The organism is Variovorax sp. 54, assembly GCF_002754375.1.
Classification (GTDB): domain Bacteria; phylum Pseudomonadota; class Gammaproteobacteria; order Burkholderiales; family Burkholderiaceae_C; genus Variovorax.
Genome location: NZ_PEFF01000001.1, coordinates 5,754,092 through 5,868,403 on the forward strand (window position 1 = coordinate 5,754,092; position 114,312 = coordinate 5,868,403).

Annotated in this window: 100 protein-coding genes (2 of these 100 only partly in view); 69 read left to right on the top strand and 31 right to left on the bottom strand. The window is 68.4% G+C overall.

Annotation, left to right across the window (positions count from 1 at the left end):
- From CLU95_RS26395 to CLU95_RS26425, 7 genes are all read left to right on the top strand, one after another.
- Positions 1-585: the 3' portion of an acetate--CoA ligase family protein gene (locus tag CLU95_RS26395; protein WP_099796325.1), read on the top strand. It extends 1,503 nt beyond the left edge of the window; 585 of the gene's 2,088 nt are visible here — the last part of the coding sequence; the start codon falls outside the window, past its left edge; its stop codon occupies positions 583-585.
- A gap of 39 nt (positions 586-624) precedes the next feature.
- Entirely contained in the window at positions 625-1,593 is a 969-nt protein-coding gene (locus CLU95_RS26400) for a tripartite tricarboxylate transporter substrate binding protein (RefSeq protein WP_099796326.1), read from the top strand.
- Positions 1,594-1,633: 40 nt separating this feature from the next.
- Positions 1,634-2,824 (top strand): acyl-CoA dehydrogenase family protein, encoded by a 1,191-nt coding sequence (locus CLU95_RS26405; RefSeq protein WP_099796327.1) that lies wholly within the window; start codon positions 1,634-1,636, stop codon positions 2,822-2,824.
- 23 nt (positions 2,825-2,847) lie between these two features.
- Positions 2,848-3,879 carry an acyl-CoA dehydrogenase family protein gene (locus CLU95_RS26410; RefSeq protein WP_099796328.1) on the top strand — a complete coding sequence of 344 codons (1,032 nt, stop codon included), beginning with the start codon at positions 2,848-2,850 and terminating at the stop codon, positions 3,877-3,879.
- A 208-nt stretch (positions 3,880-4,087) separates the two neighbouring features.
- A complete protein-coding gene (locus tag CLU95_RS26415) occupies positions 4,088-4,909 on the top strand; it encodes a hypothetical protein (RefSeq protein WP_180288674.1) in 822 nt (273 codons plus the stop codon).
- Positions 4,906-5,910, top strand: coding sequence for a hypothetical protein (locus CLU95_RS26420; protein WP_099796329.1), 1,005 nt, complete (start codon positions 4,906-4,908; stop codon positions 5,908-5,910). The genes CLU95_RS26415 and CLU95_RS26420 overlap by 4 nt, the downstream gene beginning before the upstream one ends.
- A 166-nt stretch (positions 5,911-6,076) precedes the next feature.
- Positions 6,077-7,831: a carboxylesterase/lipase family protein gene (locus CLU95_RS26425; RefSeq protein WP_180288675.1), complete on the top strand. Its 1,755-nt coding sequence runs from the start codon at positions 6,077-6,079 to the stop codon at positions 7,829-7,831.
- A gap of 18 nt (positions 7,832-7,849) precedes the next feature.
- Here CLU95_RS26425 and CLU95_RS26430 read toward each other — a convergent pair whose 3' ends face one another.
- The gene (locus CLU95_RS26430) at positions 7,850-8,482 is read right to left on the bottom strand and encodes a response regulator (RefSeq protein ID WP_099796331.1); all 633 of its coding nucleotides are present in this window, start codon (positions 8,480-8,482) and stop codon (positions 7,850-7,852) included.
- Positions 8,479-9,540: a sensor histidine kinase gene (locus tag CLU95_RS26435; protein WP_180288676.1), complete on the bottom strand. Its 1,062-nt coding sequence runs from the start codon at positions 9,538-9,540 to the stop codon at positions 8,479-8,481. Before CLU95_RS26435 ends, CLU95_RS26430 begins: the two co-directional genes overlap by 4 nt.
- 167 nt (positions 9,541-9,707) lie before the next feature.
- Between CLU95_RS26435 and CLU95_RS26440 the strand changes: the two genes are divergently transcribed.
- Positions 9,708-10,859 carry an ABC transporter substrate-binding protein gene (locus CLU95_RS26440; protein WP_099796333.1) on the top strand — a complete coding sequence of 384 codons (1,152 nt, stop codon included), beginning with the start codon at positions 9,708-9,710 and terminating at the stop codon, positions 10,857-10,859.
- 144 nt (positions 10,860-11,003) lie between these two features.
- Here the strand turns inward: CLU95_RS26440 and CLU95_RS26445 are convergent, their stop codons facing one another.
- From CLU95_RS26445 to CLU95_RS26465, 5 genes are all read right to left on the bottom strand, one after another.
- Entirely contained in the window at positions 11,004-11,462 is a 459-nt protein-coding gene (locus CLU95_RS26445) for a RidA family protein (protein ID WP_062476784.1), read from the bottom strand.
- Positions 11,459-12,451 (bottom strand): transglutaminase family protein, encoded by a 993-nt coding sequence (locus CLU95_RS26450; protein WP_099796334.1) that lies wholly within the window; start codon positions 12,449-12,451, stop codon positions 11,459-11,461. The genes CLU95_RS26445 and CLU95_RS26450 overlap by 4 nt, the downstream gene beginning before the upstream one ends.
- A gap of 19 nt (positions 12,452-12,470) precedes the next feature.
- Positions 12,471-13,292: a basic amino acid ABC transporter substrate-binding protein gene (locus CLU95_RS26455; protein WP_099796335.1), complete on the bottom strand. Its 822-nt coding sequence runs from the start codon at positions 13,290-13,292 to the stop codon at positions 12,471-12,473.
- Positions 13,293-13,338: 46 nt separating this feature from the next.
- Positions 13,339-16,116, bottom strand: a complete 2,778-nt coding sequence (locus CLU95_RS26460; protein WP_099796336.1) for a circularly permuted type 2 ATP-grasp protein — start codon at positions 16,114-16,116, stop codon at positions 13,339-13,341.
- 304 nt (positions 16,117-16,420) lie between these two features.
- On the bottom strand, positions 16,421-19,942 hold the full coding sequence (locus CLU95_RS26465) for a transglutaminase family protein (RefSeq protein WP_099796337.1): 3,522 nt from the start codon (positions 19,940-19,942) through the stop codon (positions 16,421-16,423).
- Positions 19,943-20,063: 121 nt separating this feature from the next.
- On the opposite strand from CLU95_RS26465, the gene CLU95_RS26470 reads away from it, so the two are divergent.
- The 4 genes from CLU95_RS26470 to CLU95_RS26485 all read left to right on the top strand — a co-directional run bounded on the left by CLU95_RS26470 (position 20,064) and on the right by CLU95_RS26485 (position 25,817).
- Positions 20,064-22,532 (top strand): DNA internalization-related competence protein ComEC/Rec2, encoded by a 2,469-nt coding sequence (locus tag CLU95_RS26470; RefSeq protein ID WP_099796338.1) that lies wholly within the window; start codon positions 20,064-20,066, stop codon positions 22,530-22,532.
- 110 nt (positions 22,533-22,642) lie between these two features.
- Positions 22,643-24,139, top strand: a complete 1,497-nt coding sequence (locus tag CLU95_RS26475) for a circularly permuted type 2 ATP-grasp protein (RefSeq protein ID WP_099796339.1) — start codon at positions 22,643-22,645, stop codon at positions 24,137-24,139.
- A gap of 11 nt (positions 24,140-24,150) precedes the next feature.
- Entirely contained in the window at positions 24,151-25,107 is a 957-nt protein-coding gene (locus CLU95_RS26480; protein WP_099796340.1) for an alpha-E domain-containing protein, read from the top strand.
- Positions 25,108-25,211: 104 nt separating this feature from the next.
- Complete coding sequence (locus tag CLU95_RS26485) at positions 25,212-25,817, top strand: Lcl C-terminal domain-containing protein (protein WP_099796341.1); 606 nt, start codon at positions 25,212-25,214, stop codon at positions 25,815-25,817.
- 13 nt (positions 25,818-25,830) lie between these two features.
- Here CLU95_RS26485 and CLU95_RS26490 read toward each other — a convergent pair whose 3' ends face one another.
- Positions 25,831-27,492: a phosphoethanolamine transferase gene (locus CLU95_RS26490; protein WP_257214738.1), complete on the bottom strand. Its 1,662-nt coding sequence runs from the start codon at positions 27,490-27,492 to the stop codon at positions 25,831-25,833.
- Positions 27,493-27,692: 200 nt separating this feature from the next.
- Between CLU95_RS26490 and CLU95_RS26495 the strand changes: the two genes are divergently transcribed.
- Positions 27,693-28,157 (top strand): SH3 domain-containing protein, encoded by a 465-nt coding sequence (locus CLU95_RS26495; RefSeq protein WP_099796342.1) that lies wholly within the window; start codon positions 27,693-27,695, stop codon positions 28,155-28,157.
- Between the two features lie 12 nt (positions 28,158-28,169).
- Here the strand turns inward: CLU95_RS26495 and glpK are convergent, their stop codons facing one another.
- Together glpK and CLU95_RS26505 are read right to left on the bottom strand one after the other, a co-directional pair.
- Complete coding sequence (glpK, locus tag CLU95_RS26500) at positions 28,170-29,666, bottom strand: glycerol kinase GlpK (RefSeq protein WP_099796343.1); 1,497 nt, start codon at positions 29,664-29,666, stop codon at positions 28,170-28,172.
- A 19-nt stretch (positions 29,667-29,685) separates the two neighbouring features.
- On the bottom strand, positions 29,686-30,456 hold the full coding sequence (locus CLU95_RS26505; protein WP_099796344.1) for a DeoR/GlpR family DNA-binding transcription regulator: 771 nt from the start codon (positions 30,454-30,456) through the stop codon (positions 29,686-29,688).
- 122 nt (positions 30,457-30,578) lie between these two features.
- Between CLU95_RS26505 and glpD the strand changes: the two genes are divergently transcribed.
- The 16 genes from glpD to CLU95_RS26585 all read left to right on the top strand — a co-directional run bounded on the left by glpD (position 30,579) and on the right by CLU95_RS26585 (position 46,353).
- Positions 30,579-32,228 (top strand): glycerol-3-phosphate dehydrogenase, encoded by a 1,650-nt coding sequence (glpD, locus tag CLU95_RS26510; protein WP_099796345.1) that lies wholly within the window; start codon positions 30,579-30,581, stop codon positions 32,226-32,228.
- 46 nt (positions 32,229-32,274) lie between these two features.
- Positions 32,275-33,351: an ABC transporter ATP-binding protein gene (locus tag CLU95_RS26515; RefSeq protein ID WP_099796346.1), complete on the top strand. Its 1,077-nt coding sequence runs from the start codon at positions 32,275-32,277 to the stop codon at positions 33,349-33,351.
- A gap of 85 nt (positions 33,352-33,436) precedes the next feature.
- Entirely contained in the window at positions 33,437-34,507 is a 1,071-nt protein-coding gene (locus CLU95_RS26520; RefSeq protein ID WP_099796347.1) for an ABC transporter ATP-binding protein, read from the top strand.
- A 166-nt stretch (positions 34,508-34,673) separates the two neighbouring features.
- Positions 34,674-35,564 carry a carbohydrate ABC transporter permease gene (locus CLU95_RS26525; RefSeq protein WP_099796348.1) on the top strand — a complete coding sequence of 297 codons (891 nt, stop codon included), beginning with the start codon at positions 34,674-34,676 and terminating at the stop codon, positions 35,562-35,564.
- Positions 35,561-36,373 carry a carbohydrate ABC transporter permease gene (locus CLU95_RS26530; protein WP_099796349.1) on the top strand — a complete coding sequence of 271 codons (813 nt, stop codon included), beginning with the start codon at positions 35,561-35,563 and terminating at the stop codon, positions 36,371-36,373. Before CLU95_RS26525 ends, CLU95_RS26530 begins: the two co-directional genes overlap by 4 nt.
- Before the next feature lie 136 nt (positions 36,374-36,509).
- Positions 36,510-36,818, top strand: coding sequence for a DUF2160 domain-containing protein (locus tag CLU95_RS26535; protein ID WP_099796350.1), 309 nt, complete (start codon positions 36,510-36,512; stop codon positions 36,816-36,818).
- 180 nt (positions 36,819-36,998) lie between these two features.
- Positions 36,999-38,732 carry an ABC transporter substrate-binding protein gene (locus tag CLU95_RS26540; protein ID WP_099796351.1) on the top strand — a complete coding sequence of 578 codons (1,734 nt, stop codon included), beginning with the start codon at positions 36,999-37,001 and terminating at the stop codon, positions 38,730-38,732.
- Between the two features lie 168 nt (positions 38,733-38,900).
- The gene (locus CLU95_RS26545; protein WP_257214739.1) at positions 38,901-39,905 is read left to right on the top strand and encodes a dialkylrecorsinol condensing enzyme; all 1,005 of its coding nucleotides are present in this window, start codon (positions 38,901-38,903) and stop codon (positions 39,903-39,905) included.
- Complete coding sequence (locus tag CLU95_RS26550) at positions 39,895-41,031, top strand: beta-ketoacyl-ACP synthase III (RefSeq protein ID WP_099796352.1); 1,137 nt, start codon at positions 39,895-39,897, stop codon at positions 41,029-41,031. Before CLU95_RS26545 ends, CLU95_RS26550 begins: the two co-directional genes overlap by 11 nt.
- A gap of 2 nt (positions 41,032-41,033) precedes the next feature.
- The gene (locus CLU95_RS26555) at positions 41,034-41,429 is read left to right on the top strand and encodes a hypothetical protein (RefSeq protein ID WP_099796353.1); all 396 of its coding nucleotides are present in this window, start codon (positions 41,034-41,036) and stop codon (positions 41,427-41,429) included.
- Positions 41,426-42,406 (top strand): BtrH N-terminal domain-containing protein, encoded by a 981-nt coding sequence (locus tag CLU95_RS26560; protein ID WP_099796354.1) that lies wholly within the window; start codon positions 41,426-41,428, stop codon positions 42,404-42,406. Before CLU95_RS26555 ends, CLU95_RS26560 begins: the two co-directional genes overlap by 4 nt.
- Positions 42,406-43,314 (top strand): ABC transporter ATP-binding protein, encoded by a 909-nt coding sequence (locus tag CLU95_RS26565; protein WP_099796355.1) that lies wholly within the window; start codon positions 42,406-42,408, stop codon positions 43,312-43,314. The genes CLU95_RS26560 and CLU95_RS26565 overlap by 1 nt, the downstream gene beginning before the upstream one ends.
- Positions 43,315-43,323: 9 nt before the next feature.
- Positions 43,324-44,481 carry an ABC transporter permease gene (locus CLU95_RS26570; RefSeq protein ID WP_099796356.1) on the top strand — a complete coding sequence of 386 codons (1,158 nt, stop codon included), beginning with the start codon at positions 43,324-43,326 and terminating at the stop codon, positions 44,479-44,481.
- A complete protein-coding gene (locus CLU95_RS26575) occupies positions 44,478-44,756 on the top strand; it encodes an acyl carrier protein (RefSeq protein WP_099796357.1) in 279 nt (92 codons plus the stop codon). The genes CLU95_RS26570 and CLU95_RS26575 overlap by 4 nt, the downstream gene beginning before the upstream one ends.
- Positions 44,753-45,835: a beta-ketoacyl synthase N-terminal-like domain-containing protein gene (locus CLU95_RS26580; RefSeq protein WP_099796358.1), complete on the top strand. Its 1,083-nt coding sequence runs from the start codon at positions 44,753-44,755 to the stop codon at positions 45,833-45,835. Before CLU95_RS26575 ends, CLU95_RS26580 begins: the two co-directional genes overlap by 4 nt.
- Entirely contained in the window at positions 45,832-46,353 is a 522-nt protein-coding gene (locus CLU95_RS26585) for a hypothetical protein (protein WP_099796359.1), read from the top strand. Before CLU95_RS26580 ends, CLU95_RS26585 begins: the two co-directional genes overlap by 4 nt.
- Here CLU95_RS26585 and CLU95_RS26590 read toward each other — a convergent pair.
- The 5 genes from CLU95_RS26590 to CLU95_RS26610 all read right to left on the bottom strand — a co-directional run bounded on the left by CLU95_RS26590 (position 46,332) and on the right by CLU95_RS26610 (position 52,080).
- Positions 46,332-46,952, bottom strand: coding sequence for an HD domain-containing protein (locus tag CLU95_RS26590; protein WP_099796360.1), 621 nt, complete (start codon positions 46,950-46,952; stop codon positions 46,332-46,334). The genes CLU95_RS26585 and CLU95_RS26590 overlap by 22 nt on opposite strands.
- Before the next feature lie 5 nt (positions 46,953-46,957).
- Positions 46,958-48,064, bottom strand: coding sequence for a lytic murein transglycosylase B (mltB, locus tag CLU95_RS26595; RefSeq protein WP_099796361.1), 1,107 nt, complete (start codon positions 48,062-48,064; stop codon positions 46,958-46,960).
- Positions 48,065-48,138: 74 nt separating this feature from the next.
- On the bottom strand, positions 48,139-50,169 hold the full coding sequence (locus tag CLU95_RS26600; protein WP_099796362.1) for a transglutaminase family protein: 2,031 nt from the start codon (positions 50,167-50,169) through the stop codon (positions 48,139-48,141).
- A gap of 13 nt (positions 50,170-50,182) precedes the next feature.
- The gene (locus CLU95_RS26605; protein ID WP_099796363.1) at positions 50,183-51,163 is read right to left on the bottom strand and encodes a DUF58 domain-containing protein; all 981 of its coding nucleotides are present in this window, start codon (positions 51,161-51,163) and stop codon (positions 50,183-50,185) included.
- The gene (locus CLU95_RS26610; RefSeq protein WP_099796364.1) at positions 51,160-52,080 is read right to left on the bottom strand and encodes an AAA family ATPase; all 921 of its coding nucleotides are present in this window, start codon (positions 52,078-52,080) and stop codon (positions 51,160-51,162) included. The genes CLU95_RS26605 and CLU95_RS26610 overlap by 4 nt, the downstream gene beginning before the upstream one ends.
- An 89-nt stretch (positions 52,081-52,169) precedes the next feature.
- On the opposite strand from CLU95_RS26610, the gene CLU95_RS26615 reads away from it, so the two are divergent.
- The 12 genes from CLU95_RS26615 (at position 52,170) to cydX (ending at position 66,899) form a co-directional block, all read left to right on the top strand.
- Entirely contained in the window at positions 52,170-53,123 is a 954-nt protein-coding gene (locus tag CLU95_RS26615; protein WP_099796365.1) for a histone deacetylase family protein, read from the top strand.
- A 39-nt stretch (positions 53,124-53,162) separates the two neighbouring features.
- On the top strand, positions 53,163-54,452 hold the full coding sequence (locus CLU95_RS26620; protein ID WP_099796366.1) for a mechanosensitive ion channel family protein: 1,290 nt from the start codon (positions 53,163-53,165) through the stop codon (positions 54,450-54,452).
- Positions 54,453-54,588: 136 nt separating this feature from the next.
- On the top strand, positions 54,589-55,338 hold the full coding sequence (locus CLU95_RS26625; protein WP_099796367.1) for an electron transfer flavoprotein subunit beta/FixA family protein: 750 nt from the start codon (positions 54,589-54,591) through the stop codon (positions 55,336-55,338).
- Positions 55,339-55,340: 2 nt separating this feature from the next.
- On the top strand, positions 55,341-56,273 hold the full coding sequence (locus CLU95_RS26630; protein ID WP_099796368.1) for an electron transfer flavoprotein subunit alpha/FixB family protein: 933 nt from the start codon (positions 55,341-55,343) through the stop codon (positions 56,271-56,273).
- Between the two features lie 88 nt (positions 56,274-56,361).
- Positions 56,362-58,152, top strand: coding sequence for an acyl-CoA dehydrogenase (locus CLU95_RS26635; protein WP_099796369.1), 1,791 nt, complete (start codon positions 56,362-56,364; stop codon positions 58,150-58,152).
- An 80-nt stretch (positions 58,153-58,232) separates the two neighbouring features.
- The gene (locus tag CLU95_RS26640; protein WP_099796370.1) at positions 58,233-59,195 is read left to right on the top strand and encodes an NAD(P)H-dependent flavin oxidoreductase; all 963 of its coding nucleotides are present in this window, start codon (positions 58,233-58,235) and stop codon (positions 59,193-59,195) included.
- 74 nt (positions 59,196-59,269) lie between these two features.
- The gene (locus tag CLU95_RS26645) at positions 59,270-60,364 is read left to right on the top strand and encodes an acyltransferase family protein (RefSeq protein WP_099796371.1); all 1,095 of its coding nucleotides are present in this window, start codon (positions 59,270-59,272) and stop codon (positions 60,362-60,364) included.
- A gap of 156 nt (positions 60,365-60,520) precedes the next feature.
- Positions 60,521-62,218 (top strand): thiol reductant ABC exporter subunit CydD, encoded by a 1,698-nt coding sequence (gene cydD / locus CLU95_RS26650; protein ID WP_099796372.1) that lies wholly within the window; start codon positions 60,521-60,523, stop codon positions 62,216-62,218.
- Positions 62,215-63,918 carry a thiol reductant ABC exporter subunit CydC gene (gene cydC / locus CLU95_RS26655; RefSeq protein ID WP_099796373.1) on the top strand — a complete coding sequence of 568 codons (1,704 nt, stop codon included), beginning with the start codon at positions 62,215-62,217 and terminating at the stop codon, positions 63,916-63,918. Before cydD ends, cydC begins: the two co-directional genes overlap by 4 nt.
- Before the next feature lie 42 nt (positions 63,919-63,960).
- A complete protein-coding gene (locus CLU95_RS26660; RefSeq protein ID WP_099796374.1) occupies positions 63,961-65,580 on the top strand; it encodes a cytochrome ubiquinol oxidase subunit I in 1,620 nt (539 codons plus the stop codon).
- Positions 65,577-66,731: a cytochrome d ubiquinol oxidase subunit II gene (cydB, locus tag CLU95_RS26665; protein WP_099796375.1), complete on the top strand. Its 1,155-nt coding sequence runs from the start codon at positions 65,577-65,579 to the stop codon at positions 66,729-66,731. Before CLU95_RS26660 ends, cydB begins: the two co-directional genes overlap by 4 nt.
- 18 nt (positions 66,732-66,749) lie before the next feature.
- The gene (gene cydX, locus CLU95_RS26670; RefSeq protein ID WP_095744810.1) at positions 66,750-66,899 is read left to right on the top strand and encodes a cytochrome bd-I oxidase subunit CydX; all 150 of its coding nucleotides are present in this window, start codon (positions 66,750-66,752) and stop codon (positions 66,897-66,899) included.
- Between the two features lie 33 nt (positions 66,900-66,932).
- On the opposite strand, the gene CLU95_RS26675 is transcribed toward cydX, so the two are convergent.
- The gene (locus tag CLU95_RS26675; protein WP_099796376.1) at positions 66,933-67,523 is read right to left on the bottom strand and encodes a GbsR/MarR family transcriptional regulator; all 591 of its coding nucleotides are present in this window, start codon (positions 67,521-67,523) and stop codon (positions 66,933-66,935) included.
- A gap of 186 nt (positions 67,524-67,709) precedes the next feature.
- Between CLU95_RS26675 and CLU95_RS26680 the strand changes: the two genes are divergently transcribed.
- A complete protein-coding gene (locus CLU95_RS26680; RefSeq protein WP_099796377.1) occupies positions 67,710-74,090 on the top strand; it encodes an autotransporter-associated beta strand repeat-containing protein in 6,381 nt (2,126 codons plus the stop codon).
- A gap of 10 nt (positions 74,091-74,100) precedes the next feature.
- Here the strand turns inward: CLU95_RS26680 and CLU95_RS26685 are convergent, their stop codons facing one another.
- Entirely contained in the window at positions 74,101-75,135 is a 1,035-nt protein-coding gene (locus tag CLU95_RS26685; RefSeq protein ID WP_099796378.1) for an AraC family transcriptional regulator, read from the bottom strand.
- A 139-nt stretch (positions 75,136-75,274) separates the two neighbouring features.
- Between CLU95_RS26685 and CLU95_RS26690 the strand changes: the two genes are divergently transcribed.
- The 6 genes from CLU95_RS26690 to CLU95_RS26715 are packed head-to-tail and all read left to right on the top strand — an operon-like array spanning position 75,275 to position 80,633.
- Entirely contained in the window at positions 75,275-76,834 is a 1,560-nt protein-coding gene (locus tag CLU95_RS26690) for a long-chain-fatty-acid--CoA ligase (RefSeq protein ID WP_099796379.1), read from the top strand.
- Positions 76,835-76,887: 53 nt separating this feature from the next.
- Positions 76,888-78,072: a lipid-transfer protein gene (locus CLU95_RS26695; protein ID WP_099796380.1), complete on the top strand. Its 1,185-nt coding sequence runs from the start codon at positions 76,888-76,890 to the stop codon at positions 78,070-78,072.
- Positions 78,073-78,086: 14 nt separating this feature from the next.
- Positions 78,087-78,527, top strand: a complete 441-nt coding sequence (locus CLU95_RS26700; RefSeq protein ID WP_099796381.1) for a MaoC family dehydratase N-terminal domain-containing protein — start codon at positions 78,087-78,089, stop codon at positions 78,525-78,527.
- Positions 78,528-78,543: 16 nt separating this feature from the next.
- Positions 78,544-78,963, top strand: a complete 420-nt coding sequence (locus CLU95_RS26705; protein ID WP_099796382.1) for a MaoC family dehydratase — start codon at positions 78,544-78,546, stop codon at positions 78,961-78,963.
- A gap of 40 nt (positions 78,964-79,003) precedes the next feature.
- The gene (locus CLU95_RS26710; RefSeq protein ID WP_099796383.1) at positions 79,004-79,834 is read left to right on the top strand and encodes an SDR family NAD(P)-dependent oxidoreductase; all 831 of its coding nucleotides are present in this window, start codon (positions 79,004-79,006) and stop codon (positions 79,832-79,834) included.
- A gap of 10 nt (positions 79,835-79,844) precedes the next feature.
- A complete protein-coding gene (locus CLU95_RS26715) occupies positions 79,845-80,633 on the top strand; it encodes an enoyl-CoA hydratase/isomerase family protein (protein ID WP_099797490.1) in 789 nt (262 codons plus the stop codon).
- Between the two features lie 15 nt (positions 80,634-80,648).
- Here CLU95_RS26715 and CLU95_RS26720 read toward each other — a convergent pair whose 3' ends face one another.
- Positions 80,649-81,566: a DUF2167 domain-containing protein gene (locus CLU95_RS26720; protein ID WP_099796384.1), complete on the bottom strand. Its 918-nt coding sequence runs from the start codon at positions 81,564-81,566 to the stop codon at positions 80,649-80,651.
- Between the two features lie 80 nt (positions 81,567-81,646).
- The gene (locus CLU95_RS26725; RefSeq protein ID WP_099797491.1) at positions 81,647-82,069 is read right to left on the bottom strand and encodes a cupin domain-containing protein; all 423 of its coding nucleotides are present in this window, start codon (positions 82,067-82,069) and stop codon (positions 81,647-81,649) included.
- Between the two features lie 106 nt (positions 82,070-82,175).
- Between CLU95_RS26725 and CLU95_RS26730 the strand changes: the two genes are divergently transcribed.
- The 9 genes from CLU95_RS26730 to CLU95_RS26770 all read left to right on the top strand — a co-directional run bounded on the left by CLU95_RS26730 (position 82,176) and on the right by CLU95_RS26770 (position 89,253).
- Positions 82,176-82,631: an ArsR/SmtB family transcription factor gene (locus tag CLU95_RS26730; protein ID WP_143606061.1), complete on the top strand. Its 456-nt coding sequence runs from the start codon at positions 82,176-82,178 to the stop codon at positions 82,629-82,631.
- On the top strand, positions 82,541-82,987 hold the full coding sequence (locus CLU95_RS26735; RefSeq protein WP_143606077.1) for an SRPBCC family protein: 447 nt from the start codon (positions 82,541-82,543) through the stop codon (positions 82,985-82,987). Before CLU95_RS26730 ends, CLU95_RS26735 begins: the two co-directional genes overlap by 91 nt.
- Positions 82,984-84,267 carry an RNA polymerase sigma factor gene (locus tag CLU95_RS26740; RefSeq protein ID WP_099796386.1) on the top strand — a complete coding sequence of 428 codons (1,284 nt, stop codon included), beginning with the start codon at positions 82,984-82,986 and terminating at the stop codon, positions 84,265-84,267. Before CLU95_RS26735 ends, CLU95_RS26740 begins: the two co-directional genes overlap by 4 nt.
- 72 nt (positions 84,268-84,339) lie before the next feature.
- Positions 84,340-84,720, top strand: a complete 381-nt coding sequence (locus tag CLU95_RS26745; protein ID WP_099796387.1) for a YciI family protein — start codon at positions 84,340-84,342, stop codon at positions 84,718-84,720.
- On the top strand, positions 84,717-85,094 hold the full coding sequence (locus tag CLU95_RS26750) for a YciI family protein (RefSeq protein ID WP_099796388.1): 378 nt from the start codon (positions 84,717-84,719) through the stop codon (positions 85,092-85,094). The genes CLU95_RS26745 and CLU95_RS26750 overlap by 4 nt, the downstream gene beginning before the upstream one ends.
- Positions 85,091-86,674 carry an MFS transporter gene (locus CLU95_RS26755; protein WP_099796389.1) on the top strand — a complete coding sequence of 528 codons (1,584 nt, stop codon included), beginning with the start codon at positions 85,091-85,093 and terminating at the stop codon, positions 86,672-86,674. Before CLU95_RS26750 ends, CLU95_RS26755 begins: the two co-directional genes overlap by 4 nt.
- A gap of 54 nt (positions 86,675-86,728) precedes the next feature.
- Positions 86,729-86,914 carry a hypothetical protein gene (locus tag CLU95_RS26760; protein WP_056583411.1) on the top strand — a complete coding sequence of 62 codons (186 nt, stop codon included), beginning with the start codon at positions 86,729-86,731 and terminating at the stop codon, positions 86,912-86,914.
- Positions 86,915-86,947: 33 nt separating this feature from the next.
- Positions 86,948-88,060 (top strand): chorismate synthase, encoded by a 1,113-nt coding sequence (gene aroC / locus CLU95_RS26765; RefSeq protein WP_099796390.1) that lies wholly within the window; start codon positions 86,948-86,950, stop codon positions 88,058-88,060.
- Positions 88,060-89,253 (top strand): MFS transporter, encoded by a 1,194-nt coding sequence (locus CLU95_RS26770; RefSeq protein ID WP_099796391.1) that lies wholly within the window; start codon positions 88,060-88,062, stop codon positions 89,251-89,253. The genes aroC and CLU95_RS26770 overlap by 1 nt, the downstream gene beginning before the upstream one ends.
- A 9-nt stretch (positions 89,254-89,262) precedes the next feature.
- Here CLU95_RS26770 and CLU95_RS26775 read toward each other — a convergent pair whose 3' ends face one another.
- The 7 genes from CLU95_RS26775 to aspT (CLU95_RS26805) all read right to left on the bottom strand — a co-directional run bounded on the left by CLU95_RS26775 (position 89,263) and on the right by aspT (CLU95_RS26805) (position 99,314).
- Complete coding sequence (locus CLU95_RS26775) at positions 89,263-89,955, bottom strand: prepilin peptidase (RefSeq protein WP_180288677.1); 693 nt, start codon at positions 89,953-89,955, stop codon at positions 89,263-89,265.
- Positions 89,956-89,964: 9 nt separating this feature from the next.
- Entirely contained in the window at positions 89,965-90,651 is a 687-nt protein-coding gene (locus tag CLU95_RS26780) for a site-2 protease family protein (RefSeq protein ID WP_180288678.1), read from the bottom strand.
- Positions 90,648-92,333 carry a TonB family protein gene (locus CLU95_RS26785; RefSeq protein ID WP_099796394.1) on the bottom strand — a complete coding sequence of 562 codons (1,686 nt, stop codon included), beginning with the start codon at positions 92,331-92,333 and terminating at the stop codon, positions 90,648-90,650. Before CLU95_RS26785 ends, CLU95_RS26780 begins: the two co-directional genes overlap by 4 nt.
- 18 nt (positions 92,334-92,351) lie before the next feature.
- Positions 92,352-94,058, bottom strand: a complete 1,707-nt coding sequence (locus CLU95_RS26790) for a molecular chaperone HscC (protein ID WP_099796395.1) — start codon at positions 94,056-94,058, stop codon at positions 92,352-92,354.
- 86 nt (positions 94,059-94,144) lie between these two features.
- The gene (locus tag CLU95_RS26795) at positions 94,145-95,821 is read right to left on the bottom strand and encodes a bifunctional aspartate transaminase/aspartate 4-decarboxylase (RefSeq protein WP_099796396.1); all 1,677 of its coding nucleotides are present in this window, start codon (positions 95,819-95,821) and stop codon (positions 94,145-94,147) included.
- A gap of 57 nt (positions 95,822-95,878) precedes the next feature.
- The gene (gene aspT / locus CLU95_RS26800; protein ID WP_099796397.1) at positions 95,879-97,567 is read right to left on the bottom strand and encodes an aspartate-alanine antiporter; all 1,689 of its coding nucleotides are present in this window, start codon (positions 97,565-97,567) and stop codon (positions 95,879-95,881) included.
- Between the two features lie 73 nt (positions 97,568-97,640).
- Positions 97,641-99,314: an aspartate-alanine antiporter gene (gene aspT, locus CLU95_RS26805; protein WP_306513150.1), complete on the bottom strand. Its 1,674-nt coding sequence runs from the start codon at positions 99,312-99,314 to the stop codon at positions 97,641-97,643.
- Between the two features lie 468 nt (positions 99,315-99,782).
- On the opposite strand from aspT (CLU95_RS26805), the gene CLU95_RS26810 reads away from it, so the two are divergent.
- The 4 genes from CLU95_RS26810 to CLU95_RS26825 are packed head-to-tail and all read left to right on the top strand — an operon-like array spanning position 99,783 to position 103,809.
- Entirely contained in the window at positions 99,783-100,796 is a 1,014-nt protein-coding gene (locus CLU95_RS26810) for a sugar ABC transporter substrate-binding protein (protein WP_099796399.1), read from the top strand.
- Positions 100,797-100,830: 34 nt separating this feature from the next.
- On the top strand, positions 100,831-101,790 hold the full coding sequence (locus CLU95_RS26815) for an ABC transporter permease (RefSeq protein ID WP_099796400.1): 960 nt from the start codon (positions 100,831-100,833) through the stop codon (positions 101,788-101,790).
- Positions 101,790-102,587, top strand: coding sequence for an ATP-binding cassette domain-containing protein (locus CLU95_RS26820; protein WP_099796401.1), 798 nt, complete (start codon positions 101,790-101,792; stop codon positions 102,585-102,587). The genes CLU95_RS26815 and CLU95_RS26820 overlap by 1 nt, the downstream gene beginning before the upstream one ends.
- Entirely contained in the window at positions 102,580-103,809 is a 1,230-nt protein-coding gene (locus tag CLU95_RS26825; RefSeq protein WP_099796402.1) for an ROK family transcriptional regulator, read from the top strand. The genes CLU95_RS26820 and CLU95_RS26825 overlap by 8 nt, the downstream gene beginning before the upstream one ends.
- A 13-nt stretch (positions 103,810-103,822) precedes the next feature.
- Here CLU95_RS26825 and CLU95_RS26830 read toward each other — a convergent pair whose 3' ends face one another.
- Together CLU95_RS26830 and CLU95_RS26835 are read right to left on the bottom strand one after the other, a co-directional pair.
- The gene (locus tag CLU95_RS26830) at positions 103,823-104,257 is read right to left on the bottom strand and encodes a hypothetical protein (protein ID WP_099796403.1); all 435 of its coding nucleotides are present in this window, start codon (positions 104,255-104,257) and stop codon (positions 103,823-103,825) included.
- On the bottom strand, positions 104,242-104,499 hold the full coding sequence (locus CLU95_RS26835; protein ID WP_099796404.1) for a hypothetical protein: 258 nt from the start codon (positions 104,497-104,499) through the stop codon (positions 104,242-104,244). The genes CLU95_RS26830 and CLU95_RS26835 overlap by 16 nt, the downstream gene beginning before the upstream one ends.
- Before the next feature lie 200 nt (positions 104,500-104,699).
- Here CLU95_RS26835 and CLU95_RS26840 point away from each other — a divergent pair, with 200 nt between their 5' ends.
- On the top strand, positions 104,700-105,341 hold the full coding sequence (locus CLU95_RS26840; protein ID WP_099796405.1) for a hypothetical protein: 642 nt from the start codon (positions 104,700-104,702) through the stop codon (positions 105,339-105,341).
- Between the two features lie 48 nt (positions 105,342-105,389).
- On the opposite strand, the gene CLU95_RS26845 is transcribed toward CLU95_RS26840, so the two are convergent.
- The 3 genes from CLU95_RS26845 to CLU95_RS26855 are packed head-to-tail and all read right to left on the bottom strand — an operon-like array spanning position 105,390 to position 107,762.
- Positions 105,390-106,376, bottom strand: coding sequence for a tripartite tricarboxylate transporter substrate binding protein (locus CLU95_RS26845; protein WP_099796406.1), 987 nt, complete (start codon positions 106,374-106,376; stop codon positions 105,390-105,392).
- 31 nt (positions 106,377-106,407) lie between these two features.
- On the bottom strand, positions 106,408-107,214 hold the full coding sequence (locus CLU95_RS26850; protein ID WP_099796407.1) for an alpha/beta fold hydrolase: 807 nt from the start codon (positions 107,212-107,214) through the stop codon (positions 106,408-106,410).
- Positions 107,211-107,762 carry a hypothetical protein gene (locus CLU95_RS26855; protein WP_095747553.1) on the bottom strand — a complete coding sequence of 184 codons (552 nt, stop codon included), beginning with the start codon at positions 107,760-107,762 and terminating at the stop codon, positions 107,211-107,213. The genes CLU95_RS26850 and CLU95_RS26855 overlap by 4 nt, the downstream gene beginning before the upstream one ends.
- Positions 107,763-107,930: 168 nt before the next feature.
- Between CLU95_RS26855 and CLU95_RS26860 the strand changes: the two genes are divergently transcribed.
- From CLU95_RS26860 to CLU95_RS26885, 7 genes are all read left to right on the top strand, one after another.
- Entirely contained in the window at positions 107,931-108,839 is a 909-nt protein-coding gene (locus tag CLU95_RS26860; protein ID WP_180288679.1) for a LysR family transcriptional regulator, read from the top strand.
- Positions 108,840-108,968: 129 nt separating this feature from the next.
- The gene (locus tag CLU95_RS26865; protein ID WP_099796409.1) at positions 108,969-110,093 is read left to right on the top strand and encodes a 3-deoxy-7-phosphoheptulonate synthase; all 1,125 of its coding nucleotides are present in this window, start codon (positions 108,969-108,971) and stop codon (positions 110,091-110,093) included.
- A 56-nt stretch (positions 110,094-110,149) separates the two neighbouring features.
- Positions 110,150-110,524, top strand: coding sequence for a hypothetical protein (locus tag CLU95_RS30760; protein WP_143606062.1), 375 nt, complete (start codon positions 110,150-110,152; stop codon positions 110,522-110,524).
- Positions 110,525-110,574: 50 nt separating this feature from the next.
- Positions 110,575-111,099 carry a Csu type fimbrial protein gene (locus CLU95_RS26870; protein ID WP_099796410.1) on the top strand — a complete coding sequence of 175 codons (525 nt, stop codon included), beginning with the start codon at positions 110,575-110,577 and terminating at the stop codon, positions 111,097-111,099.
- A 33-nt stretch (positions 111,100-111,132) separates the two neighbouring features.
- Positions 111,133-111,882 carry a fimbrial biogenesis chaperone gene (locus CLU95_RS26875; RefSeq protein WP_218967447.1) on the top strand — a complete coding sequence of 250 codons (750 nt, stop codon included), beginning with the start codon at positions 111,133-111,135 and terminating at the stop codon, positions 111,880-111,882.
- Complete coding sequence (locus tag CLU95_RS26880; RefSeq protein ID WP_099796411.1) at positions 111,839-114,253, top strand: fimbria/pilus outer membrane usher protein; 2,415 nt, start codon at positions 111,839-111,841, stop codon at positions 114,251-114,253. The genes CLU95_RS26875 and CLU95_RS26880 overlap by 44 nt, the downstream gene beginning before the upstream one ends.
- On the top strand, positions 114,241-114,312 hold the beginning of the coding sequence (locus tag CLU95_RS26885; RefSeq protein ID WP_099796412.1) for a Csu type fimbrial protein. Its footprint extends 900 nt past the window's final position; 72 of the gene's 972 nt are visible here — the first part of the coding sequence; it begins with the start codon at positions 114,241-114,243; the stop codon falls past the right edge of the window. Before CLU95_RS26880 ends, CLU95_RS26885 begins: the two co-directional genes overlap by 13 nt.

Consider the following 114,312-nt stretch of genomic DNA (forward strand, 5'->3'; position numbering starts at 1 on the left):
GCGCGCACGGCGGACGAAGCCGCAGCCGTGGCCGAGCGGCTGGGCTTTCCGGTCGTGCTGAAGGTGCTCAGCGCCGACATCGCGCACAAGACCGAGGCCGGCGGCGTGCGCCTGCGGCTGGGCAATGCGCAAGAGGTGCGCAAGGCCTTCGACGAAGTGATGGCCTCGGCGCGCGCCTACGCGCCCACGGCGCAGATCGACGGCGCGCTGCTGCAGAAGATGGAAGCAGGGCAGGCCGAACTCATCCTCGGTGCCACGCGCGACCCGGTGTTCGGCATGACGCTCACCGTGGGCCTGGGCGGCGTGCTCACCGAGCTGTACAAGGACGTGAGCCACCGCGTGCTGCCCGTCGACGCGGCGATGGCGCGCGACATGCTCGGCGAGCTCAAGGCCTTTCCGTTGCTCACGGGCTACCGCGGCCGGCCGCTGGGCGACGTCGAGGCCGCGTGCCGCGCCATCGCTGGATTTTCACGCGCCGTGCTGGCGCTGCAGGAACAGGCAGACGAGGTCGAAGTCAACCCGCTGCTCGTGAAGGAACAGGGCCAGGGCGTGCGCGCGCTCGACGCCCTGGTCCTGGCTTCGTAAGACAGAACCACAACCATCGACAGAGACAGGAGACATCCCATGTTCAAGAAAGCACTGGCCTGCGTGGCCCTGGCCGCCGCCGCGCTCGCGGGCGGCACCGCCATGGCGCAGACCTACCCGACCAAGCCGGTCACGCTCGTCGTGCCGTTCTCGCCCGGCGGCGCGGCCGACATCATGTCGCGCCTGCTCGCCGAGCGGCTGCACAAGCGCCTGGGCCAACCTGTGCTGGTCGAGAACAAGCCCGGCGCCGGCACCATGATCGCGTCGGAGTACGTCGCCAAGGCCGCACCCGACGGCCACACGCTGCTGCTCGCGGCCTCGTCGCTCGGCATTGCGCCGAGCCTGTACAGCAAGGTCAACTACGACCCCGTGAAAGACTTCGCGCCGGTCTCGCAGGTGGCCTCGGTGGTGCACGTGCTGGTGGTGCATCCGAGCATCCCGGCCAAGAACGTGGGCGAGCTCGTGAGCTGGCTCAAGGCCAACCCCAACAAGGCCAACTATGGCTCGGTGGGCGCGGGCACGTCGACGCACCTGGAGGCCGAGCTCTTCAACAGCGTGGCCGGCGTGAAGATGCAGCACATCCCCTACAAGGGCAGCGCGCCTGCGCTCACCGACATGATCGGCGGCCAGCTGCAGGTGATGTTCGATGCGTACGCGTCCTCGGGCCCGTTCATCAAGGACGGCAAGGTGCGCCTGCTGGCCGTGACCACGGCGCAGCGCTCGCAGTCGCTGCCCGACACGCCCACCGTCGCCGAGTCGGGCCTGCCCGGCTACGAAGCCATGCCATGGCTCGGCGTGGTCGCCCCGGCCAAGACGCCCGCGGCGGTCGTGAACAAGCTGCACGACGAGCTGCAAGAGGTGCTCAAGGAACCCGAGGTGAAGGACAAGTTCCGCAGCCTGGGCCTGGACATCATCGGCAACAAGCCCGACGAGTTCGCGGCCTTCCTGCGCAAGGACATCGTGAAGTGGGCCAAGGTCATCAAGGATTCAGGCGCAAAGGCCGACTGACATCCGCGATCCATCAGCAAGAACGAGAAAGCAGACAAACATGCAAGTGGGTTACTCGGCGCAAGACGAAGCCTTCCGCCTCACGTTGCGCGACTGGTTCGAGACGCACTATCCGCGCTTCGTCGCGGCCTGGCCCGGGGGCGTGCCCGACGCCAACGAGCTGACCTGGCGCCGCGCCTGGGAAGACCACGTGTGCCAGGCCGGCTGGTCGGGCCTGGGCTGGCCCGAGGCCCACGGCGGCAAGGCCTGGCCACTCACGCGGCAGGCCATCTTTCACGAGGAGCAGGCCCGCATCGGCGCGCCGCTGGGCGTGAACATCATCGGCCACGGCATCCTGGCGCCGACGCTGATCCACTTCGCGAGCGAGGCGCAGAAGGCACGCTTTCTGCCCGGCATCTTGAGCAACCGCGAGATCTGGTGCCAGGGCTACTCGGAGCCCGGCGCGGGCTCCGACCTTGCGGCGCTGTCCACGCGCGCCGAGCGGCGCGGCGACCACTACGTGCTCAACGGCCACAAGGTGTGGACCTCGTTCGCGCACATTGCCGACTACTGCTTCGTGCTCGCACGCACCGACGCCGCAGCCGCGCGCCACAAGGGCATCAGCTTCCTGCTGGTCGACATGAAGAGCCCTGGCGTGCGCGTGGAATCCATCCGCCAGATCACGGGCGAGTCGGACTTCAACGAGGTCTTCTTCGAGGACGTGAAGGTGCCGCTCGATGCACTCGTGGGCGAAGAGAACGGCGGCTGGCGGCTGGCCATGGCCGCGGCGAGCTTCGAGCGCGGCACCTACTTCATTCCGCGCCAGGTGCGCTTCACGCAGGAGCTGGGCGCGCTCACGCGGCTGGCGGCCAGCGTGCAGAGGGGCGGACGCCCCGCGCTCGACTGCCCGCACCTGCGGCGCGACCTCGCGCGGCTGGCGGTCGACAGCCATGTGCTCAAGCTCAAGTCGTACCGCGCGCTCACGCACGCGATGCGCGGCGGGCCGCCGGGGCCCGAGGGCTCGTCGACCAAGCTGCACTGGAGCGAGTCGCACCAGAAGCTGCTCGCCACCGCCATGGAAGTGCTGGGTGAACGCGCGCTGGCCGGCCCCGAGCCCACGGGCGCTGACCCGCAAGCTGCGGCCTGGGTGCGCGACTACCTGTGGACGCGCGCCGAAACCATCCTGGCGGGCACTTCCGAAGTGCAGCGCAACATCCTGGCCGAGCAGATGCTGGGCCTGCCCAAGAACTGAAGACGACGACGACACGACCCGCCATGGATTTCGCATTGAACGACGAGCAGCAGATGCTGCACGCGTCGGCCCACCGCTTCTTCGCCGACCACCACCCGCTCACGCGCGCACGGCGTGCCTTGCCCTGGACCGATGCCACGCAGCAGTCGCTGTGGACCGACATGGCCGGCATGGGCTGGATGGCGCTGCTGGTGCCCGAGGCGCACGACGGCCTGGGGCTCGGCATGAGCGAGGCCTGCATCGTGGCCGAGGCCGCAGGCCAGCAGCTGCTGAACCTGCCGCTGGCTGGCAGTGCGGTGCTGTTGCCGCTGTGGCTGCAGGCGTGTGGTGAAGCGCCGCCCGATGCGTTGCGCGATTCGGTGCGCGCGGCGATGGCGGGCGAGCGCGCCTTCCATTGCATCGCGGAGGGTGATGCATGGATCGACCACGCGGGGCAGGCTTCGGACCTCGTGGTGGTGCAGGGCTGGCATGACGATGCGGTGCCTTTGCGCCTGGCGCTGCAGCCGATGCCCGCGGGCGTTGCATCCGATGCACTCGACCCTACGTTGCGGCAGGCGCCGGCGGCACCTGCGCCGGCACTCGCATGGGCGACGCTGCCCATCGCCCCCGAAGCACGTGCCCGCGTGCGTGCCGCGCACCGTGTCGCGCTGGCTGCCGAACTCGTCGGCATCGCACAAGCCGCGCTCGACCTGGCCTGCGCCTATGCCCGCGAGCGCGTGCAGTTCGGCAAAGCCATCGGCAGCTACCAGGCCATCAAGCACCAACTCGCCAACGCCTGGATGGGCGTCGACAACGCACGCCTGGCCGTGCGCTACGCCGCGGCCGCGCTCGACAGCGGCCTGCCCGATTGGCGTTTTGCCTGCGCCGCGGCCGAGTTCACGGCCATCGAGGGCGCGCAGCAGACCACGCGCACGGCCATCCAGGTGCATGGCGGCATGGGCTTCACCTGGGAGCACGACGCGCACCTGTACCTGAAGCGCGCGCAGCACCTGTCGACGCGCCTGGGCGGTGCGTCGCGCGCGCTGGACCAGGTCGAAGCGCTCGCTCTGGCCTGAGGCCGCGCGGCATTGCCATGCGGGGCGCCTGGGCGATGAGCGCCTTCTAGAATCAAACGACACACTTGTCCGCAAACGCCGGGCAAGCCGTTATGTTCGTCTTCTTTTTTGCATGTCTCATCTTCGACCGCGCTCCGCTTTCCTCGCTTTTCTTCTTCTCTCTTCCTTCGGTGCCGTCGCACAAACCGCGACACCCCAACTCGTCCTCGTGCCGCATCACGAGCGCACGCAGGAAGCATCCCAGGCCCCCGCACTCGACCTCGCCGTGACGCGCTTCGCGGGCATGGCGTCGGGCTCGTACTACTGGCCTGAGGGCCTGCTGGCCGAGCAGCTGATCTCGGGCCTGGCCTCGCGCCCCGACCGCAAGCAGCAGGCACTGCCTGACGGCCAACGACTGCTTTCGTCGTACCGCCGTCCCTACGACGGCGGTGAGCGCGCGGCCGTGCTGGTCGACGACCGCAGCGGCGACGTGCTGGCTGCGGCACTGGTGCATCGCAGCTGCGGCAAGGACTCGTCGTCGAGCGGTTGTCTCGACGATCAGCACGCCGTGCTCTCGATCTTCTTGCGTCCCGGCTTCGACCGCGCCAAGGCGCAACCGCTGGTCGCGTGGAGCCAGCAGGTTCCCGACCGCATGCAGGGTGGCGAGGGCGTGGGCGAGAAGATCGCCACGACCGAGTACGTCACGATGGACGCCGCGCGCACCACGGCGCGCCCGATCGTGCGTCCCAACAAGGCCTTCTCCGCGCAGGTGCCGCTGTACCCCAAGGCGCTGATCTACGGCACCGCGCAAGACGCGCTGAGCGACGCCAAGGCCAAGCGCGTGCTGCGCCTGCAGACCGTCGACACGCCGGAGCAGGTGCTGGCGTTCTACAAGCAGCTGTCGCCGCCGCTGAAAGACATCGAGTCCAACCTCGAGGGGCGCAACGGTTTCATCGCCGGCAGCCGCAACGGCCTGAGCTTCTCCGTCAACACGACGGTCCCGCGCGACATGCCCGCGATCACGAACATCGAAGTGGAAATTTCCGAATGAAGAAGACGTTGATTCAGTCGGCGCTGGCGTCGCTGCTGTTCGCCTGCGCGCTCACCGCCCACGCCCAAGACGCTGCAGCGCCCGTCACCACGAAGCTGCCACCGCCCGCGCTGCGCCTCAGCGAGCAGACGCGCATCCGCAGCGCCGTGATCGGCCTGGTCGGCTACGCGCGCGGCAGCTACACCGAGCCCGACACGCTGATCGCGCAGCAGCTGCTCGAAGGCATGCGCTCGAAGTTCGACGTCACGCGCACGGTGTGGCCCGACGGCCGGCAGGTCATTGCGTCCGTCAGCGGCGGCGGTCACGGCGAAGAGCGCGCCGCGATGCTGATCGACGCCGACGGCCGCGTGCAGGCGGTGGGGCTGGTCAACGGCCATTGCCGCGCGGGCGCAAAGAGCGACGATCCCAAGGTGTGCAACCCCTTGCCGCAGACCGTGCTGTCGGTCTTCCAGCACGCGGGTGCCAGCCAGGCCGATGCCGCGCCGCTGGTGGCGTGGAGCAAGCAGCTGCCGTCGTTCCTCGCGGCCATGGCCGAGAGCGACGACCCGGCGGACGTGGCCGCCGCGCAGAAGATCGCCAGCGTCGAATACATCACCGGCCAGCCCAACGTGCCGGGCTGGCGCGTCGCGCAATTGCCGCCGGGCTTCCCCGCGTCGCTGCATCCGATGCTCGTGCAGACGGGCGAGGTGAACAGTTCGGCCAGCGCCGGCAAGATCGTGCTGCCCAAGGGCCTGGCCGGCCTGCCGATGCGCACGGCCTACGAGCGCTCGCAGCGCCCCGAGGCGCAGCTGCCCGACGCCGAGGTCACGCTGCGCAGCTACGAGCCGATCGCCAAGCTGGTCGACACCTACCGCGAACTCGCCAAGGGCGCGACGCTGGACGAAGAGGGCCGCGAGGTCGTCTTCAACGGCACCGACGGCGCGGGCCGCTACAGCGTGCGCCTGCGCGACGCGAAGGAAACCGGCGTGTTCATCACCGTGGCGAGCTGGAAGCGCAAGTAGCCGCCAGCTGGCGTTGCATGGCCCTTTGCGGCCCGGATGTCAATCGGCGGATTCTTGCTGCGGCCCTCCGATGACACCGAGGCGCGCGGGGCAGGGTGCTCACGAGAATCGATGCATGACCCTGGCCGTCAGAGCCTGCCGCATCCACCTCGAGGAGACAACCGCCATGCATCGCTGCCCTTCTTTCGCAGGCCTCATCCGCCTGCTGCTTCGCACCACGGTCCTGTGGGCGCTCGCCGTGCTCGCGGCGCCCGCGCTGGCCGCCTACAACCAGAGCCTCACGCGCACGCTCGACGCCGGCCAGATCTACGGCAAGGTCGCGGCGAACAACACGCACGCCTTCCTGGGCATTCCCTTTGCGCAGCCGCCGGTCGGCAGCCTGCGCTGGCGCGCCCCGCAACCGCCGCAGCCGTGGAGCGGCGCGCGTGCCGCGACCACGCTGGCCGGCATGTGCGCGCAGGTCGGCAACCCCTTCGGCGAGCCCGACCCGGCCACCTTCGGCCAGCCCGTGGGCACGGAAGACTGCCTCTACCTGAACGTGTGGCGCCCGAACTCCAGCGCCGAGAACCTGCCGGTGTTCTTCTGGATTCACGGCGGCAGCAACACGAAGGGCTCGGCGCGCGAGCCGGCCTACGACGGGGCCTACCTGGCGCAGAAGGCCAACATGGTGGTGGTCACCGTGCAGTACCGCATGGGCATGCTGGGCTGGCTGAACCATCCGGCAATGAAGACCGGCAACGCGCTGGACGATTCGGGCAACTTCACCACGCTCGACCTGGTGCGCGCGCTCGACTGGGTGAAGGCCAACGCGCGGGCCTTCGGCGGCAACCCGGGGCAGGTGACGGTGGCGGGCCAGTCAGCAGGCTGCATCAACACCTGGGGCCTGCTGCAGTCGCCGCTGGCCGACGGCAAGTTCCACCGCGCGGTGTGCATGTCGGGCGTGCCCAACGCCTACCCGCCGGTGGTGGGCACGCTGGCGGCCGACTCGCTCATCGACAGCCTGCTGGTCGACACCGGCCGCGCCTCCACCGCGCTGCAGGCCGCGGCGCAGCGCCTGACCATGAGCCCCGCCGACATCGCCGCACTGCTGCGCGGTGCGAGCGCGGCGCAGATCATGAAGTTCACGCCCAGCCCCGTGGTGCCGGGCCACTTCACCGACGGCACGGTGATCCGCGCCAGCGGGCTGCCCGGCCTGCTCGCGGGCAATTACAACAAGATGCCACTGATGATCGGCTCGACGCACGACGAGGGCTCGTACTTCGCTTTCCTGTTCGGCATGGGCCAGCCCTCGCAGCAGGAGTTCTGGAACCTGACCAACTACGCGGCGCCCGGCACCGTCACCTTCAACCAGCTGATCAAGCCGGAGTTCCAGCCGATCTACACGCAGACCCATGAAGTGATCAGTTACGCGCTGGACAACGTGATCGACAACGTGATCCGCGTGCTGCGCCTGCAGAACGGCGACATCTACCGCTACAACTACAACTGGGACGACACGCCGCAGCCCTGGAAGGACACCTTCGGCGCGTTCCACGGCATCGACGTGGCGGCGCTGTTCGGCAACTTCGTGACCGACGAGCCGAACTTCATGCGCTTTGCCTGGAGCCCCGCGAACGCGAGCAGCCGCAAGGCGCTGTCGGACAAATTCATCGGCCACACGGCGAGCTTTGCCCGCTACGGTGCACCGAGCCGCATGTTCGACGGCCAGACGACCTGGAACAACTGGACCAACTTCGTGTGCCTGCTGTGCAGCAAGCGGATGGTCTTCGACAACCAGCCGCGCATGTCGGCCGACGACTATCTGTTCTTCTGGCCGCGTTACTCGCTGCTGTCGCCGCAGCAGCGCGAGTTTCTGTTCCAGCAGATCGACTTCAACGCGCTGCCCGACTCGGTCGATCCCTTGCGCAACGGCACACGCTGAACCAGGTCAACGGGTTGTCTACTGGATGATCCCGTGGCGCACGGCATAGAGCACCAGCTCCGCCGTGCTGGCCACGCCCAGCTTGTCGAGGATGTTGCTGCGGTGCGTGCTCACGGTCTTCACGCTGATGAGCATCTCGTCGCCGATGGCCGTGAGCGACAGGCCCTTGAGCATCATGAGCATGATCTGGTGCTCGCGCACGGTGAGCCGCTGGTGCGCGGGGCGGTCGTCGCGGCCTTCGAGCTGGCCGCTGACCTGCGAAGCGGCGCGCGCGCTGAGGTACTGGCCGCCGGCCGCCACGCAGCGGATCGCGCGCACCAGCTCGGCGGGCTCCGCATCTTTCGCGATGTAGCCGCGCGCGCCGGCCTGGATGGCGACCAGTGCGTACTGTTCCTCGGCGTACATCGACAGCATGAGCACCGGCAGCGCGGGCTGCGCGGCACGCATCGAGGCCAGCACCTCCAGGCCGTTGCGGCCTTCCATGTTGATGTCGAGCAGCACCACGTCGAAGCGGCGCTGGCGCACGAGCTCGAGCGCCTCGGCGCCGTTGGCGGCCTCGGCGGTGGTGCGCAGGTCGGTCTCGTCGAGCAGCAGGCGCTGAAGCCCCGAGCGGAAGATCGTGTGGTCGTCGACCATCAGGATGTCGATCATGCGGCGCCGCTTTCCTGGTGCAGCGGCACGCTCAGCGCGAGCCGCGTGCCCGCGCCGGGCGCCGAGCGGATGTGCAGCTCGCCGCCGATCTCGCGTGCGCGCTCGCGCATGCTCAACAGGCCCAGCGCGCTGCCCTCGGGCGCATCGGCGTCGAAGCCGCAGCCGTCGTCGTGCAGCACGAGTTGCAGGCGCTCGCCGTCCACGCGCAGCCGCACGTCGACGTGCTGTGCGTTCGAGTGGCGCGAGATGTTGGTCAGGCCTTCCTGGAAGATGCGGTAGACCGCCGTCGCATGCTTGGGCGCGAGGCGCAGCGCGGGCGCATCGGCGTCCAGCGAATGCGGCACGCCCGAGCGGCGGGTGAAGGCCTGCAGCTCGTTTGCAAGCGCCACCGACAGGTCGAGATGGTCGAGCGCGCTGGGGCGCAGCGCCTCGGAGATCTGCTTCACCGTGTCGATGGTCTGCTGCGTGAGCGCGATCAGGTCCTGCGTGAGCGCCTGCACCTCGGCGTTGTCGGCGCGGCGCTTGATGCGCGTGGCGTCCATCTTGATCGAGGTCAGCATGCCGCCGAGCACGTCGTGCACATCGCGCGACAGCGCCAGCCGTTGCTCTTCGAGCTTGTTGGCGGTGTAGGCGGCCAGGGCCTGCAGCTGCTCGCGCGAGCGCTGGCGTTCTTCCTCGTGGCGCACGCGGTCGGTCACGTCGACGCCCACGCCCATCACGGCGGGACGGCCACGGTACATGATGCGCGAGCCGTGCACTTCGACGAAGCGCACGCGGCCGTCGCGGTGCAGGCCGCGCGTGATGAAGTGCATGCTCGGCGGACGGCCCTCCAGGCGCGTGCGGATGCGCGAGCGCACGACCTCGAGAAAGTCGGGCGGCACGATCTGCGCGAGCGACATGCCGGTCGCTTCTTCGGCCGTGTAGCCCGCGATGCCGGCCCAGGTCGCGTTGCAGTACACGAAGCGGTCGTCCTGGATCACGTAGATGCCCGCGACCATCTGTTCCACGATGGTGTCGAAGGGAATGTCCGGCAGGCGCTCGGGTGCGGGATCGGTCATGGGGTGGGCGGTGGCGCGCTGCATGATAGGACGCGGGCCGCGCCACGCACCCCGCGCCCGAGGGTTTGCGAGCAGCACGGTTCCCCGTAGCGTCGCCCGGAAATGTCCGATGGCCGCCGCGCACGGTGCGCCGCCAAGATCGGGGCCCGCCTGCTTCAGGCTGCCCCATGGCCGGCGCTACCGGCAAGGACGACACCACGATGGTCTACCGCTGGCTTGCGCTTCTGGGTCTTCTCTTTCTCGGACTGCCGGGCCGCGCCGACGAGATCGTGGTGGGGCAGTCGCTGCCGCTGAGCGGGCCGCTCGGCGAGGCCGGGCGCAACGTGAAGGACGGCATCGACGCCTACCTGGCGCGCGTGCAGCGCGACGGCCTGCTCGGGCGACACAAGCTGGTGTGGCGCGCGCTGGACGACGGCTACTCGGTGGAGCGCCACACGCAGAACATCCGGCAACTGGTGGTGCAGGACAAGGTCGATGCGCTGGGCCTGTCGGCCGGCACTTCGCACATCGACGCGGCGTACCCGACGATGCGGGAGGCGGGCACGCCGCTGATCGGTGCGATGACCGGCGCCTCGGCGCTGCACGGCGCGCAGCGTGCGCTCATCTACCACCTGCGCGCGAGCTACGCCGACGAGGTGCGGCAACTGGTCGCGCAGGCGGTGTCGGTGCGGCAGCGGCGCGCGTTCGCGGTCTGGCAGGACGACGGGCTGGGGCGCGACGCGTTCGCGGCGCTGGAGGCCGCGCTGCGCGGCGCGGGCATCGAACTCGTGGGGCAGCAGGGCGTGGCGCTGGCGCAGATGGACGGCGCCGCAGTGGCCGCGAGCGTGCGTGCGGCGAAGCCCGATGCGCTGTTCGCGTTGTGCGTGACGCCGTGTGGGGTGAAGCTGTTGTCGGGGCTGGCGGCGGAGAGTGGCATCACACGGCCGACGCCGTACATGCTCTCGATCGTCAACGGCGAGGCGCTCGCGAAGAGCGTCGGGCCTGCGGCGCGTGGCACCGTGATCTCGCAGGTCATGCCCAACCCGCGCCTGGCAACGTCGCCGCTGGTGCAGCGCTACCAGCAGGACATGCGCAGCCACATGGGCCGCGACGAGTTCAGCTACTTTTCGCTGGAAGGGTACGTGGTGGCGATGGTGACGGTGGAGGCGGCGCGCACCGCGCTGGCCGCTTCACCACGCCGCTCGATGCAGGACGCCATGAAGCTGATGCTGCGGCGTGAGATCGAGGGGATTCCGGTGTCGGGCGGTGACGACCCTGGGGTGCGCCCGCATCCGGTGACGTTGTCGATGATTGGCAACGGCGGACGGCTCATCCACTGAAGGCGCGAATAAACCTACTGCGCGTCCCGATCTCGCATCTGCGGTCCTCACCGTACGGGTGTACGGTTCCGGTCCTCGATGCGACCTCGGGCCGCTCGCTACGGTTTCTTCACGCCTTCAGAGACCGAGCCGCCCGAAAGAAGATCAACCGATCTCTGCGATCAGCTCGATCTCGACGCAAGCACCCATCGGGATCTGTGCCACGCCGAAGGCGCTGCGTGCATGCGCGCCCTTTTCGGGGCCGAACACTTCGGCGAAGAACTCGCTGGCACCGTTGGTCACCAGGTGCTGTTCGGTGAAGGTGCCGACCGAGTTCACGAGGCTCATCACCTTGACGATGCGCTTGACCTTGTTGAGGTCGCCCACGGCCGCGTGCAGCGTGCCGAGCAGGTCGATGGCAATGGCGCGTGCGGCCTGCTTGCCTTCGTCGGTGCCGATGTTGGCGCCGAGCTGGCCGACCCAGACCTTGCCGTCCTTCTTGGCGATGTGGCCCGACAGGAACACGAGGTTGCCGGTCTGCACGAAGGGCACGTAGGCGGCGGCGGGTGCGGAAACCGGGGGCAGGGAAATGCCGAGGCTGGAAAGCTTGTCGTAAACGCTCATGGAGACTCCTGATCTGGGGATGATGATGACGATGACGGGGGTGATTGTGTCTGTGTTTGCGCCGGCGACTGCGGCAACGCGACCACTTCCCCCACGGGTTGCACGGTCACGCCGACATGCAGCGTGTGGCGCGCGCCGCCATGCAGTACGCCGCGCATCGGCGAGACGTCGGAGTAGTCGCGCCCGATGGCGAGCGTGACGTAGTCCTCGCCGGGCTGGCGGCCGTTGGTGGGGTCGAAGTCGGCCCATCCACCCACGCTCTCGGGGCCTTCGCCCTCGCCGGGCAAATACACCGACACCCACGCATGCGAGGCGTCGGCGCCCACCAGGCGCGGCTGGCCCGGCGGGGGCTGCGTGAGCAGGTAGCCGCTCACGTAGCGCGCCGGCAGGCCCATGGCGCGAAAGCACGCGATGAGGATGTGGGCGAAGTCCTGGCACACACCCTTGCGTTGCGCCAAGGCATCGACGGCGGGGGTGTTGATCTCGGTGCTGTCGGCGTCGTAGGCGAAGTCGCGGTACATGCGCTCGGTGAGGTCCATCGCCACGTCGAAGGTGGGACGCTCGGGCGCGAAGCTGGCGCGCGCGTAGGCAACGAAGTCGTCGTGGCGCGGCACATACGGCGAGGGAAACACGAACTCCGAAGCAGGGTCGAACGGCGCGTCCTTGCGAAAGCGGAAGCGCTCGCGCACGGTCTCCCAGGGCAGCTCGCGCGCCACGGCGGGCGAGAGCACGGGCGCCGAGGTTTTCACGACGCTCTCGGCCGTGACGATGAGGTGGTCGTGCGTGGCCTCGAGCGCGAAGAAGGCGCGCGTGTTGCCGTACAGGTCGGGCACCTCGCTGCGCTGCGCGGGCGCGGGGTCGATCGTGAGCTGGTGGCTCACGAGCTCCTGCGACGCGGTGGCCAGCGGACGCAGGTGCGCCAGGTGCTGCGCCGTCTCGACCGCCGGCGCGTACGCGTATCGCGTTTCGTGGGTGACGTGCAGCAGCATCGCGCGGCTCGCTGTTTACCTACTTGGACTCGGCGCCGAAGTGCGAGGCGTAGATCTTCGCGTAGGTGCCGTCGGCCTTGATGTCGGCCAGGCCCTTGTCGATCTTCGCCAGCAGTTCGGCGTTGCCCTTCTTCACGGCGATGCCGTACTGCTCGGCCGAGAAGCCGGCGTCGCTCACGGTCTTGAAGCCGCCGCCCGGGTTGTTGGCCAGGTAGTGCGCCACCACGCCGTTGTCGGCCACCACGGCCTGCACGCCGCCGGCTTCGAGTTCCTTGAGCGCCAGCGGCGTCGATTCGAAGCGCTTGATGTCGGTGCTCGACTTGCCGAGCAGCTTGCCCACCACCTCGTCGCCGGTGGTGCCGTTCTGCACGCCGACCTTGAGCTTCTTGATGTCGTCGAACTTCGCGACCGTCGAATCGCTCTTCACCGCAATGAGCTGGCGGGCCTCGAAGTAGGGCTGCGAGAAGTCCATCGTCTGGCGGCGCTCGGGCGTGATCGTGATGGCCGACACCAGCAGGTCGCGGTCGCCCAGGTCGAGCGTGTTGAAGATGCCTTCCCATGGCGTGTTGACGAACTTCACCTCGATGCCGGCCTTCTGCGCAACGGCCTTCACCACGTCGATGTCGAAGCCCACGACCTCGCCCTTTTCATTCTGCGATTCGAAGGGCGTGTAGGCCGCGTCGGTGCCGACGACCAGCACGCGCGGCGCGGCAGCGGGCGGCGGTGCCGAAGCGGCCGCGGGCGCGGCGGATTCCTGCTTGCCGCAACCGGCGAGCGCGAGGCCGACCAGGAGGCTGGCGGCGGTCAGTATGAGACGGCGGTTGAGGGCGATGCCTGACATGGAAATGCCTCCTTCGAAATATCGTTGTATGTGTGTGTCTGCGGAATCAGGCGCCGACGGAGCGCAGCGATTCCGAGGTGAGCGTGAAGTAGCGCGTGCCGATGGCGTCCGACACGTGGTACGCCGCCGTCTCGCAGGTGGCGAGCAGTTCGACCAGCGCGGGGTAGTCGCCGCCGGGGCCGGCCGCGCACAGGTGTTCGAGCGTCCAGGTGGCGGGGTCGGGCAGCTCGTACGACAGGGCCGTGAGCTTGCCCGGCGCGCTGCCCGCGAGCCGCGCGATGCGCCCGCGCAGCGTCTGCGTGACCCAGGCCAGCGAGCGCGGGTTCTCGGCATCGAGCACCAGCAGGTCGACCAGCGTGGCGACGTCGCGGCGCTGCTGGTAGCGCGCATGGAAGGTGATGGTGCTATCAAACAGCGCCACCATGGCCTCGAAGCCGCTCACCTCGTGCACGGCGCCGTTGGCAAAGCCGGCCTCGAGCGCGCTCGACAAGAAGGCCAGCCGCTCGATGTGGCGGCCGATCGACAGCAGCCGCCAGGCGTCGTCGCGCGTCATGCGGTCGGTCTGCGCGCCGGTCATGGCGGCCAGCGCGGTGCTGGCCGATTCGAGTGCGCGCAGGGCGGCGCCGGCCGCAAAGCTGCCTTCGCCGGCCTGCTCGGCCGCACGCCGCAGAAAGTCGCTTTCGGCGCGCACGATCTGGTTCCAGTTGTCCTGCGACAGCCGTTCGCGCACGGCCGCCGCGGCCTGCCGGATGCTGCGCAGGCTGTAGCCGACGCTGCCGCCGTTGTCGACATCGCCCAGCTCGGCGATGAGTGCGCGCTCGAACACGCGGCGCGAATGCGTCGCCCGCGTGGTGTCTTGTGATGGCGCGCTGCCCGGCGCCTCGGCCGGCACCAGCGAATTGCGCACCGCCATGCGGTGCAGCCATTCGAGCAGCGGGCGCGACGACTGGTCTTCGCTGCCCAGCAGGTTGAGCGTGAGCCGCGCCAGCCGCACCGCGTTCTCGGCGCGCTCGGTGTAGCGGCCGAGCCAGAACATGTTCTCGGCCGCGCGGCTGGTGACTGGCGCGCGGTGCCGTGCGAGCGAGGCCGGCGTGGCGTGCGGTTGCAGCAGCGTGGTGCGGTCGACCTCGCCGTGCGTCTGCACCCAGACGTCGGCACTGCTGCCGCCGCGCTGCATCGAAGCGATCTGTGCGTCGGGCCCTGCAAGGCGTGCCAGCCCGCCGGGCAGCACGCGCCACGACTGCGGACCGTCGCTCACCGCGAACACGCGCAGCATCAGCGCGCGCGGTGCGATGTGGCCGGGGCCGAGGTCGCTGGCCCAGGTCGGCATTTGCGACAGCGGCAGGTAGCCCTGCACCGTGTGGACGTCGCCTTCGCGCACGATGCGGCCAGCCCATTCGTCGAGTTCGCGGCGGCCGAGCTGGCTGCCGAGCACCGCGTCGAAGCTGGAGCGGCCGTCGAAGCCGGGGTAGGTCGGTTTGATGGCGCTCTCGCCGAGCTGCGGCAACACGGCTTCGAGCGAGGCGCGTTCGCCGCACCACCAGGTCGGCAGCGCCGGCAGCTTGAGCTTCTCGCCGATGAGCCGCAGCGCCAGCCCCGGCAAGAAGCCCAGCAGCGCGGGCGATTCGAGGAACGCCGAGCCCGGCATGTTGGCCACCAGCAGGTTGCCCGCGCGGATCGCCTGCAGCAGGCCGGGCACGCCGAGCGTGGAGTCGGGGCGCAGCTCCAGCGGGTCGAGGAACTGGTCGTCGAGCCGCTTGATGAGGCCGTGCACCGGGCGCAGGCCCTGCAGCGTTTTCAGGTACACGCGCTGGTCGCGCACCGTCAGGTCGCTGCCCTCGACCAGCGTCAGACCGAGGTAGCGCGCCAGGTAGGCGTGCTCGAAGTAGGTCTCGTTGTACGGGCCGGGCGTGAGCAGCGCGATGTGCGGCGGCGAGCCCGAGGGGCACATGCGCTGCAGGCCTTCCATCATGGCGCTGTAGGTGGCGGCCAGCCGCTGCACCTGCAGCGCCTCGAAGGCCTGCGGAAACTGCCGCGCGATCGCCAGGCGGTTTTCCAGCAGGTAGCCCAGGCCCGAAGGCGCCTGCGTGCGCTGCGAGACCACCCACCAGTTGCCGTCGGGGCCGCGCGCGAGGTCGAAGGCGGCGATGTGCAGCCAGGTGTCGCCCGCCGGCTTCACGCCGTGCAGCGCGCGCAGGTAGCCGGGGTGGCCGCGCACCAGCGCCGGCGGCAGCAGGCCTTCGGCCAGCAGCTGCTGCGGGCCGTAGGCGTCGGCCATCACGCGGTCGAGCACGCGCACGCGCTGCTGCACGCCGGCTTCGATCTGCGCCCAGCTCTCGGGCGAGACGATCAGCGGGAACAGGTCGAGTGACCACGGCCGCTGCGGCCCGTTGGCGTCGGCGTACACGTTGTAGGTGACGCCGTTGTCGCGGATCTGCCGCTCGAGGCTGACCGCACGCCGCGGCAGGTCGTTGAAGCCGCCGGGGCCGAGCTGTTCGAAGAAGGCGTTCCAGGCGGGGGTGAGGGGGGGCTGGTCGCTGGAAGGGGATTGCTCCTGTCCTTGCGACTGTGACTGAGAGGACGACTGTGACTGGGATTGCGATTGCGACGGAGCCGGTCGCTCCCCCGCGGTGTCGTACAGCAGCGGTGCCGCGGCGGGCGCCGGGGCCGCGCCCGGCAGGGGCCGCGAGGGCACCGCAGGCGTCGCCTCTCCCCGCAATTCGTCGAAATGCCCGGGCAGGGCCGCCGGCGCGAGCGAAGACGCCAGCGCCGCCGGATGCTCCGGGGCCTGGGCGTCGAACAGGGATTCGTTCAGGGGTTCCACAGGGGGGAGATTGTCACATCACCGTCACCGGGGCCATGCGAGCGGTCCGGCGAGGCGAAATGAAGGCGTTGAGGGCCCATGCGCTTCCCCGCCGACTTCATGTTTCAACTTTCGGCGAAGGAGTTGGGTGGCTTTGTGGTCACAAACTGTGACCACAAACATCGGCCGCGGCGGCCGAGGCAGGGCGCTCTATGTGTTCACCGAGCAAGGTGTGGCGACGTTGAACTCCGAAGAGAAGAAGACCCCGAACGCGCGCAGCAAGAAATGAGCGCTGCGTGCGACCAGAGTCCACTTCAATCTTCAATCAGCGCCGCAGGTCCAGCGTGAACGGAAACTCCCGGCTGCCCGGCAGATCAATGGTGGCCGGTGGCGTGCGCAGCAGGCCCGGCGTGTGGCCCATGCGTGTGAAGCGCGAATGGCGCCGGCTTTCGGCCTCGTAGGCGTTCACCGGGAAGGTGTCGTAGTTGAGCCCGCCCGGGTGGGCGACGAAGTACTGGCAGCCGCCCAGCGAGCGCTTCATCCAGGTATCGACGAGGTCGAAGGTCAGCGGCGCGTGGGCCGGGATGCTCGGGTGCAGCGCCGAGGGCGGGTTCCACGCCTTGTAGCGCACACCGGCCACGAACTCGCCGGTGACGCCCGTGGGCTGCAGCGGCAGCACCTTGCCGTTGACGGTGACGACGTGGCGGCTTTCGTTCAGGCCGGTCACGCGGACCTCGATGCGCTCCAGCGACGAATCGACATAGCGCACGGTGCCGCCGGCCGAGCCTTCCTCGCCCATCACATGCCACGGTTCGAGCGCGTTGCGCAGCGACAGCTCCACGCCCATCGACTGCATCTGGCCCACGAGCGGGAAGCGGAACTCAAAGTGCGGCGCGAACCAGTCGGCATCGAACGCAAAGCCGGCCTGGCGCATCTCGCTGATGACGTCGTCGAAGTCCATCTTGACGAAGGTCGGCAGCAGGAAGCGGTCGTGCAGCTCGGTGCCCCAGCGGGTGACGGGCGCCTGGTAGGGCGCGTCCCAGAAGCGCGCCACGAGGGCGCGAATGAGCAGCTGCTGCGCGATGCTCATGCGCGCATGCGGCGGCATTTCAAACGCGCGCAGTTCCAGCAGGCCGAGGCGGCCGGTGCTGGAGTCGGGCGAGTAGAGCTTGTCGATGCAGAACTCGCTGCGGTGCGTGTTGCCCGACACGTCGATCAGGATGTTGCGCAGCGTGCGGTCGACCAGCCATGCGGGCATGTGGGCGCCGTAGATCTCGCGGTTCCTGGCGATTTCTTTCAGCGCAATTTCGAGCTCGTAGACCTGGTCGTTGCGCGCTTCGTCCACGCGCGGCGCCTGGCTCGTCGGGCCGATGAACATGCCCGAGAACAGGTAGCTCAGCGACGGGTGGTTGTGCCAGTACAGCAGCAGGCTGGCCAGCAGTTCGGGCCGGCGCAGGAAGGGGCTGTCGGCGGGCGTGGCGCCGCCCATCACGAAGTGGTTGCCGCCACCGGTGCCGGTGTGGCGGCCGTCGGTCATGAACTTCTCGGCCGACAGGCGGGTTTCGAACGCGGCGTTGTAGAGGAACTCGGTGTGGTCGACGAGTTCCTTCCAGTTGTGGGCCGGGTGGATGTTGACTTCGATCACGCCCGGGTCGGGCGTCACGGCCAGCATCTTCAGGCGGGGGTCGCGCGGCGGCGGGTAGCCTTCCATCACGATGCGCACGCCGAGCTGCTGCGCGGTGGCTTCGATGGCGGCGACGAGGTCGAGGTAGTCCTCCAGGCGCGCGAGCGGCGGCATGAAGACGTAGAGCACGCCCGAGGCGCTGCCCTTCTTCTCGGCCGCGGGGCCGTTGGCGCGGCGCGGATCGCGCACCTCGACGCACAGCGCGGTGCGCGTGACCCAGTGGGCCGATTCGCCGCGCAGCGGTTGGCGCGTGGCGGGTGTGGCGGAGGCACTCGCGGCGTCAGCGGCCGTTGCTGCTGCGGCATCGCCCTTCGCCGCATCGCCGGGGCTCTGCATGCGCAGCGACGCGGCCATCACGGGCGGCGTGCCGAAGGTGTAGGGCACGTCGCCCAGGTCGGCACCGGCCGCCGTGGTGGTGGCGGCGGCATAGCGCGCGCGGTAGTCGGACGCGCTGGGCAAGGCGCCGCGCGGCGCGGTCGGGTCGCGCTCGATGAGGTAGGGGTAGTCGCCCTTGCTGGCCCACGGCTGCGAGTCGAGCGGCAGGCGGTAGCCCATGGGCGAATCGCCCGGGATCAGGAAGAGGCGGTCGTCGCGCAGGAACCACGGGCCGGTCTTCCAGCCGGGGCCGGCGAGCACGGGCGCATCGGCGTTCGCATTGCCGGGCTCGATCGGCAGCATGTAGCCGATGACGGCGTCGAGCTTCTGCGTGAAGACGCGGCGCAGGCGCACGCGTTCGAGTTCGTCGTCGAGCTTGGAGTCGAAGGGGTCGACGTTCACCGGCAGGCGGCGTTCGCGCCAGAGGTAGTAGTAGGTGTCTTCGTAGCCGGGCTGCATGTAGCGCTCGGTGAGGCCCAGCTTGTGCGCCAGCACGGTGGTGAAGCGGCGCGCGTCTTCGCTCGTGTAGTGCGTGGGCACGCGCTCGTCGGCGAACAGCTCGGGGTCGTGCCACAGCGTCTGGCCGTCGGCGCGCCAGAAGATCGACAGCGCCCAGCGCGGCAGCTGCTCGCCCGGGTACCACTTGCCCTGGCCGAAATGCAGGAAGCCGCCCTGGCCGTACTCGGCGCGCAGCTTGTGCACGAGCTCGGTGGCGTAGCCGCGCTTGGTGGGGCCGAGCGCGTCGGTGTTCCATTCGGGCGCGTCGCGGTCGCTGGTGGCCACGTAGGTGGGCTCGCCGCCCATCGTGAGGCGCACGTCGCCGGCGTTCAGGCGCGCATCGACCGCGTCGCCGAGCGCGAGCACCTCGGCCCACTGTTCTTCGGTGTAGGGCTTGGTGACGCGCGGCGATTCGTAGATGCGCGTGACCTTCATCTCGTGGCTGAACTCGACTTCGGACTCGTCGACGCCGCCCTCGATGGGCGCGGCGCTCGACGGCGAGGGCGTGCAGGCCAGCGGAATGTGGCCTTCACCGGCCATGAGTCCCGAGGTGGCGTCGAGGCCGATCCAGCCGGCGCCCGGCAGGAACACCTCGCACCAGGCGTGCAGGTCGGTGAAGTCGACCGTGGTGCCGCTGGGGCCGTCGAGGGCCTTCACGTCGGGCGTGAGCTGGATCAGGTAGCCCGAGACGAAGCGCGCGGCCAGGCCCATGTGGCGCAGCAGCTGCACCAGCAGCCAGCCCGAGTCGCGGCACGAGCCGCTGCCGTTGGTGAGCGTTTCTTCCGGCGTCTGCACGCCGGGCTCCATGCGAATGAGGTAGTTGACGTCCTGCTGCACCTGCTGGTTGATGCCGACCAGGAAGTCGATGGTGCGCTGTTCCTTGCGGTCGACCTTGTCGAGGTAGGCCTCCAGCAGCGGCGTGACCGGGTCGGCCACGAGGTAGGGCGCCAGCTCTTCGGCCTGCGAGGCCGTGTACTTGAACGGGAAGTTCTCGGCCTGCGGCTCGAGAAAGAAGTCGAAGGGGTTGTAGACCGCCATCTCGACGACGAGGTCGACCGTGACCTTGAACTCGCGCGTTTTCTCGGGGAACACGAGCCGCGCCTGGTAGTTGGCGAACGGGTCCTGCATCCAGTTGACGAAGTGCTCGGCCGGTTCGACCCGCAGCGAGTACGAGATCACATTGCTGCGGCAATGGGGCGCGGGGCGCAGTCGCACGACTTGCGGGCCCAACTGCACCAGGCGGTCGTATGTGTAGTGGGTGACGTGGTGGAGTGCGGCGTGAATGGACATGCGTAGGGGCGTGCAGTGCAGCGAGGTTGCATCGAAAAGATGTCTCTGGTGAGACGCATACTAGCCCAGTTGCCAAGCAATTAACGCGCCATCGAGCGTGGTTTGGGGGAGGGTTTGCATCATGGTTTCAGAGGTGTCTGGGGGGCGGTCGCGGCGTGCGTCCGGCGCGGTGGCGGGTGGGGCGGGGGCCTTCGTTGCGCTCGGCGGCACGCTGCTCGGTGCGGCCTTGCAGCTGCGTCAGCCGCTGCTGTGGGAGGCAGCCGTTTACGTTGCGTTGCTGGTGGCGGGGCTCGGCGGCGGATGGCTGTTGTGGCGGTGGCGTGGGCGTCGGCTGATCGTGCTGGTGCTGTCGCTGGCCTGCGGCGCGATGGCCGGCGCGGGGCTCGCCGGATGGCGCGCGACGGCCTATGCGAATGGGGCGCTGAGCCCGCAGCTCGAAGGGCGCGACCTGCGGCTCACGGGCGTGGTCTCGCAGATGCCGCAGCACAGCGAGATCGGAACACGCTTCCGTTTCGATGTGGAGGCCGCGCAATGGGCCGAGACCTCACACGGTGCTGCGCCGCCGACGGTGCCCTCACGCATCGCGCTGGCGTGGTACAGCGAAAACAGCGGCGTGGGGGCGCAGCCTGCCGAGCGGCGCGCGTCCACGCCGCGCACCGTGGGCGAGGTGCATGCCGGCCAGCGCTGGCAACTGACCGTGCGCCTGCGCGCGCCGCATGGCAACCTCAACCCGCATGGTTTCGACAGCGAGCTGTGGGCGTGGGAGCAGGGCGTGCATGCGCAGGGCCAGGTGCGTGCCGGGGCGCGCGACCTCGCGCCGCGCTTGCTGGGCGTCACCTGGCTGCATCCGATCGAGCGGGCGCGCGAGGCCGTGCGCGATGCGGTCTTCGCCCGCGTGGACGACCGACGGCAGGCCGGCGTGATCGCCGCGCTGGTCACGGGCGACCAGGGCGCCATCGACCGCGCCGACTGGGACGTGTTCCGCGCCACCGGCGTTGCGCACTTGATGTCCATTTCGGGCTTGCACATCACCTTGTTCGCGTGGTTCGCGGCGCATGTCGTGGGCGCGCTCTGGCGGCGCAGCAGCCGGCTCATGCTGTGGCTGCCCGCGCCGCAGGCCGCGCTCGCGGGCGGTGTGCTGCTGGCCGCGCTCTATGCGCTCTTCAGCGGATGGGGCGTGCCCTCGCAGCGCACGGTCTGGATGCTGGCGGCTGTAGCCCTGCTGCGCCTGACGGGCCGGCGCTGGCCGTGGCCGCACGTCTGGCTGCTGACGGCCGCGGTTGTGGTGGCCGCCGATCCGTGGGCGCTGCTGCAGGCCGGCTTCTGGCTGAGCTTTGTCGCGGTGGCTGTGCTGTTTGCTTCCGCGACAGCCGTGCCGGGCGACGACAAGGTGGGGGCACTCACGCGCCTGCGCCGCTTCTTCCGCGAGCAATGGACCATCACGCTGGCGCTCGCCCCGTTGAGCCTGCTGCTGTTCCAGCAGGTGTCGGCGGTCGGGCTCGTGGCCAACGCGATCGCGATCCCGTGGGTGACGCTGGTGATCACGCCGCTGGCGATGCTCGGCGTGGCGGTGCCGCCGCTGTGGGACGTGGCAGCCGGCGCCGTGAAGCTGTTCGTCTGGTTGCTGCAGGTGTTCGCCGGCTTGCCCTACGCCACGCTGTCGATGGCCGCCCCGCCGCCGTGGCTGGCCGCAGGCGGTGTGGCGGGTGGCGTGCTGCTGGCGATGCGCCTGCCGTGGTCGATGCGCGCCCTCGGCCTGCCGCTGCTGTTGCCGGTGCTGCTGTGGCAGCCGGTGCGGCCCGCCACGGGCGAGTTCGACCTGCTTGCCGCCGACATCGGGCAGGGCAACGCAGTGCTCGTGCGCACCGCGACGCACAGCCTGCTCTACGACGCCGGTCCGCGCTACGGGCTCGACAGCGACGCCGGCCACCGCGTGCTCGTGCCCCTGCTGCGCGCACGCGGCGAACGGCTCGACACGCTGCTGCTGAGCCACCGCGACATCGACCACACGGGGGGCGCGGCCGCCGTGCTCGCCATGCAGCCGCAGGCCGCGCTGCTGAGTTCCATCGAGGCCGGGCATCCGCTGCAGGCGCTGCGCCCGGCGCGCCGTTGCGAGGCCGGTCAGCGCTGGACCTGGGACGGCGTCGATTTCGAGGTGCTGTTTCCCTATGACAGCGACTACCGCAGCTTCACGCGGCCCAATGCCGTGTCGTGCGTGCTGCGCATCGGCAATGGCCGCGCCACGGCGTTGTTGGCCGGCGACATCGAACGGCTGCAGGAGGCCGCGCTGGTGGCGCGAACGCCCGGGTTGCAGGCCGACGTGCTGCTGGTGCCCCACCACGGCAGCAAGACCTCGTCGAGCGAGGCCCTGCTCGACGCCGTGCGCCCGCGCATCGCGCTCGTGCAGGCCGGCTACCGCAGCCGCTTCGGCCACCCCGCGCCCGAGGTGGTGGCGCGCTATGTGGCGCGCGGCGTGCAGGTGGTCGACAGCCCGCGCTGCGGCGCCGCGCACTGGGCGAGCCCGAGGCCTGCCGAGGTGAGGTGTGAACGTGCGCTCGACCTGCGCTACTGGCGCCACCGCATGCCCTGAAATCGTGAAGGTGGGCACTAAACACCAAAGGCCCTCGTATTGCGTTCAAACCTAGGGCTTCTACTGGCCTTGAACTTGCTAAGCTATGGCTCAAGGAGATTGGTCGTTCCATGCACAAATTCGACGAGATGTATGAGCAGCTCCCCTATGCGGGCGCTGCAATCCGACAGCACTACAAGCGCTACGACCAATGGCTTGCGAAGCAACCCGGTGAGGTGATGCGATCGCGGCGTGAAGAGGCGGAATTGATTTTCCGCCGGGTCGGCATCACCTTCGCGGTGTACGGCGCCAAGGACGAGGACGGCTCCGGCACCGAGCGGTTGATCCCGTTCGACCTGCTGCCCCGGATCATTCCCTCCCACGAGTGGGAGAGCATGGAAAAGGGGCTGGTGCAACGCGTCACGGCGCTCAACCGCTTCCTGTACGACGTCTACCACGACCAGGACATCATCAAGGCCGGCATCATCCCGGCCGAGCAGATCCTGAACAACGCCCAGTTCCGCCCCGAGATGATGGGCGTGAATGTGCCGCACAACGTCTACTCGAACATCTCGGGCATCGACATCGTGCGCGCCCCCGATGCCCAGGGCAACGGCGAGTACTACGTGCTCGAAGACAACCTGCGCGTGCCCAGCGGCGTGAGCTACATGCTCGAAAACCGCAAGATGATGATGCGGCTCTTCCCCGAGCTCTTCAACCAGAACCGCATCGCGCCCGTCGCCCACTACCCCGACCTGCTGCTCGAAACGCTGCGCGCCAGCGCGCCGCCGGCCACGGCCGAGCCCACGGTGGTGGTGCTCACGCCCGGCATGTACAACAGCGCCTACTTCGAGCACGCCTTCCTGGCCCAGCAGATGGGCGTGGAGCTGGTCGAAGGCCAAGACCTGTTCGTGAAGGACGACTTCGTCTACATGCGCACCACGCGCGGCCCGGTGCGGGTCGACGTGATCTACCGCCGCGTCGACGACGACTTTCTCGACCCCGACGTGTTCCGCCCGACCTCCACGCTCGGCACGGCCGGCCTCATGCGCGCCTACCGCGCGGGCAACGTCGTCATCTGCAATGCCGTGGGCACCGGCGTGGCCGACGACAAGTCGATCTACCCGTACGTGCCGAAGATGATCGAGTTCTACCTCGGCGAGAAGCCGATTTTGAAGAACGTGCCGACCTACATGTGCCGCAACAAGGACGAGCTGCAGTACACGCTCGACAACATGAAGGACCTGGTCGTCAAGGAGGTGCACGGCGCCGGCGGCTACGGCATGCTCATCGGCCCGGCCGCCACGCAGGCCGAGATCGAAGACTTCAAGAAGGCTGTCATCGCCAAGCCCGACGGCTACATCGCCCAGCCCACGCTGAGCCTGTCGACCTCGCCGACCTTTGTCGACGCCGGCATCGCGCCGCGCCACATCGACCTGCGCCCTTTCGTGCTCTCGGGCAGCGAGGTGCAGATGGTGCCCGGCGGCCTCACGCGCGTGGCGCTCAAGGAGGGGTCGCTGGTGGTCAACTCGTCGCAAGGCGGCGGCACCAAGGACACCTGGATTCTCGAAGCGGACCGCACGGCCAAGCCGAAGGCGGCCACGCAGTCGCAAAGCCAATCGCAGTAGGAGCACCCACGATGCTGTCCCGCACCGCAGACCACCTCTACTGGATGTCGCGCTACACCGAGCGTGCCGAGAACACGGCGCGCATGCTCGACGTCAACTACCAGACCTCGCTGCTGCCGCAGTCGGCCGAGGTCGCCAAGTACGGCTGGCAGGGCGTGCTTTCCATCAGCGAGCTGCTGCCGCTGTACAACGACAAGTACGACCACATTGCGCCCAATGAAGTCATGGAGTTCATGGTCAAGGACGAGAGCAATCCGTCGTCGATCGTCTCCTGCCTGAAGGCCGCCCGCGAGAACGCCCGCGCCGTGCGCGGCGCGCTCACCACCGAGGCCTGGGAAACGCAGAACACCACCTGGCTCGAAGTGAAGCGCATGCTGCGCGCCGGCGATTTCGAGCGCGACCCGGGGCAGTTCTTCGAATGGGTCAAGTTCCGCTCGCACCTGTCGCGTGGCGTCACGTTGGGCACCATGCTCCAAGATGAGGCGTTCTACTTCTCGCGCCTAGGCACCTTTTTGGAGCGTGCCGACAACACGGCGCGCCTGGTCGACGTGAAGTTCCACGCGCTCAACAGCGAGTTCTTCGGCGCCGCCACCGAGGAAGACCAGGAGTACGACTTCTATCACTGGAGCGCCATCTTGCGCAGCGTCTCGGCCTTCGAGGTGTACCGCAAGGTGTACCGCGACGTGATCAAGCCCGAGCGCGTGGCCGAGCTGCTGATTCTTCGCGCCGACATGCCGCGCTCGCTGCACGCGAGCCTGGCCGAGGTGGTCGCCAACCTCGCGAAGGTGCAGAACGAGCAGAGCGCCGAAACGCAACGCCGCGCCGGCAAGCTGCTGGCCGACCTGCAGTACGCGCGGGTCGACGAGATCCTGGCGACGGGCCTGCATGCCTACCTCACGCAGTTCCTCGACCGCGTGAACGAGCTGGGCGGGCGCATCAGCCAGGACTTCCTGGTGCCGGCGCACTGACAACGCACCGCGTCCTGTGGGCCCCTCAAGGCCCCGGGACCTCGCGTGGCGGGCGGTAGCATTCGAGTTCGATCTCGACAAGTTGCTGACCGCAGGGAGTTCCCATGAAGAAGAAATCAATGCTTGCCAACGATGGCAAGTGGATGGCCGTCGCCTTGGCGGCCGTCGTGCTGCTCGCCGGCTGCGACGAGGCCGCGTCACCGAAAGAACAAGCCTCGGCGCAGGCATCGACGGCCGTCGTCCTCGACGCTGCCACCGGATTGCGCTGGCTGCGCTGCGCCCTGGGGCAGACATGGCAGGGCGGTCGTTGCGTCGGTGAGGCCGAAGCCCTGAGCCTGATGGACGCACAGGAGCGCGTGCAGGCGCTCAACGTGAAGGGCCATGAAGGCATCTCGCAATGGCGGTTGCCGACCGTCGTGGAACTGGCGGCGCTGCGGCGTTGCGACCATGGCCTGGTCGACGAGCAGTTCACGCTCGAACTGAGCCCCGAAAAGGAGCCCGTCACCGTGCCGCGATGGTGCGCCCGCGAAACCTCCGTTCCCACCATCGACAGTGCACGCTTTCCCGACACGCCGCTGGTCAAGTTCTGGTCGGGCTCGGGCAGCGAGGCCGCGCAGCACTTCTACGCCGTGGACTTCAGCAATGCCTGGATCGGCCTGAACGAAGCGGCCGAGGCCGCCCACGCGGTGCGGCCGGTGGCCGATCGCTGACCTTCAGCTGCTTCTACTTCGAGAACGACTCGACTGCCACCGGAATCTCCGGCGCCCGCCACTGGTAGCTGTCGCCCAGCACATTGCGCTCGGCCTTCTGCCCACTCCAACGGATGCCCAGCAGGTCCATCAGGCTCCAGCCCGTCCAGTCCGCGCGGAAGGGCTGCTGCGTGGCGGCGCCGGTGGGCAGCGGCTCGTGGTTGCGCCAGACGATGGCCGGGATGCGATAGCCCGAGGCGGTGGCGGGGCTGTGGCCTGCGCGGTCGCTGCCGTGGCCGACCTCCTGGCCGTGGTCCGACAGGTACATCCAGGCGCGGTAGTCGTCCGGCTTGCCTGTGTTGCGGGTCTGCTGCAGCAGCTCCGACACCACGAAGTCGTGGTACAGCAGCGCGGCGTCGTACTGCTGGCGGAAGTGCCGCACCCAGGCCGAGCGGCCGTTCTTCACAAGGCCGGTTTCTATCGCATCGACGTTGTCGTCGAAGGGGTTGGCGTTCTCTGGAAAGCGCAGGCTGTAGTGCGGGTGCGCGCCCATCAGGTGGACCACGATGAGCTTTCGTTCGGTGCTCGTGTCGGCAAAGGCTTCCTGCACGCAGTCGAGGATCTCGCCGTCGAGCGAGGCGCTGGCGCGGCCCGGCGTGCGGTTCACCATGTCGACCACGTCGGCATAGCGTGCGTGCTCCTGCTCGATGGCCAGGTCGTCGTGGTTGCTGATCCACCAGACCTTGTAGCCGGCGGCGCGCGCCAGGGCGAGCAGGTGGGGCGGGTTCCCGGCGTTCCCGTTGTTCCCGCTGTTCCCATTGGCGGGCTGGCCGAAATGGAACATGTTGCGCAGCGCGGGCAGGGTGCTTGCGTCCACTGACCACGCGTTCTGCAGCACGGCCATGCGATCACCTTCCTGCGCCTTGTGCGCCTGCAGGCGCGGCGTGGTCGGGCGGCCGTAGCCGTACAGGCCCATGTTGTCGCGGTTGATGCTGTCGGTGATGACGAGCACGACCGTGGACGGCCCTTCGCGCGAGAACACCGGTGCGATCTGCCGGGCTTGCGCCAGCTGCGCATCGCGGGTTTCTTCCTGGCCAGCCCAGGCGGCGCGCTGGTCCTGCAGCGACTGCGACCACTGGGTCCAGAAGACGACCGGGTGCAGCCGGCGCCAGGGTTTGCTCACATAGGCCACGCAGGCCGCGAGCAGGATCAGGAGCAGCAGCGAGCGCACCCAGAACGGCCGCCGCGCACGCGGCGCCGTGGCACCGCGCCGCGCGAACAGGCCCGCCACCACGCCTGCCGCCACAAGCGCGGCCGACCAGACGACGGCGGAGCGCCAGTGCATGCGGAGGTACTCGGCGCTTTCGCGCGCGTTGGTGTTGGCCGCCGCGCCCAGCACCATGGCGCTGTCGGGTGCGGCCTGGTAGGTGTCGAGCAGATAGGCGCGGACCACGGCGTCGAGCCCGAAGCCCATGACCCAGAGCCACACCAGCGCCGTGCGCCAGCGCCGCAGGCGCGCGCTGTGCAGCGGCCACAGCAGCCAGAGCACCGGGGGCGCGGCGAGCACCGCGAGCTGGGCGATGCGGCGGCCGTCGTGGCCCAGGGCAATGAGTGCCAGCAGCGTGACGCCGACCACGCCAAAGGCCAGCAGGGCGCTGGAAGAGTGACGCGGGGCGTCGATGTGGGGATGTGTCAAACGCGGCGTGGGGAGGTCGAAGGCGGGCGAATTCTGCCCCGCACCCCGCCGCAACAGCGTCAGTGTCCCGACCTTGGCGGGGTCTTTGAGGCACGCCTCAGGGATATCCCGGCGGAACTTATTCGCGCTCAGCGTCCCAGAGGGGGCTTCGACCGGCGTTTGCCGAACCTCCGTGTCTTCTTGAAAGGAACCCTCGCCCCATGGCCCGATTCAGCCGCCGACTGCCCGCGCTCCTGCTCGCATTCTTCTTCTCGTGGATGGTGCTGCCATCCGCCTTTGCCGCGCAGCCGCAGATGGTCAGTGTCGCGGTCAAGACCCTGAACATGCGCACTGCCCCCAGCCAGCGCGCCGAGGCGCACTGGACGGTGAGCCGGGGTTATCCGCTGCGCGTGATCGGCCGCAAGGGCGACTGGCTGCGGGTCACTGATTTCGAGAACGACAAGGCCTGGGTCTTCCGTTCGATGACGAACAAGACGCCGCACCACGTCGTGAAGGCGAAGACCGCGCAGTTGCGCCGCGCACCCGGCGCGCGCAGCCCGGTCGTGAAGAAGGCCGTGTACGGCGACGTGCTGCGCACCCTCGAGCGCCGCGGTGATTGGGTGAAAGTGCGCCATGAAGGCGGCACCACCGGCTGGGTGCTGAAGCGCTCCCTCTGGGGCTGGTGAAGCGGAGGGCGCTCAGGTCGCGGTAGCCTGGCGCACCGCGCGCTCCCAGCGCGCCATCGATTCCTCGGCCTGCGCGCGGCCCATGGTCGGCATGAAGCGGCGTTCGATCTTCCACAGCTTCGAGAGCTGGCGCGCATCGGTGTAGACGCCGGTCGACAGCCCTGCGAGGTAGGCCGCGCCCAGCGCGGTGGTCTCGACCACCTCGGGCCGCACCACCGGAATGCCCAGCAGATCGGCCTGGAACTGCATCAGCAGGTCGTTCACGCTCGCGCCGCCGTCCACGCGCAGCTCGGCCACGGGCTTGCCGCCCGCGGCCACGGCGTCGCGGCTCATGGCTTGCAGCAGCGCGGCACTTTGATAAGCGATGCTTTCCAGCGCGGCGCGCGCGATGTGCGCGACCGTGGTGCCGCGCGTGAGGCCGGTGATCGTGCCGCGCGCGTCCGCGTCCCAGTACGGCGCGCCCAGGCCGGTGAAGGCCGGCACCATCATCACGCCGCCCGCGTCGGGCACGCTCTCGGCGAGCGACTGCACCTCGGCGCTGCCCTTGATGGCCTTGAGGCCATCGCGCAGCCACTGCACCACCGCGCCGCCGACGAACACGCTGCCTTCCATCGCGTACTGCGGGGTCGCGTCGGTCTGCGCGGCGCTGGTCACGAGCAGGCCGTTCTGCGAGGGCTGGAAGGCCGCGCCCGTGTGCATCAGCAAGAAGCAGCCGGTGCCGTAAGTGTTCTTGGCCATGCCGGCCTCGAAGCAGGCCTGGCCGAAGAGGGCGCTCTGCTGGTCGCCCGCCACGCCGCCGATGGGCAGCGTGTGGCCGAGCAGCGCGGCATCGGTGTCGGCAAAGTGCGAGCTCGACGGCTGCACCTTCGGCAGCAGCGCGGCGGGGATCTTCAGCGCGGCGAGCAGGTCGGCGTCCCATTCGTTCGTGTGCACGTTGAACAGCATGGTGCGCGAGGCGTTGCTCACGTCGGTCACGTGCGCCTTGCCGCCGGTGAGCTGCCACATGAGCCAGCTGTCGACCGTGCCGAAGGCCAGTTCGCCGCGTTCGGCCTGGGCACGCGCGCCGGGCACGTTGTCGAGCAGCCAGCGCAGCTTGGTGCCCGAGAAGTACGCGTCGATGACGAGGCCTGTCTTCTCGCGGATGGTGTCGGTCAGGCCCTGCTCGCGCAGCTGTGCGCACAGCGGTTCGGCGCGGCGGTCCTGCCAGACGATGGCGTGGTGCACGGGCTGGCCGGTGGCGCGGTTCCACAGCACGGTGGTCTCGCGCTGGTTGGTGATGCCGATGGCGTGGATGTCGGTGGGCTGCAGCTTGGCCTTGGCCAGCACCTCGCGCGCGGTGGCGAGCTGGCTGCGCCAGATTTCCATCGGGTCGTGCTCGACCCAGCCCGGCTGCGGGTAGATCTGCGTGAGTTCCTTCTGGGCGATGGCGACGATGCGGCCTTCGCGGTCGAACACGATGCTGCGCGAGCTGGAGGTGCCTTGGTCGAGGGCGAGCAGGTAGGTGGTCATTCGGTGGATGTTTCTGGAATCAGATGTCGCGCGCGATTTCCAGCCGCACCTGCGCGGCATGCAGCAGGTCGGGAAACGGCGGCGGCGGCGCGGCGTCGGTGAACAGGCGATCAATCTGCGAGAGCGTGCCCAGCTCGATCATCGCCGGCCGGTTGAACTTGCTCGCGTCGGCCGCCAGCCACACCTCGCGCGCCTGGGCAATGATGGTCTGCGCGACCTTCACCTCGCGCAGGTCGAAGTCGCGCAGCGAGCCGTCGACCTCGATGCTCGACACGCCGATGAGCGCGATGTCGACCTTGAACTGGCGGATGAAGTCGATGGTGGCCTCGCCCACCACGGCGCGGTCGCGCGGGCGCACCGAGCCGCCGGCCACGATCACCTCGCAGGCCGTGTTGCCGCTGAGGATGGTCGCCACGTTCAGGTTGTTGGTGATCACGCGCAGGCCCGTGTGGCGCATCAGCGCCTTGGCGATGGCCTCGGTGGTGGTGCCGATGTTCAGGATCAGCGAGCAGTCGTTGGGCACCAGCTCGGCCACGCGGCGCGCGATGCGCGCTTTGCCGTCGGCGTTGAGCGTTTCGCGCTGCTGGTAGCCGATGTTCTCGGTGGTCGAACTGGGCACGCGCACGCCGCCGTGGAAGCGCGTCAGCAAGCCCGCATCGGCCAGCCGCTGCACGTCGCGGCGCACGGTCTGCAGCGTCACGCCCAGCATGTCGGCGAGCTGTTCGACGGTGACGGAGCCGCGCGCGCGCACGGTGTCGAGGAGGTTGATCTGGCGCGGGTTGGAGTTCACAGGGGCGTCGTGGAGGGCGGAAAGACTGGGGTCGAGGGTACAGGCCGCGTCACTTTAAAACGAAAGAAAACGAATCCGAGTAAGGGAAAACTCGGAGGAAAATCGCGCCAAAAGGAATCCAAATGAAAAAACTCGAAAATACAATCTCGGCCTTTGCTGACAAAAGTCACCAACCAACGGACCCCCATCCTGTGAGCGATTTCTCCTCTCCAGCGGCCGCGCCGGCCACCGAATGCGATGTGCTGATCGTCGGCGGCGGCATCAACGGGTGCGGCATTGCGCGCGACCTGGCCGGCCGGGGCTGGCGCGTGATGCTGTGCGAGAAGGACGACCTGGCCTCGCACACCTCGTCGTCTTCGACCAAGCTGATCCACGGCGGGCTGCGCTACCTCGAGTACTACGAGTTCTCGCTGGTGCGCAAGGCGCTGCAGGAGCGCGAAGTGCTGCTCAAGAGCGCGCCGCACATCATGTGGCCGCTGCGCTTCGTGATGCCGCACGACCCCTCGATGCGCCCGGCCTGGATGATCCGCATCGGCCTGTTCATGTATGACCACCTCGCCAGGCGCGAGGTGCTGCCGCCGTCGCGCGGCATCGACCTGCGCCAGCACCCGGCCGGCGCGCCGCTCAAGGCGCAGTACAAGCGCGGCTTCGTGTACTCGGACGGCTGGGTCGACGACGCGCGGCTGGTGGTGCTCAACGCCATCGATGCGCGTTCGAAGGGCGCCGAAGTGCTCACGCGCACGCGCTGCATCCATGCGCAGCGCGGCGCCGACGGCTGGGTTGCCACGCTCGAAGGCCCCGACGGCGCGCACCGCACCGTGCGCGCACGCGCCGTGGTGAACGCGGCCGGCCCGTGGGCCGAATCTTTCCTGCGCGGCGTGGCCCAGTCGGCGCGCGGCGAGGCGCTGGCCACCAAGAGCCTGCGGCTCGTGAAGGGCAGCCACATCATCGTGCCGCGCCTGTTCGACCACGACCACGCCTACATCTTCCAGAACCCCGACAAGCGGATCATCTTCGCCATTCCTTACCAGGGCGCGTTCACGCTGATCGGCACCACCGACATCGAGATCAGCGGCGACGACCCCGGCGGCGCGCGCATCGCGCAGGAAGAAATCGACTACCTCTGCACCCAGGCCAGCCGTTATTTCGACAAGGCCATCGTGCCGGCCGACGTGGTCTGGACCTACTCGGGCGTGCGCCCGCTGCTGGACGACGCCTCGGGCGACCCCTCGGCCGTCACGCGCGACTACCTGCTCGAGTCGAACACCACTGCCGCGCCGCTGCTGTCGGTGTGGGGCGGCAAGATCACCACCTTCCGCAAGCTGGCCGAGGACGCGGCCGACGAGGTCGGCAAGATGCTCGGCCAGTCGGGCGCGCAGCGTCCGGCCTGGACCGACGGCGCCTTCCTGGCCGGCGGCGACCTGTCGGCCTGGATCGGCGCCCCCAAGCGCCCCGACGACGACTTCGGCCGCTTCGTGACGGCGGTGCAGGCGAAGTACCCCTGGCTCGATGCCAAGGTCGCGCTGCGGCTGGCGCGCGGTTATGGCGCGCGCGTGGCTGAACTGGTCGGCGAGGCGCAGTCGCTGGCCGAGATGGGCGCCGAGGTCGCGCCCGGCCTGTACGAGCGCGAGCTGCGCTTTTTGCAGGCGCGCGAATGGGCCGTGAGCTCGGACGACGTGCTCTGGCGGCGCACCAAGCTCGGCCTGCACTACACACCGGCCGAGCGCGAACAGGTCGCGATCTGGCTGCAGGCGAACGTTCGCCAGGGCTGAAGCCCTTCGCGCAAGCCATCGACAGAACAACAGGAAGAGAGGGCCCATGCAACTGACTCTGGAGCGCGTCACCAAGAAGGTCGGCGCGCAAACCTGGCTCTACGAGCAGAGCATCGCGCCGAAAAGCGGCGCGGTGACCGTGCTGCTCGGCGCCACGCAGGCCGGCAAGACCAGCCTGATGCGCCTCATGGCCGGGCTCGACACGCCGAGCACCGGGCGTGTGCTGGTGGACGGCAAGGACGTCACCGGCACGCCGGTGCGCGAGCGCAATGTCGCGATGGTCTACCAGCAGTTCATCAACTACCCCTCGCTCAAGGTGTTCGACAACATCGCCTCGCCGCTGAAGCTGCGCGGCGAATCGAACATCGAGGCGCGCGTGAGGGCGCTGGCCGACAAGCTGCACATCGGCATGTTCCTCGACCGCCTGCCGGCCGAGCTGTCGGGCGGCCAGCAGCAGCGCGTGGCGCTGGCGCGTGCGCTCGCCAAGAACGCACCGCTCATGCTGCTCGACGAGCCGCTGGTCAACCTGGACTACAAGCTGCGCGAAGGCCTGCGCGAAGAACTCACGCAGCTCTTTGCCACCGGCGACTCGACCGTCATCTACGCCACCACCGAGCCCGGCGAAGCGCTCCTGCTCGGCGGCTACACGGCCGTGATGGACGCCGGTGAACTGCTGCAGTACGGCCCGACCGCCGAGGTGTTCCACGCGCCGCAATCGCTGCGCGTGGCACGCGCCTTCAGCGATCCGCCGATGAACCTGCTGGCGGGCACGGCCACGGCCGGCCGCGTGCAGCTCGCAGGCGGGCCCGCACTGACGCTGGCCCTGCCCGAAAGCGTGTCGGGCGCGGTCACCGTCGGCCTGCGCGCGAGTGCCTTGAACGTGAACGCGGGGGAGGGCGACATCGCCTTGCCCGGCAAGGTGGAGCTGGCCGAGATTTCGGGTTCCGACACCTTCGTGCACGTCGATACCGCGGTGGGCGAACTGGTGGCGCAGCTCACCGGTGTGCACCGCTTCGAGCTGGGCGCCGCGATCACGCTGTACTTCAGCGCGTCGCAGGCCTATGTGTTCGATGCCAGCGAGAAGCTGGCGCTGGCGCCGGCATGGCGCAAAGGAAACGTATGAGCCCCCACGTTCATCACTGCGTGTATTCACTGCCCCCCGAGGGGGCGCAGACCGCCCTTGGGGCGGCCCGGCGGGAGGTCTAGTCATGGCACGCATCGATCTCGACCTGGCCCACGCCTACCGCGCGAACCCCACGCAGGACAGCGACTACGCGCTGCTCCCGCTGAAGATGAGCTTCCGCGATGGCGGCGCGTATGCCTTGCTCGGCCCCTCGGGCTGCGGCAAGACGACCATGCTCAACATCATCTCGGGCCTGCTCGTGCCCTCGCAGGGCAGCGTGAGCTTCGACGGCCGCGACATGACGCGCGCCACGCCGCAGGAACGCAACATCGCGCAGGTGTTCCAGTTCCCGGTGATCTACGACACCATGACCGTGGCCGAGAACCTCGCGTTCCCGCTGCGCAACCGCAAGGTGCCCGAAGACCAGATCAAGAAGCGCGTCGGCGAGATCGCCGAAATGCTCGACATGAGCGGCCAGCTCAACCAGCGCGCGGCGGGCCTTGCGGCCGATGCCAAGCAGAAGATATCGCTCGGCCGCGGGCTGGTGCGCAGCGACGTGTCGGCGGTGCTGTTCGACGAACCGCTCACCGTGATCGACCCGCATCTGAAGTGGCAGCTGCGCCGCAAGCTCAAGCAGATCCATCGCGAGCTCAAGCTCACGCTGATCTACGTGACGCACGACCAGGTCGAGGCGCTCACCTTCGCCGAAGAGGTGGTGGTCATGACGCGCGGCAAGGCCGTGCAGGTGGGCAGCGCCGAGGCACTGTTCGAGCGGCCGGCCCACACCTTCGTCGGGCATTTCATCGGCTCGCCGGGCATGAACTTCCTGTCGGCCCACAGCGCCAACGGTGCGCTCGAAGTGGCGGGCACGCCGCTGGTGCCGACGCGCGAGCTGCCGCAAGGCGCGCTCAAGATCGGCATCCGGCCCGAGTACCTGCGCCTGTCGAATGCCGGTGCCGCCGGTGCCGTGCCGGCGGTGGTGAAGCAGGTGCAGGACGTCGGCACGCACGCGATGCTGAGCGCGGAGGTCGACGGCGGCGTGGTCAAGGTGCGCATGCACTCGGACGAGCAGCCGCCGGCGGTGGGGGACACGGTGTGGCTGCGGGTGCTTGATACGCATACGTGCTACTACAAGGATGAGGAACTGGTGGCATGACGCATCAATCAGCCGTTGACCGGTCTTGTTCCCTCTCCCTTTGCGGGGAGAGGGCTAGGGTGAGGGCAGGGGCCTTGCCGCCGCTTGCAGCCTTTCGAACGCCGTCATCCCTCACCCCAACCCTCTCCCAGAGGGAGAGGGAGCAAACGCAGAGGGAGCAGACACCATGAACGCCACCAACAAACCCATCAACCAGAAAGCCTGGTGGCTTGTGCTGCCCGTGCTCATCTGCGTGGCCTTCTCCGCCATCGTCCCGCTGATGACGGTCGTCAACTACTCGGTGCAGGACATCATCTCTCCCGAGCGGCGCGTGTTCGTCGGCACCGAATGGTTCGCCGCTGTGATGCGCGACGACGAGCTGCACCAGGCGCTGTGGCGTCAACTGGGCTTCTCGCTCTCGGTGCTGCTGGTGGAGATTCCGCTGGGCATCGCGCTCGCGCTGTCGATGCCGGCCACGGGCTGGAAGTCGTCGGCGGTGCTGGTGGTGGTGGCGCTGTCGCTGCTCATTCCGTGGAACGTGGTGGGCACCATCTGGCAGATCTACGGGCGCGCCGACATCGGCCTCCTGGGCCACGCGCTGCAGGTCATGGGCATTGAGTACAACTACACCGGCAGCGCGACCGACGCGTGGCTCACGGTGCTGGTGATGGACGTGTGGCACTGGACGCCGCTGGTGGCCTTGCTCTGCTATGCGGGCCTGCGCTCGATTCCCGACGCCTACTACCAGGCGGCGCGCATCGACGGTGCCAGCAAGTTCGCGGTGTTCCGCTACATCCAGCTGCCCAAGATGCGCGGCGTGCTGATGATCGCGGTGCTGCTGCGCTTCATGGACAGCTTCATGATCTACACCGAGCCCTTCGTGCTGACGGGCGGCGGGCCGGGCAATGCGACCACCTTCCTGAGCCAGTACCTCACGCAGAAGGCCGTGGGGCAGTTCGACCTGGGTCCGGCTGCTGCCTTCTCGCTGATCTATTTCCTGATCATCCTGTTGTTCTGCTTCGTGCTCTACAACTGGATGCAACGGGTCGGTACACAGGAAGTGGAGAAAGAACAATGAACGAGAAACGCTTCCATAAGCGCAGCATCTTCCTGCTGCTGTACATCCTGTTCGCGCTGTTGCCCATCTACTGGATGATCAACATGAGCTTCAAGACGAACGAGGAGATTCTTTCGAGCTTCTCGTTCTTCCCGCAGCAGCTCACCTGGGCCAACTACGCGCGTATCTTCACCGACGAGTCGTGGTACTCGGGCTACATCAACAGCCTGATCTACGTGGCGATCAACACGGTGATCTCGCTCACCGTGGCGCTGCCGGCGGCGTATGCGTTCTCGCGCTATTCGTTCCTGGGCGACAAGCACGTGTTCTTCTGGCTGCTGACCAACCGCATGACGCCGCCCGCGGTGTTCCTGCTGCCGTTCTTTCAGCTGTACAGCACGGTCGGGCTGATGGACACGCACCTGGGCGTGGCGCTGGCGCATTTGCTCTTCAACGTGCCGCTGGCGGTGTGGATTCTGGAAGGCTTCATGAGCGGCATTCCGCGCGAGATCGACGAGACGGCGTACATCGACGGCTACTCGTTCCCGCGCTTCTTCCTCACCATTTTCCTGCCGCTCATCAAGGCCGGCGTGGGTGTGGCGGCGTTCTTCTGCTTCATGTTCAGTTGGGTCGAGCTGCTGCTGGCGCGCACGCTCACGAGCGTGAACGCCAAGCCGATCGTGGCGACGATGACGCGCACGGTGAGCGCCTCGGGCATGGACTGGGCCACGCTGGCGGCGGCCGGTGTGCTCACCATCGTGCCGGGCGCGATCGTGATCTGGTTTGTGCGGCACTACATCGCGAAGGGTTTCGCGATGGGGCGGGTTTGAGGTATTGCTCCCTCTCCCCTCGGGGAGAGGGCGGGGGTGAGGGCGTCGGCGCTTGAAAGCACCTGGCGATGGATACGCCCCCTCACCCTAACCCTCTCCCCGAGGGGAGAGGGAACAGGACAAGGAGATAGAAAAAATGTTCGACTGGATGGTCTGGACCACCCCCGTGGCCGTTTTCTTCACCTGCATCGCGCTCATGCTGATCGGCATGACCGTGTGGGAGATCAAGTCGCCCACCACCGTGCGGCGCGGCTGGCTGCCCATTGCCACCACGCGCGGCGACCGGCTCTTCATCGGCCTGCTGTCTGCTGCCTACGTGAACCTGATCTTCGTCGGCGTGGCCGGCAAGGTGCAGGAGTGGCTGAGCCTGGAGGCCGAGCCCTCGATCTGGATCGGCTTCGTGCTGTCGATGTTCGTTCTTGCCCTGGTCATGCGCAAAGGCTAGAAAAATGTGCCCCCCGGCTTGTCACTTCGTGTACTTCTCCACCCCCCAAGGGGGAGGCGCGGCTCGCCTTGGGGCGGCCCGGCGGCGACCGCAACCTTAATTTCGCCAACGTGTCCGGCTCTCCGCCTCCCCGGAGCCGCGATCGAAAAACCGGGGAAGCACAACCGAGGAGACACATTCATGAAGATGCGCTACACGGCTTTGGCACTGGCGGCGGCGATGTTCGCCGCGCACGGCGCCGCATCGGCCGGCGAGGCCGAGGCCAAGAAATGGATCGACAGCGAATTCCAGCCGTCGACCCTGTCCAAGGACAAGCAGATGGAGGAGATGAAGTGGTTCATCGACGCCGCCAAGAAGCTGCAGGCCAAGGGTGTGAAGGAGGTGTCGGTCGTCTCCGAAACGCTGACCACCCATGAGTACGAATCGAAGACGCTGGCCAAGGCCTTCGAGGAGATCACCGGCATCAAGGTCAAGCACGACCTGATCCAGGAAGGCGACGTGGTCGAGAAGCTGCAGACCTCGATGCAGTCGGGCAAGTCGATCTACGACGGCTGGGTGTCCGACTCCGACCTGATCGGCACGCACTACCGCTACGGCAAGATCATGTCGCTCACCGAGTACATGAAGGGCACGGGCAAGGAGTTCACCAACCCGGGCCTGGACCTGAAGGACTTCATCGGCACCAGCTTCACCACCGCGCCCGACGGCCAGCTCTACCAACTGCCCGACCAGCAGTTCGCCAACCTGTACTGGTTCCGCGCCGACCTGTTCGCGCGCAAGGACCTGCAGGACAAGTTCAAGGCCAAGTACGGCTACGACCTGGGCGTGCCGCTGAACTGGAGCGCCTACGAAGACATCGCCGAGTTCTTCAGCGTCGACGTGAAGACCATCGACGGCAAGCCGATCTACGGCCACATGGACTACGGCAAGAAAGACCCGTCGCTCGGCTGGCGCTTCACCGATGCGTGGCTGTCGATGGCCGGCGCTGCCGACAAGGGCATTCCGAACGGCATGCCGATCGACGAGTGGGGCATTCGCGTGGCGGCCGACAAGTGCACGCCCACGGGCGCCTCGGTGTCGCGCGGTGGCGCCACCAATTCGCCGGCCGCCGTGTATGCGCTCACCAAGTACATCGACTGGATGAAGAAGTACGCGCCCAAGGAAGCCATGGGCATGACTTTCGGCGAATCCGGTCCGGTGCCGGCGCAGGGCCAGATCGCCCAGCAGATCTTCTGGTACACGGCCTTCACCGCCGACATGACCAAGAAGGGCCTGCCGGTCGTGAACGAAGACGGCTCGCCGAAGTGGCGCATGGCCCCGGGCCCGAACGGTCCGTACTGGAAGCAGGGCATGCAGAACGGCTACCAGGACGTGGGTTCGTGGACCTTCTTCAAGGGCCATGACGCCAACAAGACGGCTGCCGCCTGGCTCTACGCGCAGTTCATCACCGCCAAGACCACGTCGCTGAAGAAGTCGATCACCGGTCTGACCTTCATCCGCGACAGCGACATCCGCTCGGACTACTTCACGCAGAACGCGAACAAGTACGGCGGCCTGATCGAGTTCTACCGCAGCCCGGCGCGCGTGGCGTGGACCCCGACCGGCACCAACGTGCCCGACTACCCGAAGCTCGCGCAGCTCTGGTGGAAGAACGTGGCCGAGGCCGTGACGGGTGAGAAGACCCCGCAGAAAGCCATGGACAACCTGGCCGACGAGATGGACAACGTGATGGCCCGCCTCGAGCGCGCCGGCATGGCCCATTGCGCGCCCAAGCTCAACCCGAAGGGCGACCCGGCCAAGTACCTGAGCGACGACCACGCCCCGTGGAAGAAGCTGGCCAACGAAAAGCCCAAGGGCGAGACCATCGACTACAACAAGCTGCTGAGCGCCTGGAAGGCCGGCAAGGTGCGCTGACCGGCGCACCGCGCATCACAAATGCAAACAAGGGCCGTGCCGCGAGGTGCGGCCCTTTTTCGCGTTCTGGCCGAATGGTTCGTCGGATTCGTGCGACGGCATGACCAATGGCAGATGCACCTTTGAAAAGCTTCGCTTACATTCGACGGCCCCCGCCACGCCCCGCCAGTGAATCCAAGTTCTTCCAGCCCCTCCGCCAGCCCTCCTGCCACCCCGAGCGCGCGTGTCAAACGCGTCCTGCTGATCCAGTACTCGCAGACCGGGCAGCTCGACCGCGTGGCCGGGCAGATCGCCGCGCCGCTGCGCGCCGACCCGGGCATCGAACTGCATGTGGAAACGCTGCGGCCGCTGCAGAGCTTTCCCTGGCCCTGGCCGTTCCTGACTTTTTTCGACGCGTTCCCCGAGTCGGCCCACATGAAGCCGGGCCCGCTGGCGCCGCTCGCGCTCACGGGCGACGAAGACTTCGACCTCGTCATCCTGCCGTACCAGGTCTGGTTCCTGGCGCCCGCGCAGCCGATTGCGGCCTTCCTGCAGCACCCCGTGGCGGCGCGGCTGCTCAAGGGAAAACCCGTGGTCACGGTCATTGCCTGCCGCAACATGTGGCTGCTGGCCCACGAAAAGCTCAAGGGCCTGCTCGCCGCCACCGGCGCGCGCCTGATCGACAACGTGGTGCTGACCGACCCGGGCCCCACGCTGGCCACTTTTTTCACCACGCCGGCCTGGCTCATCTGGGGCCGCAAGCGCGGCTTCTGGGGCATGCCCGACGCGGGCCTGAGCGAGGAGCAGATTCGCGGCTGCAGCCGCTTCGGTCGTGCCCTGCGCGACGCGCTGCACGCAGGTAAAGAGCAGGGCGATGCGCCCCTGCTGGCCGGGCTGGGCGCGGTGCGCGCCGACGCGCGTTTGCTGGTCAGCGAGAAGGCCGGCACGCGCAGCTTCTACCTCTGGGGCAAGCTGATCATGGCGGCCGGCGGGCCGGGCGCGGCGGTGCGCAAACCGCTGCTGCTGCTGTACGTGTTGTTTCTGCTGGCGCTGATCGTTACCGTCGTGCCGGTGAGCCTGACCTTGCAGGCGCTGCTGCGTCCTTTGTTCCGAGGGTGGCTGACTAAAATGACCGCCCAATTCGAGCGCCCGTCGGGCTCTGCCACGGACCGGCTCCCTCTTTATGACGACTGATGTTTTCCTGACCCGCACCGCTGCCTTCCTGCCTTTTTCTCCGGTCAGCAACGAAGACATCGAAGAAGTGCTGGGTCGCATCGGCGGCAAGGTGTCGCGTGCGCGACGCCTCATCCTGCGCAGCAACGGCATCCAGTCGCGCCACTACGCCATCGACCGCGCCACCGGCCAGCTGGCCATGACCAATGCACAGCTCACCGCCGCGGCCATCCGCGCGCTGGGCGACGACATCGGCCCGGTCGACTGCCTGGCCACCGGCACCTCGCTGCCCGACCAGCTCATGCCCAACCACGCGGTGATGGTGCACGGTGAACTGGGCTGGCCCCGGCTCGAGGTGGTGGCCTGCGCCGGCATCTGCCTGGCCGGCGCGGCGGCGCTCAAGCATGCGTGGCTCTCGGTGCGTGCGGGCGATGCGCGGCGCGCGGTCGCCACGGGCTCCGAGCTGGCCTCGGCCGTGATGCGCGGCATCAACTTCGAAGCCGAGCTCGAGCACAAGATCGAGGCGCTCGAAGCGCGCCCCGAGATCGCCTTCGAGAAAGACTTCCTGCGCTGGATGCTGTCCGACGGCGCCGGCGCGGTGCTGCTGGAGCGCGAGCCGCGCGGGCCGCTGTCGCTGCGCGTCGAATGGATCGAGCTGTCGTCGGCGGCGCACGAGCTGCCGGTGTGCATGTATGCCGGTGCCGACAAGAACGCGCAGGGCGGCCTCGACGGCTGGGCCCGCACCTCGCCCGCCGACTGGCAGCGCGACTCGACCTTCGCGGTCAAGCAGGACGTGCGCCTGCTCAACGACAACATCGTGCGCGCCACGCTGACCGAGCCGCTCGCGGCCCTCATCGAGCGCCGCGGGCTGAAGACCGACGACATCGACTGGTTCCTGCCGCACCTGTCGTCGCACTATTTCGTCGAGCCCGTCGCCGCGAGCCTGGCCTCGCTGGGCCTGCCGATTCCGCGCGAGCGCTGGTTCAGCAACCTCGCGACCAAAGGCAACACCGGCTCGGCCTCGCCGTACATCATGCTCGACGAGCTGTTCCGTTCCGGTCGCATCAAGCCCGGCCAGAAGCTCTTGATGTTCGTGCCGGAAAGCGGTCGCTTCTCGAGCGGCTTCATCTACCTGGAGGCGGTGTAGCCATGGACGTCGACGCAGTTCCGCAAGAGGGCAACGCGACCCTCGCAGGCCATTCCAAGCTGATGTACGCCCGCGACGCGCAAGGCCGCGTCGTCACCACCACGTCCAAGGGCTGGGAGGCGGAAGAGATCGTCACCAGCCACGCGGTCGACGTGCTGGTCGAGCAGGCGCAAGAGGCCAAGACGCGCGTGAAGGCCGGACTGGCCTCGCCGCTCGAATACTGGATGTACGAGCGCCGCATGGACGTGGCGCTGCTCTCGCAGACCAGCGGCTTCTGGCAGTGGCGCGTGCGCCGCCATTTGCAGCCGCGCCATTTCGCCGCGCTGTCGCCGACCCAGCTCGCCCGCTACGGCCAAGCGCTGGGCTTGCCCGTTTCCACCCTGCAAGGCCTGCCGTGAACTTCCAACACCAACAGGCGGCGCACTGCGAAAGCGGCGTCATCTCCAGCCTCATGCGGCACCACGGCGCGCCGATGAGCGAGGCGATGGCGCTGGGGTTGTCGTCGGCGCTGTCCTTCGCCTACCTGCCGTTCATCAAGCTGTCGGGCCTGCCGCTCATCTCGTACCGCATGCCGCCCAAGGCCATCATCAAGGGCCTCTTGGCGCCGATGGCCGCGCGCTTCCGCTTCGAGACCTTCCGCAGCCCGCAAGCAGGGCAGCAGCGGCTCGACGCGCTGCTGGCCGAGGGCCAGCTCGTGGGCCTGCAGACCTCGGTCTACTGGCTGCCGTACTTTCCGCCGAACATGCGCTTTCACTTCAACGCGCACAACCTGCTGGTCTACGGCAAGGACGGCAACGACTACCTGATCAGCGACCCCGTGTTCGAGGAACCCGTGCGCTGCGCCAGCGAAGACCTGTCGCGCGCGCGCTTCGCCAAGGGCGTGCTCGCGCCCAAGGGGCTCATGTACTACCCGCAGGCCATCGAGCGCAAGGCGGTCGATGCCGCCTCGGTGACCAAGGCCATCCGCAAGACCGTGCGCAACATGCTCGCGCCCGTGCCCATCGTGGGCGTGCGCGGCATGCGCACGCTGGCCAAGCGCATGCAGAAACTGTCGCCCAGCGATCCGCGCAGCGTCGACTTCATCGGCCACCTGGTGCGCATGCAGGAAGAAATCGGCACGGGCGGCGCAGGCTTCCGCTTCATCTACGCGGGCTTCCTGCAAGAGGCGGCGCAGCTGCTCGACAAGCCGCAGCTGACGCAGATGTCCGAACGGCTGATCGCCATCGGCGACGGCTGGCGCGCGTTCGCGCTCAAGGCGGCGCGCATGGTGAAGGGGCGCGAGCCGGTCGATCCGGTCGCGCTGGCCGGCAAGCTGCGCGAGCAGGCGCAACAGGAAGAAACCTTCTTCCGCGACCTCAAGGCCGCCGTCGCCTGATGCTGGAGCTTCGTCAGCTCGGCTACCGCTACCCGCACGCTGACAAGGCCGCGCTGGCCGACGTGTCGCTCGCCGTGCCGCGCGGTTGCGTGCTGGGCCTGCTGGGCCCGAACGGCGCCGGCAAGACCACGCTGATCTCGCACCTGTCGGGCGCGCTCGCGGTGCAGTCGGGCGACATCCGCATCGACGGCCAGCCGTTGCAGCAGGTGCGCGCCAAGGCGCCCACCCGCATCGCCGTGGCACCGCAGGACCAGGCCTTCTATCCGATGCTCACCGTGGCCGAGAACCTGGCCTGCTTCGCCGCGGCCGGCAAACTTTCGGGTGCACGCAAGAAGGCGCGCATCGACACCTGCACGCAGTTCGCGCAGCTGGAGCAGTTCTCGGGCGTGCGCGCCGAGCGTCTCTCGGGCGGCCTGAAGCGCCGCCTCAACCTCGCGATCGCCTTGCTGCCCGAACCCGAGCTGATGCTGTTCGACGAGCCGACCGTGGGCGTCGATCCGCAGTCGCGTGCCTTCATCCTCGATGCGATCAAGAGCCTGGCGCAGGCCGGCGCGGCGGTGATCTACGCCTCGCACTACATGGAAGAGATCGAAGCGATTGCCGACCGCGTGGCCATCCTCGACCAGGGCCGCGTGCTGCGCGAAGGCCCGCTCGACGCGCTGCTGTCGCAAAGCGCGATGCTGTTGACCCTGGCCGCCGACGGGCTCGACGCGCAGATGCTGTCGCGCTTCGGCACGGTGGAGCAGGGCGCGGCGCACTGGCGCATCCACCTGAACGCGGGCAGCGGCCCCGGCGCCGTGCTGGCCGCGCTCGAAGCCGAGGGCATCGAGGTGCGGCAGGCCGAGTTCGGCCGGCACGACCTCGAGCAGCTGTTCATGGCGCTCACGCACCGGTCGCTGCGGGACTGATCGAACGCCATGCTTTTCGCACTCATCAAGAAAGAACTGCTGGCCCTCGTGCGCGACATGCACGGGCTGGCCGTGCTGTTCGTGATGCCGATGGTCTTCATCGTGCTGATGTCGCTCACGCTGAAAGACATCTACCGCCCGCCGCTGGCCGAGTTGAGCTACGCGGTCGACGTGCGCGACAGCGGCACGCCCGCCAAGTGGCTGCTGCAGATCTGGCAGCGCAGCCACGGCGCGCCGCAACCGCTGGGCGCCGACTGGCAGGCGCGGCTGCGCAGCGGCACGCTCAAGTACGTGATCGTGATGGAGCCCGGGCTGTCGGAAGAACTGGAATCGGCCGCGCTTTCCACGCGTGCCCACATCCGCCTGCTGGCCGAGCCCGGCATCGACGCCAACCTGTTCAACGCGCTGCGCGCCGAACTCATCGGTGCGTCGGGTGAACTCAAGGCGCGGCTCGCGCTGGCGGTGCCCGGCACGGCCAGCCCCGCGCCCGACGCGTCCATCCAGGCGATGGTGCAGGCCGAGCGCTTTGCCACGGCCGGCCCGCGGCCCACGTCGGTGCAGCAGAACGTGCCGGCCTGGCTGGTGTTCGGCATGTTCTTCGTGGTGGCCTCGCTGTCCAGCCTGTTCGTGCAGGAGCGCGGCTCGGGCGCGCTCGGCCGGTTGCAGAGCCTGGGCGTGTCGCGCTCGATGCTGCTCGCTTCCAAGGCCTTGCCTTACCTCGGCGTGAACGCGCTGCAGGCGCTGCTGATGCTGGCGGCAGGCATCTGGCTCATGCCGATGATCGGCGGCGATGCGCTCTCGCTGTCGGGCATCCACTGGGGCGGCCTGCTGCTGTCGCTGGCGGCCGTGAGCCTGGCGGCGGTGAGCCTGTCGCTGGCGGTGGCCTGCCTCGTGAAGAGCCATGCGCAAGCTGCCACGCTCGGGCCGATGGTGAATGTGCTGATGGCGGCGGCGGGCGGCATCATGGTGCCCAAGTTCGTCATGCCGGGCTTCATGCAGCGCATGGTCGAAATCTCTCCCATGAACTGGGGGCTCGAAGCGCTGCTCACCGTGCTGCTGCGCGGCGGCGGCGCGGCCGAGGTGCTGCCGCAAGTCGGCCGGTTGGTGGCGTTCGCGGCCCTCATGTTTTTTGTGGCTGTCTTTCTGTTTCGCAGGCGCGCACCGTGACGAGCACCGCTTCTTCTCCTGAATTCATCGCCCGCCTCAAGGCCCTTGTGCTCGAGTCCGTCGAGAAGGACGCGCCGCCCGGCGGCCTCGGCGACGACGAACCGCTGTTCGGCCCCGAGGCGCGGCTCGACCTCGACTCGCTCGACGCGCTGCAGGTGTCGATGGCGATCCAGCAGCACTTCGGCCTGCGCATGCCCGACAGCAAGGACACGCGCCGCGCCATGACGTCGATCGCGCATCTGGCGGAACACCTGGTGCAAGCGGGCAAGGCATGAGCCCGAGGAGTCCGGTGTACCTGGCCGGCATGGGCCTGGCCTGCGTGCTCGGCGACGATGTGCCGTCCGCGCTCGCGGCATTGCGGCGCGGCGGCGTTCCACCCACACCGGTGACGGTGGCCGATGGCCTGCAGTGGCCGGTCTACACGCTGGCGGTGCCACCCGGTGACTGGACGCAGCGCGTGCAGCACACGGTGCGACGCGTGGTCGCGCAGACCGGCGACGGGCTGGACCGGCACGGGCCGCTGTTCGTGGCCTCGTCGTCGCTCGACATCGGTGCCATGGAACACGCACAGCACGACGCGCGGCTGAGCGGCGACCTGCAGGACTTTGCCGACATCGCCGCTGCCGCACTCGACTGGCAAGGCCCCGTCTTCACCGTCTCGACCGCCTGCACCTCGGCGCTCAATGCAATGCTGGCGGCGGCCGACATGGTGCGCGCGGGCGAGGCCCGCGAGGCGCTGGTGATCGGCGCCGAACTCGACAACCGCTTCACCGTGGCCGGCTTTGGCGCGATGCAGCTGCTGGCGCACGACAGCGCGCGGCCCTTCGGCGCGGGGCGCCAGGGGCTGGTGCTCGGCGAGGCCGTGGCGGCGCTGCGGCTCGGGTCGCAACCCGCGCGCTGGGCGCTGGGCGGCGGCGCCAACGTGGTCGACGGGCGCAATCCCTCGGGCACCGAGGCGAGCGCGGTGCGGGCAATGTGCCGCGAGACGCTGGCGCGCAGCGGCCTGCAGCCTGCGGACATCGACCTCATCAAGGTGCAGGCCGCCGGCAGCCCGGTCAACGACGCGATCGAGGTCGAGGCGCTGCGGCAGGTGTTCGACCCGCTGCCGCCGCTGGTGTCGCTCAAGTCGGCGATCGGCCACACGCTCGGCGCGGCCGGGGCGGCGGAGCTGGCCTTGCTGGTCGGCTGCATCGAAGGCGGCGCCTGGCCGTCGGTCGGCTACGCGCTCGACGAGACGCTCGGCATCGCACTGAGCGACGGGCCGCCGGCGCGGTTGCGCCACATCCTGCTCAACGTGGTGGGCTTCGGCGGCGGGCATGCGTCGCTGGTGCTCACGGATTGCGGCGTCGCATGAGCACTGTCACCCCTGCTTGGCGCACGGCCGCGCATGTCGTGGCGCGTCCGCCGCCGGACGATTGGCGCGACGCGCTCGCGACCCGGCTGGGCCGCCGGCCGCGCCGTGTCGGCCTGTGGACCGAGCTGGCGATGTACGGCGCGCGCGCCTGTCTCGACGCGGCCGGTGAAGCCGCGTTGCCTCCCGGCGCGCGCCTGCGCGTGACCAGCCAGCGCGGCGCATGGGAAGCCACGCGCGCGGGGCTGGCGCAGCTCGATGCAGGCTTGCCGATGCCGTTCACCTTCATGCAGAGCCAGCCCGCATTGATGCTGGCGGAAGTCGGCCGCTGCCTCGACTGGCAGGGCGATGCGAGCTTCATGCTGTGCCGCGACCTCGCGCGTCCGCTGGCGCTGTCGCAGCTCGGTGCCGGGCGCGATGGCCTGTTGTTCGGCGTGGTGGAAGAAGCGTACGGCGATGTGCCGCCGCGCACCGAGTGGTGGCGGCTGGTGCCGAACGATCAGCCGGAAATCGAGCGCTGAAGGTTCTCGCGCGCTCGCGCTTCGAGCAGCGCATGCAGGCGCGGCGTGGCGTAGATCGCCGGACGGTCGAGAAAGCGCTGAAGGATCGCGCGCCGACGCGGCAGGCGAATCTCCTCCGGAACGAAACCGTATTCCGCGTGCACCTGGCGCTCGTACTCATCGAAGCGCGCGCGCTCGGCGCCGAGGATCGACAGGTCGATGTCGATCAGCAGCTCGGCGTCGCGGCCCTCGGGCACGGCGTCGTGGCGCGTCGCCATGACGAGCGCGTGGACGCGATCGGTCGCTGCTGCGTCCACGCCGGCGGCTTGCAATGCCTGACGCGCCCAGTCGGCGCTGCGCGCTTCGTTGTCGCGCGCATGCACGTCGTAGATCGCGTCGTGGAACCACAGCGCCAGCGCGACCTCGCCGGGGCGTTCGGCCAGCGCCTGCTCCTGGTCGAACCACGCGAGGCATTCGCCGAGGTGCTGCATCGTGTGGTACTGCCGCTGCGGTTCGCTGTAGCGGCGCTGCAGTTCCAGCTGCAGCGCGCCGTCGGGCGCGGCCACGCCGAGCTCCTGCCAGGCCTCTGTCCAGTTCGCGTGCAGCGCCTGCGGTGTCATCGTGGTTATTGCTCCATCGCGGCCTTGACCTCCTGGCCGAGGTCGAGCACCGACATCGCGTAGTAGCTGCTCCAGTTGTAGCGCGTGATCACGTAGAAGTTGCGCGTGCCCGCGACGTAGGTCGGCGGTGCGTCGAGGCCGTTCTGCAGCTCGATGAGCGCGAGCAGGCCCTTGTGCTTCAGGCCTTCGCCCTCGGGCACGGCGCCTGCGGCAACGAAGCTGTCGGCGCTGAAGGTCGGCAGGATGTCGGGCGCCAGCAGCAGCGCCTTCTTCAGGCGCGACTCCTCGAAGTGCACCGGGTAGATCGACGGCATGCCCGGTGTCCAGCCGAAGCCCTTGAAGTAGCTCGCGACCGAACCGATCACGTCGACCGGGTTGTTCACGAGGTCGATGCGGCCGTCGCCGTCGAAGTCGACCGCGTACTTGGCGATGCTGCTGGGCATGAACTGCGGCATGCCCATGGCGCCGGCATAGCTGCCCAGCGGCGTGAGCGGGTCGTCGGCGGTGCGGCTTTCGGTGCTCAGAAAGCTTTCGAGCTCGCCGCGGAAGAAGGCGACGCGCTCGGCGGCGCGTGGGTGGCCCTGCGGGAAGTCGAAGGACAGCGTGGCCAGCGCATCGATCACGCGGAAGTTGCCCATGTTGCGGCCGTAGATGGTCTCGACGCCGACGATGCCGACGATGATTTCCGGCGGCACGCCATAAGTGGCCTCGGCGCGCGCGAGCGTGTCGGCGTTGGCGCGCCAGAAGCGCACGCCGGCCGCGATGCGCACCGGGTCGATGAAACGGCTGCGGTAGGCCTGCCAGTTCTTCACCGTGCCGACCGGGCCCGGCAGCATCAGGCGTGGCACGTTGGGCAGGAAGCGCGCAGCCCCGATGGTGGCGCGCACCCAGTCGCGGTCGAGGTTGCGGCGCTTGGCGACGTCGTCGGCGAACGCCATAGCGTCGTCGCGCGTGGCGTAGGGCGTGCTGCCGCGCACCGGCGTGACGGCGGCCGGGCGGCCGTTGGCCTGAGGCTTCTGGGCCAGGGCTCCCGTGGGCCAGGCGGTGCAGCCGGCGAGGAGGGCGGTGGCGGCCACTGCGGCGCGCAAGGGCGTGGGGAAGACGAATGACATGGGCACGATTGTGCCGCCCTGCAGCGGGCGTACTTTCGGGCGACACATGTGGTTGCAGCCGCGTGGCCTGCGTGTCAGGCGCGCGGCGGTGTGGGAGGCCAGGGCAGCCGGCGGAATTCGGCGCGCAGCGCGGCGAGCGAGGCTGGCGTGCGGGACGCGGCGGGTGCGTAGCGCTGGGCTTCGAGCTTCAGCAGCCAGTCGCGCACGGCCTGCGCGGCGGGCCCGAAGCGGGCGTCGGCCGCCTGGGCCATCTGCCGCGGCGGCGCGGTTTCGGGCAGCGGCAGGCCGGCTTTCGCCAGTCGTGCACGGGCCCGACCCAGCAGGCGCAGCCACGGGTCGTGCTGGCTGCGCTCCCACAGCGTCCAGCCGGCGCCCGCCAGGCTTGCGGCCACCAGCAGGTACAGCAGCACGTAGGCCAGGTCTTCCAGGCTCGGGGCGTTGAAGCCGAGGGTCTTGAGCAGGTCGAGCTGGCGGCTCTGCGTGTAGTTGAGCACCCACTGGTTCCAGCCGTTGTTCACGGCCTCCCAGGCGGCGCGCAGGTTCTGCACCAGCGTCGGGCTCATGACGCCGATGGCGCCTGCGAACAGGCCGGGCTGCGGCACAAGGCGTTGGAACTGCCCGATGCGGCCCGGCGCGACCGAGCCGGTCGGGTCGACGCGCACCCAGCCCGCGCCCTCTTGCCAGACCTCGGCCCAGGCGTGCGCGTCGCTCTGGCGCACCACCCAGTAGTTGTCGACCTTGTTGAGTTCGCCGCCCTGGTAGCCGGTGACGATGCGCGCCGGAATCTGCAGGTGGCGCATCAGCACCACGAAGGCCGAGGCGATGTGCTCGCAGAAGCCTTCCTTGCGGTCGAACCAGAACTCGTCGGCGGTCTCGTTGCCGTACACGCCGGGCTCCAGCGTGTAGGTGTAGCCGCCGGTGCGCAGGCGTTGCAGCGCGGCCTGCACGAACGCTTGTGCATCGGCGCCGGCCAGCGCGGGGTCGGCGCGCATCTGGGCGGCGAGCGCGGCGGTGCGTGGGTTGCTGCCGGTCGGCAGCGCCAGGTAGGGCTGGAGCCGGCCGCCCGTGCGCACGATCGGGCCGCTCTGGAACTGCGGATGGCTCTCGGCGCGGTAGCGCACGAGGTCGGTGATCGGTCGGTTCACGAACCACTGCAGGTCGGGCGTGCCCGTGACCTTGTAGCCGGGCACCTCGGGCGCGCGCGGTGCGGCGTCGAGCGTGAGCAGCCAGGGGCGCTGGCTGGCCTCGAGCGTGACCTCGTAGCGCACCGGTTCGCCGCGCGTGCGCAGGTTCGACACCGACGGGCCACTGCGCGCCCAGGTCGGCAGCGCCGTCCACTCGCGGCCGTCGAACTGCGTCAGCACCGGACCGCGAAAGTACAGCTGGCTTTGCGGCGGCGCGCGGTTGCCGTCGAACTTGATGCGCGCGGCGATGCTTCCGTCGAGCGCCAGCTCGGCGATGGTGCCGACCCGCATCGTGTTCGACAGCCCGCTGCGCCCGGCCATGGCGTCGCTGGGCGTGCCCCACAGCGGCGCGAAGCGCGGGAACAGCAGGAACAGCGCGAGCATCACCGGTGCGCCCGCCAGCGCCATCCAGCCGGCCGTGCGCGCGGCCTGCACCAGCGGCGGCCGGCCCACCGGCATGTGGGCGTTGACCAGCGCCGTCAGCAGGCCCAGCAGCGCCAGCAGCATGGTGAAGGCGGTGAGCAGCGACTGCGAATAGAAGAAGTTCGTGAGCATCGCGAAGAAGCCCAGGAAGAAGACCACGAAGGCGTCGCGCCGCGCGCGCAGCTCCAGCGTCTTGAGCGCCAGCAGGCAGACGACGAGCGTGACGCCCGCGTCGCGGCCCAGCAGCGTGCGGTGGGTGGCGTAGGTGCCGGCCAATGCCAGCGCCAGCAGCGCGATGCGCCACCACTTGCTGGGCAGCGGGCGTGCCTGCACCGCCAGCGAGGCGCGCCACAGCAGCACCATGGCGGTGATGGCCGAGCACCACCACGGCAGTTCGTTCACCTGCGGCAGCAGGATGAGGCCGATGACGCCGAGCAGGAACAGCGTGTCCCGTGCGTCCCTCGGCAGCGCGGTGAGTTCGCGTATGACCCGGTTCATGCGGCGACCTCGTTCATGCGCACAGCGCCAGCGCCTCGAGGCAGGCACGCCGGTGCGCTTCGCCCTGTGACGGGTTCACCGTGCGCCCGGCCACGCGCACGCCGTAGTCCACGCCGAGCCGGTCGGCCATCAGCACCCAGGCGCACAGGCGCGAGAGGCGGGCCTCGTTGTCGGGCAGTGCGGCGGCCTGCGCGTCGAGCCAGAGTTCTTCGCGCTGCGTGTGCTGCGTGTCGCGGCTCACGAGGTCTTCGGAGCCGTTGGCCTGCGCGCGCGCGGCCTTCTTCCAGACCACGAGCTTGAGCGGGTCGCCGCGGCGGTAGGCGCGCACGCCGTCGTACTCGCCGGCGTTCTGCGCCCGCATCGCGGCCGACGCGGCGGCGGGCCCCGAGAGCGGTTCGCCCGGCGGCAACGGCGGCGGATGCGCTTCGGGCGTCGGGTACACGAGCATCTGCGCGGCCGGCCGCCAAACCGACCACACGCGGAAGGTGCCGAGCGGAAAGCGGGTCTCGGCCGTCAGCGGCGGCACCGGATGCAGGCCGCGCCGCTCGGGCTGGAAGGCGATCTCCACGGTGGACGTGCCTTCGGCCGGCACGTCGGTCCAGGCCCACTGGCCGCTGCCGCGCACCGCCATGCCGATGCCGTAGCGCACGCTGCGCCGCGTGTTGTGCAGCACCACGCGGAACACCGCCGCGGCGCCTGCGAACTGCGCCTCGGGCGGCACCATGCGCAGCGCCAGCCCGCGCAAGGTGGCGTGGCACACATGCATGCCCACCGCGACACTGCCGGCCAGCAGGAAGGTCAGCAGGTAGCCCAGGTTGAGCTGGTAGTTGATCGACGCCACCAGCAGCACCAGCAGCGTGGCCGCCAGCGTCCAGCCGGCGCGTGTCGGCAGGATGAAGACGTTGCGCTGGGTGAGTTCGAGCGTGTCCGACGGCAGCCGGCGCGAAAGAAGCCAGCCGTCGATGCGCGAGCGCAGGACGCCGACAGGGTTCACGGCAGCGGCACCGCGGCGATCATGGCCCGCACTTGTTCGACAGCGCCGCGGCCCGCGTCGCCGACGGGCGTGAGGCGGTGCGCGATCGTCTGCGGCAGCACGGCCTGGATGTCGTCGGGCGCCACGTAGCTGCGGTTGGCCAGCAGCGCCTGCGCCTTGGCGGCGCGCAGCACGGCGATGCCCGCGCGCGGCGACAGGCCCTGCAAAAACCAGCGGCCCGAGCGGGTCGCGGCGATCAGGTCCTGCAGGTAGTTCAGCAGCGGCTCGGCCGCATGCACCTGCTGCACGCGCTGCTGCAGGGCGGTGAGTTCGCCGGCGGTCAGCAGGGCGGGCAGGCCGGCGAGCATCTCGCGGCGGTCGGCGCCCGCGAGCAGCTGGCGCTCGGCGGCGCGGTCGGGGTAGCCCAGCGAGATGCGCATCAGGAAGCGGTCGAGCTGCGACTCGGGCAGCGCGAAGGTGCCGAGCTGGTCCTGCGGGTTCTGCGTGGCGATCACGAAGAAGGGCGTGGGCAGGGGGCGGGTCTCGCCCTCGACCGTGACCTGCTTTTCTTCCATCGCCTCGAGCAGCGCGCTCTGGGTCTTGGGGCTGGCGCGGTTGATTTCGTCCGCCAGCAGCACCTGCGCAAAGATTGGCCCGGGGTGGAACACGAAGGCCTGCTGGCCCCGGTCGTAGATCGCCACGCCCGACAGGTCGCCCGGCATCAGGTCGGCCGTGAACTGCACGCGCGAGAACTGCAGGCCGAATGTGTGCGAGAGCGCATGGGCCAGGGTGGTCTTGCCGACCCCCGGCACGTCCTCGATCAGCAGGTGCCCGCCGGCCAGCAAGCAGGCCACGCAGTCGCGCACTTGGGCATCTTTGCCAACAATCACCGTGTTAAGCTGACTCAGCAAAGAGGCTAGCTTCGCGGCTACGTCCATATTTGTATCCATATGCAAACGATACCGTAAGACCTTGCGGCCCCATGCCGTGTGAGGTCTAGACGCGACGACACGAGACACGGCGAGAGATGGGCAAGACAGGCTACTTCACGCATCGCGACTTCTGGAAGCACGACATGGGCAACGGGCATCCCGAATGCCCCGAGCGGCTGGATGCCATCGAAGACCGGTTGTTATTGACCGGCGTCGGCGACGCGCTGGCGCGGGGCGAAGTGCCCCTGGCCACGCTGGAACAGATCACCCGGGCCCACAGCCACGCGCATGTCGAGCACCTCGAGGAACTGCAGCAGCGCCTCGTGGCCGACGCGCCCGCCGGCGGCCCCGACCACGCGCAGGTCGACCCCGACACCGTGCTGACCCGCTTCACCCTGCTGGCCGCGCGCCGCGCCGCCGGCGCCGCCGTTGCGGCGACCGATGCCGTGATGGCCGGCGAGATCGAGAACGCTTTCTGCCCCGTGCGCCCGCCGGGCCACCATGCCTGCCGCGAGCAGGCCATGGGCTTCTGCTTCTTCAACAACGTGGCCATTGCCGCACGGCATGCGCTCGAAGTGCACGGCCTGGACCGCGTGGCCATCGTCGATTTCGACGTGCACCACGGCAACGGCACCGAGAACATCCTGTCGAACGACCCGCGCGTGCTGATGGTCGGGTTCTTCCAGCATCCGTTCTATCCGTACAGCGGCACCGAGCACCCGGCCTCGAACATGCTGAACCTGCCGATCCCGGCCTACACCAAGGGCATGGACGTGCGCGAGCTGGTCGAGGCGATCTGGATGCCGCGGCTTGATGCCTTCAAGCCGCAGATGGTCTTCATCAGCGCCGGTTTCGACGCCCACCGCGAAGACGAACTCGGCCAGCTCGGCCTCAACGAAAACGACTTCGCCTGGATCACCGGCCGTGTGCGCGATGTCGCCAAGCGCCATGCGCGCGGGCGCATCGTCTCGCTGCTCGAGGGCGGCTATCACCTCGACGCCCTGGCGCGCAGCGTGGAAGCGCACATCCGCGTGCTGGCAGACCTCTAACGCAGACGGCGCCCACGGGGCGCCATGTTTTCTTCATCGATGAATTTCAATTTCGACGACTTCCTTCTGCGCCTGAAACAGGTCGACGCGCACGGCCTGGGCATCGAACTGGCCGTGCTCGTGACCTGCGTGGCCGTGGCATGGGCCGTGTGCAAATGGTTCGGCCGCGACCAACCGAAAGACTCGATCTGGTTCGGCGAGCGCACCTTCGACGGCCTGTTGTTCCCGCTGCTCGCACTGGTGCTCACCGGCATTGCGCGCCGCGTGGCGCTCGACCTGCTGCCCGTGGTGCTGGTGCTGCGTATCGCCGTGCCGGTGTTCCTGTCGCTGGCGGTCATCCGGCTGTTCGCGCGGGTGCTGCGCGCCGTGTTCCCGACCTCCAGCCTGGTGCGGCTGATCGAACGCACCATCTCGTGGCTGGCCTGGATCGCCGCCGTGCTGTGGATCGTCGGTCTGCTGCCGCCGGTGCTGGCCGAGCTCGACGACATCACGCTGGCCTTCGGCAAGACGCGCGTGAGCCTGCAGACCATCATCCAGGGCGCGCTGTCCGCCGGGCTGGTGCTGATGATTGCGCTGTGGATTGCCAGCACTATCGAGAAGCGCATCCTGCGCGAGGCCGTGAGCGACCTGTCGATGCGCAAGGTGGCGTCGAACGCGGTGCGCGCCTTCCTGCTGCTGATCGGCCTCTTGTTCGCGCTGTCGGCCGTGGGGGTCGACCTCACGGCGCTGTCGGTGCTGGGCGGCGCGCTCGGCGTGGGCCTGGGCTTCGGCCTGCAGAAGCTGGCGGCCAACTATGTGAGCGGTTTCGTGATCCTGTTGGAGCGCTCGATCCGCATCGGCGACAACGTGAAGGTCGACACCTTCGAAGGCCGCATCACCGACATCAAGACGCGCTACACGCTCATTCGCGCGGGCAACGGGCGCGAGGCTATCGTGCCGAACGAATCGCTCATCACCGGCCGGGTCGAAAACCTGTCGCTGGCCGACCGCAAGTTCAACATCACGACCAACATTGTCGTCGGCTACGAGAGCGACGTGGCGCAGGTGCAGGGCATCCTGTGCGACGCCGCCAAGGCCCAGCCGCGCGTCATGACCGACCCGGCGCCCGTCGCCTACCTGGTCACCTTCGCGCCCGACGGCCTGGAGTTCAGCCTGAACTTCTGGGTGGCCGACCCTGACAAGGGCAAGGACAACGTGCGCTCGGCCATCAACATCGCCATCCTCGAAGGACTGCGGGCCGCCCGCATTGACATTCCCTATCCGCAGCGCGTGCTGCGAGTGGAATCTTTGCCGGCGGGTGTGGCCGCAGCGCCTCCTGCTGTTTTATAATCACGGAAAAGCACGATCGTTCTTTTTTCGACCTTCGAGGCCGACAAGAAGAATGGAGAGGCAGCCAAGGCCGGCGTCCTAAAATGGCAGGCTGCTCTCGAAGCCCCCCTTTTTGCAATCCAATGGAGTCAAGTCAATGAAGGTTCTTGTGCCTGTCAAACGGGTCGTCGATTACAACGTGAAGGTGCGCGTCAAGAGCGACGGCACCGGGGTGGACATTGCCAACGTCAAGATGAGCATGAACCCCTTCGACGAGATCGCTGTCGAAGAAGCGGTTCGGCTGAAGGAAAAGGGCATCGTGACCGAAGTCATCGCCGTGTCCTGCGGTGATGCCAAGTGCCAGGAAACCCTGCGCACCGCGATGGCCATCGGCGCCGATCGCGGCATCCTGGTCGAGACCACTGAAGAGCTGCAGCCGCTGGCGGTTGCCAAGCTGCTCAAGGCGCTGGTCGACAAGGAACAGCCACAGCTCATCATCCTCGGCAAGCAAGCCATCGATGACGACGCGAATCAAACGGGCCAGATGCTGGCTGCACTCGCCGACCTGCCGCAAGCCACCTTCGCCTCGAAGGTCGACCTCGCCGCTGACAAAGTCACCGTGGCACGCGAAGTGGACGGCGGCATGGAAACGCTGACGCTCACGCTGCCCGCGGTCATCACGACCGACCTGCGCCTGAACGAGCCGCGTTATGTGACGCTGCCCAACATCATGAAGGCCAAGAAGAAGACGCTCGACGTCTTCAAGCCTGAAGACCTGGGCGTGGATGTGAAGCCCCGCCTGAAGACCCTGAAGGTCAGCGAGCCGCCGAAGCGTGGTGCCGGCATCAAGGTGCCTGACGTTGCAACGCTGGTGGACAAACTGAAGAACGAAGCGAAGGTGATCTGAACATGACCGCACTTGTTATTGCCGAACACGACCACGCGACCGTCAAGCCCGCGACCCTCAACACCGTGACTGCAGCACTGGCCTGCGGTGGCGACGTCCACGTGCTCGTGGCCGGTGCCAATGCCGCCGAAGCCGGCAAGGCCGCCGCACAGATCGCCGGCGTGTCCAAGGTCATCGTGGCCGACAGCCCGAGCCTGGCCGAGAACCTCGCTGAAAACGTCGCTGCTCAAGTCCTGGCCATCGCCGGCAACTACAGCCACATCCTGTTCCCCTCGACCGCCAACGGCAAGAACGTGGCTCCCCGCGTGGCTGCCAAGCTGGACGTGGCGCAGATCTCCGACATCACCAAGGTCGACAGCCCGGATACTTTCGAGCGCCCGATCTACGCCGGCAACGCGATCGCCACCGTGCAAAGCACCGACGCCACCAAGGTGATCACCGTGCGCACGACCGGCTTCGACGCCGCAGCCGCCACCGGTGGCAGCGCCACCGTTGAAACCGCTGAAGGCGTCGCAGACAGTGGCAAGAGCAGCTTCGTCGGCCGTGAAGTCACGAAGAGCGAGCGCCCCGAACTGACCGCCGCCAAGATCATCGTCTCCGGTGGCCGTGCCTTGGGCAGCGCCGAGAAGTTCACCGAAGTGATGGCCCCGCTGGCCGACAAGCTGAACGCAGGCCTCGGTGCCAGCCGCGCAGCCGTCGACGCAGGCTACGCGCCGAACGACTGGCAAGTGGGCCAGACCGGCAAGATCGTCGCGCCGCAGCTGTACATCGCCGCAGGCATCTCGGGCGCCATCCAGCACTTGGCCGGCATGAAGGACTCGAAGGTCATCGTCGCGATCAACAAGGACGAAGAAGCCCCGATCTTCAGCGTGGCCGACTACGGCCTCGTGGCCGACCTGTTCACGGCCGTGCCGGAACTCGTGAAGGCGCTCTGATCGCTTCAGCGCATTGAGCCAGAAGGCATCGTTCGCGATGCCTTTTTTACATCTGCCGCATCCGCTGCGGCCTCTGGAGAGAAGAGACATGAGCTACACCGCCCCCCTCAAGGACATGCTGTTCGACATCGAGCATCTGGCCAACATCGGCGAGATCGCCAAGCTGCCCGGCTTTGAAGACGCCGGCCTCGAAACCGCGCAGGCCGTGCTCGAAGAGTGCGCGCGCTTCAACCAGGACGTGGTGGCGCCGCTCAACGTCGAAGGCGACCGCAACCCCTCGTCCTTCAAGGACGGCGAAGTCACCACCAGCAAGGGCTTCAAGGACGCCTTCGCGCAGTACGTGTCGGGCGGCTGGCAAGGCTTGCAGCATCCGGCGGACTTCGGCGGCCAGGGCCTGCCCAAGACCATCGGCGCGGCCTGCGGCGAGATGCTCAACTCGGCCAGCATGAGCTTCGCGCTGTGCCCGCTGCTGAGCGACGGCGCCATCGAGGCGCTGCTCACCGCCGGCTCCGACGAGCTCAAGGCCATCTACCTCGAGAAGCTCGTGAGCGGCCAGTGGACCGGCACGATGAACCTCACCGAGCCGCAGGCCGGCAGCGACCTGGCCATGGTGCGCAGCCGCGCCGAGCCGCAGCCCGACGGCACCTACAAGGTGTTCGGTACCAAGATCTTCATCACCTACGGTGAGCACGACATGGCCGAGAACATCGTGCACCTCGTGCTGGCCCGCGTGAGCGGCGCACCCGAAGGCGTGAAGGGCATCAGCCTGTTCGTGGTGCCGAAGTTCATGGTCAACGCCGACGGTTCGCTCGGTGCGCGCAACGACGTGCACTGCGTGAGCATCGAGCACAAGATGGGCATCAAGGCCTCGCCGACCGCCGTGCTGCAGTACGGCGACCACGGCGGCGCCGTCGGTTACCTCGTGGGCCAGGAAAACCGCGGCCTCGAGTACATGTTCATCATGATGAACTCGGCCCGCTACGCCGTGGGCATGCAGGGCATCGCTATTGCCGAGCGGGCGTATCAACACGCCGTGGCCTACGCGAAAGATCGCGTGCAGAGCCGCCCGGTCGATGGCTCCATCAACGCCAGCGCACCCATCATTCATCACCCGGATGTGAAGCGCATGCTGATGACGATGCGCGCCTACACCGAAGGCTGCCGCGCGATGGCCTCGGTGGCCGCCGCCGCCTACGACGCCGCGCACCACCATCCCGATGCCGACGCGCGCAAGCAGAACCAGGCCTTCTACGAATTCATGGTGCCGCTCGTGAAGGGCTACAGCACCGAGATGAGCCTCGAAGTGACTTCGCTGGGCGTGCAGGTGCACGGCGGCATGGGCTTCATCGAAGAGACGGGTGCGGCGCAGTACTACCGCGACGCGAAGATCCTGACGATCTACGAAGGCACCACCGCGATCCAGGCCAACGACCTCGTGGGCCGCAAGACCGCGCGCGACGGCGGCCAGACGGCCAAGGCAATTGCCGCGCAGATCGAGAAGACCGAGGCCGAGCTCGCCAGGAGCGACAGCGCTGCAGCCGCCGCCGTGCTCAAGCGCCTGACCGCTGCGCGCCTTGCGTTCATTGACGTGGTCGACTTCGTCGCTGGCCAGACCAAGGCTTCGCCGAACGCCGTGTTCTCGGGCAGCGTGCCGTACCTCATGCTCGCGGGGAACCTCGTGGCTGGCTGGCAGCTCGCGCGTTCGCTGATCGTGGCGCAGGACCAGGCTTCGCACAACGTCGACGTCGCCTTCATGCAAGCCAAGATCGTCACTGCGCGCTTCTACGCCGAGCACATCCTCAACAAGGTGCCGGGCATCCGCGACAGCATCGTCGAAGGCGCCGACAGCGTCACGGCGCTGGCGCTCGAAGCGTTCTGACGCGTCTGCCGCTGTCGCCCATCTGACGCGCGGCAGCGGCCCCTTGCTCTTATAAAACCGAACCCCTTTCCGGAGACGACATGTCCAAGCTGCCTTCTGTCCTGGCGAACCTGCCGCTGCCGATCATCGGCTCGCCGCTGTTCATCATCAGCAACCCCAAGCTCGTGATCGCGCAATGCAAGGCCGGTGTGGTCGGCTCGATGCCGGCGCTCAACGCCCGCCCGGCCGCGCAACTCGAAGAGTGGCTGATCGAGATCACCGAAGAGCTCGCGGCCTACAACAAGGCCAACCCCGACAAGCCGGCCGCGCCCTTCGCCATCAACCAGATCGTGCACAAGAGCAACGACCGCCTCGAGCACGACATGGAGATGGTCGTGAAGTACAAGGTGCCGATCGTGATCACCTCGCTGGGCGCGCGCACCGACGTGAACGACGCGGTGCACAGCTACGGCGGCGTGACCTTGCACGACATCATCAACAACAAGTTCGCGCAGAAGGCGATCGAGAAGGGCGCCGACGGCATCATCGCCGTGGCGGCCGGTGCCGGTGGCCACGCGGGCGTGAAGAGCCCGTTCGCGCTGGTGCAGGAAATCCGTCAGTGGTTCGACGGCCCGATCGCGCTGTCGGGCTCCATCGCCTCGGGCGGCGCGGTGCTCGCGGCGCAGGCCATGGGCGCCGACTTCGCCTACATCGGCACCGCCTTCATCGCGACCGAAGAGGCGCGTGCGAGCGACGACTACAAGCAGGCCATCGTGGACGGCAACTCGGACGACATCGTCTACTCGAGCCTGTTCACCGGCGTGCACGGCAACTACCTGGCGCCCAGCATCGTCAAGGCCGGCATGGACCCGGCCAACCTGCCCGAAGGCGACGTGACGACCATGAACTTCGGCGGCGGCGAAGGCAGCAAGGCCAAGGCCTGGAAAGACATCTGGGGCTCGGGCCAGGGCATCGGCGCCATCACCGAAGTGGCGAGCGCGGGCGCCTTCATCGAGAAGCTCAAGCGCGAATACCAGGAAGCACGACAGCGATTGGCACTTTGAACCGTACGCACGCACCGGCCTCGACCTTCGCTGCGAGCGGTGGCGGCGGGGCCGTGCCTGCGCGGCAGGGGCGCATGCCGCTGCTGGACGTGGTCAAGGGCCTGGCCTGTGCGCTGATCGTCGGGCACCACCTCGCGCGCTACGGCCCGATGCCGGCCGGCGCACAGGTGCTTGCGCCCGATTTCTTCGGCTGGCTGGCGGACGACGGCCGGCTCGCGGTGCAGGTGTTCCTCGTGATCGCCGGCTTTCTGGCCACGGCGAGCCTCGCACCCGACGGCGTGCTGCGCGTCGACCGGCCCGTGTCGCGCATCCTGCAGCGCTACGCCCGGCTGGTCATGCCGTACCTTGCGGCGCTCACGGTGTGCGTGCTGGTGGCCGACGTGGTGCGGCCGTGGCTCGGTGAAGACGTGGTGCCGGCCACGCCGAGCCTTGGCCAACTGCTGGCCCACGGCCTGCTGCTGCAGGACCTGTTGAACTACGAGTCGCTGTCGACCGGCGTCTGGTACGTGGCCATCGACTTCCAGCTGTTTGCGCTCGCGCTCGCGCTGGTCGGGCTGCCCGCCGTGCTGCGGCAGCCGGTGTCGGCCGCGCGTTGGGCGCCGGTGGCGCTGGTGTTCATCGTGGCCGTGGCCTCGCTCGCGCTGTTCAACCGGCAGGCGCGGCTGGACGACACCGCGTTCTATTTCTTCGGCGCCTACGGGCTCGGCATGCTGGCGTTCTGGGTCGGCCGCGTCACGCGCGCCAGCACCTGGCACGGCGCCGTCGCGCTGTTGGCGCTGGTGGGCGTGGGCGCGCTCATGATCGACTGGCGCAGCCGCATCGCCATCGCGCTGGTCACTGCGCTGCTCATTGCGGTGGCGCAACGCCGGCAATGGCTGTCGCCCGCGCACTGGCCGGCAGCCGCCGTGCCGCTGCAGCAGCTGGGGCGCATTTCGTATTCGCTGTTCCTGATCCACTTCCCGGTGCTGCTCGCCGTGAATGCGCTGGTGGCGGGCCTGGGGCCGCACGGGCCGTGGGTCGATCTGCTTGGCATGGTCGCGACCTTCGGCCTGTCGGTGGGCGCCGCGGTGCTGTTGTACCGAGGGGTCGAAGCCCGGCCGGCCTCGCTGCGCAGCGTATGCACACTTTTTGCCGCATTGCTGGTCAGCGGCCTCATCGTGTCGTACTGAAGCGCGCCGCGCCCGCTCGGGCGTGGACCTTTTTCTCCCCATTCCTTTGCAAATCTGTTGCCTTCGGGCTTCAGAGCGGGCAGTCTGCGCGAACTGCCCCTGTTGTGTATGATTGTGAATCTTTCAGTAAATACTGAAAATACACAAACTCAAGGAATGACAGAACATTCGCCGCCACGGTCGCCGTTGAAGGCCCTCACATCGCCCGACATCGGCAGCGTGGTGCAGGGAGCCGCCGCGCTTGCGTGGTTGCCGCAGGCGGCGTTGCTGGCGATGGCGGTCCAGGGCCTGGCAAGCGGCGAGGGCATGGCCGCTGTGTTGTGGCCGGCGGTGGGCATCCTGTTGCTGGGCCTGCTGCGCGCGGGTTGCGAAGCCTGGGGCGTGCGCCGCACCTTCGGGCGTGCACGGGCGCAGTTGACCGCTTTCCGCGCACAAACCGCAACCGCGTTGGCAGGCGGCTCGCCGCTCGACCGCGAACGCGCGCCCTCCGGCCTTGCGGCCAGCGTGCTCGCCGAACAGGCGGAGGCGCTGGTGCCGTACCTCGTGCGCTATCAGCCCGCGCGCTGGCGTGCGACGGTGGTGCCGCTCTTCCTGCTCGCTGCGGTGGCCTGGTTCTCGTGGGCCGCGGCGTTGGTGCTGCTGGTGGCGGCGCCGCTGATTCCGATCTTCATGGCCATCGTCGGCTGGCGCGCCAAGGCGGCCAGCGAGGCGCAGATGGTCGAGATGGGCGGCATGAACGCCTTCCTGCTCGACCGCCTGCGCGGCCTCGCCACATTGCGTGCGCTCGACGCAGTCGATGCCACGGCCGACCGGCTCGGCGCGTCCGCGCAGTCGCTGCGCCAACGCACGATGGCGGTGTTGCGCATCGCGTTCCTGTCGTCCGCGGTGCTGGAGCTGTTCTCGGCGCTGGGCGTGGCGCTGGTCGCGGTCTACATCGGCTTCCATCTGCTGGGCTCGCTTGGGTTCGGCGCGTGGGGCCAGCAGCTCAGCCTGGGCGAAGGCCTGTTCGTGCTGTTGCTGGCGCCGGCGTTCTTCGAGCCGCTGCGCGAGCTGTCGGCGGTGTGGCATGACCGCGCGGCGGGCGAGGCGGCGTTGAAGGCGCTCGACGATCTGCAACGCGGCGCGCTGCCGTTGCCCGGCGCGGGCGTCGCGGTCACACGCGCGGCCACCGGTGCCGCCGGTGCGGGCGCCGCACCCGCCGTGATGGTCCACGGGCTGCATTTCACCTGGCCCGGCGAGGCGGCAGCACTCTTCGACGGGTACGAGCTGCGCATCGGCGCCGGCGAGCATGTCGCGCTGACCGGCCCCAGCGGATCGGGCAAGACCGCGCTGCTGTCGCTGCTCGCGGGGCTGATGCCGGTCACGCATGGCGAGATCGCCATCGGCGGCGTGCCGCTCACCGAGCACACGGCTGCCGCACTGCGCCAGCGCACGGCGTGGATGGGGCAGAAGCCCCACGTGTTCGCCGGCTCGGTCGAAGCCAACGTCGCGCTGGGCCGTGTCGACATCGGCGCGCCCGAAGTGGCCGATGCGATGCGTTTCGCGGCGCTCGACGACGTGGCGCAAGCCCACCCGGGCACCGCGCTGGGCGAGGGCGGCAGCGGCCTGTCGGGCGGCGAGGCCGTGCGGCTGGCGCTGGCGCGCGTCGCGGTGCATCCGCATGCCGACCTGATCCTGGCCGACGAACCCACGGCCCACCTCGATACCGCCACTGCCGCGCGTGTGGCCGATGCGCTGGTGACGCTCGCACGCGGCCGGACATTGATCGTCTCGACCCACGACCCGGTGCTGGCCGCGCGCATGGACCGCACCGTGAGCCTCGGGCCCGACCCGCTGGTGGAGAAGGCCGCATGAGCAGCCACGCTCCCCGCTGGCGCGACCTGCGCCTCGTGCTGCGTCCCTTCCTCGCGACGCAGCCGCGCGCCTTGCTGCTGGGCTGCCTGCTGGCTGCGGTCACCGTGCTCGCGGGCATGGCGCTGCTGGGCCTGTCGGGCTGGTTCATCACCGCGACTGCGCTCGCCGGTTTGCACGCGGCCACGGCTTTCACTTTCGATGTCTTCATGCCGTCGGCTGGCATCCGGCTGCTCGCCCTCGGGCGCACGGGGTCGCGCTACGGCGAGCGGCTTGTCACGCACGACGCCACCTTCGCCGTGCTCGCCGAGCTGCGCGTGCGGCTGTTCCGCGGCTGGGCCCGCCCCGAGGCCGCGCGCGACTTGCTGATGCGGCCGGCGCGGCTGCTGTTCCGCCTCACGTCCGACATCGATGCGCTCGAGTCGCTCTACCTGCGCCTGTTCGTGCCTGCTGCTGCGGCGCTGGGCGCGGCGTTGCTGGCCGGCATCGTGCTCGGCTTCATGCATGTGGGGATGGGCGTGGCGATCGCGCTCTGGCTCTGTGCCATCGGCTGGGGGCTGGCGTACTTCATCGCACGGCGTGCGCGACAACCGGCGCGGCAACGCGCGCATGCCGTGGAAGCGCTGCGCGCACGCGCCGTCGATCTGGTCGCAGGCCAGGCCGACCTCGCGATGGCCGGCCGGCTCGACGCCCAGCGCGCCGCGCTGATGAATGCCGACGCGCATCTCGCGCAGGCCGACCTTGCGCTGAACAAGCTCGAAGCCGCTGCTGGTTTCGCCTACGGCAGCGCCGGCACCCTGACGTTGGTCGGCGTGCTGCTGGCCGTGGGCGCGCTGGTGAGCGAAGGCGTGATCGGCGCACCCGGCGCAGCGCTTGCCTTGTTGATCGCACTGACCGCCACCGAACCGTTCGCGGCGCTGCGGCGTGGCGCGCTCGATGCAGGTCGCACGTGGCTGGCGGTGCGTCGGCTGGCACCGCGGCTGGACCCGTCGGTGGAAGAGGGTGCGCGTCCCTCCCACATCGAGCGGACGGCAGCGGTGCAGGTCGACCAGCTCACCGTCATGCACCCCGGCAGCCTGGTGGAAGTGCTCAGCGGCGTGTCTCTGCATCTGAATGTCGGCGAGCGCGTCGCGCTGGTCGGCGCCAGCGGCGCAGGCAAGTCCACGCTGCTCTCCGTGATCGCCGGCGACCTCACGCCGCGCGCCGGCCACGTGCAGGCGCAACCGGCCTGCCTGCTGACCCAACGCACCGAACTTTTCCAGGACAGCCTGCGCGACAACCTGCGCCTTGCCGATCCGCAAGCCAGCGACGAGCGCCTCTGGACCGTGCTGCACGCCGCCGGTCTCGACGCCGACGTGCGCGCGCTGGCCACCGGACTCGACACGCGCCTGGGCGAAGGCGGCCTCGGCCTCTCGGGCGGCCAGTCGCGCCGGCTCGCGCTCGCGCGGCTGCTGCTGCGGCCCGTGCCGCTGTGGCTGCTCGACGAGCCGACCGAGGCACTCGACGCCGCCACCGCGCACGACGTGCTGCAGCGCCTGGCGCAGCAGGCCGGTTCGCGCACCCTGCTGATCGCCACGCACCTGCGCCGCGAAGCCGCGCTGGCCGACCGCCTCGTGTGCATGGCGCAGGGCCGCATCGTGGCCGACCTGCGCCGCGGCACCGATGCCTTCGAGGCTGCACTGCGCGGCCTGCGCCCCGATTGATCGACCGAGCAACGAACGAACAGAACACATAAAGGAAGCCCCATGGACCTTGACATCGTCGCGCTCTCGCGCCTGCAGTTCGCCGTCACGGCGCTGTACCACTTCCTGTTCGTGCCATTGACGCTCGGACTGTCGATCATCCTGGCCATCATGGAGACGGTCTACGTGATGACCGGGCGCGTCATCTGGCGCGACATGACCAAGTTCTGGGGCGTGCTGTTCGGCATCAACTTTGCGATGGGCGTGGCCACGGGCATCGTGATGGAGTTCCAGTTCGGCATGAACTGGAGCTACTACAGCCATTACGTCGGCGACATCTTCGGCGCGCCGCTGGCCATCGAAGGGCTCATGGCCTTCTTCATGGAAGCGACCTTCGTCGGCCTGTTCTTCTTCGGCTGGGACAAGCTCTCCAAGGTGGGCCACCTCACGGCAACGTGGGCCGTGGCCATCGGCTCCAACTTCTCGGCGCTGTGGATTCTCATTGCCAACGGCTGGATGCAGAACCCCGTGGGCGCGGCCTTCAACCCCGCGACCATGCGCATGGAAGTGACCGACTTCGCGGCGGTGCTGACCAACCCCGTGGCGCAGGCCAAGTTCGTGCACACCGTGTCGGCCGGTTATGTGTGCGCCGCGGTGTTCGTGCTCGGCGTGTCGGCGTGGTACCTGCTCAAGGGCCGCCACATCGAACTGGCGAAGCGCTCGATGACCGTGGCTGCGTCGTTCGGCCTGGCCGCCGCGCTGTCGGTGGCGGTGCTCGGCGACGAGAGCGGCTATCTGTCGGGCGAACACCAGAAGATGAAGCTCGCGGCCATCGAAGGCATGTGGGAAACGCAACCCGCGCCCGCCGCCTTCACCGTGATCGGCTTTCCCGACCAGAAGGCGCGCGAAACGCACTACGCCATTCACATCCCGGCCGTGATGGGCCTCATCGGCACGCGCTCGCTCAACACCGTGATGCCCGGCATCGACGAGCTCGTGAAGCGCGCGGAGGCCCGCATCCGCGAGGGCCTGAAGGCCTACGACGCGCTGCAGAAGATCCGCGAGGCCGGCGGCACCGACAAGGTCACGCAGGGCGTGCGCGGCGACTTCGAAGAGAACGGCATCAACATGGGCTACGCGCTGCTGCTCAAGCGCTACGTGGACGACCCGCGCCAGGCCACCGACGAGCAGATCGCCAAGGCCGCATGGGACACCGTGCCGCAGGTGGCGCCGCTGTTCTGGCTGTTCCGTGTGATGGTGGGCATCGGCATGCTGCTGATTCTGTTGACCGGCACCTTCTTCGTGCTGTCGGCGCGCCGCGCGCTCGACCGCCACCGCTGGCTGCTCAAGGTCGCGGTGTGGGCGATTCCGCTGCCTTGGATCGCCATTGAATCCGGCTGGCTGGTGGCCGAGTACGGCCGGCAACCCTGGGTGATCGAAGGCGTGCTGCCCACCGCGGTGGCCGTGTCGAACCTGGGCGTGACGACGCTGTTGATCACGCTCGCGGGCTTCATCGCGATCTACACGACGCTGCTCATCATCGAAGTGAAGCTGATGCTCAAGGCCATCCAGAAGGGCCCCGAGGTCGAGCATGCGCCCACTGAAGGCGACACCCGCTCGCACATTCCGCCGGCGCGCGCCGCCGTGTCTTCCTCCTCTGCCTCGACCGGGAGCGCCGCATGATCCTCCACACACTCCTCGACTACGACACCCTGCGCTTCATCTGGTGGCTGCTCATCGGCGTGCTGCTCGTCGGCTTCGCCGTGACCGACGGCTTCGACCTGGGCGCCGGCATGCTGCTGCCGTTTGCGGCGCGCAACGACATCGAGCGTCGCGTGGTCATCAACAGCGTGGGCCCGGTGTGGGAAGGCAACCAGGTCTGGCTGATCCTGGGCGGCGGCGCCGTCTTTGCGGCGTGGCCGCAGCTGTATGCCGTGTCGTTCTCGGGCTTCTACCTGGCGATGTTCGTGATTCTGTCGGCGCTCATCTTGCGGCCGGTGGCCTTCAAGTTCCGCAGCAAGCGCGAGTCGCCGCAGTGGCGCGCACGCTGGGACGGCGTGCTGTTCTTCAGCGGCTTTGTGCCCGCGCTGATCTGCGGCGTGGCCGTGGGCAACGTGCTGCAGGGCGTGCCGTTCCGCTTCGGCACCGACATGCACATCTTCTACGACGGCAGCTTCTTCGGCCTGCTGAACCCCTTCGCCATCCTCTGCGGACTGGTGTCGGTGGTGATGCTGGTGATGCACGGCGCGGCGTGGCTGCTGCTCAAGACGGAAGGCCCGGTGGCCGAGCGCGCGCGCAGCTACGGCATGGTCGCGGCCGTGCTCACGCTCGTGTTCTACGCGCTGGCCGGCGTGTGGCTGGCGATGGGCATCGGGGGCTTTCGCATCAGCAGCGTGGTCGACACCGTGGGCCCGTCGAACCCGATGCTCAAGACCGTCGAGCTGCATGCGGGCGCCTGGATGGGCAACTACGCGGCGCACCCCTGGACCCTCACCGCACCGGCAGCAGGCTTCGTCGGCACGCTGGGCGCACTGCTCGGACTGGTGCTGCGCCGGCCGGTGCTGGCGCTGCTCACGGCGGCGCTGGGCATCGCCGGCATCATCCTGAGCGTGGGCGCGTCGATGTTCCCGTTCATCCTGCCCTCGTCGATCGACCCGCGCGCCAGCCTCACGGTGTGGGATTCGTCGTCGAGCCACCTGACGCTGTTCATCATGCTGGTGGTCACGGTCTTCTTCATTCCGATCATCATTGCCTACACCACCTGGGTCTACCACGTGCTGTGGGGCAAGGTCGACGAACAAGCCATCCGCGACGACAGCGGACACGCCTACTGAAACGGGAAGGAAAAAGAGATGTGGTACTTCGCCTGGATCCTCGGCCTGCCCCTGGCAGCCGCCTTCGCCGTGCTCAACGCCATGTGGTACGAACTCATGGACGACGAGGCCATCCGCAAGGAAAAGCTCGGCACGCCGGAAGCCCCGCAGGGGCAGGAACGGCTGTGAGGGCGTAGCGTCCTCTTTGCCTCGCGGTGCGGCTCAGTCTTCGCCCGCGGGGCCCTTGCTCTTCTTCGACGCACCGCCCGTGAGGCGGTCTTTCAGCGTCAGCACCTTCGTCACCGTCGCGCCCATGCCCATGAGCTGCATCGCAGTCTCAGGCGCCAGGCGCTGCACGTCGTCGAACCACTTCATCAGCCGGTCGATCAGGTCGTGCATCTCGCGCATGCGGGCCTGCGCGTGGCGCTCGGCGTCGCTCGTGGGCGACTCGAGCAGCGCGTTGCGCAGCATCGAGAGCGTGGGCTCGATCTCGCGGCGGCGACGCTCCTCGGCCAGCACGCGGAAGATTTCCCACACGTCCTTCGGCGCCTCGAAGTACTCGCGGCGGTCGCCCGCGTGGTGGCGCAGGTGCACGAGGCGCCAGGCCTGCAACTCCTTCAGACCCATGCTCACGTTGGAGCGCGAGAACTCCAGCAGCTCGGCGATCTCGTCGGCGTTGAGCGCGCGCTCCGACAGGAAGATCAGCGCGTAGATCTGCCCGACGGTGCGGTTGATGCCCCACTTGCTGCCCATCTCGCCGAAGTGGGCGACGAACTGGCGGTTGAGGGGAGGGAGTTCGGGTGCGGAAGCCATGCGGCGGATTGTCGCGCTGGATTGCTGGACGTTCGGAAGTTTCCGAAAACCCAGCAAGGCGGCGGGGGTGCATGAATAACTAGTTCTGGTGATAGGTTGGAAACAATTTATTTACAAAAATAAACGTTTCCTGACGGTTTGCCCATTTCTGGTGCGTCCGGCCTCTCATTTCAAGGTTTTCTCCCCATGAACAAAGCACATCGCAGCCTCTGGAACTCGTCGCTGGGGGCCTGGGTGGCCGCACCTGAAACCGCGCGTGCCTCGGGCAAGTCGGGCGCGGGCTCGACGGTGCGTGCGGCTGTCCTGGCCGCGGGCCTGACCGTGGCCGGCGCTGCCGCACTGGCTGCCGGAGGCGCAGGCGGGGCAGGGGATTTTGAGAGTGGTGGCGCGGGCGGCGATGTGGGGCAGGCTGGTGCTTCGACGTTCTTTGGCGCTGGTGGTGCGGCCGGTGCGTTGCCGGGCGCCAACGGAGCCGATGGTGTACTCAACCCTACGCCGACGGCGGCCGGCGGAGGTGGCGGTGGCGCGTCCGGTACCTCGCAGTCGCCGATCGGTGGCAATGGCGGCAATGGCGGCGAAACAACAGCCGGCGGAATCGAGAGCTACGGCGGCGGCGGTGGCGGTGCGGGTGGCCATGGCTACGTGGCATCTACCGATGTCGTCAACGCGCTGGCAGCCCAAGGCGGGAATGGCGGCAACGGCAGCGTCGGACTCACTGGTGGTACCGCGGGCGGTGGCGGCGGCGGTGGTGGGGGGGGCGACGGGGGGCACGGGCTTGCGGTCAGCGGGACCGTGGCGACGGTCACGAATGCCCAGGGCGGCAGCGTGTCCGGCGGCAAGGGCGGCAATGGCGGAGCGGGCGAGGGCGTTGCCCGCGCCGGGGGGGCGATCGGCAATGGCGGCAGCGGTGGTCGCGGCGGGGCGGGCCTCTCGCTCTCAGGCGCCGGGCTTTCCCTTGTCAACGCCGGCAGCATCACCGGTGGCCATGGCGGCGCGGGGGGCGGCAGCACGGACGCAGCCGCAGGCGCGGCGGGCGCGGGTGGAGAAGGCGTCGTCGCCAGCGGTGCCACGCACATCGTCAACAGCGGCACCATCTCGGGGGGACTCTCCGGCGATGGCGTCACCCGCGCGAACGCCATCACCTTCAACGCAGGCAACGCGTCGCTCACGCTGCAGACGGGGTCGGCGCTGAACGGCCAGGTGGTTGCCCTCGGCAGCGGCAACACCCTGAATCTCCAGGGCACCGGCAGCGAAGACGATGCGATGTCGGGCTTCTCGCGCGTCAAGGCCCACAGCGGCAGCCGGTGGACGCTGACCGGCGCGTTCCTGCCCTCGGGGGACCTTACGGTCACCGTCGACGGCACCGGCCCCACGCCCGCGCATCTGGCCATGAACGGCGTCATCTCCGGCGCCGGCAGTCTCACGGCCGACGGCGGCGGCACGCTGGCGCTGGGCGCTGCCAACACCTACATCGGCGGAACGACGATCAAGACAGGCACCACGGTGCAGATCGGCACGGCCGGCGCGCTCGGCGCCGGCACAGTCACGCTCGAAGGCGGCAAGCTGACCGCCACCGCGAGCCTCAACCTGACCAACTCCTTGCTCTTCGCCAACGGACAGCGCAGTACGGTGGCCGCCGCCAGTGGCACGACCATCGGCATCGATGGTGGACTCTGGCTCCGCGATGGGGCGACCGCCGTTTTCGGCAATGCCGTTGAAAACGGCACCATCCGCTTCGGCAGCAACGGCGCCGCCGGCCTCTATCCGGCTGCCGCGGTCGTCGTGGCCGGCGGCACGCTGCAGGCGGCGGGAGCCACTGTCCCCGATTTCATCTTCTCCCGCGTTGCCTCCACCACAGTGGACAAGGGCGCCACGCTTGACCTGAACGGATACAACGCCACCATCCGCAACCTGCAGGGCGCCGGAACGCTGAACACCCGGACCGGCAATGGCCCGGTCCAGACCACGAGGGTGGAGTCCGGCGCGTTCTCGGGCGCGATCACCGGCACGGGCCAGCTGGTGAAGACGACGGCGGGCACCCTGACCCTGACTGGCGCCAACACCTACAGCGGCGGTACCGTCCTCAACGACGGCACGCTGCAATTCGGCGCCGCATCGGCCCTGTCGCAGAACACGGCGTACACCGTGAATGGCGGCGTGCTGGACCTGAACAGCTTCAACCTGCGTGCATCGAGCCTGTCGGGCACCGGCGGCGCAGTTCAGTTGGGGAGCGCGACCCTGACGGTCGGGTCGGCCAACGCGAGCACCACGTTCGCGGGCAGCATCGACGGCACGGGCTCGCTGGTCAAGGAGGGCTCGGGCACCCTGACGCTCTCGGGCTCGAACACCTACACCGGTGGCACGACGGTCAGCGCCGGCACCTTGCAGATCGGCAGCGGCGGCTCCACCGGCAGCATCGTCGGCAACGTCACCAACCATGCGGCGCTGGTCTTCAACCGATCGAACGATGCGGTCTTCGCAGGCCCCATCACTGGCACCGGCAGCGTGACGAAGACCGGCGCGGGCACGCTGGTCTACACCGGCAACGGCACCTACACCGGCGGCACGACCCTCAACGGTGGCACCCTGGAGATCCGCGACAGCGGCAGCATCGTCGGCAACATCGCCAACAACGCCGCGCTGGTGTTCAACCGCAGCGCCGACACCACCTTCGCCGGCGACATCAGCGGCACCGGCAGCCTCCTGCAGAAGGGCGCGCGCAAGCTGACTCTGACCGGCGACAACAGCTTCACGGGCACCACCACCGTCGTGGCCGGCAACATCCTGCAGATCGGCGCGGGCGGCACCACCGGCAGCATCACGGGGAACATCAGCAACGACGGCGACCTGGTCTTCGACCGCACGGGCGAGCTGAGCTACGCGGGCGTCATCAGCGGCACCGGCACCCTGTCCAAGAGCGGCACGGGCGTGCTGGAGCTGACGGGCGCCAGCACCTACAGCAGCGCGACCGAGGTCAACGCCGGCACGCTGCGCGTGAACAACGCCACGGGCAGCGCCACGGGCACGGGCACGGTGCAAGTCAAGAACGGCGCCACGCTGAGCGGCGGCGGAACGATCGCAGGCCAGGTCACCATCGCCAACGGCGCGACGCTGGCACCGGGCAGCAACCTGGGCACGCTGACCACCGGCATGCTGCGCTTCGACCCGGGCGCTTTCCTGAGCTACGAACTGGGCCAGGCCGGCACGATCGGCGGTCCGCTCAACGACCTCGTGGAAGTCAACGGCGGCCTCGTGCTCGACGGCACGCTCAACGTCGCGGAGGCGCCCGGCGGTACCTTCGGGCCCGGGCTGTACCGCTTGATCAGCTACACCGGCTCGCTGATCGACAACGGCTTGAACATCGGCACGGCGCCCGCGGGCACGACAGCCGGCGACCTGCACGTGCAGTCGTCGGTGCGCGGCGAGATCAACCTGATCAACAGCAAGGGCGTCGATCTTGGCTTCTGGGACGGCTCGGGCGGCGACGCTGCCAGCTACAACGACGGCACGATCGGCGGCGGCTCCGGCATCTGGCGCATCGGCAACTCCAAGCTCAACGACCCGTCCGACAGCTGGACCGGCGCCAACGGCAAGACCAACGCCGGCTGGAAGCAGAACCAGTTCGCGCTGTTCGGCGGCACGGCCGGCACGGTCACCGTGGACAACACCGGCGGCGCGATCAGCATCGACGGCGCGCAGTTTTCCACCAGCGGCTATGTCGTCACCGGCGACGCGCTGACGCTGGGCAACGCCAACACGGTCATCAAGGTCGGCGACGGCACGGCCTCGGGGGCGCAGATGCAGGCCACCATCGCGTCGGTGTTGACCGGCGCGGGCGGCCTCACCAAGGACGACCTGGGCACGCTGATCCTCAAAGGCGCCAACACCTACACCGGCGGGACGCTCGTGCGCGCGGGCACGCTGCAGGGCGATACCACCAGCCTGCGGGGCGCCATCGTCAACAACGCCCAGGTGGCCTTCGACCAGGTGGCCAGCGGCAGCTTCGCGGGCACGATGAGCGGCACGGGCAGCCTGCGCAAGATCGGCAGCGGCGAACTGCTGCTCACGGCGGCCAACACCTACAAGGGCGGCACGCAGGTCGACGGCGGCACCTTGAACGTGGGCGTGACAGGCGCGGTGGGAACCGGCCCGGTGGGCGTGAACAGTGGCGCGGCCTTGATCTTCAGCGGCAGTGCGGACGCGGAAAGCCTGAAGATCACGGCAGGCGCCACCCAGCCGGGCAATGGCGGCTTCGTCCAGTTCCAGGACAACGCCTCGGCCGGCCACGCGACCCTGGTTGCGCAGGCCGGCGGCTCGATCGACTTCCGTGGCAACGCGACGGCCGGCAACGCCACCATCGAGAACCGCGGTGGCGAGGTCATGGTCTGGTTCAACGCCAACGCGGGCAAGGCCCACATCACCAACTTCGCCGGCGGCGCGACCAACATCTGGGGCGATGCTTCCGCCGGGCAGGCGACGATCGTCAATGAGCGCGACGGCGTGCTGGACATTCGCGACAACGCAACGGCCGCGCAGGCGAGCGTGGTGAACAAGGCGGGTGGCACGGTCTTCCTGTCCAAGCTCGGCACACCCGGCATCACCATCGGTTCGCTCGAAGGCGCCGGCCGCGTGCTGCTCGGCGCGAAGGCGCTGACGACGGGCGCCCTCAACACCGACACCGAAATCTCGGGCGTGATCTCCGGTGTCGGCGGCTCGCTGGTGAAGGTCGGCACGGGCGCGCTCACCTTGTCAGGCGAGAACACGCACACCGGCGGCACGGCGCTGCGCCAGGGCCGGCTGAACGTGGGCCATAGCCAGGCGCTGGGCACAGGCACGCTGTCGATGGACGACGACACCACGCTGGGCTTCAGCGCGAACGGCCTGACTATCGCCAACACCATCAAGCTCACCGGCAACAACGACCCGGTCATCGACACGGGCGCGTTCAGCGGCACGCTGAGCGGTGCGATCAGCGGCGGCGGTTTCATCACCAAGCAGGGCACAGGCACGCTGACGCTGTCGGGCGCCAACACCTACACCGGCGCGACGAACGTGGCAGAGGGCACGTTGAAGGCCGGTGCGGTGAACACGCTGAGCGCAGCCTCGGCACACAGCGTGGCCACCGGTGCCACACTCGACCTGGCGGGCTTCAACCAGACCGTCGCGTCATTGGCCAACGGCGGCACCGTGTCGCTGGCCGGCGCGACCGCAGGCACGACGCTCACGGTCAAGGGCGCCTACGTCGGCACCAACGGTGTGCTCAAGCTGAGCACGACGCTCAACGGCACCGGCCCCTCCGACCGCCTCGTGCTCGACGGCCCCACAGCCATCGCCAGCGGCAAGACCCAGGTGCAGATCAGCAACCTCGGCGGCCTGGGCGCTCTCACGAGTGGCAACGGCATCGAGGTCATCACCGCGCAGAACGGCGCGACCAGCACTGCGCAGACGAGCAAGGACGCCTTCTCGCTGGCCGGCGGCCACGTCGACGCAGGCGCCTACGAGTACCGCCTGCACGCCGCCGATGCAAGCGGCGCAGGCGAGAACTGGTACCTGCGCTCCACCACCGACGCGGTGGCACCGGGCCAGCCGGTGGGCCTGCCCGTGGTCACGTACCGCCCGGAAGCGGCGCTCTACGCCGCGCTGCCGAGCCAGCTGCGCCAGGGCAACCTCGCGATGCTGGGCGATGTGCGCAAGCGCGTGGGCGACGACGATGTGAAGGGCACACCGACCGGCTCGGACCGCCGTGCCTGGGCCCGCGTGCTATCCACCGACATCGACATCCAGCAGGGCGGCACCGTCTCGCCCAGCAGCAAGGGCCGCCTGACCGGCTTCCAGGCCGGCACGGACCTGCTCGCCACGCCGAACTGGCGCGCCGGCCTGTACGTGGGCCAGCTCGACGGCGACGCGCGCGTGAGCGGCTTTGCCAGCGGCATCCGCAATCTGGGCGTGGGCCGCAACGACCTGCGCAGCCAGTACGTCGGCGTGTACGGCACTTACAACGCCGACAGCGGCCTGTATGCAGATGTCGTGGTGCAGTCGGGCCGTCACCGCTACACGGTCGAGCCGATGCTGGGTGCGGGCGTGGGTGGCAAGGGGAACAGCCTGCTGGGCTCGATCGAAGTGGGGCAAGCCTTCGCGATCGGCAACAGTGGTTGGAGCGTCGAGCCTCAGCTGCAGCTGATCCATCACCACATGGACCTGGGCAATTCGGCCATCGTCGGCGCCATCGCACAGCCCCAAGCCGACAGCGGCTGGCTCGCCCGCGCAGGCGTGCGGGTCAAGGGCCAGATCGACACCGGCCTGGGCGTGTTGCAGCCGTACGGACGCGTCAACGTCTACAAGACGTCGAGCGGCACCGACATCGCACGCTTCGTGAACGGCGCGACCACGACCGACATCGCAGCACCGACCGGCGGCACCAGCACCGAACTGGCGGGCGGCTTCACGCTGGCCCTGAGCCAGACGACCAGCCTGTACGGCGAAGTCGGCAAGCTGTGGTCGTCGGGCGGCGATGCCAAGGTGAAGAGCTCGGTCAACGGCTCGCTCGGCGTGCGGGTCAAGTGGTAGGCGGGTAGCTTCAAGCCTCGGGGTCGGGCCCCGGCCGCCGCCGGTACGACCCCGGCGCCCCGCCGGTCCAGGTCTTGAATGCACGCTGGAACGCCGCGCTGTCCGAGAAGCCCAGCTCCTCGGCGAGCGTCGCCAGCGGCACGGTGCTGGTGTTCAGGCGCACGATGGCCACGTCGCGCCGCAGCTGGTCCTTGAGCGACTGGAACGAAGTGCCCTCGGTTCCCAGGTGGCGCTGCAGCGTGCTCACCGACATGTGCAGGCTGCGCGCGGTCGTGGCCAAGTCGGTCCAGGCCGGGCGGTGCTGCTGCAGCACGGTGCGCACGCGCGCGCTCACGGCCAGCTCGCCCAGCGGCGGCAGGATCACGTGGGCCGGCGCGGCGGCCAGGAAGTCGCGCATGGCGCGTGCGTCGCGGTGGATCGGCGTGGCCAGTGCGCTCGCGTCGAACCACACGGCCGACAGCGGCTGGCCGAACTGCAGCGGCGCGGGAAACACCTTGCTGTAGCCGGCCGCGTAGGGCGGCTGCTCGAAGCCGAAGTCGAAGCGGCGCGCCGTCAGACGGCCGCCGTGCAGCCAGGCGAAGAGCCGCCAGTACACGCGCAGCATCAGCTCGTGCAAGAAGTTCAGCGGCGTGCTCGGCATGCCCTGCACCCGCAGGCCGAAGCCCGCGAGCGGCCCCTCGCGCAGCACCACCATCTCGAGGTCGTCCTGCAGCAGGCTGAAGGCGCGGGCCACGCGCCGCAGCGCCACCTCGAGCGTGGGCGCGCCCATCGTGGCGCGCGTCATGAGCGCGAAGCTGCCGCAGCGCAGGCGGCGCGACAGGAAGCACAGGGCCTCGTCGTCCAGCCGCTCCATCAGCAGCGCGAACAGCGCCACGTACTGCTCGGCCGTGACGCGCGCGCCCGGCGCGTCGAGCAGGGCGGGGGCGATGCCCGCGTCCTGCAGCGCGGTGTCGATGCAGATGGGCGCGTTGTCGCCGCGCGCACGCACGCCCGAGAGCATGCCCTGGACGAACACGATCGGGATGGTGACGGGCGGTTGCAGCATGCGTGAGCGGATCAGACCCGACGGCGGCGCGGGTGTCGATTGAGGTTTTCTGCCATGCGGGCGATGCGAAGCGCAATCGCCGCGGCACGGCGCGGTTTCTACCATGCGTTCACACAAGAACCGAACGGAGACAACCGCCATGTACCAGACCCAGTCGCTGCACCGCAGCGTGCAGCAGCACCCCGACCGGATCGCCGTGCGCGCCGCCGGCCGCACCCTGAGCTTTCGCGCGTATGCCGAGCGCGTCGCGCGCCTCGCAGGCGCCCTGCAGGGGCTCGGCATGCAGGCGGGCGACCGCGTGGCGATGCTGGCGCTCAACTCGGCGCGCTACCTCGAGTACCAGATGGCCGTGCCCTGGGGCGGCGGCGTGCTCAACCCCTGCAACATCCGCTGGTCGGCCGCTGAAATTTTGTATTCGCTCGAAGACTCGGGCTCCTCGCTGCTGCTGGTGGACGACACCTTCCGCGCGGTGGTCGAGCAGATGCGCGGGCAGGCGACCAGCCTGCGCGAGGTGATCTACTGCGGCGACGGCCCCACGCCGCCCGGCATGCACGGCTACGAGGCGCTGCTGGAGGCCGCCTCGCCCGTGCCCGATGTGGGCCGCCGTGGCGAAGACCTGGCCGGCATCTTCTACACCGGCGGCACCACGGGTTTTCCCAAGGGCGTGATGCTGAGCCACACCAACATGGGCAGTTCGGGGCTGGCGCTGCATGCCGAAGGCCTGGCGTCGCCCGACGGCTGCTACCTGCATGCCGCGCCGATGTTCCACCTGGCCGACATGGGCCTGGCCGCACCGCACTGGCTGGAGGGCAACACGCACGCGATCATTCCGGCCTTCAGCCCTGAAGCGGTGCTGAACGCCATCGAAAAAGACCGCGTCACGCATGCGCTGCTGGTGCCGACCATGATCCAGATGCTGGTCGACCATCCGGCGATGCGCGAGCCGCGCGACCTCAGCAGCCTGAAGTGCATCACCTACGGCGCCTCGCCGATCTCGGAGGCGGTGCTGACCCGTGCGATGGCGGCCTTCCCGGGCGTGGACTTCGTGCAGGCCTACGGCATGACCGAGCTGTCGCCGCTGGCCACCATCAATCCGGCGCGCAACCACACGGCCGAAGGCCAGCGCCGGGGCAAGCTGCGCTCGGCCGGCCGCGCGAGCTACTGCACCGAGGTGCGCATCGTCGACGGCGAAGGCGTCGAGGTGCCGCGCGGCACCGTGGGCGAGGTCGCGGTGCGCGGCCCCAACGTGATGCAGGGTTACTGGAACCAGCCCGCGCAAACGGCCGCGGCTGTGCGCGGCGGCTGGATGCACACAGGCGACGGCGCGTACATGGACGACGACGGCTACATCTTCGTGGTCGACCGCTTGAAGGACATGATCATCAGCGGCGGCGAGAACATCTATTCGGCCGAGGTCGAGAACGCCATCAACCAGCACCCAGCCGTCGCGGCCTGCGCCGTCATCGGCATTCCAAGCGAGGCGTGGGGCGAGGCCGTGCACGCGGTGCTCGTGCTCAAGCCGGGGCAGCAGTTGGCGGCCGACGGGCTCATTACGCATTGCAAGGCGCTGATTGCGGCCTACAAGTGCCCGCGCAGCGTGGCGGTGGTCGAGGCGTTGCCGCTCTCGGGCGCGGGCAAGGTGCTCAAGACCCGGTTGCGCGAACCCTTTTGGCAAGACCGCCAACGAAGCGTAGCCTGAGCACTGCCCACCATTTTTTTTTCTTCTTTACTCATTCATTTCAGGAGCCTCTCATGAGCCAGGATGTCTACGTCGTCGGTGTCGGCATGATCCCCTTCACCAAGCCGGGCGCGAACCAGCCCTACCCGCAGATGGCTGCGCACGCCACCAACGCCGCATTGAAAGACGCCGGCATCGGCTACGAGCTGATCCAGCAGGCCTACGTCGGCTACGTGTACGGCGACTCGACCGCCGGCCAGCGCGCGCTCTATGAAGTGGGCATGACCGGCATTCCGGTCGTCAACGTCAACAACAACTGCTCCACCGGCTCGACCGCGCTGTTCCTCGCGCGCCAGGCCGTGGCCAGCGGCGCGGCCGATTGCGTGCTGGCGCTCGGCTTCGAGCACATGAGCCCCGGCGCGCTGGGCGCGGTGTTCAACGACCGCCCGAGCCCGTTCGATCACTTCGAGTCGATCACCGACGAGCTGGTCGGCAACGAGCAGGTGCCGCTCGCGCTGCGCTACTTCGGCGGCGCGGGGCTGGCGCACATGCAGCAGTACGGCACGCAGATGTCGACCTTCGCGAAGATCCGCGCCAAGGCCAGCCGCCATGCGTCGAACAACCCGGTCGCGCTGTTCCGCACCGTCGTCACCGAAGACGAAGTGATGGCCGCGCCCGTCATGTGGCCCGGCGTGATGACGCGGCTCATGGCCTGCCCGCCGACCTGCGGTGCGGCTGCGGCCATCGTCTGTTCGCCGCGCTTCGCCGAGCGCCATGGCCTGGACCGCAGCGTGCGCATCAAGGCGCAGGCCATGACCACCGACCGCGCCATCACCTTCGAGAGCCGCGACATGCGCGAGGTGGTCGGCTTCAGCATGGCGCAGGAGGCCGCGCAGAAGGTGTACGACGCGGCCGGTGTCGGCCCGCAGGACATCGACGTGGTCGAGCTGCACGACTGCTTTGCGCACAACGAACTCATCAGCTACGAGGCGCTGGGCCTGTGCCCTGTCGGCGGCGCAGAGAAGTTCGTGGTCGATGGCGACAACACCTATGGCGGCAAGGTGGTGACCAACCCGTCGGGCGGCCTGCTGTCGAAGGGTCACCCGCTCGGCGCCACGGGTCTTGCGCAATGCACGGAGCTGGTCCAGCAGCTGCGGGGCACGGCAGATAAACGGCAGGTCGAAGGCGCGCGGATGGCGCTGCAGCACAACCTCGGCTTGGGCGGCGCCTGCGTGGTCACGCTGTACGAACGCGTCTGAGGAAAAGGCAGAACATGATCGACAAGAAATGGATCGGCCACGAGCTGCCCGCTTCGGTGCTGCCCATCGAGCGCACCCGGCTGCAGTTCTTCGCCAAGGCCATTGGCGAGACCGACCCGGTCTACACCGATGCCGCCGCCGCGCGCGATGCCGGCTACCCCGACCTGCCCGCGCCGCCGACCTTCCTGTTCGCGGCCGAGCTGGACTCGGGCGCATCGGGCCAGATGCTCGACGACTTGCAGATTCCGCTGTCGAAGCTGCTGCACGGTGAGCAGAGCTTCGCGTACCACCGGCCCGCCTGCGTCGGCGACACGGTGACGGTGCGCTCCACCATCAGCGACATCTACGACAAGAAGAACGGTGCGCTCGAATTCGTGGTGAAGACCTCGCGCGCCACCAACCAGCGCGACGAACTCGTGGCCGAGCTGCGCACGGTGATCGTCTGCCGTCACTGAAGAGAAACGAGCATCCATGACCTCCATCACCTACGACACCGTGCAGATCGGCGACGAGCTTCCCGCGTTGCAGCTTGCACCGGTGAACCGCACCACGCTCGCGCTCTTCGCAGGCGCCTCGGGCGACCACAACCCGATCCACATCGACACCGACTTCGCGCGCAAGGCCGGCATGCCCGACGTGTTCGCGCAGGGCATGCTGGGCATGGCCTGGCTCGGCCGCCTGCTCACACAGTGGGCGCCGCAGTCGCAGCTGCGCCGCTTCGACGTGCGCTTCCAGGGCATCACGCACCTGGGCCATGCCGTGCGCTGCACCGGCCGCGTGGTCGAGAAGCTGGAACACAACGGCGAGCGCTGCGTGCGCGTGGAAGTGCTCAGCGCCAACCAGTACGGCCAGGCCCGCATCGCAGGCGAGGCACTCGTGGCGCTGCGCTGATCCTTTGAACGAACGAATCAAGAGAAGAGAGAAAAGAGAAATGACACCCAAACTCGAAGGCAAGGTCGCCCTCATCACCGGCTCGGGCCGCGGCATCGGCCGCGCGATCGCACTCAAGCTCGCGTCGGAAGGCGCACGCATCGTCGTCAACGACCTCGATGCCGAACCGGCCGAAGAAACCGTGCAGGCCATTCGCGCCGCGGGCGGCCAGGCCGTGGCCTGCGTCGGCAGCGTGTCGGCGCCGGACTTTGCCGAGCGCTTCGTCGGCACCGCGGTGAGCGAATTCAAGGGCCTGGACATCATCGTCAACAACGCCGGCTACACCTGGGACAGCGTGGTGCAGAAGATGACTGACGAGCAGTGGTACGCCATGATCGACGTGCACCTGACGGCGCCGTTTCGCATCCTGCGCGCCGCGCAGCCGGTGATCCGCGCGCTCGGCAAGGCAGAGACCGAAGCCGGCCGGCGCGTGGTGCGCAAGGTGGTCAACATCTCGTCGGTGGCCGGGCTCTTCGGCAACGCGGGCCAGGCCAACTATTCGACCGCCAAGGCCGGCATCGTCGGCATGACGCAGACGCTGGCCAAGGAGTGGGGTCGCATGAACGTCACGGTGAACTGCGTGGCGTTCGGCTTCATCCAGACCCGGCTCACGGCCAGCACGGCCGAGGCCACCACGGCGAACATCGAGGGGCGCGAGATCAAGGTCGGCGTCAACCCCGGGCTGCTGGCGATGATGGAACAGTCGATCCCGCTGGGCCGCGGCGGCACACCCGAAGAAGCGGCCGGCGCGGTGTACCTGCTGTGCGCGCCCGAGTCGGACTACGTGAGCGGCCAGACGCTCATGTGCACCGGCGGGCTCACGGGCATCTGAGATGACCACGATGCAGTTCGAAGAAGGCATCGCCTGGGGCGTGCAGGACGGCATCGGCCGCATCGTGCTGAAGCGGCCCGAGCGCGCCAACTCGGTGTCGCTGGCGAGCAGCCATGCGCTGTCGCGCGCCATCGACGAGGTGATCGACGCCGCACCGCGCGCCATCCTGCTGACCGGCGAAGGGCGCGTGTTCTGCGCAGGCGGCGACATCGATTCGTTCGTGGCCGCGGGCGACAAGTTGCCCGAGCTGGTCGACGCCATCCTCGACCGCCTGCATCCCGCGCTGCTGCGGCTGGCGCAGAACCCGGCGCCCTTGGTGGTGGCCGTGAACGGCACGGTCGGCGGTGCCGGCGTGGGGCTGGCGCTGTGCGGCGACTTCGTGCTCGCGGCCGAGTCGATGAAGCTGCGCACGGGCTATGCGGCCATCGGGCTGTCGCCGGACGCGGGCAGTTCGTATTTCCTGTCGCGGCGCATCGGGCCGGTGCGCGCGCAGCAGTGGCTGATGCTCAGCGACCCGATCGACAGTGCACGCTGCCTGGCAGCGGGCGCGGTCGATGCGTTGTACCCGGACGCCGAACTTGCCGCCGCCGCCGAAGCACTGGTGACTCGATTGGCAAGCGGCGCGACCGCATCGTTCGCGGGCATCAAGGCGCTGTGCAGCGGTGCGACGGCGCGCCCGATCGAAGAACACTTCGAGATGGAGCACCGCCTGCTGCGTGAACGATCGGGCAGCGCGGATGCGCGCGAGGGCGTGGCGGCCTTCACTGCGAAGCGCGCACCGCGCTTCGCAGGGCGCTGAGCCCGGGGCTGCAGCTCAGCTCTTCTTCTTGAACAGCTTCGTCAGGCCCCAGAGCGCGGCACCGCCCGCCACCACGGCGACCTTCGCGAACTTGGCCAGGAAGGCGAGGGCGATTGCGAACAGGCCCAGCTTCTTCGCCGCGGCGCCGGCCACCAGCGCGGCCAGGCCGTAGGCGGCGACCTTGTCGGTCGATGCATTGAAGTCCGCGTACTTCTTGCCGTCGTCGTACTGCAGCGCGCCGAGCAGCTTGGTGGCGTCGGGCTTGTACTTCTCGAGGTCGTTCGCGTTGGTGATGAGGTTCAGGCTGACGTAGCCCTCGCGGCCCAGCGCATAGGTGTTGTAGTTGACGCCGGGGTTGCCGCCGTCGCTGCCCTTTTTCTTCGAGAGAGCCGACCACACCAGCCGGTGCGTCGAGGCTTCGTACTGCGGCTTCTGCGCCCAGCCCGTGACTTCGATCGCCGGGATGCCGCGCTTGGCGCGTTCCTCGTTCGCAGCCTCGGTGCCTTCCTTCAGGCTCGTGAGCAGCTCGTCGGCGTTCCAGTCCTTGGCGTCGTCGTCCTTGATGTAGCCCTCTTTCACGAACTTCACGACCGCCATCCAGTCGCCGTCGTCGGCGGGGAAGATCGCGCCGATGAAGGTGTCGTCGGTGCGGTTGCCCATGCTGCGCATGAGCTGTGCGGCGGCGGGTGTCGGCACCCAGACGTAGCCGGCGGGCAGTTGCAGGTGGGCCTGGTCGCGCAGGGCGATGTCGGCGGGGCCGGCTTTCTGCACGGCCTTGGCGGCCTTGAAGGCGGCTTCCTGCTCGGCTTCGAGCGAGCTCGCCGCAGAGGTGGTGGAAGCGGTGGTGGGGGATGCGGCGTTGCTGATGTGGGTGGCCGTCAAGGCGCACGCGAACAGCAAGCCGGCCGTCAGGCGGGCCGTATGAATACGCAAGTTCTCTCTCCTCGGTTGTTGTCGTTTCTGGTGAGACGCGAGGAGTTTATCGGCGCGCGAAGCCGCGCTGGCAGCGGGTTTCAGGGCCAGGGCGTGGGCGGCGGAATCTCGCAGACCGGCTCGACGTCAATGCTCTTGAAGTCGGCCGGCGAGACGATTTCCAGGTACTCCATGTCGGGCGAATAGTCGAAGAGAAAGTGGCGGATGCCGGGGCGCTGGTGCACCACGTCGCCGGCCTCGACGCGCGTTTCCTTGTCCTCGTACATGAAGCGCGCCCAGCCCTTGAGCATGATGACGATCTGGAAGTCCGCCTCGTGGCGGTGCCAGCCGGTGCCCGTTTCGGGTGCCATGTTGGCCTTGACGAGGTGCGCGATCACCTTGCCGTGGGTGGCGGCCGCAATGCCGAGGTCGCGGTACAGGAAGAAGTCTCGCAACCCGCCCGAGACGTACTCGGTGTCACCGGGTTTGACGTGGGAGAACTGGGTGGCGGTTCGGTCCAGCATGGGCGCTCCTTCGCGGGGGATGATGCTGCGATGCAGCATGCATAAACCGTTCCTGCGCGGGGCCCATGGCTTGACGGCCCACGGGCCGCTCCAGATACTCAACCGCATGGTTCACTCAGATGCCCTGGACGCCGTGTTTGCGGCGCTGTCCGACCCGACGCGTCGCAGCGTGCTCGAAGCGCTGGGCGAGGGCAGCCTCAGCGTGACCGAACTCGCCGAACCGCACGGCATGTCGCTGACCGGCTTCATGAAGCACTTGCGCGTGCTCGAAGGCGCCGGCCTCATCTCGCGCACGAAGGCGGGCCGCGTCGTGCGCTGCGAGCTGTCGGCAGGCCCGATGCAGGAGGCTGCCGTGTGGCTCTCGCGCTATGAGAAGTTCTGGACCGGCCGCCTCGATGCGCTGGCGCGCTTTCTCTATCACCAGGAGGACACCGAATGGCGAAACCTTCCCCCGGCCCCACCACCCACCCCATCACCGAGCGCCCCTCGCTCACGCTCCGCCGGCACTTCCGCGTCAGCCCCGCCAAAGTCTGGCGCGCGTGGACCGACCCGCAAGCGCTGAAGCACTGGTTCGGCCCCGAGGAAATCGTCGACGTGCCGTTGGCCGAGGTCGACCTGCGCGTGGGCGGGCGCTTTCGCGTGACCATGTTGGCGGCCGACGGCGAGACGCACGACGTGAGCGGCACTTACCTGGAGGTCGTGTCCGAGCGCCGGCTGGTCTTCAGCTGGGCCTGGCGCAGCACGCCCGAGCGCGAGTCGCGCGTCACGGTGCAGCTCGAGCCCGATGCAGGCGGCTGCGAGCTCGTGCTCATGCACCAGCAGTTCTTCGACGAAGCGGCGCGCGAGGGCCACACCCACGGCTGGACCGGCTCGCTCGTCAAGCTCGAGAGTTGGCTGCTCGGCGGCGACACCGGGTGACCGAACAGCCGACGGCCACTGCCGGCGTACTCGACGCGCTGGACGCGATCTATCGAACCGAGTCGCGCCGCATCTTCGCCACGCTGGTGCGCCTGCTCGGCGATTTCGATCGGGCCGAAGAAGCCCTGCACGACGCCTTTCGCGCTGCGCTCGAACAATGGCCGTGCGAAGGCGTGCCGGCCAATCCGCGCGCCTGGCTGGTGTCGGCGGGGCGCTTCAAGTCGATCGACGGCATCCGCCGGCAGGCGCGCTTCACGGCGTGGGACGAGGCCACCGCGCATACCGACACCCTGGCCGACCCGGCACCCGCCTGGCACGAGGCCGACCCCGATGCCGACGCGCTCGAGGACGACCGCCTGCGCCTGGTCTTCACCTGCTGCCATCCCGCGCTCGCGCCCGACGCCCAGGTGGCGCTCACGCTGCGCGAGGTCTGCGGGCTGGCGACCGAGGAGATCGCACGCGCCTTTCTCGTGCCGGCGCCCACCATCGCGCAGCGCATCGTGCGGGCCAAGGCGCGCATCCGCGACGCCGGCATTCCGTACCAGGTGCCCGGCCTGGTCGAGTTGCCCGAACGGCTCGATGCCGTGCTGCGCGTGGTGTACCTGGTGTTCAACGAAGGCTACGCGGCCTCGTCGGGCGAGAGCGTGACGCGCGCCGACCTTTCGGCCGAGGCGATCCGGCTCGGGCGGCTGGTGGCCGAGTTGCTGCCCGACCCCGAAGCGCTGGGCCTGCTCGCGCTGATGCTGCTGCACGACGCGCGCCGCACCGCGCGCACCTCGGCGCAGGGCGAACTCGTGCTGCTCGACGCACAGGACCGCAGCCTGTGGCACCGCGGGCAGATCGGAGAGGGCGCGGCGCTGGTCGAGCGCGCGCTGCTGTCGCGCCGCTTCGGCCCGTACACCTTGCAGGCCGCCATTGCCGCGGTGCATGCCGAAGCACCCGAGGCCGCAGACACCGACTGGCCGCAGATCGTCGGCCTGTACGACGTGCTGCTGCGGCTCGACCCCTCGCCCGTGGCCGAGCTCAACCGCGCGGCGGCCGTGGCCATGCGCGACGGGCCGGCGGCCGGGCTGGCGCTGATCGATGCGTTGCTCGCGCGCGGCGAGCTGGCCCAGTACCACCTGGCGCATGGCGCGCGCGCCGAGCTGTGCCGGCGTCTGGGCCGCACCGAGGATGCGCGCGCCGCTTATCTGCGAGCGCTGTCGCTGGTCCGCCAGCAGCCCGAGCGGCAGTTCCTGGAGCGGCAGCTGGCTGCGCTGCCGGGCGCGAAAAATTTTTGACGCCTCGTGTCGATTTCGGCCGTCGCCGTTCGACCAGTGATGTCCTCACTTAAATCTGCAAGGAGATTCCGCATGAAATACCTCTGCCTCGTTCATTGCGACGAAGCGGTCCTTCGCGCGCTGCCGCCCGACGAGCGCCGCGCGCTCGACGCCGATTCGATGGCCTACGACCGCGTGTTGGAAGCCGCCGGCCACTTCATCGCCGCCGAGGCGCTGAGCCCGGTGCGCGCCGCCAAGGTCGTGCAGGTGCGCCAAGGCCAACGCTCGCACGTCGACGGCCCCTACGCAGAAGCGCGCGAGCAGCTGTGCGGCTTCATCCTGGTCGAGGCGCGCGACCTGAACGCCGCGATCCAGCTGGCGGGCCGCATTCCGATGGCGCGCTACGGCGCCATCGAAGTGCGTCCCATCGACGCCATGGAAATGATCGAAAACCCGAAGGGGAATGTCGCATGAGATACCTTTGCCTGATCTACGGAACCGACGCGCAGACGAGCCACTTCTCGGCGCAGGACATGGACCACTACATCAACGAACACATCGACTACGACGCCCATCTGCAGGCGCTCGGCAAGCTCGTCGTGGCCGAGGCCTTGCAGCCGGCCGGCACGGCGGTCACGGTGCGCATGCGCAACGACAAACTCTCGGTCACCGACGGGCCGTTCGCCGAAACCAGCGAGCAGCTGGGCGGCTTCTACCTGGTCGAGGCCGACAGCGAAGAAGAAGCGCTGCAGCTCGCGGCCGGCATTCCGTCGGCGCGCTTCAGCAGCATCGAGGTGCGCAAGGCGTACTCGAGCAGCGACAGCGGCAACCGGGGAGCCGGCCCATGAGCAGCACGACGAACCGGGCGACGCCCGCCCGCGCCACGGCGCGCGAATGGACCGGCCTCGCGGTCATCGCGCTGCCGTGCATGCTCTATTCGATGGACCTCACGGTGCTGAACCTGGCGATCCCGTCGATCAGCGAAGACCTCAAGCCCACGGCCTCGCAGCTGCTGTGGATCGTCGACATCTATGGCTTCTTCGTGGCCGGCCTGCTGGTCACCATGGGCACGCTGGGCGACCGCATCGGGCGGCGCCGGCTGCTGCTGATCGGCGCGGTGGCGTTCGGCGTGGCTTCGGTGCTCGCGGCCTTCTCGACCACCGCCAACATGCTGATCGCCACGCGCGCGCTGCTGGGCGTGGCGGGGGCGACATTGGCGCCGTCGACGCTCTCGCTGATCCGCAACATGTTCCTCGACCCGGCGCAGCGCACCGTGGCCATCGGCGTGTGGATCTCGAGCTACTCGGCCGGCGCGGTCATCGGCCCGGTGCTGGGCGGCGTGCTGCTGCAGTTCTTTCCGTGGGGCTCGGTGTTCCTCATCGGCGTGCCGGTGATGGTGCTGCTGCTGGCGCTCGGCCCGTGGCTGTTGCCCGAGTACCGCGACCCCGACGCGGGCGCGCTCGACCTGGCCAGCGTGGCGCTCTCGCTGGGCGCGGTGCTGGCCGCCATCTACGGCATCAAGCAGGTGGCCGAGCACGGGCCCGACGCGGTGTCGCTGCTGGCCATCGCGGTCGGTGCGCTGCTCGGCTGGCTGTTCGCGCGCCGGCAGGGGCGGCTGGCGAATCCGATGATCGACCTGCGCCTGTTCAGGCTGCCGGCCTTCAGCGTCTCGCTCGGGGCCTACATGCTGGCCTGCTTCGTGATGTTCGGCCTCTTTCTGTACAACGCCCAGTACCTGCAGCTGGTGCTCGGCCTGTCGCCGCTGGAGGCCGGCCTGTGGAGCATGCCGAGCGCCGGCGCCTTCATCGTCGGCTCGATGATCGTGCCCGCGCTCACGCGGCGCCTGTGCCCGGCCTATGTCATGGGCGGTGGGCTGGGCGTGGCGGCACTGGGCTTCGGCATGCTGGTGCTGCTGCCCGCGCAGGGCGGGCTGGCCTGGATGGTGACGAGCGCGATCATCTCTTCGCTCGGCCTGGCGCCGGTGTTCACGCTGGCCACCGACCTGGTCGTGGGCAGCGCGCCGCCCGAGCGCGCGGGCGTGGCCTCGGCGATCTCGGAAACGAGTTCCGAGTTCGGCGGCGCGTTGGGCATCGCCATCCTCGGCAGCGTCGGCGCAGCGATCTACCGCGCGGCCATGGCCGATGCGGTGCCCACCGGCCTGGCCGGTGCGGCGGCGGTCGAAGCCGCCCGCAGCACGCTGGGCGGTGCGGTCGCGCTGGCCGCGGAACTGCCCGGTACCACGGGCGCCGCGCTGCTCGACACCGGGCGCGAGGCGTTGCTGCGCGCCCTGCGGCTGGTGGCCGGCCTGTGCGCGGTGGTTCTGCTGTTCGTCGGCGTGCTGGTGGCGGTGCGGCTGCGTGGCGTGGGCGCGTCGCATGCGGAAGAGGGCGCCGTACCCCCGGGCGGCGCCGCATTGCCGGAGCGTTGACCAGACCCCATACTGGGGCTTCCACGACGCACCCCACGACCGAACGGAGGCCCCATGAGCAACGAACTGCGCAAGAAGCTGCATGACCTGGCGGAACTGTCCGACAGCACCTCCGACCCGCAGACCAAGGCCATCGTCGAGGCGATCCGGCTGCAGACGGCGGTGCTGAACGAGCGGCTGTTCAGCATCGAGCTGCAGCTCGGGGTGCTCGCGAAGCGCATGGAAAACACCACCGACTGAGTCGGGCGCTGCTTTGTGGGGATAATCCCCGGCATGAGCGGCAACACCTTCGGAACTCTCTTCGCGGTCACCAATTTCGGCGAGTCGCACGGCCCGGCCATCGGCTGCGTGATCGACGGCTGCCCCCCGGGCATGGCCCTGAGCGAGGCCGACATCCAGGGCGACCTCGACCGTCGTCGCCCCGGCACCAGCCGCCACGTCACCCAGCGCAACGAGCCCGACGCGGTGCAAATCCTGTCCGGCGTCTACGAAGGCAAGACCACCGGCACGCCGATCGCGCTGCTGATCCAGAACACCGACCAGCGCAGCAAGGACTACGGGCAGATCGCCCAGCAGTTCCGCCCCGGCCACGCCGACTTCACCTACTGGAAGAAATACGGCATCCGCGATCCGCGCGGCGGCGGGCGCTCTTCGGCGCGCCTCACCGCGCCCATGGTCGCGGCCGGCGCGGTCGCCAAGAAGTGGCTGGCCGAAAAATACGGGATGGTGTTCCGCGGCTGCATGACGCAGATCGGCGAAATCGCCATTCCCTTCGAGAACTGGGACCACGTCCCGAACAACCCCTTCTTCGCCCCCATCGCCGACGTGAGCGCGCTGGAGGACTACATGGACCGCCTGCGCAAGGCCGGCGACTCGTGCGGCGCGCGCATCGGCGTCACGGCCACGAACGTGCCCGTGGGCCTGGGCGAGCCGCTGTTCGACAAGCTCGACGCCGAGATCGCCTACGCCATGATGGGCATCAACGCGGTGAAGGCCGTGGAAATCGGCGCCGGCTTCGACAGCATCACGCAGCGTGGCACCACGCACGGCGACTCGATCACGCCGACCGGTTTTCTCAGCAACAACGCGGGCGGCATTCTGGGCGGCATCAGCTCGGGGCAAGACCTCGAGGTGAGCATCGCGATCAAGCCCACCAGCTCGATCATCAGCCCGCGTCAGTCGATCGACGTGAACAACAACCCCGTCGAAGTCATCACCAAGGGCCGCCATGACCCCTGCGTGGGCATCCGCGCCACGCCCATCGCCGAAGCCATGCTCGCGCTGGTGGTGATGGAACACGTGCTGCGCAACCGCGCGCAGTGCGGCGACGTGAACCCGCCCGCCGAGAAGACCGAAGCTGCGTCGCCGCAGTCGTCCTTCCTGTAGTGTCGACGCCGCCACCTGTGGCCGCCGGGCGCGGCCACCTGTTGGCATTTGCTGGCCTGTCGGCCAGCTACTTCGCGCACATCGGTTTCTTCAATCCGTACCTGCCGCTGTGGCTCAAGGACCTGGGCCTGCCGATCTTCACGATCAGCCTGCTGGCCTCGGTGCAATCGATCACGCGCGTCTTCGCGCCCTATGCCTGGGGCGCGCTCAGCGACCACACCGGCCAGCGCGTGAAGCTGCTGCGCTTCAGTGCCGCGGTGGCGCTGGCCAGCTCCTTCGGGCTGTGGTGGCACGGCGGCGCGTGGTGGCTCGCGCTCGTGCTGCTCGTGATGTTCACGCACACCAGCTCGATGATGTCGCTCACCGAGGCCGCCATGGCGCAGATCGTCGCGGGCGACTGGGGCCGCTACGGGCGCATCCGCCTGTGCGGCTCGGCCGGCTTTTTGGTCACCGTGTTCGTCGCGGGCGAGTGGTTCGAGCGCTTCGGCATGAAGCACTTCCCGTACTGGGCGGCCGGCACGCTGGCCGTGGTGCTGATCGCCACGATGAAGCTGCCCGACGTGCGCGAGCCGCCGGCCGCGCACGACGCCGTGAAGGAGCCCATCGGCCCCGTGCTGCGCATCCCCGCCGTGCGCTGGTTCTTTGCCTCGCTGTTCTTCCAGGTGATGTCGCACTTCTCGGTGTACGCGTTCTTCTCGCTGTACCTCGATTCGATCGGCTACGGCAAGAGCACCATCGGCCTCTTGTGGGCGTTGTCGGTGGTGGCCGAGATCGTCTGGTTCTTTTTGCAGGGCCGGCTCATCGGTCTGTTGCCGATGCCGCGCTGGATGCTGGTGTGCGGAATCGCCGGCGTGGCGCGGCTCGGGCTCACGGCCGGGCTCGGCGGTTTCATCGCGGCGCTGGTCATTGCGCAGTGGCTGCACGCCCTGAGCTTCGCGGCGCACCACACGGCCTGCATCGCCGTGGTGTCGCGCCGTTTCCCCGGCCACCTGCGCGGACGCGGGCAGGCGCTGTTCACGGTGATCGGCTACGGCTTCGGCGGTGTGCTGGGCGTGCTGCTCGGCGGGGCGGTGGCGCAGGAGCTGGGCTACCGCGTCATGTTCGCGCTGGCGGCGGTGCTGGCTGTGGCGGGGACGCTGTGCGCTTGGCGGATGGTGGTGCTCGAGCCGCCGGGGCGGTCGAAGCCCGTCTGAGCGGCGTCGTCAGAAGATCCGATACCCCAGCATTGCCACCATCGCTGCCGCCATGTGTGCCGGACCGGACGGCACGGCTCTTTTGTGATGCGCGTCTCGCAGTGCGAACACGATTGCCGTCAGCAATGAGGCCACCACGAACGCGACATACACCGTCGGCAGCGCGGCCCACCCGAACCAGGCGCCAGCCACGGCGAAGGCCTTGAGGTCGCCATGGCCCACGATGTCCCGGCCCGTATTGGAGCGCACCGCCATCGTCACCAGCCATGGCGCGAGGTACCCCGACACCGCGCCGAGCACATTGTCCGAGGCTGGCCCCGTGGAGGCTCGGTAGAGCAGCCCCAGCCATAGCAGCGCGAGCAGGATTCGGTCCGGAAGCAGCTCGTGGCGGACGTTGATTGCCGTCAGCAGGATCCATCCGAGCAGCAGCATGCACAGCATCGCCGTGTCTAACGATGCGCCGCGCACGAGTGCGAGGCCGAGGCAGAGCAATGCGGCGCCGATGACGATGGCGAATTTGCTCGCTTTGGAAATGTCGAGTTCGGATGTGTCGCGCAGGAAGGGCTGGTAGTTCTGGTATTCGCTGGCCCACACCCTGTGCATGTCGAGCGGGATGCGCCGTATCCATGGCAGCAGGGCAAAGGCGGCAAAGGCGCCGCCGCCGAGGGCATAGGCCACAAGGACCTCGATGTTCGATTGCATGGGCGTCATTTACTTCCCGGTGAGCATGTGAAGGTCGATGGCGCCTGACTGCGTCAGGTAGACCAGCAGGGCGCACAGCCATGAAAGCAGCAACCCGAGGTAGGCGACCTCGCAGAGCGAAGTCATTCGCGATGGCCAGCGTCTGAAGAGCCGGGTACGCAAGAAGGCCGTCCGGATCAGGAATCCGCCGTTGGTCGCCGGCGAGGGAAGCAGGTTCAACGCTGCGAACTTGGCGGCCGTGAGGCCGAGGAGCGAGACAAAGGGCAGCGTGGTGCTCGCAAGATGCATCTGTGCCAGCAGTTCCTGCGCGTCGCAGAGCGGAGAAAATGCGCCGCTGACGATCTGCATGAAGCCACTGGCGAAGGCGCGCAGACCGTCCAGACGCAGCGTCGCCACGGCCACCAGGACCAGCGCGATACAGCCTGAGGCGCCGACCGCAAGCCGTGCCGCCAGCGGCTGTGCATCGAAAGCATCGTGCATGTCATCAGGATCGATGGATTCCACCTCGGAGTCCTTGAACCTCACGGAACCGCCGAAGAGAAACGGTCTGAGCGTGACACGGCCGAACCGCGCGAGCACAGGCCCGAAGCCGATCGACACCTCCCGCACCTTGATCTTCAGTTGGTCGGCAAGGAATACCGCCGATGACACATGGAGACCGACGCAGGTCACAACGGCGCAAAGCAAGGCGATCATGAATTCTTGGGGCGCAGAGCCAACACCATCTGGGAGGGCACTGCTCCCTGATCGGGCAGTGGCATGTACTCGGTCTTGCGGATCGCGCGCAGCGCCGCGTTGTCCCATTCGGGAATGCCGCTGGATTTCAATAGGGTCGCGTTCAGGATCTTTCCGCTCGGAGCTAGGTCCAGGGTGAACTCCACCGTGGGATTGCCCCGTACGTCCGCTGCAAAGATGATGTTAGGCCTGACCGCCGCCGCCACCATCTGGCCCCAGTCCCTTCGCGCGGCGGGTTGTGCGCCGTCGTTCAGCACGAAATTGATGGGCGCCATGTACCAGGTGGAGCCCGTCTTGTCGGCTTTGTCCTTGGGGATCACGAGTCGGGCGGCCTTGACCGCATCGACGGCCGCGGCGTCGAGCCGCTCGTAGCCGGAGCTCTGCGCCACGCGGATGCCCCGGACGACGCCGTCGCTATCGGGTAGCACCTTCACGAGGACCTTGCCCTGTTCGCCGAACCGTTTCGACAACGACGGGTAGACGGGGCGGGGCGCCACGCTGTATTCGGCCCTCGGTGCGTCGGACAGGGCGACGCTGGCGCGGGGCGCCGTGAAGGACGGTGGGGTGGGCGAGGTCGGGATGGCTGTCGCAGGCGGTGCGGCGCGCTGGGGTGGGGCCTGGACTGCTTGCGAGGCGAGTGGCCCCGAGGTCGGCATCTTTTCGCCCTGCCACTTGAAAGCCGACTGCAGCAACACGAACAGCATCGAGCCGACACAGAAGATGGCGAACCAGGCCACCAGTTGAGACGGCTTCAGCGGTGTGTGTGGTGCGTCGGTCGCAGGTGATGCGCGGCGAGGGCTCGGTCCGAAGGCCGAGCTTGCCGTGTCGGCGTCGACCTTCTGCCAAGCTACGATGTTCTCGGTCTTGGACGTCAGCCGCACCCAGTTGGGAAAGAGCCCCGCCGCGTGCAGGACATGATCGAGACCGAGCGTCACCGCCTCTTCGCCGGGGTTGGACCGTCTGCGCAGCAGGTCGAGATACTTCAGTTGCAGTTCGCGGTGCGCGGTGGGCAGATCTGCGTGGGCGTGCTGCTCCACGATGGCGGCATCCACCACCTGGCCAGCCTTGCCCAGCCGCTGCAGCCGGGCGGAATCCTTGCGCCACTCGAAGGCTTCGGCGGCCGCCTCGAACAGGTGCTCGTGCCCCGCCTGCCAACCGCTGGCCAGGATGTGCGCCACGTTGGCTTCGAACAGGAAGCGGGCGTCCATGTCGAGCAGGCGATCGTCTTCCAGCGAGGTATTCAGCAGCGTTGCCGCGTCGTCGATCGAGCGGGGCGGGTGTTCGGCAAGTCGGCCGGCGAATGCCGCGACCACCGCGTGTGCGCTCTCGTGGGGCGAGGTGGCCTGGGGGGCTGCGGAGGGCGGCCCTGCAGGTGTTGCATCGATCGGGCTGGAATGCACGTTCTGTGCCTCGGACTCTGCGGGCTCCGGCGGGGGCTCCTGCGCGACAGGCGCATCGGTCTGAGGCTTGTGGCGCGCCCAGGTCAAGGCTGCTTCATAGGTCTCTCGCAGGCGTTGGAAGGCCTCTGCCTCGGCTTCTTGATCGATCTTTTTCAGTTCGGATGCGTAGGCGCGCCGGATCGCGCGCTCGTCGGCGTCCGGCCGCAGGCCCAGTGCGAGCAGAAAGCCCGGTACGTCGTTCATGAGTGCCGTCGCTTTCGATCAGTCCGCCAGATGGCTGTCGCGCTCGATGTGGTCCAGCTGCTCCTGAAATTGGCGATGCGCCGGTGCGATGAGCCGCTTGTCCTGCGTAGCCAGCACGCGTTCGAACTCCGCGATGCAGACACCCAGCCATTCGCGCACCTCGCCGCGCAGTTGCTGGTAGACCCGTTCGCCGCGTGCGAGCAGCGTGCGGTTTTCGATGCGGTCGCGTGGGTGGATCTTGAGTTCGCTCAATGCCTGCAGCCGCTCCTTGATCTCCGCGTCGGTCAGCAGCCCCGGGTTGCCTTCAATCAGGAGGCCGAAGGTTTGCTGCGTCTTCTGCACCGTCGCCTCGACCTGCAGTAGGCCATTGACGTCGTAGGTGAAGCGAACCTCCACCACCGACTCCTGAATGGGTCCGGGTGGCAGCGGCACTTCGAGATTGCCCAGGTGCACGTTGTCGCGCACCATGCGTGACTCTCCCTGGAACACCTGCAGTTCGATGGCGGCCTGCGCGTCGGAGCCGGGAATGTACGTCTTCGAGCGGCTGACCGGCACCGTGCTGTTGCGCTCGATGATGGGGTCGAAATGCCCGTGCGACGAGGTGTTGGCGCCCAGTCGATGGCTCACCGCGACGCCGAGCGAGTAGGGCGCGACGTCGGTCATCACCACTTCCTTCAGCGCCGCATCCTTGGCCTTGAGGCCGGCCTGCACGGCGGCGCCCAGTGCAACGACTTCGTCGGGGTTGAAGTCGATGGATGGGAAGCGTCCGAACATCGTGGTGGCGAGTCGTCGCACGACGGGCATGCGTGTGGCTCCTCCCGCGAGAACGACCGCGTCCAGCTCCGCTGCGCGCAGATTGGCGTCGCGCAGCGCGCGCTCGACCGGCGCGCGCAACCGCTTGAGCAGCGGTGCGCAGGCTTGTTCGAGCAGCGCTTCGTCGATCGCGAGCCGGTGCTGCACGGCCTCGTGCGCGACGACGATTTCGGCGCGTGGATGCAGGCTCAGCGCTTGTTTTGCGGCCTCGGTTTGTGCGGCCAAGCGCTGCATGAACTGCGCGTTGCTGCGCAGGCTCGCGGGCAGTGCGTTGCGTTCGAAGAAGAGGGTGATCAGCGACTCGACGAAGTCCTCGCCGCCCAGGAAGTTGTCGCCCGCCGACGCGCGGACCTCCATCACGCCTTCGAACATTTCGAGGATCGACACGTCGAAAGTGCCGCCGCCAAGGTCGAACACCAGAAAACGCGTCTCGGCGCCCATGTTGTGCATGCCGTAGGCGAGCGCTGCGGCGGTGGGCTCGTTCAACAACCGGTCGACCTTCAGGCCGGCGAGTTCGCCCGCGGCGCGCGTGGCTTTGCGTTGCGCATCCGAAAAATACGCGGGCACGGTGATGACGGCTTCAAGAATCGGCACGCCCAGCATGGCTTCGGCATCGGCCTTGAGTGAACGCAACACCAGTGCCGAGAGCTCCTCGGGCCTGAAGCTGCGCTTGCCCAGACGCACCGTCTTGTTGCTGCCCATGTAGCGCTTGAAGACGGCGGCGGTGCGATCCGGATGCGTCTGAAGTCGCTCCCTGGCGGCCTTGCCGACGAGCACGGTGTCGTCCTCGTCGAGGCTGACGCACGACGGCGTCAGGTATTCGCCCAGCCCGTTGGGAATCAGAACGGACTTTCCATCCCTCCACACCGCCACCAGGCTGTTGGTGGTGCCCAGGTCAATGCCTACGATCATTTCTCGCCCCTTTGCGGTCCCTCTTTATGCCTTTGATCGTATGTCAAAGGCATACATTTCGGGGCCGCGCAAGGGGCGGAACGAGGCTACTTTTTGCTGCGTTTTGCGGGTTTAACGACAGTGGTTTTGCCGATGCCGCCCTTGGCCGCCTTTCCAGCGCTGCGCTCCTTGCCGCTCCCGCCGGTTTCCTTCTCAAACATCGCAAAGTACTCCGAAGCCATCTTGCGCAGCGAGCGCCCGATGTTCGCGTAGTCGTACTCGTTGAGGTTGGCCAGCGACACGCGTCCCGACGGGTGCTTGCCGCCGAAGCCGCGCCCGGGCAGCAGCACGATGCTGGTTTCGGAGGCGATGCGGAACAGCGCTTCGTTCGGCTGCAGCTTCGTGAGAATCCACTTGCCGAAGCGTTCGCCGTGCATCTGCGTGGCGATGTCCTGCAGGTCGAGCAGGTGGTAGTAGCTCACCGAGTTCGGGTCGGGCGGCAGCGGCAGGCCCAGCTCGCGGTACAGCGCTTCCTTGCGGCGCGAGACGATGTGCTTCATCGACTTCTTGTAGGTCTCGCCTTCGTCCATGAGGCAGAACAGCGAGAACATCACCATCTGCGCCTGCACCGGCGTGGAAAGGCCGGCCGTGTGGTTGAGCGCCACGGTGCGGCTGTCGGCCACGAGGCGGTCGATGAACTTCAGCTTTCGCGGCTCGGTGGTGATGGAGCTGTAGCGCGCGTCGAGTTCCCGGCGCTTGGCTTCGGGCAGGGCGGCGATCTTGCGGTCGAGGATGTTGTCCTCGTGCGTGGCGACCACGCCCATGCGCCAGCCGGTGGCACCGAAGTACTTCGAGAACGAATACACCAGGATGGTGTTGTGCGGACACATCGCGAACAGCGAGGTGAAGTTGTCGGCAAAGGTGCCGTACACGTCGTCCGTGAGGATGATGAGGTCGGGCCGCTGCTTCACGATGTCGACGATGTAGCCCAGCACCTCGTCGCTGATCTTCACCGACGGCGGGTTGCTCGGGTTGCACAGGAAGAAGGCCTTGACTTTCGGGTCGAGCAGTTTCTGCAGCTCCCTCTTCGTGAACTGCCAGTTGTTCTCCGACGGTGCGTCGATCAGCGCCTCGATGAGCTGGTAGTCGTTCAGGTGCGGGATCTCGATGTAGGGCGTGAAGATCGGCATGCCCAGCGCGATGGTGTCGCCGGGCGACAGCAGATGGTTCTCGCGCAGGCTGTTGAACAGGTAGGTCATGGCGGCGGTGCCGCCTTCCACCGCGTACATGTCGAACCGGCCCACGAAGGGGTGGGTGTTGATCATCTCCTTGTGGATGTACTGGCCCACGATGATCTCGGACAGGCGCAGCATGCGGTCGGGCACCGGGTAGTTGCAGCCCAGGATGGCCTCGCACATCTCGTAGATGAAGTCGCCGGCCGACAAGCCCAGCTGGTCGCGCACGTACGACACGGCCGCCTCGATAAAGCGCACGCCGGGCTCGCCCGCATGCGACTTGGCAAAGATCTCGAAGCGCGATTCGATGCCTTCGCGCTGCGGAAAGCCGCCCACGTCGGCCATGTAGATGTACGAGCGCTCGGCCTCGGTCATGGCGAACAGGCCGAACTGGAAGAAGCCGTGGCGCGGGGTGGTGGCCAGGAAGTTCGGGTTGCCGCGGCCGGCGTTGAGCATGAGCCGGTCACTCTGTCGTGCGACCTGGATCAGCGCATCCTTCAGTTCGAACGGGCTCAGCCCACCCAGTTTTTTCACGTCGCCGAAATCCATGGAGTACTCCTTGGTTGAGAAAAAATCAAAGAAAGGAAATAAAGAAGAGGGCCGTGCTCAGACCAGCGCCACGATCAGCGGGCCGAGTAGCGTGAGGAACACGTTCGCCAGCGCGTAGGTGATGGCAAAAGGCACGGTGGGAATCGCGTTCTCGGCCTTGCCCAGCACTTCGCCGAAGGCCGGGTTGGCGCTGCGCGAGCCGCTCAGCGCGCCCGCGAACACGGCCGCGTTGTCGTAGCGCAGCACGTAGCGGCCGAACAGCATCGTGAGGATCATCGGCACGAGCGTCACGACCACGCCGACGCCGAAGATGGTCAGGCCCAGCTCCTTGATGGTCTGCACGGCCTGCAGGCCCGACGACAAGCCCACCACGACCACGAAGCCCGCCAGGCCCAGGTCTTTCAGCAGCTGCACCGCGCTGGGCGGCAGCGCGCCGAAGGTCTGCTTCTTCGCGCGGTACCAGCCGAACAGCAGGCCCGACAGCAGCGCGCCGCCACCGGCGCCGAGCGTCAGCGGGATGTTGCCGACCTTCACGCTCAGCAGGCCGATCAACAGGCCCACCACCAGGCCTGCGCCGAGGTAGACGAAGTCGGTCTTGGCGCTCGGCACGATCACGTCGCCGACAAGGGCGGCCACGCGCTTCACGTCCTGTTCGGCGCCGAAGATCGACACCAGGTCGCCGACCTGCACGACGGTGTCGGGCTTCATCGGCAGCACCTGGCCCATGCGGCTGAGTTGCACCACGAAGATGCCGTGGCGCACGCCGCCGGCAGTGGCCTGGCGGATCTGGTCGACGGTCTTGCCGCCGAAGTCCTTGTTGGTGAGCACGATCTCGCGCTTGTGCATGGTGAGTTCCATGCCGTCGACCGCATCGACCTCCTTGCCCAGCAGCGGGGCGCTCGCCACCACGGCGTCGCGCCGGCCGACGGTGAGCACGTAGTCGCCCTGGCGCAGCACGAGCGTGGGGCTGACCTCGACGAACTTGCCATTGCGCTTCACGCGCTCGATGGTGATGGTGGTCGACGGGTTGGCGTTCTCGATGTCGGCCACCGTGCGTTGCGGGTCGCTCGTGAGCTGGTAGATGCGGCCGACCAGCGGCGGTGCGGCTTCCTGCTGGTCGGGGCCGAGCACCTTCACGCCGGCCTGCATCGCGGTCTCGGCCGCAATCGCGTCGTCGCGGATGCTGCGGCCCATGAGCTTGGGCAGGATGTTGACGCACACGATGATCGCGCCGAACGAACCGAACACGTAGGTCACGGCATAGCCGATGGCGACGTTGCTCTGCAGCCGCGCCGTCTCGGCCGCTGCGAGGCCAAGCTTGCCGATGGCGTCACCCGCCGTGCCGATGATGGCGCTCTGCGTGAGGCCGCCGGCCGCCACGCCCGCTGCCAGGCCCTTGTCGAGCCCGAACAGCTTGGCCATGACCACCACGGTGGCCAGGCCGGTGGCCGCCATCACGGCGGCCAGGATGATTTCCTTGATCGACTGCTTGCCGAGCGAGCTGAAGAACTGCGGCCCGCTCTCGAAGCCGACGGCGTAGATGAACAGCGCGAACAGCACGGCCTTCACGCCGCCGTCGATCTGCACGCCGACCTGGCTGACGATCACCGCCACCAGCAGCGAGCCGGCGACGCCGCCGAGCTGGAACTTGCCGAACTTGATCTTGCCGATCCAGTAGCCGACCGCCAGCGAGAGGAAGAGCGCCATTTCGGGCGACTTCTTGAAGAGTTCATGCAGCCATTCCATAGGGGAAGTCCTTTCAGGGCATCGATGGGAAGAAGAGAGAAGAGAAGGGCGTGGAGCGTCTCGGGTCGTCGTCTTATTTCGCGTGCTGCACCAACCCGGCCAAGGCCACGATCAGCGGGCCCATCAGCGGCAGCACCACGTTCGAGATGGCATAGGTGATCGTGTAGCCCAGCAGCGGCGTGGCGTTGCCGGCGGCGTTCTGCACGGCGCTGAGCGCGGGCGTGCTGCATTGCTGGCCGGCGATGGCGCCCAGCAGCACCGGCGCCTCGAGCTTGAGCAGGCGATGGCCCACGAACAGAGAGATGCTGGCCGGCACCACCGCGATGGCAACGCCCACCAGCGGCAGCGCAATGCCGAACTTCTGGATCAGCGCCAGCGCCTGCGGCCCCGAGGCCAGGCCCACGCAGGCGATGAAGGTGGCCAGGCCCAGGTCCTTCATGAGCGCGAGCGCGTCGGCCGGCACGCTCAGCCGGTGCGGGTGCTTCGACTGGTACCAGCCGAAGGCCAGCCCCGTGAGCAGCGCGCCACCGCCGGTGCCGAGCGAGAAAGGTATGCCGCCGATCTTTGCGCTGAAGCCGCCGATGAACACGCCCAGCAAAATGCCCGCGGCGGCGAAGCTGATGTTGCTGCGCGTGGAGGCGATCACGCGGTCGCCGATCTGCGCGATGGCGGTTGCCACCTCGGGCGCGGGGCCGTAGAGCTGGAGCACGTCGCCACGCTGCAGCGTCAGGTCGTTGAGCAGTGGCATGGCGTGGCCGTCGCGCGCCACGCCGATCACCTGCACGGCGGACGGCAGCACCGCTTCGAGTTCGCGCAGCCCGCGGCCGAACCATTCGCGGCGGTTGGCGACGACTTCGGTGGTCTCGACCACGGTGTCGAACGCGGCGGTGTCGGCGAACTCGGGGCCCAGCAGTTCGCCCACGTTGACGAGCGTGCTGCGCCGGCCGATGGCGAGCACGCGGTCGCCCACGCGCAGGTGCAGGTCGGGCGCGACCGCGAGGGGCTGGCCGTCGCGCACCACGCGCTCGATGCTGGCCTGCCGCCCGAGGATCGACGTCAGTTCACCGACCGAGCGGCCGCGGCCCACGGTGACGCGGAACACGCGCCCGACCATCTCGGGCGTGGCGCTGGCGGCGTCCGGGTCGTCGGCGCCGCCGCCCATGGTCTTCCAGAGCTTGTCGGCTTCGGCGCGCAGGTCGACGCGCAGCAGCAGCGGAAACACCTGGCTCGTGACGACCACGATGGCGATCAGCCCGAACACGTAGGTGATGGAATAGGCCGTGACCACATTGGCCTGCAGCTGCGCGATGTCGGCGGCCGAGAGGGCAAGCTTGGAGATCGCATCGGTCGCCGTGCCCACCACCGCTGATTCGGTGGCCGCGCCCGCCATCAGCCCGGCAGCGGTGCCCTGGTCGAGCGACAGCAGCACGGTGGCACCGAGCACCAGCGCGAGCACCACCACCACCTCGACCAGGCACAGCAGGCCCAGGCGCAGGCCCTTGGCGTCGAGGTTGGCGAAGAACTGCGGGCCGCCCGCGTAGCCGAGCGCAAAGATGAAGAGCATGAAGAACACGTTCTTCACGCTGTCGTCGAGCCGGATGCCCAACTGGCCGACGACCAGCGCGGCAATCAGCGTGCCGCAGATGCCGCCGAGCTGGATCGGGCCGAAACGGATCTGGCCGACTGCGTAACCGATGCACAGCACCAGGAACAGCGCGATCTCCGCATTGTTTCGGAGTATTTCCACGAAGTGCTCGAGCATCTGCCGCAATTCCTCCGGGTTTATTTATTCAACTTGGCCGGCGGCGTGGAATGAAAAACAGAGCACTGCATCCATTGGCATCAACGCTTTCCGGGCATCAGGCCGAAGCGCGAACTTTGCTCTGCACTCCACAAATCGATGATTTTTCGCATCGGTGGTTACGATAAATCAACAATTAGGACAATTGTCAAAATTTGAAAAGAATAGCTGGCATGGTCATTGGAATGAGGTGATTCGAATTACAAATCGCCCGCTGCAGCGCAAATAACCGGCCAGGGCCATCGGCTGCCGCCCTCGGGTTTTCGATAACTAAAGTGACTTGATTTAGTCGGTCGCCTGCTCGATAGTCCCCTTCGCGTTCGGATGTCTTCCCGCTTGTTTGAGGGCAAGGCATCCGGTTCCACAGCAAGCACGGCAGGCGCTGAGCGCCTCGCCCCTGAAGGAGACACCCCCATGTTTGTCAGCTCGCGTTTCGTTCCCGCCCTGGCCGTTCTGGCCCTGGCCGCTTCCACCGCCTCCACGGCCCTGGCCGCCGGCGAACCGGTCATCGGCCTGGTCACCAAGACCGAGACCAACCCCTTCTTCGTGAAGATGAAGGAGGGCGCGCAGGAAGAGGCCAAGAAGCTGGGCGCCAAGCTGCTGTCGGGCGCGGGCAAGGCCGACGGCGACAACGCGGGCCAGATCACGGCGATGGAAAACATGATTGCCGCCGGCGCCAAGACCATCCTCATCACGCCCAGCGACGCCAAGGCCATCGTGCCGGCGATCAAGAAGGCGCGCGACAAGGGAATCATGGTGATTGCGCTCGACAGCCCGGCCGATCCGCCGGACGCGACCGACGCGCTCTTTGCCACCAACAACTACACGGCCGGCGTGCTCATCGGCGAATACGCCAAGGCCGCCATGGCCGGCAAGACGCCCAAGATCGTCGCGCTCGACCTGCTGCCGGGCCACCCCGTGGGCGCGCAGCGCCACAACGGCTTCATGAAGGGCTTTGGCCTCGCGGCGAACGATGCCAAGTCGAACGAGCTGTCGAAGGCGCCCGAAATCGTCTGCATGGCCGACAGCTTCGGCGACCAGGCCAAGGCGCAGACCGTGATGGAAAACTGCCTGCAGAAAGCGCCCGACGTGAATCTGGTCTACACCATCAACGAACCCGCCGCGGCCGGTGCCTACAACGCGCTCAAGCGCGCGGGCAAGGAAAAGGGCGTGATGATCGTCTCGGTCGACGGCGGCTGCCAGGGCATCAAGGACACGGCCGCCGGCGTCATCGCCGCGACCTCGCAGCAGTACCCGCTGAAGATGGCCGCCATGGGCGTGGCCGCGGGCGTCGAGTTCGCCAAGACCGGCAAGAAGGCGTCGGGCTACGTCGACACCGGCGTGACGCTCATCGCCGGCAAGAGCGTGGCCGGCGTCGAGAGCAAGGACACCAAGACCGGCGCCGAGCTGTGCTGGGGCAAGAAGTAAGCGGCCCCCGGTAGAAAGAAAGGGAGGCACATCGATGGCGACATCTCCAACGCACCGCATTCCGTGGGGCGCCCTCGGGCCGTGGCTGGCCTTGCTCGGCGCGTGCATCTTCTTTGCGACGCAGTCCGACCGCTTTCTGACGGGCGGCAACCTGTCGCTGATCCTGCAGCAGGTGATGGTGGTGGGCGTGATCGCCATCGGCCAGACGCTGATCATCCTCACGGCCGGCATCGACCTGTCGTGCGGCATGGTGATGGCGCTGGGCGGAATCATCATGACGAAGTTCGCCACCGAGCTGGGCATGCCGGTGCCCGTGGCCATCCTGTGCGGCATCGGTGTGACGACGCTCTTCGGTTTGCTCAACGGCCTCTTGGTGACGCGCATCAAGCTGCCGCCGTTCATCGTGACGCTGGGCACGCTGAACATCGCGTTCGCGATCACGCAGCTGTATTCGTCGTCGCAAACGATCACCGACCTGCCTGCCGGCCTCACGGGCCTGGGCACCACCTTCACCATCGGCAGCGCCGAAGTGGCGTGGGGCTCGGTGCTGATGGTGGCGCTGTATGTGCTCGTGTGGTTCGTGCTGCGCGAGACGGCCGCCGGGCGCCACATCTACGCGGTCGGCAACAACGCCGAAGCCACGCGGCTGGTCGGCATTCCGACGCAGCGCGTGCTGCTGGGCGTGTACGTGGCGGCGGGCGTGCTCTACGGCATCGCCTCGCTGCTGTCGGTGGCGCGCACGGGGGTGGGCGACCCGAACGCGGGCCAGACCGAGAACCTCGACGCCATCACGGCCGTGGTGCTCGGCGGCACCAGCCTGTTCGGCGGGCGCGGCATCGTGCTGGGCTCGCTCATCGGCGTGCTCATCGTGGGCGTGTTCCGCAACGGGCTCACGCTGATGGGCGTGTCGTCGATCTACCAGGTGCTGGTGACGGGCGTGCTCGTGATTCTTGCCGTGGCCGCGGACCAGCTCTCGCGCAAGGGAGCACGCTGATGAACACCGTAGCCAACCCAAAGATCATCATGCAGGCCAAGGGCCTCGTGAAGCGCTACGGCCAGGTCACCGCGCTCGACGGCGTCGACTTCGAACTGCGCGAGGGCGAAATCCTCGCGGTGATCGGCGACAACGGCGCGGGCAAGTCCTCGCTCATCAAGGCGCTCTCGGGCGCGACCATTCCCGACGAGGGCGAGATCCTGCTCGACGGCGCGCCGGTGCACTTTCGCAATCCGCTCGATGCGCGGCGTGCGGGCATCGAGACGGTCTACCAGGACCTGGCCGTCGCGCCCGCGATGACCATCTACGAGAACCTGTTCCTTGGTCGCGAACTGCGCCGCCCCGGCTTCCTGGGCAACGTGCTGCGCATGCTCGACAAGAAGAAGATGCTGCAGGAAAGCGCCGCCCGCATGGCGGACCTGAAGGTCGGGATCCAGTCGATGACACAGGCTGTCGAAACGCTCTCGGGCGGCCAGCGACAGTGCGTGGCGGTGGCGCGCAGCGCGGCCTTCGCGCGGCACGTGGTCATCATGGACGAGCCCACCGCAGCCCTCGGCGTGAAGGAGGGCAACATGGTGCTCGAGCTGATCCGCCGTGTGCGCGAGCGCGGCCTGCCCGTGGTGCTCATCAGCCACAACATGCCGCATGTGTTCGAGGTGGCCGACCGCATCCATGTGGCACGCCTCGGCCGGCGCGCCGCCGTTCTCAACCCCAAGAAAATCAGCATGAGCGACACCGTGGCCGTGATGACCGGCGCCATGACCGCCGACCAGTTGCCTGCGGAGGCGCATGCCTGACACCGACGCCGACATCGTTGAACACCCGTCGGCCTTGCTGCGTCCGCGCGGCTCCAACCAGGTGGGCATGCGCCAGTTCAACGAGCGCGTGGTGCTGCAGGCGCTGCGCGTGCACACCAGCCTGCCCAAGGCCGACCTCGCGCGGCTCACGGGCCTGAGCGCGCAGACCATCGGCCTCATCACCGCGCGGCTCGAGGACGACGGCCTCATCGTCAAGCAAAGCCGCGTGCGCGGGCGCATCGGCCAGCCCTCGGTGCCGCTGGCGCTCAACCCCGACGGCGCCTTCGCCATCGGGGTGAAGCTCGGGCGGCGCGGGGCCGAGTGGCTGCTGATCGACTTCGCGGCGCAGGTCCGCGAGCACCACGCGATCCGCTACGAGTTTCCCGACGCCGAGGCGCTGCTGCCTGTGATCGCCGAGCACATCCACCGGCTGCGCGACGGCCTCGGGCCGCTGGCCGCGCGCAACGTGGGCGCGGGGCTGGCGGCGCCGTTCCAGCTCGGCGGCTGGCACCGCACGCTGGGGCTGTCGAAGGCGCAGTCGGACGAGTGGAACCAGATGGACCTGCTGGCCGAGGTGCGCGCGCGCACCGACGTGCCCGTGGGCTTTGCGCGCGACACCGTGGCGGCCTGCGTGGCCGAGTTGGTGACAGGGCGCGGCCACGACCTCAAGAGCTTTCTCTACATCTTCGTCGACACCTTCGTGGGCGGCGGGCTGGTCATCAACTCGCACCTGCACACGGGCGCGCACGGCAACGCGGGTGCGCTCGCGTCGCTGCCGATGCGATCGGCCACGGCTTCGGCGGGCCTGCCGCCGCAGGTGGTGGCCGAGGCCTCGCTGTGGGAGCTGGAGCAGCGCCTGCGTGCCGACGGCCTGGACGCCACCGCCGCGTACGACGAACGCGCGCTCGAAGCGCCGTTCGCCGCGGCCACGCAGGCCTGGCTCGGCGGCGCGTCGCGGGCACTGGCGCATGCCATCGTCAGCAGCACGGCGGTGCTCGACCTGGCCGACGTGGTGATGGACGGTTCGATGTCACGTACGCTGCTCGACGCGCTGCTGGAGCAGACCCGCGCGGCGCTCGCGCAGTGCAACTGGGAAGGCCTGTGGTCGCCGCGGCTGCACGGCGGCAGGGCAGGGGTGCAGGCGTGCGCGCTCGGTGGCGCGATGCTGCCGCTGCACGCCAACTTCGCGCCGGACCACGATGTGTTTTTGAAAGCGGGGTGAGCCGCTCGAAAGCTCAGGGACTCGCCGAGGCATGCAGGTCGCGCGGCAATCGCAGCGTGCTCGCGCGTGCGCCCTCGGGGCACGGCCCGTCGGAGTAGGCCGCATCGCCCGCGGGCATGACGCACTTGTGCACCTCGACGACGGCAGGCACGGCCTTGACGGCGGGCGCTGCGGGGGCGATCACCGGGGCTTCGAAGTTCGTGTTCGTCAGCGTGGCCGGTTTCGTCGATGCGTTCGTTACCGCATCCGGCAACGCGTGAAGGGGAGGCGATTTGTCGGCCTCGACCGGCACGACGGCGGTGGTCAAGGCCGCGGCGCGCGCCGCGCTCTCGTGCACCAGGTCCTTCAAGGTCACGTAGAACAGCAACATCGCCACCAGCGCCACGCCCAGGCACGGGGCCCAGTACCGCCGGGGGGCGCCGGCCCGTGAGGTCAGCGGCGCGGCCATGCCAGGCCTCCGTTCTGCAACACACCGGCCAGCTTCGCGATGCCGCCGGTGCCGCTCGCCGCCCGGCCGATCAGCGCGCCGCCGGCAGCGCCCGCGACGATCCGCATCAGGAACGACCGGCTGCGGCCCGCGGCCAGCAACAGCAGCACGCCGGCGCCGAGCACGACGAGGTGTTCGCCGGGGTAGTCGGCGCGCGCGGCATCCACTTGCTTGATCTTGTCGATCGTCTGTTCCAGGTCCATGGCTGAAGCTCCTTGTCGTGTTCAGCCGTTCATACCGGCGCGCACCGGGCGCCGCTGTAGGCCGGCGCCATGCGCGGTGACGGAATCCGCCGCGAAAACGCCGTGGAGAAAGCCGCATCGCACGGGAAGCGGGGCACTCTCGATAATGCAACCCGCTCGTAGAGAACCCCCACAGACGCAGAGAAGTAGAGAACCGCGAAATGAGTGCTGCAGATTTTCTTTTCGCCCCCGAGGTGCAAAAGCTCTTGATGGTCGCCTACGCCGCGCCCGACCAACCCTTGCCTTCCAGCGAGCTGGCCCATCGCTCGAAGCTCGACACGGCCGATGTGGAACGCACCTTGGCGCACCTCGTCAGCAGCGGCATCCTGAAGAAGCAAAAGCCGAAGGCCGAGGAGGCAGAGACCTTCGCGATCGACCGCGCGTTCATCTTCCACGACGAGTTGCGCAACATCGCGCTCAAGTCGTTCGCCGCGGCCGAGCCGGTTCGCGCGATGCTGCGCGGCAAGTTCAAGGCCTCGGTCGTGCGCGCCTTCGTGCTCGCAGAGGACGAAGACGGCACCCTGGAGCTGCTCGTCGTGCACGGCCAGTCGATTCCCGACGAAGCCACCTTGGGCGCCGCCTGCAAGAAGCTCTCGAAGAACATCCACCGTCACCTGAAGGTGCACGTCATCTCGAACGCGAAGTTCAACGGCCTCACGCCGCGCGACGCGCTCATGCCGAAACCCGCGGCGCTCGAGATCATCAAGCTTGGGGACACGAAGGCGCAGCTGCCCGTTGAGAAGGTCGGCCTCCTGCAGAGTGCGAAGAACAAGCTGGCAACGCTGTCGCGCGCATCGACGTGAGGCCTGCCCCGAAGGGCGATGCCACCTGACGCCTCGTGCCCGACGCCCTCAGCTGTCGATGCGTATGTTGTTCGACTTCGCGATCTTTCCCCACTTGGCGTATTCGTCGCGCGAGACTTTGGCGAATTCGTCGATCGTGCTGCCCACCGGTTGCAGGCCCAGGTCGATCAGCCGGCGCTGTACGTCGGGTTGTCTGAGCACCTTCACGATTTCGGTATTGAAGCGCGCGACGATGTCCTTGGGCGTTGCGGCCGGCACGTAGAAGCCCTGCCAGCCGTCGCCGTCGTAGCCGGGCAGCAATTCGGCCACGGCGGGCACGTCGGGCAGTGCGGCACTGCGCTTCTTGCTGGTGATGGCCAACGCACGCAGCTTGCCGCTCTTGACCAGCGGTATCGCGGTGGTGGCCGGCTCGAAGGCCAGCGGCATCTGCCCGGCCATCACATCGGCCAACGGGCTTCCTTTGTAGGGCACGTGGACCATCTGGATGCCGGCCATGTTGTTCATCATCTCCATCACCACGTGCGGGCCCGAGCCGATGCCCAGCGACCCGTAGTCGACCGATCCCGGCTTGGCCTTCGCGCGTGCGATCAGGTCTTTCAGGGTGGCGTCGGGCTGGTTCGGGCCGGTGACCAGCACATAGGGCACCAGTGCCACCTGGGTCACGGGTGCGAAGTCGCGGAAGGTGTCGTAGGGCAGCTTGGTGTACACGTTGGGATTGATGCCCATGATCGAGTTGACCGTCATGAACAGCGTGTAGCCGTCGCCCGGGCTCTTGGCCGCGAGCTCCGCGCCGATGATGCCGGCCGCGCCTGCGCGATTGTCGATGACCACGGGCTGCCCGAGCGCACGCCCGAGGGGCTCGCTCACGATGCGTGCCACCACGTCGGGCGATACACCGGCCGCAAAGGGCACGATGACCTTGATGGGCCGGTCGGGCCACTTGCCCTGTGCCAGCAGCGGCGGGGCGGCCATTGCGGCGGCAGCCGCGCCCAGGTGCGTGAGCACGGTGCGGCGGGAAAAGCGTGGGTCCTGCATGGGGTGTCTCCGTTCTTTTTTTCTGAAAGGCTCAGGCGAGCCAGTCGCGCAAGGCGGCGATGAGCGGCTGAGGCGCAACGATGTGGGGATAATGGCCGCCCGTCGCAAGGCTCAGGTGCCGAGCGTCAGGGTAGAGCGCCCGTACACGCGCACGCACCACGGGTGTGATCGTCGGGTCGTCCTCGCAGTCGCACACCACGGTGCGTGCGACGACTGCCACGGCAGCTGGCGCCTGCGCATGGGCCACCTGGCGCAATCGTTGGTGGAAGGCGCCCGCCGGCAGGCCGTGGTGCAGCATGTGCAGCTGTACGCTGCGCAGCAGATCGGCGGGCCTGGCCGCCAGGGCGGCATGCCAGCGGGCGATGACCTCGTCATCGGTGGCGGCGTCCAGCCAGGCCGCATCGAACAGGGGCGAAGCCTTCACGTCGGACCCGTCGACGAAGGTGTTGCCCAGCCACAGCGCCGAAACGTGCTGCGGGAATTCGGCGGCGACATGCTGCGCCCACCAGGCGCCGTAGGACGAACCCCAGAGCGCGACCGCGCCGGTGTCCAGATGCCCGAGCAGCGCAGCCAGCCCGTGCGCGAGTTGCGAGGGGCTGCGGCCGCCGGGGTAGGTGACGCTGACCACGCGGCGCTCGGCATCGAAGGCTTGCGCCACGTGCCAGGCCGTGTCGCCATTGCCCAGCGCGCCCGGCAGCAGGACCAGCGGCGCCTTGGCGGAGCGGCGGGCGTTGTCGCGGTAGCCCCAGTGCGTGCCGTCGTCCTCGGTGAAGCGGCCCAGCGGCGCGCTGGCGACATAGCGGCTCAAGGCGGGCGGCGAAGGGTGAGCCAGGCTCATGCGAGGTAGCCTTCTTCGCGCAGCGTCGATTTGGCCTTCTCGGTGAAGTCGGCCTCCGGTGCGTTGCCACCGATGACGAACATCAAAAAGTGCGTCTTGTCCGGCTCGCTGTGGGTGATGTTCTCGAAGCGCCGGTTCACGCCGGGCGGAAAAGAGCAAATGTCCCAGGGGCCGACGTCGAAGTATTCGTCCTTGCCGTCCAGTTCCCACGAGCAGCGCCAGGTGCCGGTCAGGGGCATGAAGGTCTCGTTGGTGTCGTGGTTGTGCATCATCGGGCCGTTGCCCGGCTTGGCCTCGCAGAAGCCGAGGTTGAAGCCTTCGCTGATGCGAATGGCGGCGTTCTCGGCGGCTTGCGCGCCCACCGGCGACACCACCTGCGCACCGCCCTTGCCGGCCGGCGGCTGGAAGCCCACCGCGTTGTAGAGCTTGCGCACGGCGCTCGGGTATCGGCTGTCGGGCAGGCCCCCGTCGAAGCCCTTGAGGTCCTTGAAGTAGGCAACACGTTTGCGCATCTCTTCGCGCGTGACGCGGATCTGGGGAATGGCCATCGTGAACATCTCTGTGGAAGTGAAGGAGAGGCCTTCGAGTATTCGCGTCCAGGTCCGCGAACGCCATCGCAAGATCCGATGCGCGCCATCGGCTTCGTGATGACGCATGCGGGTTTTCCCGTCGCCCCGCGAGGCGCGATCCACGCGCCGCCGCGGCAAGATAGGTCCATGAAACTTCAGGATCTCGACCTGCACCTGCTGCGCGCCTTCGACGCGCTGCTGCGTGAAAGGCATGTGACCCGCGCCGCGGAACGGCTGGGCATGAGCCAGTCGTCGATGAGCGTGTCGCTGGCCAAGCTGCGCGATCTGTTCGGCGATGAATTGCTGATGCGCTCGGGCAGCGGATGGATGCCGACAGAGCTGGCCTTGGTGCTCTGGCCGCGTGTGCAGGACGCCATCGGCGCGCTCGAACGCGTGCTCGATTCGCCGAGCTTCGACCCTGCCACCGCGACGACGACCTTTCGCCTGATCGTCATCGACTACATCGACCTGCTGATGATGCCCGCCGTGATGCGCCGCGTCCGGCAGGAGGCGCCGGGCGTGAAGCTGCATGTGCTGCAGACCAATCCCCATCACTTCGGCGAGATGATGGCGGCTGGCGAACTCGATCTGGCGTTGACGTATTTCCCCGGCGCGCCGGACTACCTGAAGGGGCGCAAGCTCTTTTCGGATCGCTTCCTCGGCCTGTGCGCCAGCAGTCACCCGGTGCTTTCCCAAACGCTGGACGTGGCCGGTTTCTGCGCGCTGCCGCATGTGACCATCGAACTCGATGCCGCGCAGATCTACAACGTGCAGATCGACGCAGCGCTCGAACCCCATGGCCTGCGCCGGCGGGTTCAGATGATCAAGCCCAGCTTTCTGGCGCTGCCCTTCGTGCTGGAGACCTCGGACATGGTGGCCAGCGTGCCCGCACGCCTGGCGCGCCGCATGACGCGCATGGCGACGGTCTCGTTGTTCGACATCCCGCTGGAGCTGCCGTTGTTCGACGTGCGCATGCTCTGGCACCCGCGCACCGACCATTCGCCTGCGCATGAATGGCTGCGCGGCCTGATGCTGGCGTGCGCACGCGAGGCCTGAGCGCCGGCTGCTGGCGCGGTCAAGTCACACGTGGGCGCCGGTGTTCTTGACGGTCGCCTGAGCCGGGTGGGGAGCGCGTGCTGGGGGACAATCGAGGCAACCCCCTCGAACCACACAGCCCCCACGACCATGCCCCGCCTCGACGACCCCCTCCACGACGCCGAAGTCGGCTCCCGCGACAGCACCCTCGACACCACCCGCATCGACGACGTGCGCATCGGCGCCGTGCGCCCCCTCATGACCCCCGCGCTGCTGCAGGAGCGCGTGCCCGTGCGCGACAACACGCTGGCGCTGGTCGAAGGCAGCCGTGCGGCCATTGCCGACGTGCTGCACGGCCGCGACGACCGGCTGGTGGTGGTGGTCGGCCCGTGCTCCATCCATGACCACGACCAGGCCATCGAGTACGCACAGCGCCTGAAGACCGTCGCCGATTCGCTGCAGGACGACCTGCTGATCGTGATGCGTGCCTACTTCGAGAAGCCGCGCACCACCGTCGGCTGGAAGGGCTACATCAACGACCCGCACCTGGACGGTAGCTTTGCCATCAACGAAGGCCTGGAGCGCGCGCGGCGCCTGCTGCTGGAGCTGACCACGCTGGGCCTGCCGACCGGCACCGAGTTTCTCGACCTGCTGAGTCCGCAGTTCATTGCCGACCTGATCGCCTGGGGCGCCATCGGCGCGCGCACCACCGAGAGCCAGAGCCACCGGCAACTGGCGTCGGGCCTGAGCTGCCCGGTCGGCTTCAAGAACGGCACCGACGGCAGCGTGAAGGTGGCGGCCGACGCCATTCTTGCGGCCCGTGCACCGCATGCCTTCATGGGCATGACCAAGATGGGCATGGCCGCGATCTTCGAGACGCGCGGCAACGACGACTGCCACGTGATCCTGCGCGGCGGCAAGGCGCCCAACTATTCGGCAGCCGATGTCGAATCCAGTTGCCAGGCGCTGCTGGCGAACGGCTTGCGCCCGCAAGTGATGATCGACGTCTCGCACGGCAACAGCAGCAAGCAGCACCAGCGGCAGATCGTGGTCGCCGAAGACGTGGCCGCGCAGATTTCGGGCGGCGAGCGGCGCATCACGGGCCTCATGATCGAGAGCCACCTCGAGGAAGGCCGGCAGGACTTGAAGCCCGGTGTTCCGCTGAAGCACGGCGTGTCGATCACCGACGCGTGCATCGGCTTTGCGCAGACGGTGCCGGTGCTTGAAGGGCTGGCGTCGGCGGTGAAGGCGCGGCGCCGGTTGGCAAAAGCCTGAGGTCGGTCAGGGGCAGGGCGGCTGGACGCAGCCGCTCGCCCCGAAAAAGTCACCCCGTGCCATCGCGCCGCAGGGGGGCGGCCGCCGCGGCGCTGCGGCGCACGCTGAAGCCGCGGGCGCACAGCCACATCCAGACGCCGGGGCGCTTCGCCCCCATCGGCCACGGCATCACCGGTGGCCCGACACCACACACCCTAAATGTCGGCCGCGACGTGCTCTCGGCCACGGACATCGACCGCGCCACGGCACCCATCCCGTATCTGCATGGGCCGTTCGAACCGTTGTTGAAATGTAAACACTGCAAACAGTTTCCTGATTGTTACGAGAACTACATCACGAAACACATGCCCGAACTCAGTGAATTTGAGGACAAACAGGCCGTTCGTGGGGCATCCTTGCGCCACTTTGTAATCAAAAGGTATCAAAAATGATTACAAAATCAGGTTCAGCAGGTCCTATTCATTACATTCGGAGTCTCCTCATGTTCAAGCACGCAGTCGCCGCGGCGGTTACCGCCACCCTCGCCCTCGCATCCGGTTCCGTCCTGGCTGACACCGTCGGCGCCACCTTTCAGGTCAAGATGACCATCGTCAAGAGCTGCTCGGTGACGGCCGGCAGCACCTCCGACATCAGCCTGGGCACGTCCGTGCTGCCCACGGCCACCAACCAGACGGGGAACAACACCATCTCGGTCACCTGCTCCAAGACCACGCCCTACACCGTCGGCCTGCTGCCTTCGAGCACCAACGGCGGAACGACCGACGGCACGGGTGCCATGTCGTCCGTCGCCAACGCGGCCACCAACACCGACAAGGTGCCCTACGCGCTGTACTCCAACGCGGGCAACAGCACCGTGTGGGGCAACACCACCGGCACCGGTGCCAATGTCGTCGGCGGCTCGGGCACGGGTGCAGCGATCACGCACACGGTCTATGCGAAGAACACCAACGCCAACTTCACGCCGGACAGCTACGCCGACACCGTCACGGTGACGGTCACGTACTGAGCCAGCGCTGAATCACCGAGCCAGAACTGAATCGTGAGACGTGCACTTGCCATCGGGGGACTGTGGGGCGCCTGCCTGCTTGGCGGCGGCGCGGTCCAGGCGGCCGGCCTGCAGGTCTCGCCTGTCACCCTGACGCTGGCGCCGACCCGGCAAGGCGATGGGCTCTGGCTGAGCAACACGGGAACGGCGCCGCTGGACGCGCAGATCCGTGTCTTCCGATGGACGCAGGTGGGCGGACAGGACCGCATGGAGCCGGCGGACGGCCTGGTCGTCAGCCCGCCCATGCTGCAACTGCCCGTCGACGGACGGCAACTGGTGCGGGTGATCCGCAACGGTCCGCCGCCCGCGGGCCCGGCGGAAGAGGCCTACCGCGTGCTGGTGGATGAGTTGCCCGTGCCCCAGGCGGCGGGCGCGGCAACGGATGGCAAGAAGAGCAACCTGAATTTCGTGATGCGGCACTCGCTGCCCATCTTCGTTTCCCCGGCGGGCGCAGAGCCGGCCCCCGCGCAGTTGCGCTGGAGCCTGCGCAGCGAGGACGGCAAGGCCGTGCTGGAAGTCGGCAACAGCGGCGGGGTGCATGCCCAGCTGGCTGACCTTGTGTTCACCGGCGCGGACGGCCGCGCCGTCACCGCCTACACCGGCTTGCTGGGCTATGTGCTGCCCGGCGCCACCATGCGCTGGCCGCTGAAGACGCTGCCCGCCGCCGTGGCCGGCCCGGGTCGCTGGCAGGTCATGCTCGATGGCAGAACCACGGCCCCGGATCTCGCGCCGCTGGCGCGCTGAGCAGGCCGTGCACGTGGCGAGGGCCTTGCTGGCCCCGTTCGCACTGGCGCCATTTGCGCTGGCCCTGACCGCGCTGCCCGCCTTGGCTGCGCCTGTCGCCCAGGCCGCGCCGGCTGCCATGACGCTGTACCTGGAGGTCAGTCTCAACGGCATGGCGCGCGGGCTGCACCCGTTTCGCCTGGAGGGCGGGGCCCTGTGGGCCTCCCGCGCGGTGCTGCGCGAACTGAGTTTCACCTTGCCCGAGAGTGGCAGCGGTGCCGAATGGTTGCCCCTGCGCGACCTGCCCGGGCTCGCGGCCGACTACGACGCCGTGCGCCAGCAACTGACCCTGACCGCCCCGCTGGCGATGCTGCGCCTGCCCACCGCCACGGTGGGCGAGAGCGCCGTCACCGCGCAGCCCCTGAGCACATCGACCGGCCTGCTGCTGAACTACGACCTCTACGGCACCCAGGGCCGGGGCGGCAGCAGCAACCTGAGCGCCTTCGGCGAGCTGCGCGCCTTCCGCGGCGCCAGCGTGCTCAGCACCACCTGGCTGATGCAGCGCACGCACGACAGCAGCGGCTGGAAGGACCAGTCCGTGCGCATGGACAGCACCTGGAGCCAGGCCTTCCCCGACAAGATGCTCACCCTGCGCGTGGGCGACACGCTCACCGGCGCGCTGCCCTGGTCGCGCGCCACGCGCATCGGCGGCATCCAGCTGTCGCGCGACTTCGGCTTGCAGCCCTACCGGCAGACAGCGCCGCTGCCCAGCTTCATCGGCTCGGCCACGATGCCGTCGGACGTGGAGCTGTTCATCGACGGCATCCGTCAGTACAGCGGCCAGGTGCCGGCGGGGCCCTTCCAGCTCAACACGCTGCCGCGTATCAACAGCACGGGCACGGCGCAGGTGGTGGTGACCGACGCACTGGGCCGCGCCGCCACGCTGAGCTTTTCGCTCTTCGACAGCAGCCGCCTGCTGGCGCCCGGGCTGAGCGACTGGACGGTCGACCTGGGCGTGGTGCGCCGCAACTACGGCCTGCGCTCTTTCGATTACGGCAAGCAGCCGGTGCTGACCGGCACCTGGCGCCGGGGCCTCAGCGACAGCTTCACGATGGAGGCGCACGGCGAAGCGACGCGCGGCCTGGCGCTGGTCGGCGCAGGCGGCGTGTGGCAGCTGGGCGCCGCGGGCACGCTGTCGGCAGCGTTGGCGGGCAGCCGGCACGACGCCGACAACCCCGGAGGCAGCCGCAGCGGCACGCAGACCAGCCTGGGCTACCTGTGGCGGCAGGAGCGCCTGTCGGTGGGCCTGAACGGCACGCGCACCCAGGGCGACTACCGCGACGTGGCAACGGCCTACGGCTCGGCGCCAGCCAAGGGCAGCGCCAGCGCGAGCGTGGGCTTCGACATGGGCGGCCTGGGCAACGTCAGCGTCAGCTACCTCTACCTGCGCCCGATCGGGCAGAGCGCGTCGCGCTACGCCAGCGTGAACTGGTTCCGGTCGATCGGGCGCGCGTCCTCGATCTCGGTGGGCATGAACCAGAACCTGGACAAGCGCAACGACCGCGGTGTCTTCATCGGCCTGAGCTGGTCGTGGGACGCGCAGACCAGCGTGAGCGCCGGTGTGCAGCGCAGCGGCGACCAGGGCACGGTGGGCACCGTCAGCGCGCAGCAGTCCCCCCTCGGCGACGGCGGCTGGGGCTGGCGCGCCACCGCGCGCACCGGCGGCGGTGCGACCGGCGGGCAGGCCGAAGTCAACTACCTGGGCCCCTACGGCCGCGTGCAGGCCGGGGTGAGCGAGATGGGCGGCAGCAGCGCCAGCCGCTACGCCTACGCGGGTGCCAGCGGTGCGCTGGTGCTGATGGGCGGCGGGGTGCTGGCCTCGCGGCGCATCGACGACGCCTTTGCGGTGGTCGACACCGACGGCGTGGCCGGCGTGCCCGTGAAGCTCGAGAATCGCCCGGTGGGGCAGACGAATTCGAGCGGGCTGCTGCTGGTCGTGCCGGTGAATGCCTACCAGAACAACAAGCTGGCGATCGACCCGATGGACCTGCCCGCCGACGTGCGCATCGAGCGCGCCGAGACCCTCATCACCCCCGCCGGCCGGTCGGGCGCGCGGGCGCATTTCGGCATCACGCCCGTGCGGGCTGCGAACGTGGCACTGATGGACGCGCAAGGCCAGCCCTTGCCGCTGGGCAGCCGCGTGCAGGTGAACGGGCAGGACGGCGGCGGTGCGGTGGTGGGCTATGACGGCTGGGTGTACCTGGACACGCTGGACGTGCGCAACACGCTGGCCGTGCGCGCGCCCGACGGTGCGGTGTGCCGGGCGCAGTTCGACTGGCGGCGCCCCGAGGGCGGTGGTTTGCAGAAAGAGCGGTTGACATGCGTACGTTGAGATTTGTGCTGGTGCTGGTGTCCTCGTGGCTGCTGTCCATGGGCGCGGCGCATGCCGAC

Excerpts from the sequence above, each read along its gene's own strand:
- CLU95_RS26455 (WP_099796335.1), bottom strand. The coding sequence starts at position 13,292 with ATGTCAGGCATCGCCCTCAACCGCCGTCTCATACTGACCGCCGCCAGC.
- CLU95_RS26695 (WP_099796380.1), top strand. The coding sequence starts at position 76,888 with ATGAGCCAGGATGTCTACGTCGTCGGTGTCGGCATGATCCCCTTCACC.
- CLU95_RS26410 (WP_099796328.1), top strand. The coding sequence starts at position 2,848 with ATGGATTTCGCATTGAACGACGAGCAGCAGATGCTGCACGCGTCGGCC.
- CLU95_RS26535 (WP_099796350.1), top strand. The coding sequence starts at position 36,510 with ATGTTCGACTGGATGGTCTGGACCACCCCCGTGGCCGTTTTCTTCACC.
- CLU95_RS26405 (WP_099796327.1), top strand. The coding sequence starts at position 1,634 with ATGCAAGTGGGTTACTCGGCGCAAGACGAAGCCTTCCGCCTCACGTTG.
- CLU95_RS26705 (WP_099796382.1), top strand. The coding sequence starts at position 78,544 with ATGACCTCCATCACCTACGACACCGTGCAGATCGGCGACGAGCTTCCC.
- CLU95_RS26435 (WP_180288676.1), bottom strand. The coding sequence starts at position 9,540 with ATGACCGATCCCGCACCCGAGCGCCTGCCGGACATTCCCTTCGACACC.
- CLU95_RS26810 (WP_099796399.1), top strand. The coding sequence starts at position 99,783 with ATGTTTGTCAGCTCGCGTTTCGTTCCCGCCCTGGCCGTTCTGGCCCTG.
- CLU95_RS26400 (WP_099796326.1), top strand. The coding sequence starts at position 625 with ATGTTCAAGAAAGCACTGGCCTGCGTGGCCCTGGCCGCCGCCGCGCTC.
- CLU95_RS26475 (WP_099796339.1), top strand. The coding sequence starts at position 22,643 with ATGCACAAATTCGACGAGATGTATGAGCAGCTCCCCTATGCGGGCGCT.
- CLU95_RS26775 (WP_180288677.1), bottom strand. The coding sequence starts at position 89,955 with ATGCAATCGAACATCGAGGTCCTTGTGGCCTATGCCCTCGGCGGCGGC.
- glpD (WP_099796345.1), top strand. The coding sequence starts at position 30,579 with ATGAAAAAACTCGAAAATACAATCTCGGCCTTTGCTGACAAAAGTCAC.
- cydC (WP_099796373.1), top strand. The coding sequence starts at position 62,215 with ATGAGCAGCCACGCTCCCCGCTGGCGCGACCTGCGCCTCGTGCTGCGT.
- CLU95_RS26715 (WP_099797490.1), top strand. The coding sequence starts at position 79,845 with ATGCAGTTCGAAGAAGGCATCGCCTGGGGCGTGCAGGACGGCATCGGC.
- CLU95_RS26640 (WP_099796370.1), top strand. The coding sequence starts at position 58,233 with ATGTCCAAGCTGCCTTCTGTCCTGGCGAACCTGCCGCTGCCGATCATC.
- CLU95_RS26820 (WP_099796401.1), top strand. The coding sequence starts at position 101,790 with ATGAACACCGTAGCCAACCCAAAGATCATCATGCAGGCCAAGGGCCTC.
- CLU95_RS26760 (WP_056583411.1), top strand. The coding sequence starts at position 86,729 with ATGAGCAACGAACTGCGCAAGAAGCTGCATGACCTGGCGGAACTGTCC.
- CLU95_RS26685 (WP_099796378.1), bottom strand. The coding sequence starts at position 75,135 with ATGCTGCAACCGCCCGTCACCATCCCGATCGTGTTCGTCCAGGGCATG.
- CLU95_RS26555 (WP_099796353.1), top strand. The coding sequence starts at position 41,034 with ATGGACGTCGACGCAGTTCCGCAAGAGGGCAACGCGACCCTCGCAGGC.
- CLU95_RS26795 (WP_099796396.1), bottom strand. The coding sequence starts at position 95,821 with ATGGATTTCGGCGACGTGAAAAAACTGGGTGGGCTGAGCCCGTTCGAA.
- CLU95_RS26565 (WP_099796355.1), top strand. The coding sequence starts at position 42,406 with ATGCTGGAGCTTCGTCAGCTCGGCTACCGCTACCCGCACGCTGACAAG.
- CLU95_RS26570 (WP_099796356.1), top strand. The coding sequence starts at position 43,324 with ATGCTTTTCGCACTCATCAAGAAAGAACTGCTGGCCCTCGTGCGCGAC.
- CLU95_RS26425 (WP_180288675.1), top strand. The coding sequence starts at position 6,077 with ATGCATCGCTGCCCTTCTTTCGCAGGCCTCATCCGCCTGCTGCTTCGC.
- CLU95_RS26835 (WP_099796404.1), bottom strand. The coding sequence starts at position 104,499 with ATGGACCTGGAACAGACGATCGACAAGATCAAGCAAGTGGATGCCGCG.
- cydX (WP_095744810.1), top strand. The coding sequence starts at position 66,750 with ATGTGGTACTTCGCCTGGATCCTCGGCCTGCCCCTGGCAGCCGCCTTC.
- CLU95_RS26530 (WP_099796349.1), top strand. The coding sequence starts at position 35,561 with ATGAACGAGAAACGCTTCCATAAGCGCAGCATCTTCCTGCTGCTGTAC.
- CLU95_RS26880 (WP_099796411.1), top strand. The coding sequence starts at position 111,839 with ATGGCAGAACCACGGCCCCGGATCTCGCGCCGCTGGCGCGCTGAGCAG.
- CLU95_RS26865 (WP_099796409.1), top strand. The coding sequence starts at position 108,969 with ATGCCCCGCCTCGACGACCCCCTCCACGACGCCGAAGTCGGCTCCCGC.
- CLU95_RS26860 (WP_180288679.1), top strand. The coding sequence starts at position 107,931 with ATGAAACTTCAGGATCTCGACCTGCACCTGCTGCGCGCCTTCGACGCG.
- CLU95_RS26550 (WP_099796352.1), top strand. The coding sequence starts at position 39,895 with ATGACGACTGATGTTTTCCTGACCCGCACCGCTGCCTTCCTGCCTTTT.
- CLU95_RS26445 (WP_062476784.1), bottom strand. The coding sequence starts at position 11,462 with ATGAGCGTTTACGACAAGCTTTCCAGCCTCGGCATTTCCCTGCCCCCG.
- CLU95_RS26710 (WP_099796383.1), top strand. The coding sequence starts at position 79,004 with ATGACACCCAAACTCGAAGGCAAGGTCGCCCTCATCACCGGCTCGGGC.
- CLU95_RS26730 (WP_143606061.1), top strand. The coding sequence starts at position 82,176 with ATGGTTCACTCAGATGCCCTGGACGCCGTGTTTGCGGCGCTGTCCGAC.
- aspT (WP_099796397.1), bottom strand. The coding sequence starts at position 97,567 with ATGGAATGGCTGCATGAACTCTTCAAGAAGTCGCCCGAAATGGCGCTC.
- CLU95_RS26520 (WP_099796347.1), top strand. The coding sequence starts at position 33,437 with ATGGCACGCATCGATCTCGACCTGGCCCACGCCTACCGCGCGAACCCC.
- CLU95_RS26675 (WP_099796376.1), bottom strand. The coding sequence starts at position 67,523 with ATGGCTTCCGCACCCGAACTCCCTCCCCTCAACCGCCAGTTCGTCGCC.
- CLU95_RS26450 (WP_099796334.1), bottom strand. The coding sequence starts at position 12,451 with ATGCTGCTGCACGTCACCCACGAAACGCGATACGCGTACGCGCCGGCG.
- CLU95_RS26635 (WP_099796369.1), top strand. The coding sequence starts at position 56,362 with ATGAGCTACACCGCCCCCCTCAAGGACATGCTGTTCGACATCGAGCAT.
- CLU95_RS26850 (WP_099796407.1), bottom strand. The coding sequence starts at position 107,214 with ATGAGCCTGGCTCACCCTTCGCCGCCCGCCTTGAGCCGCTATGTCGCC.
- CLU95_RS26630 (WP_099796368.1), top strand. The coding sequence starts at position 55,341 with ATGACCGCACTTGTTATTGCCGAACACGACCACGCGACCGTCAAGCCC.
- CLU95_RS26495 (WP_099796342.1), top strand. The coding sequence starts at position 27,693 with ATGGCCCGATTCAGCCGCCGACTGCCCGCGCTCCTGCTCGCATTCTTC.
- CLU95_RS26745 (WP_099796387.1), top strand. The coding sequence starts at position 84,340 with ATGAAATACCTCTGCCTCGTTCATTGCGACGAAGCGGTCCTTCGCGCG.
- cydD (WP_099796372.1), top strand. The coding sequence starts at position 60,521 with ATGACAGAACATTCGCCGCCACGGTCGCCGTTGAAGGCCCTCACATCG.
- CLU95_RS26590 (WP_099796360.1), bottom strand. The coding sequence starts at position 46,952 with ATGACACCGCAGGCGCTGCACGCGAACTGGACAGAGGCCTGGCAGGAG.
- CLU95_RS26485 (WP_099796341.1), top strand. The coding sequence starts at position 25,212 with ATGAAGAAGAAATCAATGCTTGCCAACGATGGCAAGTGGATGGCCGTC.
- glpK (WP_099796343.1), bottom strand. The coding sequence starts at position 29,666 with ATGACCACCTACCTGCTCGCCCTCGACCAAGGCACCTCCAGCTCGCGC.
- CLU95_RS26420 (WP_099796329.1), top strand. The coding sequence starts at position 4,906 with ATGAAGAAGACGTTGATTCAGTCGGCGCTGGCGTCGCTGCTGTTCGCC.
- CLU95_RS26430 (WP_099796331.1), bottom strand. The coding sequence starts at position 8,482 with ATGATCGACATCCTGATGGTCGACGACCACACGATCTTCCGCTCGGGG.
- CLU95_RS26465 (WP_099796337.1), bottom strand. The coding sequence starts at position 19,942 with ATGTCCATTCACGCCGCACTCCACCACGTCACCCACTACACATACGAC.
- CLU95_RS26540 (WP_099796351.1), top strand. The coding sequence starts at position 36,999 with ATGAAGATGCGCTACACGGCTTTGGCACTGGCGGCGGCGATGTTCGCC.
- CLU95_RS26610 (WP_099796364.1), bottom strand. The coding sequence starts at position 52,080 with ATGGACGTAGCCGCGAAGCTAGCCTCTTTGCTGAGTCAGCTTAACACG.
- cydB (WP_099796375.1), top strand. The coding sequence starts at position 65,577 with ATGATCCTCCACACACTCCTCGACTACGACACCCTGCGCTTCATCTGG.
- CLU95_RS26470 (WP_099796338.1), top strand. The coding sequence starts at position 20,064 with ATGGTTTCAGAGGTGTCTGGGGGGCGGTCGCGGCGTGCGTCCGGCGCG.
- CLU95_RS26780 (WP_180288678.1), bottom strand. The coding sequence starts at position 90,651 with ATGATCGCCTTGCTTTGCGCCGTTGTGACCTGCGTCGGTCTCCATGTG.
- CLU95_RS26700 (WP_099796381.1), top strand. The coding sequence starts at position 78,087 with ATGATCGACAAGAAATGGATCGGCCACGAGCTGCCCGCTTCGGTGCTG.
- CLU95_RS26620 (WP_099796366.1), top strand. The coding sequence starts at position 53,163 with ATGAATTTCAATTTCGACGACTTCCTTCTGCGCCTGAAACAGGTCGAC.
- CLU95_RS26825 (WP_099796402.1), top strand. The coding sequence starts at position 102,580 with ATGCCTGACACCGACGCCGACATCGTTGAACACCCGTCGGCCTTGCTG.
- mltB (WP_099796361.1), bottom strand. The coding sequence starts at position 48,064 with ATGTCATTCGTCTTCCCCACGCCCTTGCGCGCCGCAGTGGCCGCCACC.
- CLU95_RS26625 (WP_099796367.1), top strand. The coding sequence starts at position 54,589 with ATGAAGGTTCTTGTGCCTGTCAAACGGGTCGTCGATTACAACGTGAAG.
- CLU95_RS26580 (WP_099796358.1), top strand. The coding sequence starts at position 44,753 with ATGAGCCCGAGGAGTCCGGTGTACCTGGCCGGCATGGGCCTGGCCTGC.
- CLU95_RS26645 (WP_099796371.1), top strand. The coding sequence starts at position 59,270 with ATGCCGCTGCTGGACGTGGTCAAGGGCCTGGCCTGTGCGCTGATCGTC.
- CLU95_RS26615 (WP_099796365.1), top strand. The coding sequence starts at position 52,170 with ATGGGCAAGACAGGCTACTTCACGCATCGCGACTTCTGGAAGCACGAC.
- aroC (WP_099796390.1), top strand. The coding sequence starts at position 86,948 with ATGAGCGGCAACACCTTCGGAACTCTCTTCGCGGTCACCAATTTCGGC.
- CLU95_RS26815 (WP_099796400.1), top strand. The coding sequence starts at position 100,831 with ATGGCGACATCTCCAACGCACCGCATTCCGTGGGGCGCCCTCGGGCCG.
- CLU95_RS26660 (WP_099796374.1), top strand. The coding sequence starts at position 63,961 with ATGGACCTTGACATCGTCGCGCTCTCGCGCCTGCAGTTCGCCGTCACG.
- CLU95_RS26585 (WP_099796359.1), top strand. The coding sequence starts at position 45,832 with ATGAGCACTGTCACCCCTGCTTGGCGCACGGCCGCGCATGTCGTGGCG.
- CLU95_RS26790 (WP_099796395.1), bottom strand. The coding sequence starts at position 94,058 with ATGATCGTAGGCATTGACCTGGGCACCACCAACAGCCTGGTGGCGGTG.
- CLU95_RS26755 (WP_099796389.1), top strand. The coding sequence starts at position 85,091 with ATGAGCAGCACGACGAACCGGGCGACGCCCGCCCGCGCCACGGCGCGC.
- CLU95_RS26830 (WP_099796403.1), bottom strand. The coding sequence starts at position 104,257 with ATGGCCGCGCCGCTGACCTCACGGGCCGGCGCCCCCCGGCGGTACTGG.
- CLU95_RS26690 (WP_099796379.1), top strand. The coding sequence starts at position 75,275 with ATGTACCAGACCCAGTCGCTGCACCGCAGCGTGCAGCAGCACCCCGAC.
- CLU95_RS26680 (WP_099796377.1), top strand. The coding sequence starts at position 67,710 with ATGAACAAAGCACATCGCAGCCTCTGGAACTCGTCGCTGGGGGCCTGG.
- CLU95_RS26515 (WP_099796346.1), top strand. The coding sequence starts at position 32,275 with ATGCAACTGACTCTGGAGCGCGTCACCAAGAAGGTCGGCGCGCAAACC.
- CLU95_RS26750 (WP_099796388.1), top strand. The coding sequence starts at position 84,717 with ATGAGATACCTTTGCCTGATCTACGGAACCGACGCGCAGACGAGCCAC.
- CLU95_RS26870 (WP_099796410.1), top strand. The coding sequence starts at position 110,575 with ATGTTCAAGCACGCAGTCGCCGCGGCGGTTACCGCCACCCTCGCCCTC.
- CLU95_RS26840 (WP_099796405.1), top strand. The coding sequence starts at position 104,700 with ATGAGTGCTGCAGATTTTCTTTTCGCCCCCGAGGTGCAAAAGCTCTTG.
- CLU95_RS26480 (WP_099796340.1), top strand. The coding sequence starts at position 24,151 with ATGCTGTCCCGCACCGCAGACCACCTCTACTGGATGTCGCGCTACACC.
- CLU95_RS26785 (WP_099796394.1), bottom strand. The coding sequence starts at position 92,333 with ATGAACGACGTACCGGGCTTTCTGCTCGCACTGGGCCTGCGGCCGGAC.
- CLU95_RS26440 (WP_099796333.1), top strand. The coding sequence starts at position 9,708 with ATGGCCGGCGCTACCGGCAAGGACGACACCACGATGGTCTACCGCTGG.
- CLU95_RS26525 (WP_099796348.1), top strand. The coding sequence starts at position 34,674 with ATGAACGCCACCAACAAACCCATCAACCAGAAAGCCTGGTGGCTTGTG.
- CLU95_RS26855 (WP_095747553.1), bottom strand. The coding sequence starts at position 107,762 with ATGGCCATTCCCCAGATCCGCGTCACGCGCGAAGAGATGCGCAAACGT.
- CLU95_RS26725 (WP_099797491.1), bottom strand. The coding sequence starts at position 82,069 with ATGCTGGACCGAACCGCCACCCAGTTCTCCCACGTCAAACCCGGTGAC.
- CLU95_RS26845 (WP_099796406.1), bottom strand. The coding sequence starts at position 106,376 with ATGCAGGACCCACGCTTTTCCCGCCGCACCGTGCTCACGCACCTGGGC.
- CLU95_RS26600 (WP_099796362.1), bottom strand. The coding sequence starts at position 50,169 with ATGAACCGGGTCATACGCGAACTCACCGCGCTGCCGAGGGACGCACGG.